This window comes from Gemmobacter caeni (genome assembly GCF_003054195.1).
GTDB lineage: Bacteria > Pseudomonadota > Alphaproteobacteria > Rhodobacterales > Rhodobacteraceae > Gemmobacter > Gemmobacter caeni.
Genome location: NZ_QBKP01000002.1, coordinates 309,377 through 416,834 on the forward strand (window position 1 = coordinate 309,377; position 107,458 = coordinate 416,834).

The 107,458-nt window shown below is 66.6% G+C and carries 113 protein-coding genes, 39 tRNA genes and 2 pseudogenes (1 of these 154 only partly in view); 65 read left to right on the plus strand and 89 right to left on the minus strand.

Translation table 11 applies throughout. The features are described from left to right. The 15 genes from C8N34_RS04285 to C8N34_RS04355 all read left to right on the plus strand — a co-directional run. Positions 1–447: the 3' end of a S8 family serine peptidase gene (locus C8N34_RS04285; RefSeq protein WP_199750655.1), read on the plus strand. Its footprint begins 468 nt before the window's first position; 447 of the gene's 915 nt are visible here — the last part of the coding sequence; the start codon falls outside the window, past its left edge; the stop codon is at positions 445–447. A 177-nt stretch (positions 448–624) separates the two neighbouring features. After that, positions 625–1,164, plus strand: a complete 540-nt coding sequence (locus tag C8N34_RS04290; RefSeq protein ID WP_145693556.1) for a hypothetical protein — start codon at positions 625–627, stop codon at positions 1,162–1,164. Continuing rightward, positions 1,142–2,629: a type II secretion system protein GspD gene (locus tag C8N34_RS04295; RefSeq protein ID WP_145693555.1), complete on the plus strand. Its 1,488-nt coding sequence runs from the start codon at positions 1,142–1,144 to the stop codon at positions 2,627–2,629. The genes C8N34_RS04290 and C8N34_RS04295 overlap by 23 nt, the downstream gene beginning before the upstream one ends. Further along, positions 2,629–4,125 (plus strand): hypothetical protein, encoded by a 1,497-nt coding sequence (locus C8N34_RS04300; protein WP_108127961.1) that lies wholly within the window; start codon positions 2,629–2,631, stop codon positions 4,123–4,125. Before C8N34_RS04295 ends, C8N34_RS04300 begins: the two co-directional genes overlap by 1 nt. After that, entirely contained in the window at positions 4,122–4,559 is a 438-nt protein-coding gene (locus C8N34_RS04305; RefSeq protein ID WP_108127962.1) for a hypothetical protein, read from the plus strand. Before C8N34_RS04300 ends, C8N34_RS04305 begins: the two co-directional genes overlap by 4 nt. Further along, on the plus strand, positions 4,559–4,786 hold the full coding sequence (locus tag C8N34_RS04310; protein WP_108127963.1) for a hypothetical protein: 228 nt from the start codon (positions 4,559–4,561) through the stop codon (positions 4,784–4,786). The genes C8N34_RS04305 and C8N34_RS04310 overlap by 1 nt, the downstream gene beginning before the upstream one ends. Next, positions 4,786–6,372 carry a GspE/PulE family protein gene (locus tag C8N34_RS04315; RefSeq protein WP_108127964.1) on the plus strand — a complete coding sequence of 529 codons (1,587 nt, stop codon included), beginning with the start codon at positions 4,786–4,788 and terminating at the stop codon, positions 6,370–6,372. Before C8N34_RS04310 ends, C8N34_RS04315 begins: the two co-directional genes overlap by 1 nt. A gap of 4 nt (positions 6,373–6,376) precedes the next feature. Further along, entirely contained in the window at positions 6,377–7,564 is a 1,188-nt protein-coding gene (locus C8N34_RS04320; RefSeq protein WP_158640481.1) for a BspA family leucine-rich repeat surface protein, read from the plus strand. A 27-nt stretch (positions 7,565–7,591) separates the two neighbouring features. Next, positions 7,592–8,749 (plus strand): type II secretion system F family protein, encoded by a 1,158-nt coding sequence (locus C8N34_RS04325; protein WP_108127966.1) that lies wholly within the window; start codon positions 7,592–7,594, stop codon positions 8,747–8,749. 234 nt (positions 8,750–8,983) lie between these two features. Then, a complete protein-coding gene (locus tag C8N34_RS04330; protein ID WP_108127967.1) occupies positions 8,984–9,556 on the plus strand; it encodes a hypothetical protein in 573 nt (190 codons plus the stop codon). A 126-nt stretch (positions 9,557–9,682) separates the two neighbouring features. Further along, positions 9,683–10,219, plus strand: coding sequence for a hypothetical protein (locus tag C8N34_RS04335; RefSeq protein ID WP_108127968.1), 537 nt, complete (start codon positions 9,683–9,685; stop codon positions 10,217–10,219). A 106-nt stretch (positions 10,220–10,325) separates the two neighbouring features. Then, a complete protein-coding gene (locus tag C8N34_RS04340) occupies positions 10,326–10,895 on the plus strand; it encodes a hypothetical protein (RefSeq protein ID WP_108127969.1) in 570 nt (189 codons plus the stop codon). 24 nt (positions 10,896–10,919) lie between these two features. Then, positions 10,920–11,369, plus strand: coding sequence for a type II secretion system protein (locus C8N34_RS04345; RefSeq protein ID WP_108127970.1), 450 nt, complete (start codon positions 10,920–10,922; stop codon positions 11,367–11,369). Between the two features lie 36 nt (positions 11,370–11,405). Then, on the plus strand, positions 11,406–13,016 hold the full coding sequence (locus tag C8N34_RS04350) for a hypothetical protein (protein ID WP_108127971.1): 1,611 nt from the start codon (positions 11,406–11,408) through the stop codon (positions 13,014–13,016). An 88-nt stretch (positions 13,017–13,104) separates the two neighbouring features. After that, positions 13,105–13,524 (plus strand): hypothetical protein, encoded by a 420-nt coding sequence (locus C8N34_RS04355; protein WP_145693554.1) that lies wholly within the window; start codon positions 13,105–13,107, stop codon positions 13,522–13,524. 22 nt (positions 13,525–13,546) lie between these two features. Here C8N34_RS04355 and C8N34_RS04360 read toward each other — a convergent pair whose 3' ends face one another. Continuing rightward, entirely contained in the window at positions 13,547–14,620 is a 1,074-nt protein-coding gene (locus C8N34_RS04360; RefSeq protein ID WP_108127973.1) for a restriction endonuclease, read from the minus strand. 143 nt (positions 14,621–14,763) lie between these two features. Between C8N34_RS04360 and C8N34_RS04365 the strand changes: the two genes are divergently transcribed. The 5 genes from C8N34_RS04365 (at position 14,764) to C8N34_RS04385 (ending at position 18,372) form a co-directional block, all read left to right on the plus strand. Beyond that, the gene (locus C8N34_RS04365) at positions 14,764–15,504 is read left to right on the plus strand and encodes an HD domain-containing protein (RefSeq protein WP_108127975.1); all 741 of its coding nucleotides are present in this window, start codon (positions 14,764–14,766) and stop codon (positions 15,502–15,504) included. Then, positions 15,477–15,971, plus strand: a complete 495-nt coding sequence (locus tag C8N34_RS04370) for a DUF192 domain-containing protein (protein WP_108127976.1) — start codon at positions 15,477–15,479, stop codon at positions 15,969–15,971. The genes C8N34_RS04365 and C8N34_RS04370 overlap by 28 nt, the downstream gene beginning before the upstream one ends. A 209-nt stretch (positions 15,972–16,180) precedes the next feature. After that, a complete protein-coding gene (locus C8N34_RS04375) occupies positions 16,181–17,011 on the plus strand; it encodes a phosphatase PAP2 family protein (protein WP_158640479.1) in 831 nt (276 codons plus the stop codon). A gap of 196 nt (positions 17,012–17,207) precedes the next feature. Then, positions 17,208–18,065: a sigma-70 family RNA polymerase sigma factor gene (locus C8N34_RS04380; RefSeq protein WP_108127978.1), complete on the plus strand. Its 858-nt coding sequence runs from the start codon at positions 17,208–17,210 to the stop codon at positions 18,063–18,065. A gap of 16 nt (positions 18,066–18,081) precedes the next feature. Beyond that, positions 18,082–18,372, plus strand: a complete 291-nt coding sequence (locus C8N34_RS04385) for a hypothetical protein (RefSeq protein WP_108127979.1) — start codon at positions 18,082–18,084, stop codon at positions 18,370–18,372. On the opposite strand, the gene C8N34_RS04390 is transcribed toward C8N34_RS04385, so the two are convergent. Next, a complete protein-coding gene (locus C8N34_RS04390) occupies positions 18,373–18,714 on the minus strand; it encodes a hypothetical protein (protein ID WP_108127980.1) in 342 nt (113 codons plus the stop codon). Positions 18,715–18,877: 163 nt separating this feature from the next. On the opposite strand from C8N34_RS04390, the gene C8N34_RS04395 reads away from it, so the two are divergent. The 23 genes from C8N34_RS04395 (at position 18,878) to C8N34_RS04510 (ending at position 41,439) form a co-directional block, all read left to right on the plus strand. Then, positions 18,878–19,225 carry a hypothetical protein gene (locus C8N34_RS04395; protein ID WP_108127981.1) on the plus strand — a complete coding sequence of 116 codons (348 nt, stop codon included), beginning with the start codon at positions 18,878–18,880 and terminating at the stop codon, positions 19,223–19,225. Positions 19,226–19,305: 80 nt separating this feature from the next. Next, the gene (locus C8N34_RS04400) at positions 19,306–19,836 is read left to right on the plus strand and encodes an outer membrane lipoprotein (RefSeq protein WP_108127982.1); all 531 of its coding nucleotides are present in this window, start codon (positions 19,306–19,308) and stop codon (positions 19,834–19,836) included. A 71-nt stretch (positions 19,837–19,907) separates the two neighbouring features. Continuing rightward, positions 19,908–20,927, plus strand: a complete 1,020-nt coding sequence (locus tag C8N34_RS04405) for a hypothetical protein (protein WP_145693553.1) — start codon at positions 19,908–19,910, stop codon at positions 20,925–20,927. A gap of 82 nt (positions 20,928–21,009) precedes the next feature. Then, positions 21,010–21,651: a DUF1523 family protein gene (locus C8N34_RS04410; protein WP_108127984.1), complete on the plus strand. Its 642-nt coding sequence runs from the start codon at positions 21,010–21,012 to the stop codon at positions 21,649–21,651. Further along, positions 21,596–22,837, plus strand: coding sequence for a phosphoribosyltransferase domain-containing protein (locus tag C8N34_RS04415; RefSeq protein WP_199750654.1), 1,242 nt, complete (start codon positions 21,596–21,598; stop codon positions 22,835–22,837). The genes C8N34_RS04410 and C8N34_RS04415 overlap by 56 nt, the downstream gene beginning before the upstream one ends. Further along, positions 22,834–23,604, plus strand: a complete 771-nt coding sequence (locus C8N34_RS04420; protein ID WP_108127985.1) for an HAD family hydrolase — start codon at positions 22,834–22,836, stop codon at positions 23,602–23,604. Before C8N34_RS04415 ends, C8N34_RS04420 begins: the two co-directional genes overlap by 4 nt. Further along, positions 23,604–24,728 (plus strand): cysteine protease StiP family protein, encoded by a 1,125-nt coding sequence (locus tag C8N34_RS04425; protein WP_108127986.1) that lies wholly within the window; start codon positions 23,604–23,606, stop codon positions 24,726–24,728. The genes C8N34_RS04420 and C8N34_RS04425 overlap by 1 nt, the downstream gene beginning before the upstream one ends. Continuing rightward, positions 24,728–25,648, plus strand: coding sequence for an HpcH/HpaI aldolase/citrate lyase family protein (locus tag C8N34_RS04430; RefSeq protein ID WP_108127987.1), 921 nt, complete (start codon positions 24,728–24,730; stop codon positions 25,646–25,648). Before C8N34_RS04425 ends, C8N34_RS04430 begins: the two co-directional genes overlap by 1 nt. Next, positions 25,645–26,352: a J domain-containing protein gene (locus C8N34_RS04435; protein WP_108127988.1), complete on the plus strand. Its 708-nt coding sequence runs from the start codon at positions 25,645–25,647 to the stop codon at positions 26,350–26,352. The genes C8N34_RS04430 and C8N34_RS04435 overlap by 4 nt, the downstream gene beginning before the upstream one ends. A 46-nt stretch (positions 26,353–26,398) precedes the next feature. Then, positions 26,399–26,983, plus strand: a complete 585-nt coding sequence (locus C8N34_RS04440; RefSeq protein ID WP_108127989.1) for a TerD family protein — start codon at positions 26,399–26,401, stop codon at positions 26,981–26,983. 15 nt (positions 26,984–26,998) lie between these two features. After that, a complete protein-coding gene (locus C8N34_RS04445; RefSeq protein WP_108127990.1) occupies positions 26,999–27,448 on the plus strand; it encodes a tellurite resistance TerB family protein in 450 nt (149 codons plus the stop codon). A gap of 54 nt (positions 27,449–27,502) precedes the next feature. Continuing rightward, positions 27,503–28,483 carry a calcium/sodium antiporter gene (locus C8N34_RS04450; RefSeq protein ID WP_108127991.1) on the plus strand — a complete coding sequence of 327 codons (981 nt, stop codon included), beginning with the start codon at positions 27,503–27,505 and terminating at the stop codon, positions 28,481–28,483. A gap of 37 nt (positions 28,484–28,520) precedes the next feature. Further along, positions 28,521–29,096, plus strand: coding sequence for a TerD family protein (locus C8N34_RS04455; RefSeq protein ID WP_108127992.1), 576 nt, complete (start codon positions 28,521–28,523; stop codon positions 29,094–29,096). Positions 29,097–29,155: 59 nt separating this feature from the next. Next, a complete protein-coding gene (locus C8N34_RS04460; RefSeq protein WP_108127993.1) occupies positions 29,156–29,734 on the plus strand; it encodes a TerD family protein in 579 nt (192 codons plus the stop codon). Positions 29,735–30,321: 587 nt separating this feature from the next. Then, positions 30,322–32,070, plus strand: a complete 1,749-nt coding sequence (locus tag C8N34_RS04470) for a hypothetical protein (protein ID WP_146177478.1) — start codon at positions 30,322–30,324, stop codon at positions 32,068–32,070. A gap of 152 nt (positions 32,071–32,222) precedes the next feature. Next, entirely contained in the window at positions 32,223–33,521 is a 1,299-nt protein-coding gene (locus C8N34_RS04475) for a VWA domain-containing protein (protein WP_108127996.1), read from the plus strand. A gap of 11 nt (positions 33,522–33,532) precedes the next feature. Beyond that, on the plus strand, positions 33,533–34,750 hold the full coding sequence (locus C8N34_RS04480) for a TerD family protein (RefSeq protein WP_108127997.1): 1,218 nt from the start codon (positions 33,533–33,535) through the stop codon (positions 34,748–34,750). A gap of 264 nt (positions 34,751–35,014) precedes the next feature. Beyond that, entirely contained in the window at positions 35,015–38,152 is a 3,138-nt protein-coding gene (locus tag C8N34_RS04485) for a ribonucleotide reductase N-terminal alpha domain-containing protein (RefSeq protein WP_199750786.1), read from the plus strand. Between the two features lie 213 nt (positions 38,153–38,365). After that, a complete protein-coding gene (locus C8N34_RS04490; protein ID WP_145693920.1) occupies positions 38,366–38,644 on the plus strand; it encodes a hypothetical protein in 279 nt (92 codons plus the stop codon). A gap of 120 nt (positions 38,645–38,764) precedes the next feature. Further along, complete coding sequence (gene tnpA / locus C8N34_RS04495; protein WP_108127999.1) at positions 38,765–39,166, plus strand: IS200/IS605 family transposase; 402 nt, start codon at positions 38,765–38,767, stop codon at positions 39,164–39,166. Continuing rightward, positions 39,163–39,666 carry a hypothetical protein gene (locus tag C8N34_RS04500; protein ID WP_108127773.1) on the plus strand — a complete coding sequence of 168 codons (504 nt, stop codon included), beginning with the start codon at positions 39,163–39,165 and terminating at the stop codon, positions 39,664–39,666. The genes tnpA and C8N34_RS04500 overlap by 4 nt, the downstream gene beginning before the upstream one ends. Continuing rightward, complete coding sequence (locus C8N34_RS04505; protein WP_108128000.1) at positions 39,641–40,693, plus strand: RNA-guided endonuclease InsQ/TnpB family protein; 1,053 nt, start codon at positions 39,641–39,643, stop codon at positions 40,691–40,693. Before C8N34_RS04500 ends, C8N34_RS04505 begins: the two co-directional genes overlap by 26 nt. An 86-nt stretch (positions 40,694–40,779) precedes the next feature. Beyond that, entirely contained in the window at positions 40,780–41,439 is a 660-nt protein-coding gene (locus C8N34_RS04510) for a patatin-like phospholipase family protein (RefSeq protein WP_158640758.1), read from the plus strand. Here the strand turns inward: C8N34_RS04510 and C8N34_RS04515 are convergent. Then, positions 41,436–42,587: a GreA/GreB family elongation factor gene (locus C8N34_RS04515; protein WP_145693664.1), complete on the minus strand. Its 1,152-nt coding sequence runs from the start codon at positions 42,585–42,587 to the stop codon at positions 41,436–41,438. The two genes, C8N34_RS04510 and C8N34_RS04515, sit on opposite strands and share 4 nt — an antisense overlap. A 133-nt stretch (positions 42,588–42,720) precedes the next feature. Between C8N34_RS04515 and C8N34_RS04520 the strand changes: the two genes are divergently transcribed. Then, entirely contained in the window at positions 42,721–43,563 is an 843-nt protein-coding gene (locus C8N34_RS04520; RefSeq protein ID WP_108128003.1) for a hypothetical protein, read from the plus strand. Here C8N34_RS04520 and C8N34_RS04525 read toward each other — a convergent pair whose 3' ends face one another. Continuing rightward, entirely contained in the window at positions 43,564–44,073 is a 510-nt protein-coding gene (locus C8N34_RS04525; RefSeq protein ID WP_108128004.1) for a CarD family transcriptional regulator, read from the minus strand. It abuts the gene before it with no gap. A gap of 146 nt (positions 44,074–44,219) precedes the next feature. Between C8N34_RS04525 and C8N34_RS04530 the strand changes: the two genes are divergently transcribed. Together C8N34_RS04530 and C8N34_RS04535 are read left to right on the plus strand one after the other, a co-directional pair. Next, positions 44,220–44,765, plus strand: coding sequence for a hypothetical protein (locus C8N34_RS04530; RefSeq protein ID WP_108128005.1), 546 nt, complete (start codon positions 44,220–44,222; stop codon positions 44,763–44,765). A 57-nt stretch (positions 44,766–44,822) separates the two neighbouring features. Continuing rightward, complete coding sequence (locus C8N34_RS04535) at positions 44,823–45,845, plus strand: ATP-grasp domain-containing protein (protein WP_108128006.1); 1,023 nt, start codon at positions 44,823–44,825, stop codon at positions 45,843–45,845. 75 nt (positions 45,846–45,920) lie between these two features. Here C8N34_RS04535 and C8N34_RS04540 read toward each other — a convergent pair whose 3' ends face one another. Next, complete coding sequence (locus C8N34_RS04540; RefSeq protein WP_108128007.1) at positions 45,921–46,703, minus strand: phage tail tip lysozyme; 783 nt, start codon at positions 46,701–46,703, stop codon at positions 45,921–45,923. A gap of 35 nt (positions 46,704–46,738) precedes the next feature. Here C8N34_RS04540 and C8N34_RS04545 point away from each other — a divergent pair, with 35 nt between their 5' ends. Continuing rightward, positions 46,739–47,713, plus strand: coding sequence for a hypothetical protein (locus tag C8N34_RS04545; RefSeq protein ID WP_108128008.1), 975 nt, complete (start codon positions 46,739–46,741; stop codon positions 47,711–47,713). On the opposite strand, the gene C8N34_RS04550 is transcribed toward C8N34_RS04545, so the two are convergent. Further along, a complete protein-coding gene (locus C8N34_RS04550) occupies positions 47,714–49,195 on the minus strand; it encodes a hypothetical protein (protein ID WP_108128009.1) in 1,482 nt (493 codons plus the stop codon). 139 nt (positions 49,196–49,334) lie between these two features. On the opposite strand from C8N34_RS04550, the gene C8N34_RS04555 reads away from it, so the two are divergent. Further along, positions 49,335–50,015, plus strand: a complete 681-nt coding sequence (locus C8N34_RS04555; RefSeq protein ID WP_158640757.1) for an NYN domain-containing protein — start codon at positions 49,335–49,337, stop codon at positions 50,013–50,015. A gap of 124 nt (positions 50,016–50,139) precedes the next feature. Here C8N34_RS04555 and C8N34_RS04560 read toward each other — a convergent pair whose 3' ends face one another. Then, positions 50,140–50,631 carry a hypothetical protein gene (locus tag C8N34_RS04560; RefSeq protein ID WP_145693662.1) on the minus strand — a complete coding sequence of 164 codons (492 nt, stop codon included), beginning with the start codon at positions 50,629–50,631 and terminating at the stop codon, positions 50,140–50,142. A gap of 155 nt (positions 50,632–50,786) precedes the next feature. On the opposite strand from C8N34_RS04560, the gene C8N34_RS04565 reads away from it, so the two are divergent. Genes C8N34_RS04565 through C8N34_RS04580 form a run of 4 tightly spaced genes read left to right on the plus strand, consistent with a single transcriptional unit; the run spans position 50,787 to position 54,788 of the window. Next, entirely contained in the window at positions 50,787–51,908 is a 1,122-nt protein-coding gene (locus C8N34_RS04565; RefSeq protein ID WP_108128012.1) for a hypothetical protein, read from the plus strand. Between the two features lie 26 nt (positions 51,909–51,934). Beyond that, complete coding sequence (locus tag C8N34_RS04570; protein WP_108128013.1) at positions 51,935–52,525, plus strand: hypothetical protein; 591 nt, start codon at positions 51,935–51,937, stop codon at positions 52,523–52,525. A gap of 10 nt (positions 52,526–52,535) precedes the next feature. Next, on the plus strand, positions 52,536–53,420 hold the full coding sequence (locus C8N34_RS04575) for a hypothetical protein (protein WP_108128014.1): 885 nt from the start codon (positions 52,536–52,538) through the stop codon (positions 53,418–53,420). A gap of 12 nt (positions 53,421–53,432) precedes the next feature. Then, positions 53,433–54,788, plus strand: a complete 1,356-nt coding sequence (locus C8N34_RS04580) for a hypothetical protein (protein WP_108128015.1) — start codon at positions 53,433–53,435, stop codon at positions 54,786–54,788. Positions 54,789–54,868: 80 nt separating this feature from the next. Here the strand turns inward: C8N34_RS04580 and C8N34_RS04585 are convergent, their stop codons facing one another. Beyond that, positions 54,869–56,299, minus strand: coding sequence for a hypothetical protein (locus tag C8N34_RS04585; RefSeq protein WP_108128016.1), 1,431 nt, complete (start codon positions 56,297–56,299; stop codon positions 54,869–54,871). Beyond that, positions 56,296–56,727 (minus strand): helix-turn-helix domain-containing protein, encoded by a 432-nt coding sequence (locus C8N34_RS04590; protein WP_199750727.1) that lies wholly within the window; start codon positions 56,725–56,727, stop codon positions 56,296–56,298. The genes C8N34_RS04585 and C8N34_RS04590 overlap by 4 nt, the downstream gene beginning before the upstream one ends. Positions 56,728–56,856: 129 nt before the next feature. Between C8N34_RS04590 and C8N34_RS04595 the strand changes: the two genes are divergently transcribed. After that, positions 56,857–57,039, plus strand: coding sequence for a hypothetical protein (locus tag C8N34_RS04595; RefSeq protein ID WP_108128017.1), 183 nt, complete (start codon positions 56,857–56,859; stop codon positions 57,037–57,039). 46 nt (positions 57,040–57,085) lie between these two features. On the opposite strand, the gene C8N34_RS04600 is transcribed toward C8N34_RS04595, so the two are convergent. The 7 genes from C8N34_RS04600 to C8N34_RS04635 form a co-directional block, all read right to left on the minus strand. Then, positions 57,086–57,625 (minus strand): HNH endonuclease, encoded by a 540-nt coding sequence (locus C8N34_RS04600; RefSeq protein ID WP_108128018.1) that lies wholly within the window; start codon positions 57,623–57,625, stop codon positions 57,086–57,088. Positions 57,626–57,966: 341 nt separating this feature from the next. Beyond that, positions 57,967–58,043: transfer RNA gene (locus tag C8N34_RS04605), tRNA-Arg, on the minus strand. Positions 58,044–58,280: 237 nt separating this feature from the next. Beyond that, positions 58,281–59,051, minus strand: a complete 771-nt coding sequence (locus C8N34_RS04615) for a hypothetical protein (RefSeq protein WP_108128020.1) — start codon at positions 59,049–59,051, stop codon at positions 58,281–58,283. Between the two features lie 19 nt (positions 59,052–59,070). After that, a tRNA-Ser gene (locus C8N34_RS04620) sits at positions 59,071–59,160 on the minus strand. 309 nt (positions 59,161–59,469) lie between these two features. Then, positions 59,470–59,546: transfer RNA gene (locus C8N34_RS04625), tRNA-Arg, on the minus strand. 833 nt (positions 59,547–60,379) lie between these two features. Next, entirely contained in the window at positions 60,380–61,099 is a 720-nt protein-coding gene (locus C8N34_RS04630) for a glyoxalase superfamily protein (RefSeq protein ID WP_108128021.1), read from the minus strand. A gap of 206 nt (positions 61,100–61,305) precedes the next feature. Then, positions 61,306–61,800 carry an Lrp/AsnC family transcriptional regulator gene (locus tag C8N34_RS04635; protein ID WP_422387671.1) on the minus strand — a complete coding sequence of 165 codons (495 nt, stop codon included), beginning with the start codon at positions 61,798–61,800 and terminating at the stop codon, positions 61,306–61,308. A gap of 141 nt (positions 61,801–61,941) precedes the next feature. Here C8N34_RS04635 and C8N34_RS04640 point away from each other — a divergent pair, with 141 nt between their 5' ends. After that, a complete protein-coding gene (locus C8N34_RS04640; RefSeq protein WP_108128023.1) occupies positions 61,942–62,577 on the plus strand; it encodes a LysE family translocator in 636 nt (211 codons plus the stop codon). A 32-nt stretch (positions 62,578–62,609) separates the two neighbouring features. On the opposite strand, the gene ubiA is transcribed toward C8N34_RS04640, so the two are convergent. From ubiA to C8N34_RS04655, 3 genes are all read right to left on the minus strand, one after another. After that, complete coding sequence (gene ubiA / locus C8N34_RS04645; protein ID WP_108128024.1) at positions 62,610–63,524, minus strand: 4-hydroxybenzoate octaprenyltransferase; 915 nt, start codon at positions 63,522–63,524, stop codon at positions 62,610–62,612. Between the two features lie 149 nt (positions 63,525–63,673). Continuing rightward, a complete protein-coding gene (locus C8N34_RS04650; protein WP_108128025.1) occupies positions 63,674–63,940 on the minus strand; it encodes a conjugal transfer protein TraD in 267 nt (88 codons plus the stop codon). Position 63,941: 1 nt separating this feature from the next. After that, complete coding sequence (locus C8N34_RS04655) at positions 63,942–64,268, minus strand: conjugal transfer protein TraD (protein WP_183318926.1); 327 nt, start codon at positions 64,266–64,268, stop codon at positions 63,942–63,944. A gap of 171 nt (positions 64,269–64,439) precedes the next feature. Here C8N34_RS04655 and traA point away from each other — a divergent pair, with 171 nt between their 5' ends. From traA to C8N34_RS26775, 6 genes and pseudogenes are all read left to right on the plus strand, one after another. Continuing rightward, positions 64,440–67,418 carry a Ti-type conjugative transfer relaxase TraA gene (gene traA / locus C8N34_RS04660; protein WP_108128027.1) on the plus strand — a complete coding sequence of 993 codons (2,979 nt, stop codon included), beginning with the start codon at positions 64,440–64,442 and terminating at the stop codon, positions 67,416–67,418. Between the two features lie 137 nt (positions 67,419–67,555). Then, the gene (locus tag C8N34_RS04665) at positions 67,556–67,783 is read left to right on the plus strand and encodes a helix-turn-helix transcriptional regulator (protein ID WP_018631404.1); all 228 of its coding nucleotides are present in this window, start codon (positions 67,556–67,558) and stop codon (positions 67,781–67,783) included. Continuing rightward, the gene (locus tag C8N34_RS04670) at positions 67,773–68,090 is read left to right on the plus strand and encodes a hypothetical protein (protein ID WP_242013863.1); all 318 of its coding nucleotides are present in this window, start codon (positions 67,773–67,775) and stop codon (positions 68,088–68,090) included. The genes C8N34_RS04665 and C8N34_RS04670 overlap by 11 nt, the downstream gene beginning before the upstream one ends. A 13-nt stretch (positions 68,091–68,103) precedes the next feature. Then, positions 68,104–68,358 (plus strand): type II toxin-antitoxin system HicA family toxin, encoded by a 255-nt coding sequence (locus C8N34_RS04675; protein WP_072294780.1) that lies wholly within the window; start codon positions 68,104–68,106, stop codon positions 68,356–68,358. Continuing rightward, positions 68,355–68,687, plus strand: a complete 333-nt coding sequence (locus C8N34_RS04680; RefSeq protein WP_108128028.1) for a type II toxin-antitoxin system HicB family antitoxin — start codon at positions 68,355–68,357, stop codon at positions 68,685–68,687. The genes C8N34_RS04675 and C8N34_RS04680 overlap by 4 nt, the downstream gene beginning before the upstream one ends. 43 nt (positions 68,688–68,730) lie before the next feature. Further along, a pseudogene (locus C8N34_RS26775) lies at positions 68,731–69,765 on the plus strand (recombinase family protein); the annotation flags it as partial. Positions 69,766–69,939: 174 nt separating this feature from the next. Here the strand turns inward: C8N34_RS26775 and C8N34_RS26780 are convergent. Beyond that, on the minus strand, positions 69,940–70,200 hold the full coding sequence (locus tag C8N34_RS26780) for a hypothetical protein (RefSeq protein WP_206752326.1): 261 nt from the start codon (positions 70,198–70,200) through the stop codon (positions 69,940–69,942). Positions 70,201–70,329: 129 nt separating this feature from the next. Next, positions 70,330–70,419 (minus strand) — tRNA-Ser (locus C8N34_RS04690). A gap of 249 nt (positions 70,420–70,668) precedes the next feature. Here C8N34_RS04690 and C8N34_RS04695 point away from each other — a divergent pair. After that, the gene (locus C8N34_RS04695) at positions 70,669–71,181 is read left to right on the plus strand and encodes a L,D-transpeptidase family protein (protein ID WP_108128098.1); all 513 of its coding nucleotides are present in this window, start codon (positions 70,669–70,671) and stop codon (positions 71,179–71,181) included. A 17-nt stretch (positions 71,182–71,198) separates the two neighbouring features. On the opposite strand, the gene C8N34_RS04700 is transcribed toward C8N34_RS04695, so the two are convergent. From C8N34_RS04700 to C8N34_RS26245, 50 genes and pseudogenes are all read right to left on the minus strand, one after another. After that, a tRNA-Leu gene (locus C8N34_RS04700) sits at positions 71,199–71,283 on the minus strand. A 2-nt stretch (positions 71,284–71,285) separates the two neighbouring features. After that, positions 71,286–71,362, minus strand: a tRNA-Ile gene (locus C8N34_RS04705). 9 nt (positions 71,363–71,371) lie between these two features. Then, positions 71,372–71,821 carry a hypothetical protein gene (locus tag C8N34_RS04710; protein WP_108128029.1) on the minus strand — a complete coding sequence of 150 codons (450 nt, stop codon included), beginning with the start codon at positions 71,819–71,821 and terminating at the stop codon, positions 71,372–71,374. Then, positions 71,815–72,111: a hypothetical protein gene (locus tag C8N34_RS04715; RefSeq protein WP_108128030.1), complete on the minus strand. Its 297-nt coding sequence runs from the start codon at positions 72,109–72,111 to the stop codon at positions 71,815–71,817. Before C8N34_RS04715 ends, C8N34_RS04710 begins: the two co-directional genes overlap by 7 nt. Positions 72,112–72,130: 19 nt before the next feature. Beyond that, a tRNA-Thr gene (locus C8N34_RS04720) sits at positions 72,131–72,206 on the minus strand. Between the two features lie 16 nt (positions 72,207–72,222). Next, a tRNA-Leu gene (locus C8N34_RS04725) sits at positions 72,223–72,307 on the minus strand. 7 nt (positions 72,308–72,314) lie between these two features. After that, positions 72,315–72,953, minus strand: coding sequence for a hypothetical protein (locus C8N34_RS04730; RefSeq protein WP_108128031.1), 639 nt, complete (start codon positions 72,951–72,953; stop codon positions 72,315–72,317). A 58-nt stretch (positions 72,954–73,011) separates the two neighbouring features. Further along, positions 73,012–74,016, minus strand: coding sequence for a tRNA(His) guanylyltransferase Thg1 family protein (locus tag C8N34_RS04735; protein WP_108128032.1), 1,005 nt, complete (start codon positions 74,014–74,016; stop codon positions 73,012–73,014). A 25-nt stretch (positions 74,017–74,041) separates the two neighbouring features. Further along, complete coding sequence (locus C8N34_RS04740) at positions 74,042–74,440, minus strand: hypothetical protein (RefSeq protein ID WP_108128033.1); 399 nt, start codon at positions 74,438–74,440, stop codon at positions 74,042–74,044. 149 nt (positions 74,441–74,589) lie between these two features. Beyond that, positions 74,590–75,027 (minus strand): peptide chain release factor-like protein, encoded by a 438-nt coding sequence (locus C8N34_RS04745; protein ID WP_145693660.1) that lies wholly within the window; start codon positions 75,025–75,027, stop codon positions 74,590–74,592. After that, positions 75,016–75,270 (minus strand): annotated as a pseudogene (locus C8N34_RS26785) (PCRF domain-containing protein); the annotation flags it as partial. The pseudogene C8N34_RS26785 and the gene C8N34_RS04745, both read right to left, overlap by 12 nt. A 77-nt stretch (positions 75,271–75,347) precedes the next feature. Continuing rightward, a complete protein-coding gene (pth2, locus tag C8N34_RS04755) occupies positions 75,348–75,764 on the minus strand; it encodes an aminoacyl-tRNA hydrolase (RefSeq protein ID WP_199750726.1) in 417 nt (138 codons plus the stop codon). Between the two features lie 18 nt (positions 75,765–75,782). Beyond that, a tRNA-Val gene (locus C8N34_RS04760) sits at positions 75,783–75,857 on the minus strand. A 30-nt stretch (positions 75,858–75,887) separates the two neighbouring features. Further along, positions 75,888–75,963, minus strand: a tRNA-Val gene (locus C8N34_RS04765). Between the two features lie 191 nt (positions 75,964–76,154). Continuing rightward, entirely contained in the window at positions 76,155–76,586 is a 432-nt protein-coding gene (locus C8N34_RS04770; RefSeq protein WP_108128036.1) for a GatB/YqeY domain-containing protein, read from the minus strand. A 27-nt stretch (positions 76,587–76,613) separates the two neighbouring features. Then, positions 76,614–76,688, minus strand: a tRNA-Thr gene (locus C8N34_RS04775). A gap of 50 nt (positions 76,689–76,738) precedes the next feature. Beyond that, positions 76,739–77,032 (minus strand): hypothetical protein, encoded by a 294-nt coding sequence (locus C8N34_RS04780; protein WP_108128037.1) that lies wholly within the window; start codon positions 77,030–77,032, stop codon positions 76,739–76,741. 22 nt (positions 77,033–77,054) lie between these two features. After that, positions 77,055–77,139, minus strand: a tRNA-Tyr gene (locus tag C8N34_RS04785). A gap of 35 nt (positions 77,140–77,174) precedes the next feature. Further along, a tRNA-Leu gene (locus tag C8N34_RS04790) sits at positions 77,175–77,258 on the minus strand. 436 nt (positions 77,259–77,694) lie between these two features. Further along, positions 77,695–77,769, minus strand: a tRNA-Glu gene (locus C8N34_RS04795). A gap of 32 nt (positions 77,770–77,801) precedes the next feature. Beyond that, positions 77,802–78,551 (minus strand): SIR2 family NAD-dependent protein deacylase, encoded by a 750-nt coding sequence (locus tag C8N34_RS04800; protein WP_158640755.1) that lies wholly within the window; start codon positions 78,549–78,551, stop codon positions 77,802–77,804. 105 nt (positions 78,552–78,656) lie between these two features. Further along, a tRNA-Trp gene (locus C8N34_RS04805) sits at positions 78,657–78,732 on the minus strand. Between the two features lie 8 nt (positions 78,733–78,740). Further along, positions 78,741–78,830 (minus strand) — tRNA-Ser (locus C8N34_RS04810). A gap of 12 nt (positions 78,831–78,842) precedes the next feature. Further along, positions 78,843–79,067, minus strand: coding sequence for a hypothetical protein (locus C8N34_RS04815; protein WP_108128039.1), 225 nt, complete (start codon positions 79,065–79,067; stop codon positions 78,843–78,845). Between the two features lie 192 nt (positions 79,068–79,259). Then, positions 79,260–79,334 (minus strand) — tRNA-Gly (locus C8N34_RS04820). Positions 79,335–79,512: 178 nt separating this feature from the next. Next, positions 79,513–79,589: transfer RNA gene (locus C8N34_RS04825), tRNA-Arg, on the minus strand. A gap of 192 nt (positions 79,590–79,781) precedes the next feature. Beyond that, positions 79,782–79,856 (minus strand) — tRNA-Ile (locus tag C8N34_RS04830). An 84-nt stretch (positions 79,857–79,940) separates the two neighbouring features. Further along, a tRNA-Thr gene (locus C8N34_RS04835) sits at positions 79,941–80,016 on the minus strand. A gap of 9 nt (positions 80,017–80,025) precedes the next feature. Further along, a tRNA-Lys gene (locus tag C8N34_RS04840) sits at positions 80,026–80,102 on the minus strand. Positions 80,103–80,403: 301 nt separating this feature from the next. Next, the gene (locus tag C8N34_RS04845) at positions 80,404–80,691 is read right to left on the minus strand and encodes a hypothetical protein (protein ID WP_108128040.1); all 288 of its coding nucleotides are present in this window, start codon (positions 80,689–80,691) and stop codon (positions 80,404–80,406) included. Positions 80,692–81,005: 314 nt separating this feature from the next. Next, positions 81,006–81,082 (minus strand) — tRNA-Met (locus tag C8N34_RS04850). 15 nt (positions 81,083–81,097) lie between these two features. Then, positions 81,098–81,172, minus strand: a tRNA-Gln gene (locus C8N34_RS04855). Positions 81,173–81,379: 207 nt separating this feature from the next. After that, positions 81,380–81,463 (minus strand) — tRNA-Cys (locus C8N34_RS26235). A 510-nt stretch (positions 81,464–81,973) separates the two neighbouring features. Further along, positions 81,974–82,063: transfer RNA gene (locus tag C8N34_RS04860), tRNA-Ser, on the minus strand. A gap of 87 nt (positions 82,064–82,150) precedes the next feature. Then, positions 82,151–82,227 (minus strand) — tRNA-Arg (locus C8N34_RS04865). A 73-nt stretch (positions 82,228–82,300) separates the two neighbouring features. Next, a tRNA-His gene (locus C8N34_RS04870) sits at positions 82,301–82,375 on the minus strand. Between the two features lie 7 nt (positions 82,376–82,382). Next, a complete protein-coding gene (locus tag C8N34_RS04875; RefSeq protein WP_108128041.1) occupies positions 82,383–82,997 on the minus strand; it encodes a hypothetical protein in 615 nt (204 codons plus the stop codon). Positions 82,998–83,444: 447 nt separating this feature from the next. Then, positions 83,445–83,520: transfer RNA gene (locus tag C8N34_RS04880), tRNA-Ala, on the minus strand. Positions 83,521–83,550: 30 nt separating this feature from the next. After that, positions 83,551–83,626 (minus strand) — tRNA-Met (locus tag C8N34_RS04885). A 49-nt stretch (positions 83,627–83,675) separates the two neighbouring features. After that, positions 83,676–83,751, minus strand: a tRNA-Asp gene (locus C8N34_RS04890). A gap of 7 nt (positions 83,752–83,758) precedes the next feature. Beyond that, positions 83,759–83,834: transfer RNA gene (locus C8N34_RS04895), tRNA-Phe, on the minus strand. Positions 83,835–83,964: 130 nt separating this feature from the next. After that, positions 83,965–84,042 (minus strand) — tRNA-Pro (locus tag C8N34_RS04900). Positions 84,043–84,077: 35 nt separating this feature from the next. Beyond that, positions 84,078–84,153, minus strand: a tRNA-Gly gene (locus C8N34_RS04905). 106 nt (positions 84,154–84,259) lie between these two features. After that, positions 84,260–84,345: transfer RNA gene (locus C8N34_RS04910), tRNA-Leu, on the minus strand. Positions 84,346–84,369: 24 nt separating this feature from the next. Continuing rightward, positions 84,370–84,445, minus strand: a tRNA-Asn gene (locus C8N34_RS04915). 133 nt (positions 84,446–84,578) lie between these two features. Continuing rightward, a tRNA-Met gene (locus C8N34_RS26240) sits at positions 84,579–84,735 on the minus strand. Positions 84,736–84,783: 48 nt separating this feature from the next. Beyond that, positions 84,784–84,860 (minus strand) — tRNA-Pro (locus C8N34_RS04920). Positions 84,861–84,874: 14 nt separating this feature from the next. Continuing rightward, positions 84,875–84,950, minus strand: a tRNA-Ala gene (locus tag C8N34_RS04925). A 55-nt stretch (positions 84,951–85,005) separates the two neighbouring features. After that, positions 85,006–85,082, minus strand: a tRNA-Pro gene (locus C8N34_RS04930). Between the two features lie 405 nt (positions 85,083–85,487). Further along, entirely contained in the window at positions 85,488–85,640 is a 153-nt protein-coding gene (locus tag C8N34_RS26245; protein ID WP_158640754.1) for a hypothetical protein, read from the minus strand. A gap of 270 nt (positions 85,641–85,910) precedes the next feature. On the opposite strand from C8N34_RS26245, the gene C8N34_RS04935 reads away from it, so the two are divergent. Continuing rightward, on the plus strand, positions 85,911–86,564 hold the full coding sequence (locus C8N34_RS04935) for a hypothetical protein (RefSeq protein WP_108128042.1): 654 nt from the start codon (positions 85,911–85,913) through the stop codon (positions 86,562–86,564). A gap of 71 nt (positions 86,565–86,635) precedes the next feature. Here C8N34_RS04935 and C8N34_RS04940 read toward each other — a convergent pair whose 3' ends face one another. The 16 genes from C8N34_RS04940 to C8N34_RS05010 all read right to left on the minus strand — a co-directional run bounded on the left by C8N34_RS04940 (position 86,636) and on the right by C8N34_RS05010 (position 104,304). Beyond that, the gene (locus C8N34_RS04940; RefSeq protein WP_108128043.1) at positions 86,636–89,158 is read right to left on the minus strand and encodes a DotA/TraY family protein; all 2,523 of its coding nucleotides are present in this window, start codon (positions 89,156–89,158) and stop codon (positions 86,636–86,638) included. Positions 89,159–89,312: 154 nt separating this feature from the next. Continuing rightward, complete coding sequence (locus tag C8N34_RS04945; RefSeq protein WP_108128044.1) at positions 89,313–89,951, minus strand: hypothetical protein; 639 nt, start codon at positions 89,949–89,951, stop codon at positions 89,313–89,315. Between the two features lie 101 nt (positions 89,952–90,052). Continuing rightward, positions 90,053–92,218: an AAA family ATPase gene (locus C8N34_RS04950; protein ID WP_108128045.1), complete on the minus strand. Its 2,166-nt coding sequence runs from the start codon at positions 92,216–92,218 to the stop codon at positions 90,053–90,055. A gap of 104 nt (positions 92,219–92,322) precedes the next feature. Continuing rightward, positions 92,323–93,552 (minus strand): AAA family ATPase, encoded by a 1,230-nt coding sequence (locus C8N34_RS04955; protein ID WP_108128046.1) that lies wholly within the window; start codon positions 93,550–93,552, stop codon positions 92,323–92,325. 11 nt (positions 93,553–93,563) lie between these two features. Further along, positions 93,564–94,385 carry an RNA ligase family protein gene (locus C8N34_RS04960; RefSeq protein ID WP_199750725.1) on the minus strand — a complete coding sequence of 274 codons (822 nt, stop codon included), beginning with the start codon at positions 94,383–94,385 and terminating at the stop codon, positions 93,564–93,566. Continuing rightward, the gene (locus tag C8N34_RS04965) at positions 94,379–94,798 is read right to left on the minus strand and encodes a hypothetical protein (RefSeq protein ID WP_108128047.1); all 420 of its coding nucleotides are present in this window, start codon (positions 94,796–94,798) and stop codon (positions 94,379–94,381) included. Before C8N34_RS04965 ends, C8N34_RS04960 begins: the two co-directional genes overlap by 7 nt. Beyond that, positions 94,798–95,259 (minus strand): hypothetical protein, encoded by a 462-nt coding sequence (locus C8N34_RS26250; RefSeq protein ID WP_108128048.1) that lies wholly within the window; start codon positions 95,257–95,259, stop codon positions 94,798–94,800. The genes C8N34_RS04965 and C8N34_RS26250 overlap by 1 nt, the downstream gene beginning before the upstream one ends. Positions 95,260–95,310: 51 nt before the next feature. Beyond that, on the minus strand, positions 95,311–96,018 hold the full coding sequence (locus C8N34_RS04975) for a hypothetical protein (protein ID WP_108128049.1): 708 nt from the start codon (positions 96,016–96,018) through the stop codon (positions 95,311–95,313). Continuing rightward, positions 96,015–96,227, minus strand: coding sequence for a type II toxin-antitoxin system Phd/YefM family antitoxin (locus C8N34_RS27275; protein ID WP_158640753.1), 213 nt, complete (start codon positions 96,225–96,227; stop codon positions 96,015–96,017). The genes C8N34_RS04975 and C8N34_RS27275 overlap by 4 nt, the downstream gene beginning before the upstream one ends. Beyond that, a complete protein-coding gene (locus C8N34_RS26260) occupies positions 96,224–97,228 on the minus strand; it encodes a hypothetical protein (protein WP_158640752.1) in 1,005 nt (334 codons plus the stop codon). Before C8N34_RS26260 ends, C8N34_RS27275 begins: the two co-directional genes overlap by 4 nt. Positions 97,229–97,267: 39 nt before the next feature. Further along, positions 97,268–98,095 carry a hypothetical protein gene (locus tag C8N34_RS04985; RefSeq protein WP_108128051.1) on the minus strand — a complete coding sequence of 276 codons (828 nt, stop codon included), beginning with the start codon at positions 98,093–98,095 and terminating at the stop codon, positions 97,268–97,270. A 3-nt stretch (positions 98,096–98,098) separates the two neighbouring features. After that, positions 98,099–98,863: a hypothetical protein gene (locus C8N34_RS04990; RefSeq protein WP_108128052.1), complete on the minus strand. Its 765-nt coding sequence runs from the start codon at positions 98,861–98,863 to the stop codon at positions 98,099–98,101. A gap of 10 nt (positions 98,864–98,873) precedes the next feature. Beyond that, positions 98,874–99,551, minus strand: a complete 678-nt coding sequence (locus tag C8N34_RS04995) for a hypothetical protein (RefSeq protein WP_108128053.1) — start codon at positions 99,549–99,551, stop codon at positions 98,874–98,876. 7 nt (positions 99,552–99,558) lie between these two features. Next, entirely contained in the window at positions 99,559–100,128 is a 570-nt protein-coding gene (locus C8N34_RS05000) for a hypothetical protein (RefSeq protein ID WP_108128054.1), read from the minus strand. A gap of 69 nt (positions 100,129–100,197) precedes the next feature. After that, complete coding sequence (locus C8N34_RS05005; protein WP_108128055.1) at positions 100,198–100,806, minus strand: NADAR family protein; 609 nt, start codon at positions 100,804–100,806, stop codon at positions 100,198–100,200. A 933-nt stretch (positions 100,807–101,739) separates the two neighbouring features. Continuing rightward, entirely contained in the window at positions 101,740–104,304 is a 2,565-nt protein-coding gene (locus C8N34_RS05010) for a cation:proton antiporter domain-containing protein (RefSeq protein ID WP_108128056.1), read from the minus strand. 109 nt (positions 104,305–104,413) lie between these two features. Between C8N34_RS05010 and C8N34_RS26265 the strand changes: the two genes are divergently transcribed. Continuing rightward, a complete protein-coding gene (locus C8N34_RS26265) occupies positions 104,414–105,028 on the plus strand; it encodes a hypothetical protein (protein ID WP_158640751.1) in 615 nt (204 codons plus the stop codon). Between the two features lies 1 nt (position 105,029). Here the strand turns inward: C8N34_RS26265 and C8N34_RS05020 are convergent, their stop codons facing one another. Beyond that, positions 105,030–105,392 carry a hypothetical protein gene (locus tag C8N34_RS05020; RefSeq protein WP_108128057.1) on the minus strand — a complete coding sequence of 121 codons (363 nt, stop codon included), beginning with the start codon at positions 105,390–105,392 and terminating at the stop codon, positions 105,030–105,032. A gap of 97 nt (positions 105,393–105,489) precedes the next feature. Here C8N34_RS05020 and C8N34_RS05025 point away from each other — a divergent pair, with 97 nt between their 5' ends. Continuing rightward, on the plus strand, positions 105,490–106,023 hold the full coding sequence (locus C8N34_RS05025) for an RNA 2'-phosphotransferase (protein WP_108128058.1): 534 nt from the start codon (positions 105,490–105,492) through the stop codon (positions 106,021–106,023). Here the strand turns inward: C8N34_RS05025 and C8N34_RS05030 are convergent, their stop codons facing one another. Then, complete coding sequence (locus C8N34_RS05030; RefSeq protein WP_108128059.1) at positions 106,024–106,404, minus strand: hypothetical protein; 381 nt, start codon at positions 106,402–106,404, stop codon at positions 106,024–106,026. Positions 106,405–106,497: 93 nt separating this feature from the next. Between C8N34_RS05030 and C8N34_RS05035 the strand changes: the two genes are divergently transcribed. Further along, the gene (locus tag C8N34_RS05035; RefSeq protein WP_108128060.1) at positions 106,498–107,442 is read left to right on the plus strand and encodes a hypothetical protein; all 945 of its coding nucleotides are present in this window, start codon (positions 106,498–106,500) and stop codon (positions 107,440–107,442) included. Positions 107,443–107,458: the final 16 nt, after the last annotated feature.

A 107,458-nucleotide genomic window follows, 5' to 3' on the forward strand; every position in this document is an offset into this window, starting at 1 on the left:
GTGGTGAAGGCGGCAGGGAATGACGGGATCGCCCTCGGCACCGCGACGATCTTCGGGGATCAGGACTATCTGTCCTCCGCCCTGATCGGGACCCGTTCCGCGATCTTCGTGGGTGCGCTCGAGCGCAACGGCAGCGTGGACGCCCCCGCCGCCCTGGCATCGTACTCGAACACGGCAGGATCGGACGTCCGGGTGCAGAACCAGTTCCTGACGGTCGGGGTCGATACGGCCACGATGAACCTTGCCGGCACCTCCTTCGCCGCGCCGATCATCTCCGGCTACGGAGCGATCCTGCATTCGAAATTCCGGACCGCGACCCCCACCCAGATCGCGAACCGGCTCCTGGACACCGCCCGGACGGACACGGTGATCAACTACGACCCGTCCGTTTATGGTCGGGGCGAAGCGAGCCTGAGCCGTGCGCTCGCCCCCGCCTCGATCAACTGACCCTCTCCCCGAAAAGGGACGGGAGCCACAGGGGCCGCCCGAGGGCGGCCCCTTTCGCGTCTCAGGTTTATGTGGATAACGGGGTGAAGATACTTTTTCGCAACTGATGTGCCCCGTATAACCGGGCATGGAGAGGTCCGGCCCGCCCGGGCCCTGACAGGTTCATAGAGGGGCTTCATGCGAACAAGGTTCAGGAAGACGGGGGTCGTGATCCTCCTCGCGCTGCTGGGGCAGGCGGTGTCCGCACAGGAGGTGGCCGTCAATCGCGATCCCTTCAGCGCGCCGGATATCGGAGAGGTGGTCCGGGCCGCCGACTATGATCGTGTTGCGAAAATCACCGCTGAGCTGGTCGAGCAAAAGCTTTCCGACCTTGAACAGTCCATCATCACGGAGGTCGAGCGTCGCCTCTCGTCGATGCTCGACCGTCGCCTGACCGAGTTCTCGCAGCAGATGGACGAGCGGATGGAGGCGCGACTGTCCGAGATGGCGGGTGTCGTCTCCGGCCTTCGGGATGAGGTCCCGGCAGAGATCGAACGGGCGATCGCCGAGCGGGTGCGCGCCGGATCCTCGGACGCGGCCGCGATGGGACTGTTGCCCGAGGGGTCCGCCTTCGTCGCCTGTGTCGACGGCAAGGCGCTCTATCGGGACGCCGGCGGCTCCACCTTCTACGCAGATGATTCCATGGGGGGCTCCGGTGTATCGCGTTGCAGCAACTAGCGTTCTGATCCTGCTGGCCGCCTGCGGCCCGCTCCCTGATCCCAAGCCCCTCAAAGGGGCGGACACCACCGCACGTCAGGTGAACCAGCGATTCACCGAGCGTCAGACCGAGGCGGTCACCCGGGTTCCCATTTCGAGGAGCGCGTTTCGGGCGGTGGAGATGGACACGTCGATCCGCTCGGACCTGGCGAACAGAGAGCTCGATCTCCGTTTCGCGGAGGGGGCGACCCTCAAGGACATGATCACGGTGCTCGGCACCGTAAACGTCCCCATCGTGGTGAACGGTGAGGAGGGGATGGACGGGGTTCTCGAGAGCAGGCTACCCTTCTCCTCCTACAAGGGGACGCTCGGGAACCTGCTCGACATCCTGCGTCGTGCAAACGCGATCATCTCTGTGCAGCGGGGGGATTTCATCTATCTCGGCACGCTGGCGCGCTACTCCGTCGACCTGCCCCAGGACGCGGACATCATGGGGACGATCGCCTCCGAGATCGAATCCCTCGGCGGCGAGGACGTGGTGCAGTCCGTCACCAGCGGTCAGCTGATCTACAAGGCGAAGCCCGACGTCCATGACAGCCTGATCGGGCCCTTCCTGAGCCGGGTGTCGAACAACCTGGCCATGGTCACCATGCAGGTTGCCGTGGTCTCCCTCGCGCTGAATGACAGCACCTCCCAGGGGTTTGACTGGAACGCTTTCAAACTGGGCGTGACAACCGTCAACCAGCAGGCCGCCTCAGGCGGAACGGGCGGAGCAGACGGTGGCGGAGCAGACGGTGGCGGAGCCGACGGGCCGAGCACAGCGGACGGGGTCCCCTCGCTCGGCAGCGTGATCGATGCGAGCGCGAACGCCTTCCGCATCGGGCGCACCGTCGAGGGGTCCCTGTTCGGGAAGGCGGCCACCTTCACCATCGGCGGCGCGCTCAACTTCCTGTCCACCTTCGGCGATACGGAGATCTCCCAGAACGTGGAGCTCAGGACCGTCTCCGGCCAGGAGGTTGTGCTCCGCTCCGGCCAGGAGGTCCCCTATGTCAAGGGGGTCAGCAACACCGTCTCTGACGGGACGACGACCGGATCAGTCGAGACGGAGAAGATCCAGACCGGCCTCACCCTGACCATGCGCCCCTTCTTCGACAGCGCGACCGGGCTCGTCACGCTGAACATGAACATGGAACAGCGCCAGATCCTTCAGTTCGTTGAGCTGAGCGCGGGGGACGGGGTCGGCACGATCACCCAGCCGCTCACGCAGGACCAGAACCTCACGGACCTGATCCGGACCCCGGTTGGCCAGACGATCGTGGTCGGCGGGATCCAGAACGACAGCGTGTCCCGCACGATGACCCAACCCTCGATCATCCGCAACACGGCCGCGGGGGATCTGCTCGGGTCGGAGAACCGCAATATCTCCCGCAACGCCTTCTTCGTTGTGGTGCGCCCGACCGTGACCATTTTCGAGAGGGTCGACTGATGAGCGAGAAGGAGACGCGTCCGGACACCGAAACGGGTCCGGATCAGACCTGGTCCGAGGTGAAGGGATCGGAGGCTCAGCCGACGCAGCCCGCGGCGAGCGCATCTGAGGCGGACTGGTTCCGCGACCTCGCCACGATGTCGTTCCACGCGCCGAGGACGGACGGTGATGAGCCGGAGAAAGGGCCCTCACCGGTGGAGGAGGTGAGTGTCGCCCCTGAAGACGGTCCCGACACGAGCACGCCGTCGCGCCCTGCGATCAGGAAGCGCCTGAGCGCCCTGTTCGGAAGGCGCCGGACAGAGCCCCCCGCCCCCACCGGAGTGGAGACCTTTTCGACCGATACGCCCTCCCACGAGGACCATCCTCAGTCGAAAACGCAGCTCGCTGAGAGCGGTGGCGACGGGGACATGTCAGACCCGGATCGCGAACCCGAAGCGCCCGCTGATGAGCCGGTCCCTCGGAAACGGGGCGTCCCGACCCTTCGCTTGTTCCGCGCGAAAGCGTCGCGTCCGATCGAGGCCGAGGGCGATCAGGCGGCGGGTGAGCCTGACCTGCCCGAGGCGTCGGCGCTGGGCGAGGGGGCGGATCCCGTCACCCCCGGTCCTGACGCGCGCCCCCCCCTTGTACAGCGCCTGAAGACCGGTCTCGACCGGGGCGACCTCGTCACCCGTGGCCTCAGGGGGGCGCGCGCGCAGAAGAAAAGGCGCGAGCCGGGTGGGACCGGGACGGACAAGGCGCGCGGCTACCCCCCGATCCAGGTCATTCTGGGCTGGATCGAGGAGAGCTCCCGCAAGGACGTCCTGGAACACGCACGCGGTTTCGCGGCCGACCATATCGAGACCCTGGAGACCGCCTGGATCGCCATGGCGGAGTTTCGGGGCGGGACCCTGTTCGAGATCCATGAGGGGGGCGGGGGCTACGCCTACCTGCCTGAGCTGATCGAGGGGATGAGCCGGGATCCGGATCAGATCCTCTGGGTCCCATCAGGCATGAAGATGAACCGGGTCGTGACCCTCTCGATCGTCGAGGGCCGCCCCTTCTCGATGATGCTGAACGAGGCGGACAGCGCCCGCGTGCGCGCCTCCGGCCAGCTCCCCGTGGAGCGGACCGGACGCATGAAACGGCTCCAGCCGCGCGGCACCCCGGTACTCGTTCTCGGCGCGACCCTGTTCGGGTTGAGCTTCGCCGCCCTGAGCGCCTCCGCCTACCTGGCCATCGGGATCGACCAGCAGCCGATCCCGTCCCTCTCCTACAACCCCGAAAACCTGCCGCACGCTCAGATCGTGACCCTTTCGGACGCGCTGCGCGAGGACCGTTGGGTGTCACGCATTCAGTTCGAGAACGGGACCTGGCGGGCGGAGTTCGAAACCTTCGATGAGCTGATCCTGCCCGAGGATACCGAGGCGGCTCAGAGGATCATCGACGAGGCGGTCGAGCGGGACGGGGTCCTGCAAGAGGAGCGGGAACGCAAGATCAGGGAGATGCAGGCGCGATGAGAAAACGGATCATCATCGGGGCGCTCCTCGCGCTGGGCGCCCTCGGACAGGCGGGCCTCGCCTGGAACATGACGCGGCTCGCGGCAGACAATGAACGGCTCGCTGCGACCGCCTGGACGAAAGCGGATGCGCTTTGTCGGCAGGCGGTGGAACAGGTCGGGACCGTGACCGAGGGGACCGGCTTCTTCACCGCGAACCGGGCCCTGACTCCGGATGAGGACTGGCGGGTCGTCCTGATGGACGCCTCGAGTGTCATCTCGCACTGCTCAACTCGTCGGATGACCTTTTTCTGCATGGGACGCGCCTGCGGGGAGATCACCGATCGGGCGACGACCCTGTCGAACCTGGAGGAGCAGCTCGTCGCCCCGTCCCCGTCCGACATCTTGCGGACGGAGCCGGTCAAGATCTCCTTCCGCCTTCAGGAGGTGCGCTGATGCGCCTGAACCCGCTTTTCTTCCTTCTGCGCATGAACTGGTCCTCCGGCCGGATGCGGGCCTTTGACCTCGCCATCGCGCTCCTCTCCCTCGGCTACGGGCTCTGGTCCGGCAGTCATCTCCTGATCTGGGTCGGCGTCGGGGCGGTGATCCTGTCCCTTATCAACCCGATGGGTCGAATCCAGAGGGGCCTCGCCTCCTTCCGCAAACCGGCCGGGAGGGGCTGATGGATCAGGACCTCCTGACGAAGTCGACACCGCATCCGAACGATATCCGCCATCTGATCGGGGACGGGACCCGGGCGGATATCGGGGAGGAGCTGGTCTCGCGGGGCCTGATCAGCACGCGGGCACTTCAGGCGGCCCAGATGGAGCGCCAGGTAACGGGGGGACGTCTCGGACCGGTCCTCGTGCGCAACGGACTCCTGTCCCAGAAGGACCTGATCGGGACGATCCTTGAGGTCGCCCCGGAGGAGCTCGCGTCCGAGCGGGTCTCGCATTCCCGGATCCCGATCAAGGTCCTGCGTCAGTACAAGATCCTGCTCGCCGCGGAGACGGACGAGGTGATCTATGTGGCGACGCGGAACGACGAGCGGGTCGCCGCACAGGTCGTCCGCGAGTGGTACCCGGACCGGGAGATCCGCTTCGTCTCCTACAACCCGGGCCATATGACCGAGTTCCTGACCCGGATGCAGATGACGATCGGGGCGATGGGGGATGAGGAGGTCTCCGAGGACGAGCGTCTCGAGGACCTGATTTACCGGGCCTATGAGAAGGGGGCGTCGGACATCCATGTCACCCCGAAGCCGCGCTCCTACTCCGTCTTCTTCCGGATCCTCGGCGAACGTCACCTCGTGCATGAGGGGCCGCTGTCGGAATACCGGGCGCTCGTCGCCCAGATCAAGAACCGGGCCGGGATGGACATCGCGGAGAACCGGCTCCCCCAGGACGGGGTCTTCAACATGGAGTTCGCCTCCAAGGTGGTCGACTTCCGGACCGTGACCGTTCCGGTTCAGGACGGGGAATACGTGGTGCTCCGGATCCTCGACCCGGACGCGGTGAGAAACAACCTCGACACGCTCGGGATCAGCCGGGTCGAGCAGTGGCGGCGCGGCTTCCGGCAGTCGAACGGGCTCTGCCTCATCTGCGGACCGACCGGATCGGGTAAGACGACCACGCTCAACGCGACCGTGTCAGAACTGGACCGGTTCGGGGAGGCGATCTTCACGGTCGAGGACCCGGTCGAATACCCGATCTCCTACGCCGGACAGGTCACGATCAACGACTCGATCGGCCTGACCTATCCGCGTGCGCTGCGCGCCTTCATGCGGGCGGACCCGGACATCATCAATATCGGGGAGGTCAGGGACGAGGAGACGGCGCGGACGATGATCCGCGCCGCCGAGACAGGGCACATGGTGCTCGCCACCCTGCACGCCTCCACGATCCGCGGCGCGATCAGCCGTCTGGAATACCTGAACATCCCCCCGCACGATCTGCGCTATATCACCCGGTCCATCATGGTGCAGAACCTGGTGAAGACCCTCTGCCGCTCCTGTGGCGGGGCGGGGTGCGAAAAATGCTTTGATACCGGGTATGCGGGCCGCACGATCGTGAGCGAGGTGCAGTACTTCCAGAACGAGGACGAGTTCGACCGGATGGAGCGGGGCGAGATCTTCTGGCCCTCCCTGATCTCCGACGCGGTTGATCTGATGGATCGCGGGGTTACCGACCTGCGTGAGCTGGACCGGGTCTACGGGGCCGCGGTCCATGAGGAGATCGCGCGGCGACGGGCTGGACGCGGCGAGGGGTGAGATCGTGTATCAGCTGGTCATGACGCTGATCACGATCGGCCTGTTCGCCGCCCTCCTTCTGGCCGGACAGTCCTATCTCGACCCGCAGCGGATCGTCTCCGTGGAGCGGGCGGAGTTCCTGCTGGCCGAGCGGAACCGGATCAACATCGCCCTGCGCGCCTATCGGGTGGCAAACGGGGTCCCCCTCGACGGCACGGGCTGGGAGGAGCGGGTCACACCGTTCCTGAAGGCCCCGATCCGTCCCCTTCCGGACGGGATGAGCTGGACTCTCCGATCTGAGGCGTCCGGTGGCAGCGTCTGTATCCAGCTCACCGGCGGGGTCAGCCTGCCGCCGATGTCGGAGAGCGTGACCTGTGAGCTCTCCGGTCCGACCGCCTGTTATGATCCGTTGGCGGTGGGCCTCATAGGTCAGCCCGGCTGGACCGGCTGTGAGGGGATGCTCATCGTTGATGACGCGCTTCTCCGTTCCGTCGCCTCCCCGGCCGCCGGCGGGGACGGGAGTTTCGCCCTGACCGGCCCTGACGGGGAGACCTACGGGTTCGGGGCGGGGGCCAGGACCGTCTTCACCGGACAGGTGACGGACATGTCGGACCTGTTCGAGGGGACCCTTTTCAACGGGGACCTGTCGCACTGGCTGACGGGGCGCGTCACGACCATGTCGGACATGTTCCGTGGCGCCTCGGTGTTCAACCAGGCGATCGGGGAATGGGACACGAGCCAGGTCGTCTCCATGGACCGGATGTTTGACGGGGCGGCGGACTTCAACCAGGACCTGTCCGGATGGTGCGTCCCCCTCATCGGGTCCGCCCCGCCCGGTTTTGACTCCGGTGCCGCCTCCTGGACCCTTGCGCGTCCGCTCTGGGGGGGCTGTCCGAGCGGTGAGCCGGTCATCTCGGTCACGCTCGGTGCCGGATCCGTCCCGGACGGGGAGATCGGGGTCACCTATCCGGGGTTCGATTTCTCGGGGCTCCTGACCCTGAGCGGGACGGAGGCCTCCGCGCTCAGCTGGACGGTGAGCACCCCGCCGCCGGGACTCGCCTTGAACCCCTCTGGCGTTCTCACGGGCACCCCCACCCAGGTGGGCGGTTTCAGCTTCGCCGTCGGCGTCTCCCACACGAGCGGGGTGTCGGACGCGCGCAATTACACGATCATCATCAATGACCCGGACGGGGCGCTCATCGTCGAGCCGTGAGCCGGGACGAGGGAAGGGGAGGGGCGTATGCCGGTATTCATCGCGAAGGTCTCGGTCGGGGGCAAGACGACCCAGATCACGCTGAGCGCCAGCAGTCGGGCGGATGCGGAGCGTTCACTCAAGCGGCGCGGCCGGATCATCTCGCTCAAGCGTCAGGCTTTCCTTGACCTTCAGCCGGGGCTCTCCCCCTATGAGCGCTACGTCTTCCTGGTGAAGCTCTCGACCATGGTCGCCTCGAAGGTGTCGATGGGGAAGGCGCTCGAGCTGATGGGGCAGGCCTTCACCGGGAACATCCGGCGCGTCTCGAAGTCCCTCTCCGACCGGGTGAACGCGGGGGTGAACTTCATCACCGCGATCGAGGAGGAGCGCAAGAGCTTCCCGGCCAGCCTGACCGCCCTGATCCGTGCCGGCTTTGCGGCCGGGAACGCCTCGAACGCGCTCCGGGAGGCGGCGGAGTTCGAGCAGATGATGCAGAACATCCGGAAAGGGTCGATGAAGGAGGTCTGGACCGGGTTCGGCTATTTTGCCGCCTCCGCCGCCCTGACCGTGGCCACCGTGGAGTATTTCGGGCCGATGGTGACCGGGAACGCGATGTTCCAGACCCCTGGGGTCAACACCGCCTGGATCGAGTCCTTCGGTCGGGTCTTCATGTGGGTCAATATCGTGCTGTTGGCGATCATGAGCTTCATGGCCTTCATGGGGACGATCGGGAGACGGGCGAGTCCGGCCCTGATCGACCGGGTCATCGCCAGGATCCCGTTCTACTCGGACCTGATCCTCGCCAAGAGCAACTACATCACCTTCTACAAGCTCTCCCTCCTTATCAAATCCGGGGTCCGGATCGAGGAGACCCTCGAGATCACCGCATCGGACATGGGGCCCGGGTCCCTCAAGAGCGACATCATCAGAGCCCTCGACATGGTCAGGAAGGGGAGGCCCTGGGCGTCCGGGATGGAGACCCTTGACCCGACCGATCGGGCCTCGCTCCTGGCCTCCTCCGACCGCGACGACGTCGCGCGAACATTCCGTCTGCTCGCGGATCAGTTCCGCGACCTCTATATCGCCCGCATGCAGACGCTCGGGCCCGCGCTGAACATCCTGGCAGCGCTCTTCATGTCGATCGCCTCCGCGATCCTGTTCGGCCTTACCATCCTGCCGATGTTGCAGCTCGCCGCCAGCATCTGATCAAAACCGTCTCGGACGCCCCTGGAGACCCCCGGGGCGTCTTCGCTCTCAGATACTCCACGTTGAGAAAATAAATAAGAAATCAACAATTTCCTGGTGGGGCCTGCGAGAATCTGCGTTGTCCCATTTAAGAAAACCGGTAAGTCTTCCTATGTGCCGGTGCCCCCGGGACAGCATCAACCCCCGCGTCGCGTTTGCGAAAAACGGACGCCCTTCTGAAGAGGACGACTCCACATGTTCAACCTGATCGTCGCGGTCATCTCGATCGCTCTCATCGCCGCGATGGCCGCGGCCTCGATCTTCTACGGCGGCGCTGCCTTCGGCAGCGGGACCGCGCAGGCTCAGGCCTCGACCCTGATCAACAATGGTCAGCAGATCTCGGGCGCCCAGCAGCTCTACATGATCGAGAACTCGGGCAACCGGAACGGCGTGAACAGCATGACGGCGGCCAACGGTCTGGTCACGCAGGGCTATCTCCAGGCGATCCCGACCCCGCCCGCGAACTCGACCGGTGCCAACGCGACGGACGTGGGCACCTGGCTGGTGTCGGCTGACGGCACATTCGCTTATGTGCCGCTGAACACCGAGACCGCCGGCGCGACCACCTCGCCCGCCGCGACCGTCTGCGGTGAGCTGGTGGCCCAGGGTGGCGTGACGCTGACCCTGACCGGTTCGGCTGCGTTGACCGCCGCCTCCACCTTCGGTACGGACGGCTTCGCCATCGACCAGAACCAGTTCGCCTGCGTGGTGGATGCTGGCGCCGCGAACATCAACGGCTCGACCGCCCATTTCGTTTTCAAGCTCTGATCGGGGCCTGATCGCGGGGACAGGGGCGCCGCCGGCTTCGGCGGCGCCCTTTCCTGTTTCATCTCAGGAAAACAGGCGGGATGACCCGCCACCGGCAAGGCCCGTCTCAGAAGGAGAAGCCTCCCCATGTACAACCTGATCGTCGCGATGATGTCGATCGCCCTGATCGCCCTGACCGGCTACACCGCCCTGTTCCTCGGTGGGGGCCAGTTCTCCCGAGGCGCTGCGGGGAACACGGCGCGGGCGCATGCGGTCACCCTGGTCAATAACGCGCAGCAGGTGGCCGGGGCGCAACGGGTCTACGGGATCCAGAACGCGGGGGCCTATGCGGTCAGTTATGAGGTCCTTCTTGAGGGGGGGCATCTGAGCGCGATCCCCCAGCTCCCGGTCGGCGCGGTGACGGGCGGCTGGTCGATGTCCCCGGACGGACGTGTCGGGATGATCCCGCTCAACATAGAGCGTCCCGGACAGACCGGGAGCCCGGCGGACCGGATCTGTGAGCAGATGCCGGTTCTGGGGGGCACCCCCTTCGTCGCGGCGAACGGCCCCTTGCCGACCCATGACGACATTTCCGGTTCTGAGGCCTGGTTCGGCTGCGTGACCAACCCGGGCGCCACCTCCGTGGAGACAGCGACCGCGGTCTGGTTCGTCCATACGAACTGAACGTGTGGAAAACCGGAATATTTTGCTTTGTCAACGCCGGCCCCTGTGCGAAAAAACAAGTTGACCTGATTTGCGGATCGTCATCCGCGAGGCGGAGAGCTGATAGATGTTCAACCTGATCGTCGCCGTAATTTCCATCGCGCTGATCGCGGCGCTTGCCGCCGCGTCCCTGTTCTATGGCGGGGACGGCTTCTCGAAATCCTCAGCCCGTGCTGAAGCGGCAACCCTCATCAGTCAGGCGCAGCAGGTGGCCGGTGCGACCGCCCTGTTCCGGATCGATAACGCGGGTGCGAGTGTCTCCTCGACGGAGCCGGACTGCTCGACCGGGACCCAGTCCGCCTGTGCGATCACCCGGCTGGTCGACGGCGGGTATCTTCAGGCCAAACCGGTCGTCCCCCCCCAGATCGTCTCGAAGGATCCGCTCGCGCTCGGCTGGATCCGGAACTGGTCGATCTCGCAGGACGGGGACTCGGTCTACGTGTTCCTCAACGAGGACAATCAGAACGGGATCTGTGATGAGGTTGAGCGCCAGGGCGGCGCGGCCCGCACGACCGTCACCGGCACCCTGACCGCCGAGGATTTCGGACTTGATGACGGGTCACTTCCGCCCTTCCGCTGCGCGGATCTCGACCTCGGCGGCGGCCTCGTGCTGACCGCCTTCGGGGCCCGGATCTGACCCCCATAAAGGAGACTGTTTCGCATGTTTAACCTGATCGCCGTCATCTTCTCGATCGTTCTCGTGATCGCGCTGGGGGTCGCCGCCTTCTACTACGGGGGGGAGGCCTATTCGACGAAAACGCAGGAGACCGATTATGCGGAGATCGTGAACGGGGCCTCCCAGATCAAGGCGGCGATGGAGATGTACCGGGTCCGGAACGGGGAATACCCGGGCGGGATCGAGGACGCGGTCCTGGGCGTGAGCGCCACGGAGGAGCTTCTCTCCCGGCTCGTTGCGGAGGACTATCTCTCCGGTGTGCCGCGCGGGAACTGGACGATCGTCGACATGGCGATCCAGCGGGAACTCACCGACGTCCAGCAGTGTCTGAACGTCAACCGGATCGCGGGCCTGAACACGGATCTCGCGCCGAACGGCTGCCCCCCCTGTACGGACCCGGAGTTCTTCAGCTGGCCCGCCTGTGAGAACATCTGACGTCGCGGTTACTGGCGGACAAGGGGGAGAATTCACGTGATCGGCTTTTATGTCCTGATGGTGGCCGCCCTCGTCCTCGCGGGCGCGGTCGGCTACACCCTGCTCTCCTCGGTGCAGACCGCGAACGCGCTCTCCCTGGCGGAACGGAACGCGGCCCGGCTCGAGATGACCGCGAGTGCGCTGCGCCAGGTCGTGATCGCGGATGCGGAGGGGCGGTTCTTCGTGCCGATGGGGGTCCCCTCCTTCCCGTCAAGCCTCACCTCCCGGACCTCTCTCCCGGACTGGGTCAGCGGTGAGCGCGTCACCCCCTGGGGGACCCCCTACGGGTACTGCCCCTACGCGCCGGTGACCGCCCCTGGCGGGTCTTCCGCGACCGTCTACGGGGGCGCGAACTACGCCGTGTCCCTCACCTCCGATCCGGTCGTCTACGGTGCCGCACGCCCCTACGTGATCTCGGGCGCCCGACCGTCGAACCCTCTGGACGCGCCCGACGCCCCGACGGTCCTCGCATTTCTGATCTCCCCCTCGAACAACGCCTCAGCGGTCCCGGCCTGCAACAACGTGTATTGGGACGGGAGGGCCTGGCTGACGACCGGCCCGGTCACCGGTTCCGTCCGTGCGGTCACCGTGGACGCGCTCTCGGACAGTCTTGCTCAGGCGCCCCGTGTTCTGCGTCGTCACGCCGCTCAGGGGGCGAGCGGGTCCGGGCTCTCCGCCTCCGACCCCGCCGCCCTGAGCACGGTCCTGACGGAATGGCGCTATCTGCGTCCGCACCGCCTGACCGTGGTCCTGGATGACGCCGGCGGCCCCTTCCTGATCAGCCCGACCGCGACGGATCTCGGCGCGGGTGCGGGCGGGACCTCGCCGCATCCGGACGCCTTCGGCCGGCACCTCATCCTGGAGGCGGCAACGGGGGACAGTCCGGTGATCAACACCTATCCGTCCGATGCCGCCGGCGTTCTGCGGTTCCCCGCGGATACGACGATCGACGGGGTCAGCTTCGGGACCGGTCTCGGCGTCTCCGGCATGGCCGGGTCCCGCCTGCTGATCCGGGACTCGCAGCTCCCCTCCCTCGCGACCGGCGGGGGGGAGGTGATCCTGGCCTCAGGGGTCAGCGTGACCGCCCCGTCCGGGGCCTCCTCGCCCCCGGTCCTCGTCAACGGGGGGAGCCTCTCCGTTCAGGGGCCGGTCTCCATCGACGGCTCCGAGCCGGGGGGCGCGGGTATCCGGCAGCGCGGCGGCCTCATTCAGGTCGCGGCCCCCCTGTCGGTCACGACCGGGATCGGCTCTTCGGTCTTTGACGCGCTGAGCTACGGGGAAGTGTCTCAGGACGCGGGTGGAGCTCTGACCCTGACCGGTTTGGGAGATCAGAACCTCGAGGCCTATACCCGCGAGATCGAGGTGCTCAGCTCCGGCTGTGTGACCGGGGATCTCACCTGCTCGGTGACCTGCCCGGACGAGCGCCCGCCGCTGTCCGGAACCTGTACCACGAGCGGGGTCACCAACGTGTTTCTGCGCGGGACGCAGATCTCCGGCTCCGTCTTCAGCTGCGCCTGGTCGCAGGTCTCGGAGCTCGCGGATGAGGTGACGGACCCGGCAGGCCCGGTCTCCCCGGTCGCGCGTGCGATTTGCGGACCAAAGCGTTGATCTTGTCGTCGGGATGTGCGAAAAATGGATAAGAAAGCCTGGCTTCCGTTATGAAAGAAGGCCGGGACCGGGTGAAATGGAGTCGCTGATGATCAGGGCAAACCTCAAGACGACGGCGGTGGCGGCCGCCCTGTCCCTCTCTCTGGCCGCGGCCGCCTATGCGCAGAGCTTCGTGTTTCGCACGACCGTCACCGGAGCGACCGGGACCCCGGCCGTGCTCGTGACCCTGGTCAACTCGACCGGGATCGGTTTTCTTCTCGACGCGGACGGGGCCGAACCGGGGACGATCGTGAACGGGGAGATCCGGACCCTCACCTATCGCAATCAGGTGTCGCGAGACGTCCAGATCACCGGCGTCACCGTGAGCCCGAGCAACGCCAATTTCGTGATCCTGTCGGACGGCTGCACCGGGACCCTCGTGATGGGGGCGCAATGTCCGGTCCAGGTCCAGTTCCGCGCCTCCGAGGACGGGGATTACACGGCGACGCTGAACGTCATCGCCCAGTGATCCTTCCCGGATCGACCGAACCCTAGTCCAGAAGCCGATGCAGGGCGCGGGTCTCGACCCTCACCCGTGACCTGATCCCGTCCGGCAACCGGTCCTGAAGGTCCAGGTAAAGCCGCAGGATCTCTTCCGCGTCCCAGACCCGGAGCCGAAACCCCATCCCCTGCGCTCGCGCCCGGGCCTGACGGGTCAGCCCGGACCAGGAGACGATAAGCGCCGCGTCAGCGCCGGAGCCGTGCAGGTTCCCGATCAGCGCCTGGAGGGTCTCGTCCCCGGCGACCTGAAGCCCGGATTTCACCTGGCCGACGAGGCGGGGCGGGGCGAGGCCGAGCGGACCTCCGCCGGCGATCAGATCGACCCCCCCGTCGGGCCCCGGCGTTCCGACCTGAACGGTAAGCCCCTGGGCCCGCAGGAGCGCCCCGGTCAGCTCCGCCATCGCGTGCCCGGTGAAAACCGCCCCGATCCGGTCCCGGATCCGGGCCGTCTCGGCGGCTATGAGCGCCTCGAGGGAGGCGGGTCCGGTGAGAAGGGGTCCGGTTGGTCCCGGATCCCTCCCGTCCCTGATCAGGCCGCGCAGCCGGTCCAGGATGCCCGGACGGGTCACCTCGGTGATCGGCACATAGGACCCGGTCACGGTGAGAAGGTCCGAAAGGACCGCGTCACGCGGGATCGGGTCGCGCAGCCAGCGCAATGACCGGGCGGGTCTGCCGTCCGGGTCCTCCGCCAGGCCGGGACCAACCTGCCCGATCCCGAACCGGGGCGCCCCGGGGAGGGCGCAGAGGACCAGGTCACCCGGCTGCATCTCGTTGACGAGCGCGTTCAGCTGTGTCGACATCGACCGGATGCGGGACCGGGCCTCATGCGGGTTCGCCTCGGTGACCGCGTCGAGGATCTGTCCGGGTTCGTAGTGCTCCGAAAGGTCCGCGCGAACCCCGAACTCCGCCGTGATCAGCCCCCCCTCCATCAGCAGGCGACCGAAGTCCCCGTCCCGCTGTGGCCTGAAATACCAGACCCGCGGGGTGACGCCGCGCGTCGAGACCTCAAGGGCGGCGTCCCCGCCGGCCGGGTCGGCAGCCGTTCCGGCCCTTATCTGCATCATGAACAAGGCTCCTCTCCCGCAACTACGGGTTTGCGAAAAAATATACGCTTCCCATTCCTCAAGGCAAAGGATAAAACACGAACCGAACCGTCCCGTTTTTCGCAAGTGACGTGTAAGGTTCCCGAAACGAGAAGGGGGATCCCATGGGCACAGAATTCACAGGCAGCTGGCTTGCGACCTCACGCGGGGGGATGTGGTCGATCGAATCGCCCCAGGAGTCGCAGGTCTATCTTGAGGACATCGCGGCCGGGCTGTCCCGGACCTGTCGATATGCGGGGCAGATCTCCGAGGAGGTCACCTTCTACTCGGTCGCAGAGCACAGCGTGATCATGACCTCCCACGCTCATCGTTCGGGGCTGATCCGGACCCGCTCCGAGGCGCTCTGCTATCTTCTCCATGACGGATCCGAGGCCTTTTTCGGGGACATGCCGACACCGATGAAAGCGCTGATCCCACAGTTCCGTGTTTATGAGGATCTGGCCCAGTCCGTCATCTTCTCCGCCTTCGGGCTCGGCCCGGATATGGTCGCCCGGATAAAGCCTGATCTGAAGCGGATCGACACCCGGGTCCGGATCGACGAGCGGGAGGTGATGATCTGTGAGCCGGCGCTGAGCGCTGGCAGGGAGGCGCTCTGGAGGCAGGACCCCTCCCTGAAACCGCTCGGGATCACCCCCGCTCTCCTTGAGCCGAACCTGGCGCGTCAGGTCTATCTCGAGGCCTTCGCCTGGGCGCTCGATGCGCTGCCGGACGACCTCGGGGCCCCGCGCGCCGTGCGGGACGCGGGGCGTTACCTGGCGGAACGGGGGGTGGCCCCGAAACTTCCGGATTTCACCCCCTCGCACGCAAAGGAGGCCTCATGCATGCCAGAATTCTCCCCCTGCTGACGATCGCCCTCCTTTCGGGCGCGCCGCTCCAGGCAGATGAGGCGGAGGTCCGGGACTGCGCGCCGGATCGGATCATGATCGTCGGATCTGACGGGATGGAACGCGCCAGCTACAAGGTCAGCCTCGCGGACACCCCGGAGACCCGGGAAAAGGGTCTGATGTTCGTCGAGGAGCTGCCGCGCGAGGAGGGGATGCTGTTCCTCTTCGATACGGTCGGCGAGGTCGGGTTCTGGATGAAGAACACCCTCATCCCGCTCGATATGCTTTTCATCACTCCGGAGGGGCGGGTTGCGACCCTGTATGAGGGCGCGATCCCGCATGATGAGACCACGATCTGGTCCGGCCATCCGGTCAGCGCCGTGCTCGAGGTGAACGCGGGCGAGGTGGCACGCGCAGGCATCCGACCCGGGGACTGGGCGCTCTCACCGCGTCTCGGCACCGGATGTATGCCCGCCGCGGGCGGGTGACCCGATATTTCGGTTGAAGATCAGATGCGAAAAAGAGTAACACATGTAATATCCGGCCCATAAAGAGGTCTTGCGAGGAGCAGCATGTTGTCAGATCACCAGCAGAAACGGGCCAGGACGGGTCGGCCGGGCGAGGCGTTACGGGCCGATGACCCGATGATCTGTCCATGTCCGGATCACGCGTGACGGGTCCGGTCGGAATGTCCCGTATGTCGATTTGCGAAAAAGCGAATCGGTCAGACTCACGGCGCAGGCGCCTGGTCGCCTGCCTTTTTCTCGTGATGTCCCTCGCCCCTTCTTTTGGCGCGCGCGCGTCTGATGAGGCTGAGGCCCGCTTCACGGAGGCGATGTGGGGGGCGGACCTTCTGCTGACGCTCGCCGCGGGACCCGCGGTTCTTCCGGCGGGTCTTGATCTCGGCCTCCCGCCGGTCCCGAGCCCGCAGGAGACACGCGATGAGCTTGACCGGCTCCAGTTCGTCCAGACAGCGCTCCGGGACGAGGCGACCCGTCGGCTGATCGCGTTCGAGGCGGAGACGGATGCGGTCAGCCTGCTCCGCGACTACGGGATGATCCCGGCCCGGGAGGCCGCTCCCGAGTTGTGGTCGCTGCTCGAGGTCACCGGAACGGAGGCGGCCTGGTTCACGTTGCGTGCGAAACGTGAGTCCTCACGTGCACGGCCGACACAGATCCGGCCCTCCCTCGGAGCGGTGATACCGGTGCCCGCGCACCCCTCCTACCCGTCGGGCCATGCGGCGCAGATCTACGCGCTGGCGGAGGTTCTGGGTCGGATCGTCCCGGACTGCGTTCCGGACTACCGCCGTGTTGCGGCCGGGGTCGCGATCCGACGTGAGATCGCCGGGGTCCACTTCCCCTCCGACACCAGGGCGGGCGCTCATCTCGCGGAACGGGTCACGAGCGCGCTTTTCGGGAGGGAGTCGGTGGGGGGTCTGCTCGCGGATGCGGCCCCCGTGCAGCGTGCGCATGTCGCAAGCTACGGCTGCGCCCCCTCTGCGCCGGACGGAACGGGGGGGCTCAGATGACCGTCAGGTCCAGATCTGATCGTCCGGTTCCTGCCGCAGGCCACCAGGTGAGACTTCTGGTGTTCCCTGACCTTTGGGAGCCGGATCCGCATGAGCTTGCGTCCCGGGACGGGATGCGTCCTGCGGAGGAGTCCCCCTTCTGGTGCGAGGAGGAGGCTCCCGGCCCCCTGGTGTCGCCGCTGAGACGGGGCCTGGCATGAGCGGGGGGGTCTCGAGCCGGCTACGAAGTGAGCGGCTCTCCCCTGAGGAGGAGAGGGAGCTCGCCCTGAGGTGGCGACGTGACGGGGACCTGGCGGCCCGGGACCGGATCATTCGGGCCCATTTCGACCTGATCCGAGGGGTGATCGCGCGGCTCAGGTCCCGCGCAAGGTCCCCTGAGGACCTGTTTCAGGACGGGGTCATGGGGCTGATGCGGGCGCTGGACCGGTATGACCCCGACAACGGGAACCGCTTTTCCACCTATGCGGTGTTCTGGGTCCGGGCAGAGATCCAGAACGCGATCGGTCAGACCGCCGGGCTGATCCGGGTGCCGAGATCGGAGAAGACCCAGAAGGTCTTCGCCTGGTATCAGCAGACCCGGGCTCGGGTCGAGTCGGACGTGGCGCTCGGGCGCATCCCGCTCCCTGAGGACGGGATCGAGCGGGAGGCGGCGCGGCGGATCGGGCTCTGCCCGGACCAGATCAGGTCGCTCCTGACGCTGACGCAACTTCAGGAGATCCCGGTGGAGACGCATCCGGGATCGGAGGACCCGAGCGACGAGCGTCCGGGCAGGGTCCTCTATACGGAGGAGACCCCCGAGACCGAGCTCTTCGGGGAGCAGAGTCGGACGCTGTTCCGGAGCCTCGTAGAGGACGGCCTGGCCGAGCTGAAGCCGCGAGAGCGGGAGGTTCTGGAGCGCAGGCACCTTTTTGATGAGCCGCAGACCCTTCAGATGATCGCGGAGGAGTTCGGGCTGACCCGCGAAAGAATACGGCAGATCGAGGTGAGGGCGCTTGAGAAGCTGAGACGCCGACTGCGCGGAAACCGGACCCTGCGTGACACGCTGGCGAACTGATCGAGGAGAGCCGAAAATGCGAGAAAAGATAACGAGGGAGGCGCTCCTGAGCGCGGAGATCGAGGGACCGTTCCGCGTCGCCGGCGAGGACCGGTTCCGGGCCGAAAAGCTCTTCGAGATCCGGCTCACCGGACGGGAGGACTGTCCCGACCTCGTCCTGAGCGGTCCGGACGGGGGCGCACTTCGTGTCGTTGATGAGGACGGGACGGAGCTCGGCGAGGAGGAGGTTCAGGTCCTGCTCTGGGAGCGTCTGGAGGGGTTTGACGAGGTGATCGAGCGCCTCACGGGCCCGCTTCCGGCCCCCTGATCAGCGGGCCCAGGGCGGGACCGGGCCGCGGCGCATCTGTGCGCCCGGGTCCTCGAACGGGGTCATCCCCCCCGCGTCGGATCCGGCGAACGGGTCAGCGACAGGCCCCACGCCCGGATCCGCTTGGCGCAGAAGATCCGCGACCTGTTTCTCCGGCAGCCCCAGTCCGCGCATCCCCTCCCGCAGCGCCGACCTGTCGATAGGCCGGACCAGATCAGCGGTCCGCTCCGGGTCTATCAGGAGCGCGTCCCGGATCAGTGACTGTCCGGTTTTTGACCCGGGCGGAACGGTCCCGGCGCACAACGGGGCCAGAATCCTCTCGATATTCGTCTTTTCGGCCATGGGACCTCCGTGGTTCTCCGGTCGCGGGTGGCGGCGTGCCCGCCCCCACAGGAGATGGTGCGGATCGAGAAATCCACAATGATCTTTCGGGGAGGGGAAACGGTGCGTTGCGGCGGTTCCGCCTGATCGCATAGGATGAGGGGTAGAAAACAAGAGGTTCAATATGTCGCAACCCGTCGTGCAGCCCTCCCCCGTCATCCTCCCCCCTGCGATCCCGACGAAGACGCGCAGTTTCCAGCAGCGCGTGGATTATGCCGGGAAGGCGCTGCGCAGGGGGCGCTGGGGGCGGCGCTTCGACTCCTGTTTCGAGGGGCCGGACGCGGCCCATGTGGCCGCGGTTCTCGTCCTGCGCGCGGAGCGCAGCCGGGACCTGAAAGAGGCGATCCTGCGCGCCTTCAAGACGCAGGAGTGGCAGGAGGTCCCCTGGGTGAAAGCGATGGACCGGTTCTCCGGGATGGGGGCAAGGGAGATCGGACAGGACGCCTTGCGTGTGCAAGCCGAACAGGGATAAATTTTCGCAAAACCTATTGATAAAGATTTTCGCAAATAATAGATGTAGGGGGACTCGAACATCACAGGAGAGGGTTCCCCATGTTTCTCGGCCTCAAGTCCGTCCTGACCGTTTCCCTGCTGGCCGCAACGGTGGCCGGCTGCACGACGCAGACCCAACCCTTGCAGAACGGCGCCTCCGTTTATCGGGCCTCGGAATCGCAACGTGCGATGTATGCGGCCTCCTGCCGGGTCATCTCCGCCCGCTACGTGGCTGTTGTCGGGGACAGCCAGGAGGACCGCAACCGGAGCGCCGCAACGACCGGGGTCGGGATCGTTACCGGCGCCCTGATCGGAAATGCGATCGGTCGTGAGATCGGCGGCGGGTCCGGCAATCGGCTGGCGCGCAACCTCGGAACGGTCGCGGGCGCTGCGATCGGCGCGGGCGCGGCGGACGCGGCGAACCAGCGTCGGACCACCCGTCAGGGCGTGGAATATCTGGTCGCCCTCGATCGCGGAGAGCGTCGGGTCATCGTCCAGAACCTCAACCCGGGCGAGGCACCGATCCCCGCTGGCGCCGCCTGCGACCTGGTGGGCGGCCGCGGGCATGACCGGGTCGTTCCCGCATATTGAGCGAAAAACCGAGTCTCTGGGAATTTTCGGCAAACCGGTCTATGATGATCGGGACGCCGGGATCCCCAGAGATGCATGACCTCCTTAACAGAACGGGCCCCTACCTCCACGCCCCCGATGACGTCTCGAGGCTCAGCTTCGAGACGGGCGGGACGCCGCGCGTCTTCACCCTCCTGATCGCGGCTGCGACGGAGAGCCGTCGGGCCGACCGCTCCGTGGGCGGGATCGTCATCCTCGATGAGGACGAGGGGGCGGTCGTGCTCGATAGGCACCTGGTCGCGGAGCCCGAACGTCAGGACGCGGAGTTCTACCGGATCCGGGGGATGGGCTGGCCTGAGTTTTCCGCCTTCTGCCGGAGCCATGAGCGCTTCCGGAGTCGGGCCTTTGACCTGGTCGATCCTCATGATCGGCCGCTGCCGGGGAGCCGTCGGCGGCAGGCCGCGCTCCCGGCCCCGGTGCCGCTCGCAGTCCGGGCGGGGGAACTGCGCTCGGACCTGATGATCCGTTCCCGGACCGCCCCTGATGGCACCCCCCTTTTCCCGCGCACTGATCGCTCCCAGGCGATCGAGGAGCTCACAGCCTCGCCCCTCTCGGCGGGTCCGCATGGCCTCCTCATGATGAGCTGGCCGATCCGGTTCCCTGAGCTGGCCGACCTGTCCGGGCTTCAGGGGGGCAGGGCGGTTGATCGCGCCCTTGATCCGGCCTGGTCTGAGCTGATCGGACAACGGCCGGAACTGATCGAGGAGGCGCGACTGGAGGCGCTCATGCCTGTTCTGGACGGGCCCACGCACCCCGCCGGGTCAGAGCAGGAGGGGCGGTTCGGGCTCCTCCTCTGTCCTCAGGGCCGGCCTGAGCTCCTTCTCTCCACGATGGATGAGCGCCCGATTTCGGTTCCGGACCGGAAGGCCCTCAGATCACTCCTTTCCGGGATGCCGGACAGGACGATCCGGGACCTCTGGGGCCTGAAACGATCCCTCGATCACGAGACCTCCCCTGACCGTCTTGAGCTCCGCTTCGGGGAGGCCCTTAACCGGATCAGGAGCGCTCTGGAGCTCGCACGGGACCCGGAGCCGTCCCCCGCCGGACCATGATCGCATTTTTCGCAAATCGGTCTTGCGCGGGAGAGTCGTCTGCCGCATATTGCGGTTAAAGATTTTCTCAAACGAGGTCGCTATGCGAAAACTGATCCTCGGCTCCGTCGGGGCGTTCCTGCTTGTCTGCGCTACCGGCCTGCACTACGCGGTCCCGCGTGTCTCCGTCGTCCAGGTGGTTGGCGTCGAGGTGAAAAGGGCGGACGCCGGGGGCGGGACGCGGGACGTCTACATGATTCAGTCCCTCTCCCGGGATGGGTCCGCCGTGCGCGTCTTCCGAAACGAGGATGCCCCGGTCTACCTCAAGTTCAACGCCGCTGACCTTCAGACACGCGCGGCCGCCTTTGCGCGGGGGGTGACCCCCCCGACCGTGGCCGTGCGGCATTACGGCTGGCGCATCCCCTTCCTCTCCGTTTTCCCGAACGCCCTCTCGATAAGGGAGGTCCCGGCCGATTACCGGCATGTGCCGGTTCTCGCCATCACCCTCTACGCCGGTCTGTTCGCCCTCCCGCTGATCGCATGGCGTCTGCTGCCTGGTCGCCGTCGTCCCGCCCCGACTGCCCCGGCCCGTTCCCGGCCTGAGTCGGTGAGGCGGTCCGACCCTGCGGATCCGGGACGGCAGTCGGACTGGTTCGACACGGACCACCCGGTTCAGACCGGGCGCAGCGATGGCGGATCTGAAGGACCCTCCGGCGGCAGCGATGCGGGGGGCGGTGATGCTTGACGTGACAGGGCACCCCACCACAAGCGTTCACCGGCTCACGACCGGGACGCTGACGCTGACGTTGCGCAACGCGCCGGTGAACCCGCTTTTTCGGGTGGCGGAGCGGATCAACCCCAAGCGGAGTTTCCTTTTCGTCTCCGAGGTCCTCGGGCGTCACGTTCCGGTGCGACCGTCAGATCATCTGGATGCGGTCCGATCCCTTGTTGAGCGTTGCGGTCCGGCCCTTTTCGAGGGCCCGCTGCTCGTCATGGGCTACGCAGAGACGGCGGTAGGGCTCGGTGCCGCGGTCGCACGGGAGATCGCGCGACGCCATCCGGGATCGGACCCGCTCTACCTGTCGACCACGCGTCATCCGGTGCCCGGGAGGTCCTGGCTGCGCTTCTCAGAGGGGCACAGCCACGCGACGGATCATCACGTGATGCGACCGGACCCGCATGTGGCCCTGAGCGGGGAGGCGGGGACGCTCGTTCTCGTTGACGACGAGGCGACGACCGGCTCGACCTTCCTCGCCCTGCTCGACGCGCTGATCTGGGGGGGTCTTCGGTTTCGCCGGGTCCTGCTGCTGACCCTGACGGACTGGTCAGAGGGTGCGGCCGAACGCGCCGTGGCTGAACGTCTGCCCGAGGCGGAGGTCCGTGCGATCTCCCTGTCACAGGGGGCCTGGACCTGGGAACCGGACCCGCTGGCGCCCCCTCATGTCCTTCCGAAGATGCCGCAAGCCGCCGATCAGACCGTGGTCCGGGCCTGGTCCCCGACGGACGTCCCGTCCCCGCGTTGCGGGATCCGGTCCTGGTCCGACGGGTGGGACCGCGTGGCCGACCGTCTCCGTCGGAACGGGACGGGTCGAGACCGTCCCGTTCTGGTCATCGGAACCGGAGAGCAGGTCTGGGGGCCGATGCGTCTCGGGGAGGAGCTTGAGGCAAGCGGGGCTGAGGTCCGCATGCTCGCAACGACCAGGTCCCCCATTCTTGAGGGGGCGGTGATCCGGCACAAACTCTCCTTCCCGGACCATTTCGGGATCGGGGTTCCGATGTACCTGCACAACGTTCCAGCCCGCCCGGACGCGGACGTCATCCTTATCACAGAGACCGGTGCGGACCGGATCTGCCGGACCCTCCGGTCCTATCTCGGCCGCGGCCTGATCATTGACGGTTCGGAAACCATCACGGAGTTTTGCGAGAAATGAGAAGAAATATCATTCTGACCGATCTGGACGACACCCTGTTCAGCTCCGCCCAGAAGGGGGGAGGGGTCGGCCCGCAGGTCACCGTCGCCAAGAACGGACATCACGGGCATATGAGCCCGGTCCAGGAGGGCCTGTTCCGGATGCTGTTCGCGGCAGGTGAGGTGATCCCGGTCACGGCACGCAGCTCGGACGCCTTCGCCAGGGTGCAGCTCGACTTCGGCACCCGACGCGCGATCCTCGCCAACGGGGCCGTCATCCTCGACGCGTCCGGGGAGCCGGATCAGGAGTGGAACGCCCGGACGGCAGAGATCGGCCTCCGGTGCGAGGGTGCCATGGAGGGGATGGTCGCCGCCGTTACGGAGGAGTTCGGCGATGGGGCCCGCTCCTGGATCGTCCGGGAATACGGGGCACCGGTCTACTTTTGCGTCAAGATGAACCGGCAGGAGCCGGAGGCGGTCGAGGCGGGTCTCCTTCATGCGGGTCTGATGCTTGAGGAGCGGTTTGACCTGTCCGGCTTCCAGCATCACGTGAACGGGAACAACCTCTCCTTCACCCCCCTGGGGATCTCCAAGCTGGACGCCTGTGCGCGTCTCATCGAGCAGGTCGCGGATCGTGCGGAGGTCACCCTGTTCGGGGTCGGCGACAGCCTGACCGACCTGCCATTCATGCGTCTGTGCGACGTCATGATCACTCCGAGCGGCTCGCAGATCGCCAATCAGGCGATGCGACGTACCGTCGGCGAGGGCGTTTTGGGCGAGGGTCTGTGATGGGGGCCCCGTTTCGTCATGATCCCGCCCTGGAGGGGACCAGCGGGAGCTATGCCCCAGAGGACGTCCGCTTCCTTCTGAGCCGGGTAAAGGTCGAACCGACCCCGATCGCGGAGAAGGAACGCCGAATCCAGTCGGGCGAGACCCATTATTCCGAGATGATCTCGGAGGAGCGGCGTCCCGACGCCAGCTACCTTGAGCTCTTCGAGAACGCCTGCGTACCGGGCATCCCCCGTCTCGCGACAGAGATCCGCGCCCTCACCGAACGCCTGATCCGCCTGGCGGGGGCCGGTCGGCTGAACCCGCAGATCACCCTGTGCAGCCTCGTGCGCGCCGGTGTCCCCTACGGGGTCCTTCTGCGCAGAGACCTGCGCAGGCTCGGGGCGGACGTGGCCCATTTCGGGGTGTCGATCATCCGGGACCGGGGATTGGACCCCGTCGCCATGCGGCGCGTCATCGAGGAGCGTCCGGTCGACGGGATCATCTTCGTTGACGGCTGGACAGGTAAGGGGGCGATCGCCTCCGAGCTTGAGCGGTCATGGGGGGAGATCTCCGGTCTCTCCCCGATCCTCGCCGTGGTCGCTGACCCCTGCGGACGCGCGGCGCTCTGCGGGTCGCGCGATGACTGGCTTATCCCGTCTGGCATCCTCGGCGGGAACGTCTCGGGCCTGATCTCCAGATCCGTCCTGCGTCCTGACCTTACGGGACCGGACGCGTTTCACGGCTACGTCCCGCTCGACCATCTGACCGATATCGACCTGTCGCGCAGCTTCGTCGACCGGGTGGACGCCCTGCTCGAACGGATCACCGGGCCTGTCAGTTCGGACCCGGACGCCGCGCCCTGGGAGGCGGGCCGTTTCCGTGCCGCGGCCGAAACGGCCGTTGAGCGGATCGCGGAACGCTACAGGATCGCGAACATGAACCGGATCAAGCCCGGAATCGCCGAGGCGACCCGCGCGGTCCTGCGCCGCCGACCGGACCATGTTCTGGTCCGGTCCGGCTCAGGGGACCCGGACCTCGCCGCGCTCCTGCATCTGTGCGCCCAGGACGGGGTCCCGGTCGTCGAGGCGCCCGAACTCACCGGCCCCTATCGGGCCGTCACCCTGATCAGGAGAACAAGCTGATGCTGACCCAGACCCCCTATCAGACCGGATATCAGATCGGTTCCACCCTTTACATGCCGGTCCTGCACCCCCGGGTCAGGGACATCCTCACCGGCCTGAGCCCGGCGCCCGCGTCAACCATCGTCCTCTGTCTCGAAGACGCCCTGCATGAGCGGGACGTCGAGCAGGGGGTGTCGACCCTTACCGCGCTCCTGCCGGAGGCCGTCCCGGAGCGGGTCGGCCGTCCGCTCCTGTTCATTCGCCCCAGATCTATCGATATGGCGGCCCGACTGCGCGCGCTCCCCGACATTCATCGGGTGGACGGTTTCGTCCTGCCGAAGGCGCGGGTCGAGACCCTGCCGGACTGGGTCGCCCTTCTGGCGGGGACCGGGCTTCGGCTGATGCCGACAATCGAAACGGCGGAGTTTTTCGACCCGTCCCGGCTGGTGGCGTTCCGCGACCTGATCCTCGGTTCCGGTCCGGACCGGATCGCCGCGGTCCGGATTGGCGGGAACGACCTTCTCGGGACGATGGGCCTCAGGCGCCAGCGTGGGGTCACCGCCTATGAGGGCCCGCTCGGGTGGTTCCTCTCGATGGCCGGATCCCTTCTGATCTCCGCCGGCATCCCGGTTGCGGCGCCGGTCTTCGACATCATCGACGATCTGGAAACGCTCAGGCGCGAGGTTGAGCGGGACGTGCAGATGGGCTTCGTCTCGAAAACAGCCATCCACCCCGCGCAGGTCCCGGTCATCGAGGCGGCGATGCGGGTGGGGGGTGCGGAACTTGCCGAGGCGGAGGCGATCCTGTCCCGGGACGCGCGGGCCGTCTTTCAGATCGGCGGGGTGATGTGCGAGCCGGCGACCCATTCCGCCTGGGCCCGTCGGGTGATCGCCCGGTCCCGGGCCTTCCCGGACCCTGTCGCGCTCCGGGCCGCCGGATGAGCCTCTGGCGCGCCCTCCTGGAACGGCTCGAGCCGATCCGGCTCGACCTGCGCAAGCGGTTCTGGCCGGAGAGCCCGACCTCGCATGTTGACTTCTCCATCGCCCTCATCGCCCTCGCAGCGAAGCTCGCGAAGGCGGACGGACGCGTGAGCCGCAGTGAGGTCGCGATGTTTCGCCAGATCATGGAGATCCCCCCGTCCGAGGAGGCACGCGTCGGACGGGTCTTTGATCTCTGTCGCGGGGCTACGGACGGCTACGAGGCCTACGCAGCGCGGGTGCACCGGCTCATCCGGGGGCACCCGGACGAGGATCTGATCCGGGGGAACCTGCTCGACGGGCTCTTCCATATCGCGATGGCGGATGATGAGTATCACCCGAATGAGGATCTGTTCCTTCGCAACGTGGCGGAACGGCTCGGGCTGGGCGAGGCTGAGTTCCTCCGGATCAGGGCGCGCCACGTTCCGGACGCCTGGGACCCGTACCAGGTCCTTGGAACCCATCCCGGCGCCTCCCGTGAGGATATCCGGCGGGCCTGGAGAGACCTGGTGAAACAGAACCATCCGGACCGCCTGAACGCGGCCGGTCTTCCGGCCGAGATGCGTCTCATCGCCGAGCGACGGATCCGGGAGGTCAATCGAGCCTATTCGGAGATCAGGCAGGTGTATGAAAATCGGAAAGAGTCCGGTCCCGCCCCTTGCATTTAGTATGCGAAAAATCATATCACATGAGTCGTCCAGAAAAGGAGTCCGAATGTCCATCTCTCTCACCAAGGGTCAGTCCCTGAGCCTTTCGAAAAACAACCCGGGTCTCACGCGCGTCTTCATGGGTCTCGGCTGGGACGCGGTCAAGAAGGGGGGCTTCCTCGGCGGTCTCCTGGGCGGCGGCAAGCAGGAGATCGACCTGGACGCCAGCGTCATCGTCTTAGACGCGGCCAGGAACCCGATCGACACGGTCTATTTCGGTCAGCTGAAGTCCCGCGACGGGTCCATCCGTCACGGGGGCGACAACCGGACCGGGGACGGGGACGGGGATGACGAGGTGATCCACGTGGACCTGTCCCGGCTCGACTCTCGCGCCGCGCATCTGGTCTTCACGGTCAACAGCTTCCGCGGTCAGACCTTCAAGGAGGTGGAGAACGCGGTCGCCCGTCTCGTCGACGAGACGACCGGGAAGGAGATCTGCTCCTTCACCCTGAAGGAGCAGGGGGCCCATACCGGGGTGGTCATGGCCTCCCTCTCAAAGGGGGCCGACGGCTGGACCATGAAGGCGCACGGCACGACCGCAAACGGCCGGACCGTCCATGACCTGGTCGCCGCCGCGAAAAACGTCGTCTGATCGGGAGAAACAAGCATGCTGAACTGGCTGAAGGACAAGGGGAACGAGGCGCGTGCGCGCCTCACCGCCGAGGTGTCGAAGTTCCGTAACCGGACCTTCATGGAGGCGACCGTCGCCTCCTGCGCCCTGGTCGCCGCCGCGGACGGGACGATCTCCGCGCAGGAGAAGCAGAAGATGGCCGGGTTCATGCGGAACTCGGACGAGCTGAAGCACTTCGACATGCCGGACGTCATCGCCTTCTTCGAGAAGGTGGTGGGGAACTTCGACTTCGACGCCGCGATCGGGAAGGCGGAGGCGCTCAAGGTGATCGGCCGGCTGCGCGGGAACGAGGAGCAGGCGCGGGTCATGGTCCGGGTCGCCTGCGCCATCGGCGCCTCGGACGGGGACTTCGACGAGGCGGAGAAGGCGGTCGTCCGCACGATCTGCAAGGAGCTCGGGCTCAACCCGACCGATTTCGACCTCTGACCCAGGGGCGGGGCTCCGGCCCCGCCTCCCCCTCAACCCTCACAGGAGCCCGGAATGGACGCTCTCTCGAATTATGAACTGGCCGTCCTGGCGCTCGGCGCCATCGGGTTCGGCATCTGGCTCCTCGTCAAGGGGGGCGACGTGACGATCGATTCCGCGGTGCGAATCGCGGAGAACGCGGGCCTTTCGAAGCTGTTCATCGCGGCCACCATCGTCGCCTTCGGCACCTCCGCGCCGGAGCTGTTCACCTCCGTGACGGCGAACCTCGGCGGCTATCCGGGGATCTCCGTCGGGAACGTGATCGGGTCCAACATCGCGAACGTGCTGATGGTGATCGGCCTGTCGGCGATCATCGCCCCGGTCCTGATCGACCGCAAGGAGGTCCGGGTCGACACCTGGGTCATGGTGGGCGCGACGGTCGCGATGTCCGTGGCCGCCTGGGCCGGGGTCCTGCCGTTCTGGGCCGCCGTCGGGATGATCGCGGCGATCATCGGATACGTGGTCTATCAGTACAAGGCGAGCCGGATCGAGGTGGAGGAGGATGAGGAGGCGGAGCCGCTGCCCGGAAACCCCTACCTGCTCGTGACGGTCGGGGTCACGACCCTCGTGATCGGCGCGGAGATCCTCGTTCAGGGGGCGGTCGCGGGCGGTCGTGCGCTCGGGGTCCCCGAGGCGGTGATCGGGATGACCGTGATCGCCTTCGGGACCTCGCTCCCGGAGCTGATGGCCTGCGTGGCCGCCGCCCGGAAGGGGCAGTCGGACATGATCGTGGGCGGGATCGTCGGGTCGAACATCTTCAACATCCTCTCCGTGATGGCGATCAGCGCGGCCGTGAAGCCCTTGGTGATCGATCCTCGCTTCTTCGCCTTCGACGTGCCCGTCGTCCTCGCGGTCACCGCCCTCTTCACGGTGTTCCTGCTCCTGATCGGCCGGATCGGACGGGTGGCCGGGGCGCTGATGGCCGTCGCCTACATCCTTTTCACCGTGGCGCAATACGGCGGGGTCGCTGATCTCGTCGTGACTGCGCAGAACTGATCGAACCTCCACCTTCAACACAGAAAGGAACCCTCTCATGGGCCTCTCACTCTCCAAGGGGCAGAACCTGTCCCTCACGAAGACCGAGCCGGGTCTCAAGAAGGTCGTCATCGGCCTCGGCTGGGACCCGCGCGCCACGGACGGACAGCAGTTTGATCTCGACGCCTCCGCCTGCCTGCTGAACGACGCGGGGAAGGTCCGCTCGGAGGCGGACTTCATCTTCTACAACCAGATGAAGTCCGGCTGCGGCTCCGTCGAGCACACGGGCGACAACCGGACCGGGGCCGGGGACGGGGATGACGAACAGATCAAGGTGGACCTGTCGCGCGTTCCCGCGGACGTCCAGCGCATCGCGATCACCGTCACGATCGACCAGGCGGACGCGCGCCGCCAGTCCTTCGGCCAGGTCGCCAACGCCTTCGTCCGGATCCTCAACGAGGAGACCGGGTCCGAGGTGGTCCGGTTCGACCTCTCCGAGGACATGAGCACGGAGACCGCCATGATCTTCGCAGAGCTCTACCGCCACAACGGGGATTGGAAGTTCAAGGCGATCGGTCAGGGCTACGCGGGCGGACTGCGCGCGATGTGCCACCAGTACGGCATCAACATCTGATCACCGGCGGCCCGGGGTCCCGGGCCGCCCCTCTCAACCCGGGCAGAAAGGGAAATCACATGCCTGTTTCGCTGAGCAAGGGGGGGAACGTCTCCCTCACCAAGGAGGCCCCCGGCCTCACCGCCATCACCGTCGGCCTGGGCTGGGACGCCCGCGTCACGGACGGGAAGGCGTTTGACCTGGACGCCTCCGTGTTCATCTGCGGGGAGGACGGGAAGGTCCGCTCGGACGCGGACTTCGTCTACTACAACAACAAGACCGCCCTCGGCGGCGCGGTCCAGCACATGGGCGACAACCTGACCGGGGACGGGGCGGGCGATGACGAACAGGTCAAGATCGACCTGTCGAAGGTGCCTGAGGACGTAAAGAAGCTGGTCTTCGCGGTCACCATCCACGAGGCGGCCGCCCGCGGCCAGAACTTCGGGCAGGTGTCGAACGCCTATATGCGCGTCATGAACGACGCGGGCGGCGCGGAGCTTGCGAAATACGACCTGAGCGAGGATGCGAGCACGGAATCCGCGATGATCTTCGGGGAGATCTACCGCCACAACGGCGAGTGGAAGATGAAGGCGATCGGTGCCGGTTTCGCGGGCGGGCTCGCCCCCCTGGCGACCGCGCACGGCGTGAACGTCGGCTGATCCGGTCCGGGCCGCCCCATCCGGGGCGGCCCTTCCCCGGCCCCCGCCGCGCGCGGGGGCCCGGAAAGGGCGAACCGGAGGATCAGGAATGTCCAGACAGCACGCGACCCGGACCTGTCACTTCTGCGGGGTCCAGGCCCCGCAGCCGGAGATGATCCGGGACCAGATCTACGTGGAATCCGGCCAGTCGAAATCCTCGATCACCGGCGCAACCATCATCGGGGCGGCGGCCGGGAGCCGGTCCGCGAAACGGGCCCTGGAGCGCACCGTCTTCGGGGCCGGGAACCGGACCTACCTGCGCAAGCGGGAGATCTGGCGCTGCGACGCGTCGGACTGCCGGTCCCAGGCGCAGGCGGCCGCACGAAACTCCCGGAAATCACAGGGGATGCCGGTCTGGCTCGGCGTCCTGATCAGAAATCGCGGCAAACCCCGTACTTCAGTGCGGGGAAGAATAGCGAAAGGCCGATCTGACGGCGCTTTGCGCCTTGATCGGGCCCCCTTGCCAGCGTAAGCTGACGGAGAAGTTTTTTCGCACATGGTCTGAGATGGCGTACGGGAAGGGCAGCGCGAAGACGGATCTAAAGCGGATGGCCGATCTCGGCCAGGCGCCGATGACGCCTGAGCTTGCGGAGCTGCGCCGGGCCTGCCTTCTCACTGTCCAGAAGATGGCCCGGGCCGTCTGGCCCGAGGCGGTCACGGACCCGCGCCTGAACGGGAAGGAGCTGGACGCGGCCCTGCTCCCGGTCCAGAGGGCCGCCGTTCGGGACGGGCTCAGCAGCGTCTGGGCGGAGAAGATGCGGCTCCTCGCCAAGCCGGCCGTCACCGAACAGTGGAAACGGACCCAGGCCTGTCTGTTCGGTCGGCTGAAGCACGTCTCCGCCCGCGCGGAGACCCCGGCGAAGGACGGGATTTGTCGCCTCCTCAACCTCCCCGAGGTCTGGACGGTCCGGCTATCCGATGCGGACGTCGCCGCGCTTCAGGCGCGGGCGGACCCGCTCGACTTCCCCACCGCGATGACCCTGTTCCGGGAGCTCCGGTCCGGGGACGCCGGCCTCACCCCGCTCCAGGCGGGGGCGCTGCGCGCAATGGAGGCGGCGGTGAGCGCCCGGTTCGGCTGCCCGGAATGGGGTGAAGACGCCGCGATCCAGTTGCACCTCGACGCGCGCTGTGTGCGCGGGGAGGCGAAGTCTCTGAGCGCCGCGCTCGCCGGCCTCGCCTCCGGCCTGGACGGGTCCGGGGGCGGGGCCGCGGTTGTCGAGATCTCCTCGCAGCGGGCCCGCGGCCCCGCGATCCGGGTCCCGCTGCGGCTGCCGCGACCGGTCGCGGACCGGCATCAGGGCGATCCGGGCCAGACGGTCCGGTCCCTCGTCCTGGAGCTCGGCCCGGACCGGCTCCGGCCGAAGGCGGTGCTGCTGCGCCAGCCCTCCGCTTCCGGGATCGTGGGCGCGAAAACCGTCCTCGCGGAGGATTTCGGCATGGTGAACACCTCCAGCATCGTCGTCGTCCGTTGCGCCGAGGGCGTCACGGCGGACCGGGTCGACTTCGCCCGGTCAGAGCCGGGCAAGCGCGCGACGAAGGCCTTCCTGGAGACGCACGTCTCCGGGGCGGAGGTGGAGGTGCTGGAGCGGGTTCAGCTCAGCGGCCGCGCATTCCTGGCCCGGATCGCGGAGCACGCGGCACGGATTGACACGCTCCGCTCCGAGATTGATCTGGGCTACGCCCGGATCGGACGGATCAAGGGGGAGCTGAACCGGCTCACCGGCGCGGAGCCGACCGCCCCGGTCCCGGAGGAAACCGAGGAGGTGACCGGGCCGGAGGCGGCCCGTTACCGGAGCATGCACGGCCGGTTCTTCCGGCTCCTGGCCGGGCTTGGGCGGCTCAAGGCGCGTCGCCGCGCCCTCTACCGGAAGATCGCTGGTGTGAAGAAGAGCTGGTTCGGTCACGTCGCGAACGTACGCGCCGCCCTTGCGGAGAGGCACCGGGCGGTGGTGGTGCGCGAGGACCTGTCAATCCTCGCCGTGGAGAAAAAGGATCCGGCCTACAAGGGCCGGACCTTTAACAAGATGATCAACAACGGCGCGAAGGGGCAATATACCCGGCGCGCCGACGACACGCTGGCATGGAGAGGGATCGCGACGCTGAAGCTTCCAGGCTTCTACTCGAGCAGCACGGACTGGCGGACCGGGACGGTGGACAAGGGGCAGCGCTCCGGGTCCCGGTTCCGGGCCCGGGACGGGGCCGAATGGGACGCGGACCTGCACGCCGCGGAGCTGCTCGCACGCTGGCTCTTCCTACGACCTAAACCGGCGGCCCCGGCCGCCGCGCCGACCCTGTGACAAAAAACTTCAGCCGTGGGCGGGGGCTCAACGCCGCCGCTCACGGCAGGGAAGCCCCGGGGTTTAGCCCGGGGAGGTTCACCGTCCTGGTCGTCCTCGCCCTGATCGCGGGCGGCGGCTCCGCCCCCTGACCCTCCCAAGGAGACCCTCACATGACCGAGCTCGCACCCGGCGCCAACGCCGCCCTCCCTGCCGGGGACCTCACCGTCCTGATCCGCCACGGGTCGATCCCGGGGGCGGAGATCGACGTCTCCGCCTTCCTCGTGACCGGGACCGGGAAGGTCCGCTCCGACGCGGACATGTGCTTTTACGGCCAGCCGTCCGTCGCGGGCGGCGCGGTGACCCTCCAGGGGGACGCGAACGGGGAGACCCGTTTCTCAGTCGCCCCGGGCCGGATCCCGGCCGGGGTGGAGAAGGTGATCCTGACCGCGACGATCCATGAGAACCGGGCCCCCTTCGGCCGGCTCCCGGAGATCAGCCTCGAGGTGAGCGGGGTCCGGGGCCGGATCCCCTGCGCGGGGATGACGGAGACGGCGCTGATCCTGGCGGAGCTCTACCCGCGGAACGGGGCCTGGAAGGTCCGGGTGGTCGGGCAGGGGTTTAACGGGGGGCTCGCGGCGCTGGCCACCCATCTGGGGGTGGAGATCTCCGATCCGGCGCCCGCCCCGACGCAGACGCCCGCCGCCCCGCCCCCACGAGCGGAGCCGGCGAAACCGGCCTCGCAGATCCGCCTCGAGAAGCGCCTCGTGAGTCTCGAGAAGAAGGACAAGGAGCTCCTCTCGCTCGTCAAGAAGGTGAGCGTCTCGCTCGAGAAGAAGCGGCTCCTGACGGACCGGGCCAAGGTGGCCCTCTGCCTGGACATCTCCGGCTCCATGTCCTCCCTCTACAAGGCGGGGAAGATCGACACGCTCGTGCGCCGGGTCATGGCGCTCGGGTACCGGTTCGACGATGACGGGGAGATCGACGTGTTCCTGTTCGGGGCGAACGTGCACGAGTGGGGACCGATCGGGGTCGATGATTACCGGACCTTCGTCAAGGACATGCAGCGCCGCCACCCGCTCGAGGGGGGGACGCGATACGGGGCCGCCATCGAGCGGATCCGCACCTTCTACGCCCGAAACAATCCGGAGGGGCTCCCGGTCTACGTCATGTTCGTCACGGACGGGGGGACGGAGGACAAGGGGAAGACGGAGAGGGAGCTGCGCGCCGCCTCCGCCGAGCCGCTCTTCTGGCAGTTCATGGCGATCGGGGCGTCCGGGTTCTTCTCCGGGGTCCGGTTCGAGTTCCTCGAGAGGCTCGACGAGCTGACCGGCCGGAAGGTGGACAACGCGAACTTCTTCCAGGTGGCGGACCCGGCCGCCCCCTCGGATGAGGAGATGTTCGAGCTGATGATGGGGGAGTACCCGGACTGGCTCAAGGCGGCCCAGAAGGCCGGCGTCCTCAAGGTCTGAAAGGGGGCCTCATGACGATTCTCACGCCCGGGGCGAACGCCCCCCTCCCCGTCGGGGACCTCACCGTCCTGATCCGCCACGGCGCGATCCCGGGGGCGGAGATCGACGTCTCCGCCTTCCTGATCGGCCCGAACGGGAAGGTCCGGTCCGACGAGGACATGTGCTTCTACGGCCAACCTTCCGTCGCGGGCGGCGCGGTCACGCTTCAAGGGGCCGCGAACGGGGAGACCCGGTTCCGGGTCAGCCCGGGACGGGTCCCGGCCGGGGTCGAAAAGGTGATCCTCACCGCGACGATCCATGAGAACCGGGCCGCCTTCGGGCGCCTGCCGGAGATCGGGCTGGACGCCGGCGGGGTCATCGGAAAGATCCCCTGCGCCGGGATGACGGAGACGGCGCTGATCCTGGCGGAGCTCTACCCGCGGAACGGGGCCTGGAAGGTCCGGGTCGTGGGGCAGGGGTTTAACGGGGGGCTCGCGGCGCTCGCCACCCATCTCGGGGTGGAGATCTCCGATCCGGCCCCGGCCCCCGCTCCGGCCCCGAAGCCCGCACCCGCCGCCGCCCCACGCGGTCCGGACCTGACCCGGATCCCGAGCGTCAAACCGGCAGCCCCCGCGCCAGCCCCGAAGGTCAACCTGTCCAAGGTGAGCCTGACGAAGGAGAACCGGACCGTCTCGCTCGAGAAGCGGACCGGCCGGTTCGGGAAGATCCGGGTGAACCTGAACTGGAACCAGGGGAAGACGGGCGGGGTCATGAAGATGTTCGGGCCGAAACCGGTCGATCTGGACCTGGGCTGCTTCGTCGAGGACCGGTACGGGAACCGGACCTGCGTCCAGGCGCTGGGCGGCGGGTTCGGGGATTACGCCTACTTCCCCTACGCGAAGCTGCTCGGGGACGACCGGACCGGGGCGGTGACGGACGGGGAGTGGCTCGAGATCAACGGGGAGATGTGGGCGGAGTTCAACCGCATCCTGATCTTCGCATTCATCTATGACGGGGTGCCGAACTGGGCGGAGACGGACGGGGTGGTGCGGGTGATGATCCCGGACCAGCCGGAGATCGAGGTCCGGATGAACGAGCACGGGTCGCGCGAACGGATGTGCGCGATCGCCATGCTGGAGAATCAGGGGGGCGCGATTCGGGTCAGCCGGGAGGTCCGGTTCTTCCCCGGGCACCGGGTGATGGACGAGCACTACGGCTGGGGGATGCGCTGGCAGGCCGGGTCGAAATGACCTGACCGGCCACATCTGTCCGCTTGCGGTTGAATCTCCGCCTTTTCCGGCAGCTTATGACCGGTTCAGGGCGCGTCCCGACAGAGCATCCGCCCCGGATCGGGGCGGATGGAATATCTACATATTGATATGTTTTTCCTGTGAGACACAAGTTGTGCGAAAAACCTGCTTGCGATTTTCACACCGGAACGGCAAAGTCGATCAGGTCACCCCGCCGGACACCGGACGGGGGTTTGCGAAAAACCGAAACGAACGGAGTTCACGATGCTCGACGCCCAGAAGAGCCCCGCCGAGGCGGGGATGCCCAACATCTCCCGTCAGATCTGGGACATGAAGTACCGCCTCAAGGACGCGGACAAGCGGCCGGTCGATCTGACCGTCGAGGACACCTGGTCCCGGATCGCGAAGGCGCTCGCCGAAGCCGAGCCGGAGGCGATCCGCGCCGAGCAGGAGGCCCGCTTCTACAAGGCGCTCGAGGGGTTCCGCTACCTGCCCGCCGGGCGGATCATCGCCGGCTCCGGCACCGGCCGGAACGTGACCCTGTTCAACTGCTTCGTCATGGGGACGGTCCCGGACAGCATGGACGGGATCTTCGACATGCTGAAGGAGGCGGCGCTGACCATGCAGCAGGGGGGCGGGATCGGGTACGACTTCTCGACGATCCGCCCGAAGGGGGCCCGCGTGAAGGGGGTCGGCTCGGACGCGTCCGGGCCCTTGAGCTTCATGGACGTCTGGGACGCGATGTGCGGGACGATCATGTCCGCCGGCTCCCGGCGCGGGGCGATGATGGCGACGATGCGCTGCGACCACCCGGACGTGGAGGACTTCATCACCGCCAAGCGGGACCCGGCCCGTCTGCGAAAGTTCAACCTGTCCGTCCTGGTCACGGACGCGTTCATGGCGGCGGTCGAGGCGGATGCGGACTGGGACCTGGTCTGGCAGGGGCAGGTCTGGAGGACCCTGCGCGCACGCGACCTCTGGGACAAGATCATGAAGAGCACCTACGCCTTCGCGGAGCCGGGCGTGATCTTCATCGACCGGATCAACGAGCGTAACCCGCTCGCCTACGTGGAGCGGATCGCCGCGACCAACCCCTGCGTGCCGGCCGGGACCCCGATCCTGACCCGTCAGGGCTGGCGCGAGATCGACACGATCGTCGACACGCCCGTCGAGGTCTGGAACGGGGCGGAATGGTCCCGGGTGACCCCGCGGGTGACCGGACATGACCAGCCGATGGTCCGGGTCTCCCTCAGCAACGGGCGGGGCCTGATTTGCACCACCGCGCACCGGTTCCTGACGGAGACGGGCGCGCGGGTCGACGCGGCCGCCCTGCGTCCGGGCCAGGCGCTCCTCACCCATGACTGGCCGGTCGTCCGCGCAGGCGCCCCGGTCGAGGGGGCCTACGCCCAGGGGATGCGCGCGGGCGGCGCGCCGGTTCAGGCGCGGGTTGCGAAAAAATCGACGGTCATGGCGGGAGCGGACGGGTCCGACCTCCCCGAGGCGCTCTCCGGCCTGATCGACGGGGCGCTGCCCTCGAGCTTCGTGCCGGGCGCGGACTGGGACGTCGCGTCCCGCCTGGCCTGGCTCGCCGGGCTGATCGACGCGGGCGCGGAGATCACGGGGCAGGGGGTGATCGTCCGGTCGAAGGACCGGGGCTTCCTCGGCGCGGTGCAGCTCCTCCTGAACACGCTCGGGGCGGCCGCGACGCTCCGCGGGGACGGCGCGCTCCTGATCGGCGCGCCGGCGCTCGCCGCCCTGAGGGGGCTCGGGCTCCCGGCCCGGACCGACCTGCCCGCGGCGGCCCCCTCGCACGGGTCCGGACCGGTCCGGGTCATCGCCGTCGAGCCGCTCTCGGAGGAGGCGGACGTGGTCTACTGCTTCACGGAAGAGAAGCGTCACGCCGGCTGCTTCGACGGGGTGCTGACCGGGCAGTGCGGGGAGCAGCCGCTCCCCCCCTACGGGGCCTGCCTGCTCGGCTCGATCAACCTGGCCCGGCTGATCTCGAACCCGTTCACGGATGAGGCCCGTCTCGACGAGGCGGAGATGGAGGAGCTGGTGGCGACCGCGGTCCGGATGATGGATAACGTGGTCGACGTCTCCCGCTTCCCGCTCCCGCAGCAGCTCGCCGAGGCGAAGGCGAAGCGCCGGATCGGCCTCGGGGTGACCGGGGTCGCGGACGCGCTCCTGATGTTGCGCCTGACCTACGGGACCGAGGAGGCGGCCGCCCAGCTGGAGGCCTGGCAGCGCAAGATCCAGCACGCCGCCTATCGGGCCTCGGTCGAGCTCGCCAAGGAGAAGGGGCCGTTCCCGCTCTTTGACGCGGAGAAGTACCTCGCCTCTCCCACGATCCAGGATTTGGACGCCGACCTTCAGGACGCGATCCGGGAGCACGGGATCCGCAACGCGCTCCTGACCTCGATCGCGCCGACCGGGACCATCTCGCTCTACGCGGGCAACGTCTCCTCCGGGATCGAGCCGGTCTTCGCCTACGCCTACAAGCGCAAGATCACGCTCGATGACGGGTCGAAGGCGGAGGAGGAGGTGGTCGACTACGCGGTCCAGATGTATCGGGACATGTTCGGGGCGGAAGCGGACCTGCCGGACTATTTCGTCTCCGCGCAGACCCTGAAGCCGCTCGACCACGTCCGGATGCAGGCGGCCGCCCAGAAGTGGGTGGACAGCTCCATCTCGAAGACGGTGAACTGTCCGGAGGACATCTCCTTCGAGGACTTCAAGGCGGTCTATGAGGAGGCGTTCCGGTCCGGCTGCAAGGGGTGCACCACCTACCGGCCGAACGAGATCACCGGGTCCGTCCTCTCCGTCGAGCCCGCGAAGAAGGAGGAGAAGCCCGCGCCCGTCCCGGCCCCGCAGGGCTCGACCCGGCCGATGCCGCGCGACCCGGTCCTCGAGGGGCGCACCTACAAGATCAAGTGGCCGGCCGCCACCCACGCCTACTACCTGACCGTGAACGACGCGGTCGATGAGGCGGGGGTCCGTCGCCCGTTCGAGGTGTTCGTGAACACCCAGAACACGCATGACGCGGACATGCTCGCCGCGATCACCCGGATGATCTCCGCCGTGTTCCGCCGCGGCGGCGACGTCGGCTTCGTCGCGGAGGAGCTGAGCCAGATCGTGAACCCGCAGGGGGGGCACTGGGTCGAGGGGCGCTACGTCCCCTCGCTGGTCGCCCTGATCGGCGCCAAGCTCTTCGAGCACATGGGGGCGATCGGGTTCCTCGCGCCGCAGGCGGCCCCGGCCGCCCCGGTCGCGGCGGAGCCGGTCCCGGATCTGCGCCCGGTGAAGCGGACCCGCCCCGGCTGTGACACCCCGGACGCCTGCGACCTGGTGATGGAGTCGGGTTGCGAAAAATGCGTCGCCTGCGGGTGGAGCAAGTGCGGCTGACCCGGCCGCACCTCACAACATTGTTCCGACAGGCAATTTTTGTCCATTTGGGCCAAAAAAACTGTCTGCGTCGGGGCGCGGCGACCAAAGGGCAAATCGCACCACTCCGACAGGAAAAACCGATCACCCAGACGCGGGAAGTTTGAAATTTTCAAGACACGCTGGTAAGGTCAGATTGGAAAAGACCTGAGCAAACAAGGGAAAGGCAACACCGTGACATCGGAAATTTCCACCGAAAACACATCAGCACCGCGTGCCTCGACAGATGAAGACAGAGTTGTCTTCGTGAGGACCTCGAAGGAGGTAACCGGGGAACCGGTCGTCTCCCCTGATGGGAAGACGAAGATACTCGAGATCACCGGGAATCCAAACCCTTCGATTCAGTCACTGGGCCGGTCGCCCAGGTTCGAGGCGGTGATACTTGAGGACCCGTTTTCGCCGGCCAAAGAGCCGATGCCCGTCGAAATGGACGCGACATTTGAACTGTCGTAAACTTACAATCAACAACGGGAAAGCCCCGTACTTCAGTGCGGGGATGAGAGTGATCGGCGAAGCCGCGATCTCCCCCTGACTTTGTCTTGACAAAGGTGAGGCGTAAAGTATTTTCGCATCATGGAGATCGTAAGCCGCCGCCACAGCCGAAGCGCCCTCGGGTACCATTTCGTCTTCGTGACGAAACGGAGACGGCGCGTCTTTTTCGGCAAGGTGGAGGCGGCGCTCAAACGTGTCCTGTCTGAGGTTTCGGTCGGGGCCGGTTACGGGCTCGAGCTGGTCGGGGTGGACCGGGATCACGTCCACCTGTTCGTGACCGCTCCGCCGGACGCGCCCCCCTCCGATGTTGCGCGCCGCCTCAAGGGGGAGAGCGCGCGCCGGATGCGCGCGACCTTCCCCTGGCTTAAGGGCCGCGTCCCGGGCGGGTCCCTCTGGTCCCCGAGCTTCTTCGTCGCCTCCGTGGGAGCGATCTCCGAGGGGGCGGTGCGCCGCTACGTCGCCGCCCAGGGGGCCTCGGCATGAAGAAGCCGCGCGCGAAACGTGTCAAGCGCCCCAAGCACCCCGGCGAGATCCGGGCCTGGCGCTTCGCGCTCCGGCTCGATCAGGACGTCTCCGCCCTGCACCGGGCGCTGGACACGGCCTGGGCGCTGCGCAACGACCTCGCCGAGGCCCGGGCGGAGAACGGACGCGTGATCCGGGCCGCGAAGGAGGCGGGGCTCGTCCCGCCGGCCCGGCTCACGAAACGGGACCAGGAGATGGTCCTCGCGGAGCGGCGCCGCCGGGACCCGAAAGGGGCCGGGGCGCTCCACAGCCTCGTGGTCAAGAACATCGCGGACCGGGTCGACGAGGGGTGGAACCGTTTCTGGGACGCGCTCAAGGAGCGTCGCCCCAACGTGCGCCCCCCCGAAGCCGATCCGGCGCGAGCGGTACCGGTCGATCACCTACCCCCAATACGGGAACGGGGCCCGTCTGAAAGACGGACGCATCGAGCTGTCCATGATCGGGACGTTCCGGCTGCATGATCACCGCAAGGTCCGGGGCCGGATCCAGACCGTGACCCTGAAATGGGCACACGGGCGCTGGTGGTGCGTCCTCACCAGCCTGATCCAGGCCAAGGACCTCTACCAGCCCGTACGCGCAGGGGTAGGGGACGCCGGTGCGGACCCGGGTCTGACCGCCGCCCTGACCCTGTCGGATGGGCGGGTGCTGGACCCGCCGCGGGCACTCGACGAGGGGCTCGCCCGGCTGCGGAGGGCGCAGCGGGCCCTGTCGCGCAAGTTCGAGGCGCTCAAGGCGCGCCAGGCGGAGGAGAACCGGGCCGCGAGGGCGGAGGGGCGTGAGCCGGTACGGCTCCCGCGGCCGAACCGGCTCCGGCGCCAGATCGCGGAGGTGGGCCGCGCCCACACCCGGGTCGTGAACGTGCGGGACCACTGGCACAAGGTGAACGCCCGGCGCGTCGCCAACGCCTACGACCGGGTCGCCTACGAGGCGCACGGGCTCATGTTCATGATCCGGAACCGGAGGCTGGCCCGGATCGCGTCCGACCGGGCGCTGGCGCAGCAGCGCCACGCGCTCGCCTCCGCGCTCGGCCCCCGTCTGGTCCCGGTCCCGAACCGGCGCGAGGGGGTTGGCGGGAACAGCCAGACCTGCGTCTGCGGCGCCTCCGTCCCGAAGACGCTGCGGGACCGGTGGCATCACTGCCCCGCCTGTGGGGTCAGCGCGCCGCGCGACGTCGTCTCCGCCAACATCGCGGAGCTGATCGCGTTCGGGACGCACAAGTTGACGACGGCCCCGGGCAGGGGATCGAAAGACGTGGAGGGGGCGACGCCTCAGGCGCGCGAAAGCGCGCCGGGGACGGGTGAGGAGCCCGTCAGAGCCCCCGATGAAACGTCGACCTCTTGCGACCTGAGATCCAATGAGAACACCGCCGGTGGCTTCGGCCTACGGCGGAAGGCCAGACTCGTTCCCATCGGCGTTTTGTCGTTGGAGCGTAAACCGAAACCTCACGGATACGAAAAAATCAGGAAGCACCCGGCCTCGGCCGGGTGAGGATGTCACCACGCTCTGAAACAACGCCACCTTTTCGTGCATCTCCTCGGAGAGGACGGGTCCGCCCCCGCGGGCCCCTGAGCCTCTTGGCTCCGTTCCGGATCCTCGTCCTGTCGGGCGGCGGCTATCAGGGCCTGTTCACCGCCCAGGTGCTCGCCGCGATCGAGGCGGCCGGGCCGGGGCGCCTGCGGGACCGGTACGAGCTGATCGCGGGCACCTCGATCGGCGGGATCATCGGGCTCGCGCTCGCGGCCGGGGTCCCGGCCCGCCGGATCGTCGACACCTTCCTCGAGGTGGGTCCGGCCCTCTTCCCGAACGGGCCGGTGCGCGGGGGGCGACTCTCCGCGGCGCGGGACGCGCTCCGCTTCCTCACCCGGCCGAAATACGACCCGGCCCCGCTCCGGGACCTGATACGGGCCTTCCCCCGTCCTGATCTTCGACTCTCAGATCTGCCGCTCGACGTGCTGATCCCGGCCACCCGGGTTTCCGACGGGGACCCGGTCCTCTTTTCCCGCGTCCACCACGGGGGGCTCCGCCTGATCGACGTGGCGCTGGCCACCTCCGCCGCCCCGATGATGTTCCCGACGCACCGGATCGACGCGGAGGTCTCGGAGGGGGAGGGGGCCCGGATCGGGCTCGACGTGGCGACCCCGGAGGCGCGGGCGCTGATCGGGCGGATCTCGGCCCGAACGATCAGCGCGCTGGAGGCGTGCTGCCCGCCCCATTGGGGCGGGCCGGCCCTTTAGGTGGTGAGGACGTCGAGCACCCGGATCCGGCGCTCCGTCCCCCTGATGTCAAGGACGGCGGTCCCGCCGACCGCGGTGTCCAGGAGGGCGCGGCCGAGCGGGCTGCTGACCGACACCTGTCCCGCGACCGGGTCCGCCGCGCCCAGGACCAGCTGCACCAGCTTCTCCTCGTCCCGACGGTCCTGATAGACGAAGCTCACCAGGCAGCCCGGGGTCGGGAAGCGCGCCTCCGGCGCCGGCCCCTCAGGGAGCGGCAGGCTCGCCTGTTTCGGGCGCGGCGCGGACCGGGGCAGGGGCTTGGAGGCGATCAGGCCGGTCCGGCCGGGATGGGACGCGCCCGCCGTCTTCTCCCAGCGGAGCCCGACCCGGACCGGGACCCCGATCAGGTCGGAGAGGCGCAGGACGCGGGTGAACATGTAGTTGCTGGTCGACACCTGCACGGACAGGTTCAGCCGCTCGCACCAGCGGAACCCCCGCTCCGAGTGCTTCCCGGCCCGGACCCGGACCCCGGACGCCTCGAGCACCTCCGGACCTTGGCCGGCGGCGATCGCCTGGGCGACCGCCTCCTCGAACAGGAGGCACCAGGTGAGGCCGGTCCCCTCCCGGCTCACCGAGCCGAAGCTGAACCCGTCAAGCGCGGTGAACCGCAGGTCCGGATAGTCGGTCCGGTTGAAGGTCAGCGGTTTCGGCTCCCGCCTCGCCGTTCCCGACGAGGCGGGACGGGCGGCGGCGGAAGGGGAGGGAGCCCTCGACTCCACACCCCGGTCCGTCAGCTTGCTCGTTGTCACGGGGGAGAAACGCCGTTCGGGCCTCGCCGTGGCGGAGGGGGCCGGAACCGTCGTCGGCTCCGGAGTGATCCGGACCGCGGAGGAGGTCTCGACAACGGGCGTCGCCGCATCGGGAGCGTTTTTCGCAAATTCGACCGTTTCCGATTCCGGACGGACGGTTGCGCGCAACGCCTGGGAGGCGGAGGTCGCCCCGGTCGCGATGAACACGTCGATCAGGCGGGAAACCGTGTCCTCCACCGGCCAGATCCCGGCCAGCTTCTTCAGACGGTCGTAATCGGACGGGTGCACCATGAGCGGGACCAGATCGGCCCGCGGGGCCGACGCCCCCTGCGACAGAAAATCGGACGACATGCGCGACATCTCACCTCCAGCGGGATCCATATTGGAATAGAAAAACTATATCCCAATTTTTCGCAAACGCAACAGAAATATCCTCGGTTCGCGTTTTCACGGATCATCCCTAATGTTCGGGAAAAGCAAAAGGAGAGATCCGATGTCCATGCGCAGACCCGTCAGCCCGAGAGGCGTCCTCAAGCGGATGTTCCGGGACCTGGAGCGGGGTTATGAGGGGTTCTGGGGCAAGCACGCCACCTGTGAGGGCCGGGACCGCTATCAGCTGATGGCGCAAAGGCTCCGGGAGGTGGCGGATCATGCGGTCTCCACGGCCCAGGAGGCGCCGCCGTTTAGGACTGAAAAGCTCGCGGAGCTGATCGGGCAGGGGGACCCGGACCGGGTCACGAGCTTCATCCGCAAGCACCTGGTGAGCGAGCTCACCGTCCTGGAGATCCCCGGTCTCCCGCCGGAGCCGACCGCGGACCGGCTCCTCGCCGCCCTCTCCGGGCCCCAGGCGCTCGACCGGATCGCGGCGGACCTCATCGCGGAGACGCCCGGTCTCGAGGCGCCCGAGTTCACCGCCTATCAGCTCGAGTCGGTCCTTCGGGAGGCGGTCGGGCTCGACGGCCGGGTCCCGGAGCGCGGCTTCAGCGAGGACGCGGCGGAGGCGAACCTGATGCAGATCCGGCTCCTGCTCGGGGCGCCGGGTCCCGATTACGGGTCGACCCCCGCGCCGGCCCTGGCCGGGGAGGCGGATCGGGAGGCGGTGGAGCGGGCACTGGAGGCGAGCGGGCTGCCACAGGTCGGCGGGATCTCCCGCGATCTCGCGTTTCACGCGGCCGTCGGCAACGTCGCGGATGACCTGACCCGACGGATCGGGCTTCTGATGGGCGGCGAGGTCAGCGCGACCCACGCGCAGCTTCTGCACGGGATCGTGGAGCGGGTCGCGCACGCGACCGGGCCGCAGATCACGATCGAGATCGAGGGTCCGGGCGGGCCCTGATCAGGCGGCGCGGCTCGCCTGCGCCGTCTCGATCCTGGAGCGGACCACCGACTCCCCGGTGCGCAGCACGGCTGCGACCTCCTGCGTCACGCGCGCCAGCGCCAGCTCGTAGAGCTGACGTTCCGAATAGCTCCCACCCGGGTCATCCGTCCCGCCACGGAGGTCGCGGACCACCTCGGCCGCCTGCATCAGGTCCCCGGATCGGATCTTCTTCTCGTACTCCTGGGCGCGGCGGGACCAGATTCCACGCTTCGAGCGGGACCGTCCGCCGATCAGCTTCATCGCCGCCTCGGCGAGCTCGGGGTCAGAGAGGGCGCGCATCCCGGCACTTGCGGCCCGGTCCGTCGGGACCATCAGGGTCATCCGCTCCGGGTTCAGGCTCATCACGAAGAGACGGACCTTCGCCCCGCAAAGCTCACGCTCTTCGATCGCCTCGATGCGGCACACGCCGTGCGCCGGATAAACGACGAGGTCTCCGATCCTGAACGGATCGCCAGAGTCTTTTTTCATCAAGAATCTCCTGTTCGGCTTTTCAGCTCTTGCTCGTCCCAACTGAATATCACATGATGTGCGAAAATTAAATACTGACTCGCAAAATCTAGCCGGAAATCTGGTCCGGAAGGGGATGAGCCGGTTCAGATCAGAGGGGGTCATCCGTGACGGATCCACGCAATACCGCGATCACCTACCGCTATCGGGACGGGTCGAACTACAAGATCTCGCGCACTGTCATCTTTTCCGGGCCGATCACCCTGGGGGACCGGGACCGGCTCATCGGTGCGATGCTCCCGCCGGAGGACGAGGAGCTCTGGGGGGTGATCATCCCCGGCCAGATCCGCCTCCAGGATCTTCAGAACCAGTTCTACAAGGATGAGATCCGCGTCCTGGAGGGGCTGCTCGCCCCGCAGCAGGGTCCGGTTCTGGCCCCCCTGGCGGAGGCGGACCGGGTCAGGTTCGAGACCCTGCTCTCGGAGATGAGGGCGACGAAGCCGATGTGGCGCCCGGATGAGGACCATGTCTATCACGACGTGACCGACATCGTCCTGACCGAACATGCGCCGACGGACCCCCGCACGATCGAGTCCTTCATCGCGGAAGTCGAACGGGTCAGCTGGGATGAGGACTGGCTGCCCTCTTTCCATGCCGAGATGGTCGGCAACTACGAGGCGAGCCTTCGTGCCCCGGACGACCCGTCCGCCTGATCCCTCAATCCCGTGACCGTTCCGGGTCCCACCCCTTCTCAAGAGGCGTCCTCGCTGATGCGAATCCTGTTCAATCACCATCTCTCCTCCCTCCCGGACGTGATCAGCCTGATGCGTGCGGCGGTCCCGGATCTCGTCGTGATCGCGACCGACCAGAGGGCCGGGCACCGGGTCTCCGAGGTGGCGGACCATTTCGAGCAGGAGCCCGGTACCGACCGGGACCGGATGCCGGACTGGTATCCGGACTGGCTGCTGGATCGTGCCCGAGGTCACGGGGCGGAGCTTCTGATCCCGTACCGACACCGGGTCGAGATCTCTGCCGCCCGCGACCGTCTTCAGACCGGTCCGGTCCGGATCCTTCACGCCGGCACGGCGGAGGTGGTAGACCTGATCGAGGACAAGGGGAGGTTTCTGCGCCGGGCCGAGGAGATCGGGATCCGGGTCACCCCGTTTCTGACCTTCCTTGACGGGGACGGGTTCTCGCGGGCGCTCGAGGAGATGCGGGATCTGCATCCGGGCCGTCCGCTCTGCGTGAAGCCGGTCGTGGGGATCTACGGGGCCGGTTTCCGGACCCTCCTGACCGAGGAGGAGGCGCGCCGCCTGGGTCCGGCCGATCTGGGTCCGGTCCCGATCCGGCCCACGGAGTATCGGGCCCTTCTCGACCTGCACGGTGGCGGCCGCGAGATCATGCTGATGCCGCTGATGCGAGACCCCGAACGCAGCGTCGACTTCGCTTGTCTCGACGGGGTCCTGCTCGGCGCGGTCAGCCGCCTGAAAGGGGGCTCGGAGCAGATGGTCGGACCGGACCCGGTCGGGCTGGAGATGGCGCGTCGACTGGTCAAGGATATGCGCCTCTCAGGTCTTCTGAACCTTCAGACGATGGAGGACCTGGACGGGGAACAGCACCTGCTGGAGCTGAACGGACGGATGTCCGGCGGTGTCGGGATCACGGGCCTCTCCGGTGTGAACCTTCCCGGGCTTCTTCTGCGCGCTCTGCGCGGCGAGATCCCGAACGCGCCGGTAACCCCCGAAGCCACGCATCGCGTGGTCAGGCGGGACCTCTATGCGTTAAGACCATAGGTTCCGTCCCAACCGATTGAAAATCGGAAGAAAAGAGACTGAAAATCTTTATCGCATAATAGAGATTATGTTAAGTCAGGACGGTTCCGGACCGTCCGGGCGCACCGGGGCGAACGGGTCCGCGACGAGGATCACGTCCGGCACGACACAGGTTCCGGCCGGATATGTCGGAAGCAGCGAGTCCGGCCTCGTGACCGGTCTGACCTCGGAGACCGTCGTCTCAGGCGCGGGCCCGAGCCCGGTCGGACGGGCCCGCGGACGGATCTCGGCGAGATCCACCTCGACCGGACAGGTGTCGAGCGCCTCGATCCCGTCCACCTCATACCGCAGATGCGTCGAGACGCAGCCGGACCCGTCGAAGTCCCCGTTCAGATAGGCGGTCGCGTAGTCGATCCGGTCCTGAAGGTGGCGGTATTTCGGGTGCGGCGCGAGGTAGCCCCTCATGACGATATTCGCCGCCTCCGCCTCATCCTCGGCCCCCCGAAGACGATCCAGGACATGCGCGTAATCCCCCTCGAGCTCATGGACAAGGAACCCGTAGTTCACCTCATAGCTCATGAGATCACGGCCCGCGGCGTGCTCCACGAAGGCGTCCCGGCGCGGCCCCGTCCACTGGGCATACCCCAAGCCCCCCCGCGACCCCCTGATGAGTGGGTTCAGCTCCTGAAGATAGCGGAAGTTCCCGGTCTCCCGCGCGAGGTTGCCGACGAGGCCGGCCGCCTGGACCTCGGTCAGTTCGAGGTCGGTCTGAAGATCCCCCATCAGGCGTTCGGGAACGGTCACCGGATCCGCGAAAGCGGCCACGGCGGTGCTGGTGATGGCGAGGGCCGCGATCGCGGCCCGAAAGGTGCGTCTCACGGGGTCGTCCTTACACATCTGGCGTCAGACGTAAGGTGCCTGCGCTGATCGAAAATGAGAAACGGTTTCACTCGGTATTTTCGCAGATCGAGCACATCCTCTTCGGGAACCCGGATCGGAGCAGTTTCATGGTCGACAGGACCCGCGCGATCGCGCCTCCCCCTCCCTTCTTCAGCGACTGCGTCGGCTGGCCGCCTCATCAGCTCGGCGCCCTCGAGCTTCTGATCGAGGAGTCGGAGGAGATCGGCCTTGAGGCCTTCAGGGCCCGGATCGGCAGGGGACAGATGTGTGACCTGACGCGCGGGCTCGGCTACGATCGTCACGGCCTCCGGATAGAGGCGGATCATCATGTGCGCTGTGCCGCGCACCCCTCCGGCCCGGTCTTCCTGATCCACTCGGCGATCGAACACGTCTTCGCCACCCCGGAGATGATCGCGGCACTCCAGGAGCGTCATGAGTCCGGCATGACCCGCGCCATGACGGAGACGGAGGCGCTTGTCCTCGTGCATCCCGGCTCGATGTGCGGCTCCGCCCGATCCCAGCTGGGGCGCTCGGAGGCGGACGCTGCGCGCGCAGAGGTCCTCGATCGGGTGCGCACCCATGTGGGACCCGTTATCGTCATCGACGGCGCGCTCAGCGATGAGCTGTCCCGCGCGGAGAACCGTCTGATCGATGAGGCGGTGGCCAGGGCCCTCGCCTCCGGCCACGTCGCGGGCCGGATCTGGGGCTGCGATTCAGGGGAGCGGCCCTACCCGTCATGGTCCGGGCTGCGCAGCGACGGGGGCGCGCTGGTGCATGACGGCCAGGAGGCGGCCGCAACGGATATCGCCCCGCTTCTGAGCGGCGTGACGGTACTGGTGACCGGCGCCTGGGCTGGTTCCAACGAGGGGTCCGGCTGTGTCAACTCCGTGGCCAACGCGATCCGCGAGGTGCTCGGCCGGGAGGCCCGGGTCGGTATCGACGAAACCGCGCTCCTGATGCCGGAGGAGTTCGAGGATCCGGAGCCCTGATCAGTCCGTGGCCGGGCCCACCTCGATCCGGTAGAGCTGATCCGCGAGTTCGGGTTTCACGGCGAGAAGTCGGATCGTCTCCTGAAGCGTGAGGTCCGTGGGGGTGGTGAGGGTCAGGCGCCCCGCCCTCTCCTCAAGGCTCAGCAGGAAGAAGCGGGCCAGATCGCCGGCGAGCCGCTTGAGCGCCGGGCGCCAGGGCTCCGGCTCCTCATTGACCCCCTCCTCGATGTAGATCGCCGCAAGGACGCTGACCGGGAACCCGGTGATAAGCTCTATCGCCCGAAGCAGGCCCGCATCCCGCTGCTCGACCTCCACGCCCGACAGTCGGATCGGGGGGGCAAGCTCCGTGATCGGGTCGGACCAGCTGAGGGCCGCCCGCGTCTCCGGGTAAGGGCTAACTACCGCCCCCAGCGTGAAACGGGTCGTGCCGACCCCGATCACCTCGGAACTGATCTCCGCCGAGATCCGGCCGCCTTCCGTTTGGGCGGAGAGCCTGTAGTCCCCGATCAGGTTGGTGAGTGAGCCGCGGGAAAGGCCAGAGGCCCTCTTCGCCGGGATCAAGTCCTCCGGTTTCAGGATGAGCCCTGCCACTGAGCCGGTGAGTTCTGCGCGGGCCGGGATGAGGGCGTTGATCACGGCGAGCACGCGCTCCCCCGCCGTTCCGCCCCGGGTCCGAAGCAGAGCGGTCAGTGCGGGGGTCGCACCCAGAGACGCGATCCTGAGGGTCGCGGTCCCGTCGCGGGCCGTCGCGGCCGCCGCACCTCCCGGGAGACGGTATTCCGCCCCGCCGAAAAGGCCCGTGAGAAGGAGGTCGGGGACCTCCCCGGAGGCGAGCGTGGCGAGATTTCCCGGGAGGGTCAGGGAGGTCTCGTATTGAATGATGCTCAGACCAGACTGGTCCGATCGGACCAGCTGGTGATCCGTGACCCTTAAACCGAGGTCGACCGCACAGCCGGAGCCGGTCGCCCGCCGGGCCTTGCTGACCTCGGCCCGTTCGATCCGGGTCTCCGACCGGACGTATCGGCCCCCCGGTGCGGCGGGCGGGAGCTCCCGCACGAGACGGACCCGCCCCGCCTCCACGGCGGCGTCACCGATCCCGGTCGCGCAGAGGTCAAGCAGACGTGACGGGTCAGAAACCGCGGCCAAAAGACCGGGGGCCGCACGGAGCCGGAGGGTCCCGATCTCCAGGGCGAAGCGTTTGTCGCTGTCCAGGTTGATGACGAGACCGGTCGCCTCGATCGAGGCTGCGCCGTCTACGGTCCCGACCCGGAGCTGTTCGGCCCGTGTCCTCACCCCGTCATGGAGGATGAACAGGTCCCGGTAGGTCTCCACCCCGGCCTCGCCGACCCCCTCCGACCAGGTCACCTGGGCGCCCGGGAGCGCCCCCTTGAGGATCGTGGTGAGCAGCGTCTCCTGGGCCTGGGCCGGCGCGGCGGCGAGGCCGAGGAGGAGCGCGCCCCGGAGGAGGAGGGTTCTGCGCATGGGGTCCCCTTTCGGCAGGCTTTCAGCATCTCGCGCTAACCTAGCACGACGGGGAGAGAGGTGCGCGCGATCGTCCACAGAAATATACGCGTTCGGCTTTTCGCAGATCAGTTCTACCTTCAGACAGGAGGCGAGACCGATGAGCAGGATCAACGCACAACGGAACCACATCTTTATCGACGGGCAAAACCTCTACCTGTCCGCCAAGAGGGCTTTCGGCCTCCGCTACCCGGACTTCGACATCCTCGCTCTCGGCCGTCAGCTCTCCGAGGAGATCGACCCGTCCCTCGAGACCCGGGTCCGGTTCTACATCGGGATGCCCGTCCGCAAATACTCCCCCATGTGGACCGGCTTCTGGACCAACAAGCTCGCCGCGGCCCGCGAGAGCGGGGTGGAGGTGGTGACGCGGGAACTGCGCTATCTGACCGAGACGGACCCGAATGCGCCGGGCGGGTACCGGGTTCTCAGCGCCCGCGAGAAGGGGATCGACCTGAGGCTCGCTCTCGACGTCATGGCGGCGTCCCGCCGCCCTGACTGCGCCAACATCATGATCGTCTCGCGCGATCAGGACTTCCAGGAGGTGGTCCGGGATATCCGGACCCTGTGTGACTTCACCCGTCGCGAGATCGGCCTCTGGTCCGCCTTCCCGGAGGTCCAGGGGGAGCCGTCTCTGAACCGGGGGATTGACGGGACCCGGATGATCCGGATCACGCGCGAGATCTACGACCGGGTACGGGACCCGGCGGATTATCGGGACCAGATCGCGCCTCCGCGTCCGGACCCGGTCACCGTGGCTGGCGCGGCGCCCGATCCGGCCTGACCGGGACGACATTCGGTCTGGACGCCCCGGCTCGCATGTGCGAAAAACAGAAATATTTTGCTAATTTAGAGCAAGCCTCATCTCCGAATGCCCCGGGCGTGGCGGCAGGAGCCAGACGGGCCCTCTAACGTCTCGGCAGAACGATAACCCCCTGCCCCCGCAGGCGGTGCGCGGCAGCGACGCTCCCGTCTCGTGCAAGATCCAAAAGACGCGTACGGTCCGGCTCCGCGAGGAAACGTAGAGCCTCCACCATCAGGTGAAACCCGTAGGCGGGCTCAAGATGGCCGGCGGCCTGGTAGGCGGCGCGACCCACACCGACGTAGGCCGGGATCGGACCGACCCGTCTGACCCGCTCCGGGAAGAGCCCGAGCGAGATCAGACAGTCCTCCGCGACCTCGAGCGCATCCCGCTCCGTTCCCCGCTCGCGGGCGAGCGCGAGACGCCAGGTGAGCCGGTCAGGATCCACGGGTCTCCGCATCGCGCGGGCGATCGCCAGGGCGAGCGATTGTCGAAGCGCCTCGCTCAGGGGGACCCCGCTCCGCTCTGTCCCGGTGGCGACCAGGTCGCGGGCCGGGCCCAGGTAAGTGTCATCTGTGGCGACGATCACGATGGGCATGAGATCATGCTGCCACGGCGCGAAAATTTCGCAAGCTATCTTTTTCAGGTCGCGACCGGTTATCCCCACCAGATCATCCGGGATTGCGAAAATCCGTTTATACTTTCACGTCGGATGCGTATCGTCGCTCACACGCCAAAAGGAGGGTCAGCCCTATGCAGGAAAACATCAGGACGTTCCTCTCTTCCGGTGCGGGCCGGCGCGCCCTACTCTCGGCCGGCGCCTATATCGCCGGGGCTTACTTCGGCTACGTCATGCCGGGCGGCCTGGAGGCGCTGCACGAGGCTTTCCAGTACGCGGTCTCGCTCAACCCGTTCACGGACCCGATCGCCCAGATCTCGGCCCTTTATGACGGGGCGCTGCATCAGACCGCGGCGACCCTGCACAGCGTCGGCGAGTGGCTCCAGTCCGTCGGGGTGGAGCTGTCCCAGAGGGTCCGGGAGGAGATGGACAAGGCGCGCGCATTCCTCGGACCGGCCGTTGATCAGGCGCGAGATGTGTTCTGCGAGACCTGGCGGTCCGGGACCGAGGCGGCCGCCATGCTGCGCGACCAGATCCGGAACGCCGCCCCCTCCGCGGAGAGCGTCATCACCTGGACCAAGGAGACGGTGAAGACCGCGATCGACCTGGCCTCCATGGCCGCGGAGGCCTACGGGATCTACGAGGCCGGCAAGGCGTTCTACAAGAAGTTCCTGTCGGGCGCGAAGGCGGAGGTGACTGAAAAGGTCGCACAGGCCCCGGAAGAACCCGCCGCGGTGGTGGAGAAGACCGTGAACCTCAACCTCAACACCGCGATCGGCGGTGGGGCGGTGGCGGATAACGCGATCCGGATCGCTCGGACCCTCCCGGAGACCGCCCCAAATCCGACGCGCGGGATCTCGGCGCTCGATTCAGATCAGATTCTCTGGGTCTCGGACCGTCTCACCCGCAAAGTGTCCGACGGACTCTCCGAGATCGGCTCGGCCACCGGCGCCACCCCTGTTCAGATCTCGATCCTCGCCCCGGCGCCGGGGCGCGAGATCAGGCTGGAGAACGTGGAGGAGGATCTTCGGCATCGGGATCGGTTTCCGGTCATCAACTGGGGAGAGAGCCGCCTCTCTGAGGACCGGCTGTCGGACCTGAAATGCGGTGCCCCCCTGCGGGGTAACAGTCGAGTGCAGATCCGGATCAGCGATCAGATCCCGATCAGGTCGAACGCGAAAATCGTCATCGGTGAGGACGGATTCCTTCGGGTGGACAGGCCCAAGCCGTCCGACACCCCGGACCTCCTCATGTGAGGGGACAACATAAAAAGGAGCGGCGGATGGCCGGACTCATCATCGGACTTTCGGGACGTCGGGGGGTCGGCAAGAGCCGGGTCGCCGACCACCTGGTTGCGCACCACGGCTTTCGTCGGATCCACCCGTTTCAGGGCGGGAAGGCGGCCTGTGTGGGCTATTTCACCCATATCGGCGCGACCCCGGACGAGGCGGCGCGGATGGTGAACGGAGACCTGAAGGATCTCCCCTGCCCGCTCCTGCCCGAGAGCCAGACCCCGCGCTACTTCATGGAGCGGCTCGGTCAGTTCATGGGGGTCCAGATGGGGCCGGACTGGACGATCGGTCAGGAGATCCGGCTCGCGCTTGAACGGGACCCGGACGCGCGTGTCATCGCGGAGTCGATCGTCTACGAGGTGGACGTGATCCGACGCATGGGGGGCGTGATCGTCGAGATCACTCGCGACGGGTCCACACTGACCGGGCTCGAGACGGACAAGGCGACCGCCCTTATCCGGCCCGACCTGCGTTTCGAGAACAACGGGGACAGCCTCGCCCGGCTCGGCGCGGAGGTTGATCAGCTCCTCGAGCGGGTCCTGGGTCATCTGGAGCCGGACCCGGAGCCGGAGCCGTGCTGAGGGGGATGAGATGAGCGGATCAGGAGAGGGGGTCGAGGCGTTCGCGAGGGCCCTCGCGGAGGCGGTCACCGGGGCGCGCGCGACCCCGGAGGGTTCCGTGGTCGAGGGGCGGGACCGGGTTACGACCCTCGCCCTCGACTGGGACGGGGGGCCGGGCGCGTTCGACCTGCCCGCGCGACTGACGCTCCGGGTCGGCCCCCACGGGGAGTACGACGCCCAGCTGGAGGGGGCCCCGAGGCCGTTCGCGAGCGGGCTCGCGCAGCAGACGCTCCTCAGCCCCGCGACGGTCCGGGTCGGCGCGCTGATCCGGGTCACCGATCAGGAGACGTTCCGGACGGAGATCGGCCCCTCGTCCGGGGCGGAGATCACCCCGTCCGATCTGGAGGCCCGCATGCTGAGCCTCCCGCTTGACCCGCAGGAGGCCGGGATTGACCGGGTCCGGGTGTCGGATCTGAGGGTGCACGGGGCGGAGATCTATTTCGAGGTGAGCGCCGAGGTCTCCGACATGGGACGTCTGGTGCGCGCCGCGCGTGACGCCTACCTGGACGCCTGGTGGGACAACAGCTGGCTCCCCTCCTCGCCGAACGAGGCCCTGTTCGAGCTCGCGCTCGGGTCGAACGCGAACCCGTCCCCGTCCGAGATGGGGTTCGAGTTCGTGGCGTTCCCCGGGACCCGTCAGGAGGCGGCCCTGCGGGCCGCGGCGGACCGGGAGGTCGCCCTCTCCCCGAGCCTCGTCCCGGACGCCCCCCTCCCCTACGCGGACTGGCTTGAGCTGACCGGGCGCGATGACAGCTTCGTCGGGGACGGGCGTGACGTCCCGGGCACCCGCGACCTCTACGCGGCGGCCCTTCGCGCCCTCCCCGCTCCGGACCGGTCCGGGCCGGAACCGGACTGAGGAGACCGCCCCATGAGCCTCAAGGACCTGATCGGCCGGATCAGCTTCATCTCCGGACAGCGGGAGACCGCCCGGACCCTGCGCCGTCTCGGTATTCAGACGGGCGCCCTGCTGCGCGGACCCGTGGAGGAGTCCCGCGAGCGGCTTACCGGGATCGCAGAGATCGCGGAGCGGGTCGAGCGGGAAGCGGCCTCCTGGGTCGATCCGGACCGGATCGAGTCCGGCGGGCCTTTCGACGCCTGCGATCTGCGTCACTGGCTCCTGCTCGCGGAGCGGGCCGGGGTCCCGTTCGTCCCCGCGATGGAGATCCTCTCGCTCACCGAGGCGGAGCTGGGCGCGATCGACCAGAAGCTTCAGCTGCCGGAGTTCGTCGCGAACGCGATCGGGCGCGGCCTCAAGCGGGCGCTGCCGGAGCTGGACGGGATGTCTCCGCCTGACCGGGACGGTCCGGACCCCGCAGAGGTCCATGAGCGGCTCTTCCGGGCGATGGAGAACGTACCCTATGACTGGATGATCCGGACGAACATCTCCGGGTCCAGCATGCTGAAGAGCCTGGCCGGGACCGGCCTGGTCGGGGACGGCCGCGAGGGGGCGCGCCTTGCTGAGGGTGTTGAGGTCGGCGCCGGCTGGGTCCGGGTCGGGAACCGGGCCCGGATCGACGCGACCGACAAACGGTTCATTGAGACCTTCGCGGCCGGACATAAGGACCGGCTCCATTACCTCGCCCGCCCCTGGGTCACCGCCGCCCGCTACGGGGAGGCGGCCGACCCGCATCGGCACGGGTCCCAGTTCGCCGGAAAGGGGCGCTGGCCGATGGAGTGGCGCTGCTTCGTCGAGAACGGTCAGGTTACCGGGGTCGCCGCCTACTACGGCTGGGTGGGAGAGGTCACGCCGGAGAACGCGGCGCGCGCGCTCGAGGCGGCGGATGCGGCGCAAAGGGTCGTCGATGCGGGCCTGGAACTGGGCCTCCACCCCCGCTGGATGGACGTGGAGCTGCTGCGTCACGCCTCCCCGGAGGCGCTCTCCCGGCCGCACCTGCGCGAAACGCTGAAGCGGTTCCCGGCGGACGGGTTCGCCTGCACGCTCGACTTCATCGAAACGGAGCGGGGGCTGACCCTCCTGGAGGGGGGGCCGCCGCACACCCCGATCGGGGGCGGGCACCCCTGCGCCTTCGCCGGGTTCGGGACGAGACCAAACGGGGCCTGCCGGACGGACGGGGTTGCGCTGCGGCTGATCGACGGGGTCTGTCTGGGGGATCCGAGAAGCTGGATGGGCAGGGAGAATGACGGGTCCGTGCTGAGCTGGGAGGAGGCGGGGGTCCTGGCCCGGCAGGGCGCCCCTGAGCCGGATGACCTGCCGTCCCCCTGAAGGGTGGTCCGCGAAGACCGGAAGGGGGCGAACGAAGAAGGGCCGGTCGTTATCGACCGGCCCTCATCCGTTCAGCGGGATCACTTCGTCCCGTTATAGGGGTCGACCATAGCCCCCGGGAACCCGATCCCTTCGGGCGCACCGGAGACCACCTTCGCCCCCTCCGCGGTCTCATAGACGAAGAACGGGACCCCGGGGATCCGGTAGTCCCGGATCATGTCGTAGTTCCGCTTGATCCCGGCCTGAACGGGGCCCGGAAGCGAGGTGAACTCACCCGGGACGAGCTCGGACCGGCCGCTTTCCGCCAGCGCCACCTCGTGATCGAAGAAGGCGAGCGGCGGCTTCTCGGCGGTCAGGACCCCGGCGATCAGACCCGCGGCCCGCTCCGAGACGACCGGGGCGAGGATCACACGCAGCTGAAGCGAGCCGGACCCGATCTGCTCGGAGATCGCCGCCACGGCGCGGGCCGAGTAGGGGCAGGTCGGGTCGATGAAGGCATAGACGGCGGGGGCGCTGTTCGAGCCGACCGAGAACCAGAGTGCGTTCTTGCGCGCGTCCTCCAGGAGGCGGGCCTCGAGGGGGAGCTCCGCGCTGACCGGATCGGCCGTGGCGGCCTCAAGCGGGGTCACCGTCACAGACGGGGGCTCGAGCGTCGTCACCCCGACCCGTTCCGTCACGTCCGGCAGGACCGTGGTGATGATCTCTTCCGGTGCAAGAGTGGTGGGGGTGTTCTCGGAGGCTGCCGCGGGGAGCGGGGCAGACCCGTCCGCCGTATAAAACCGGTCAAGCCCCTTCTCCGCCCGTTTCCGGTCGATCTCCGCGCGCCAGTCCGCGATAGAGCGCAGGAACTCCTCCTGCGTCGTGGCCGCGCGCAGGCGGTTCACCAGGTCGAGCAGGGTCTCCCGACGCTCCTCCTCCGAGAACCCCTCCAAGGCGCGCTCAGCGTTCCGCGCGACGGCGGCACCGTCCACGAGGCCGTTCGCGTCGAGCGGGGGCTCCTCCATCACGGGCGGGTTCCCGTTCCCGGCGAGGTCCCAGCCGGCGACCTGCGGGGCCCCGAAGGCGGGTCCGCCGCCCAGGATCGGGGACTGGCAGCTGTCGGAGCCGCGCAGATCGGCAAAGCCGTCACCCGCGTCAACCAGGGTCGGGCTCACCGTCTCGACAGGGGCCTCTGCCCGCGCCGGCTCCGCCGCCTCGGCGGGGATCGTGTTCGGCTTTTGCGCATGGGTCGTCAGGAGCGGGGCCGGTTCGGCACCGAGGTAGGCGGCCCCGACGTCCCGTCCGGACCCGTTGAAGATCGCCCCCCGAACGATGGTTCGCCCGTCCGGGGTGACCGCGAAGAGATCCGTCATCCCGGGGACGGACCAGACGGACATGCCCCCGATCTCCCCTTCGAAGGTGACCCCCGCGACGCCCGACAGGGCGGACGGCGGGGTCTGTGCCAGTGCACCACCCGCCATGAGGGCGAACAGGCTGACCGCGATCCCGGTCCTCAAACCGATGGTTTTCATTCCTCGCTCCCCTCTCCCGCGTTGTCTTCCTTGGACATCAGCGCCTGATACAGATCCGGATCGTTGTGCTTCAGAACCAGCTCGGCCAGGTAGGTCTCCCCCACCCCGTAGACGGGGGCGATCGCGCGGATCACCCATCCGGGCGGGTAGCAGGTGGTCTCGTACTGCGAGAGTTTCCGCGGGCTCGAGATGCCAGCCCGCGCGGCCGCCTCCGCCAGGGTCAAACCCATCCGCTCCCGCATGCGTCTCAGCTTCGCCCCGAAGCGGACCCGGCGCGCCTCCCGGCGCTCCGCCTCCTCCTTGCGGATCTTCGGACGACCGCGTGAGCGGACCTGAAAGCGGGCGGCGATCATGTCGGACACCTCCCGTGACGCCTCCTCGAAGACGTCGATCGGACTGCTGTCCGGATGTGCGATATCAGAAGTCATGTTCTTATCTCATCTGTTCCGTCGTGGCGCGTTGTGCGAAAAATTGTGACATGCACATGATGTATGCAGGCGAGCTTGACTTGGAAATAGTTTTTCCACATGTTTGCGAAAAAAGTAAGGGACCGCGCGATGAGCACCAGACATCTTCGAAAGATCAGGGACCGGCATCGGAACAGCGACGCGGCCGCCGCGGATCGGGCGCGGCGCTGGGCCCTCTACGGGGTGGCTGCTTTTCTCACGCTCTGCCTGATCGGCTTCGGTCTGATGGTGGCCGGGTTCGGGGTCCCCTCCTGGGCCTGGGGCCGGTACTGAGGCGAGAAAACGAAAAAGGCCCCCGGGGTCTCCCCCGGGGGCCTTCTCAATCCTCATCCAGGCAACCCGCCCAGTACAGATAGTCAATCCAGCTTTTGCACATGCCCGACGTGTCGGGACGTGCGATCCGGGACATCTCCCGCGGGGTCGGCGTCCGCGGCTGTCGAAGCGGCCGCATCGGTTCGCTCCCCTTACGGCTGTTGCAGGGTGCACATGCGCTCACGATGTTCTCGAAGTTCGTCCCGCCCCCGCGCGAGCGCGGGATCACGTGGTCGAAGGTGAGGTTTCGGGTATCGAACTGGTCTCCGCAGTACTGGCACCGGAACCCGTCGCGCAGGAAGATGTTCATCCGGTTGAACGGGACCGCGCTCTGCGGTCGGACGTAGCGCCTGAGCGCGATCACCGAGGGGGGGCGGTATGTGAGGTTCGCTGAGCGCAGTTCCGCATCATGTTCCTCCAGGACGACCACCCGATCCTTCAGGACCGCCCGGAGAACCCGCTCAAACCCCCAGGTGCTGAGCGGATGAATGCGGACTGGGGAGAAGTCCGCGTTCAGGACGAGGGCGGGGTAGTTCGGGACGGACATGATCGGCTCCTTTCTGGCCTCCTGATAAAAGCTCCTCTGACGAGATGGCCGCCCCGCTTTCTCGCGTGGGCGGCCTGGGATCACCGGCTTATTGCCGGGTCTGCGGGAAAAGGGTGGGTGTTCAGTCGTAGGGGGCGGGGATTTCGGGCCTGCGCGTGAGCCCGTCAAGCTCCGCACCCGGCCTCGGGCCGCCCCAGAGCCGGCTCCTCGGGACCCGGCGCGTCTGGGATGAGGTCTGCGTCGTGGTCATCACGCCCTCCTCTCTTTTCCGCACCCTCATGCTGTCCCTTGCGGGTGAAACGGGGAAGCGAAAAAAACCGGTTGTCCACAAAAGAGAGAAATGGCGCGCCGTGAGGGACTCGAACCCCCAACCTGCCGATTAGAAGTCGGCCGCTCTATCCGGTTGAGCTAACGGCGCAGTTTTTGGTGATCCGGTCGGAAAGACGGGCACGGTCCGCCGCCGCGATCAACAGGATCGGGAGGATGCAGGACATCATGAAGAGGGCGCCGAGCCCGGAGCCGGAGAGACCGCCTCTCTGCGCACCCGCGGCGGCCCCGATGGCGATCAGGACGAGCGCAATGGGAACCCCCGGATGGGGTCCGACATGGGGCATTGGCCCGAGGCCGCGCCGGGCGTCCCGCAGGAACCGCCGCATCAGAGGACCCGGTCCGAAACGGCCTTGAGCACCGTCTCGACCCGCGAAAGATCGAACCGGTCCGTGGCGTCCCGCAGGCGACCCTCCATGTCGATCCAGATCACCCCGTCCCCGACCACATCTGCGATCCGGTCCAGGTCCGCAATGATCCCGTCCGGTCCGAGACCGCCCGCGTACCCGCAGAAGACCCCGGCGATCGGGCGCGGCCAGGTCTCGGGCGAGACCCCCCTGCCCCCGGACGCGTCCATCAGGACCTGGTGACGTCGCCCGCGTCCGTCAGACCGGTCAGCGGACTGGATCGCCGGCCAGAGATCAGCGTTGGCCTGGTTATGCTGGGTGATCAGATCACCACGGGTCTGGACCTTCCAGCGCCGGATCATTGTCGCAAGACGGGTCTCGTCGAACCGCTCCCGCTCCTGGTCGAAGTTGACCTGTGTGCGTCCGAAAAATGAATCATACTCCGACATCGTCAATGTGAACGGGACGAGCCAAGCGTTGAGGTCCGGCTCGGACACTCCGCCGAAGGACCCCATGAAGCTGCGCATGGTCCCCCCGCAAAGATGTGCCGCGAAACGCGCCCCCTCCCGGTAAGGGGCGAGGCGCAGGAGCGTGCGGATCCAGTCCGGACCCGGGTAACGGGCCGTGCCGGCGCGCCGCTCGGAGAACAGGACCCCCCATTCGACGAACGGGTAGCGGCGCGAGAGGTCCAGAAGGGCCAGCGGGTCGGTCCGGTCATCCGCCCCGGTCATCGTCACTCGCTCTATACGCATCTGATATCCCTCGCGAAATTGGCGGAGAGCAAGGGATTCGAACCCTTGATGGGGTTACCCCCATACCACCTTTCCAGGGTGGCGCCTTCGACCGCTCGGCCAGCTCTCCGTATCCGGATCTCTCCGGTGTTCGTACAAGACGGTGCCTCTTCCCGGCCCGCGCTTTCACCGCGTGCGTTCGACGCTCAAAACGCTCCACCGGAGCCTTTTGTCCCTGTCGGGACCGCATCTCACCCACTCGGCCACTCTTCCATTCCGGATTTCTCCGGTATTCTTGCGGTACGGCGCCTTCGCCCGGCCCGCGCTTGCGCCGCGTGCGTTCGCCGCTCAAAACGCTCCACCGGAGCCTTTTGTCCCTGTCGGGACCGCGTCTCACCCACTCGGCCACTCATCCGTTCCGGGTCTCCCCGGTGTTTCCTGGCGTCCCGGAGAGGATTCGAACCTCCGACCTGCCGCTTAGGAGGCGACCGCTCTATCCGGCTGAGCTACCGGGACATGTCCTCACGGGTGGCGGGCCGAGAACGATAGAGATGATCACTACATTTTCGCTATGGCCCTCTCCGGGTGATAATTTCCATGAAGGAATCACGGTGATCTGAACGCCGCTTGACGGCCACGCCGAGGGATATGTCGCGGGTTTCGGGAATTTTGCAACGACGCGACAGAGGGATGACCCAGCTGAATGAAATTCAACGTATCGCATCGGCCGCGAGATTATTTATCGAACCAGTATGGCACCGCTGGCATCAATCGGGAGGTCGCACCGTGCATCCCCCGTCCAGACATATTTGCGGTAGAACCAGCTTGTTTCTACGGGATGTGCTGAGACATGAGGGGCATCCTGCCGAATGGATGAGCGGAACGCCATATGCCGGAAAAAGCGGGGCACCTGATGCAGCGTGCGGATTTTACTCTGGAGCGCAATGGGAAGGCCACGCCTGGGTCGTTTCCGGAAATATCATAGTTGACATAACGGCCGATCAATTCGGCTGGGATCCTATCGTCATCACATCGATTTCCGACACACGCTATGTTGGGTCCGTAGATTTGGCGGACCCCGCTGCCATAAAGGCACGTCATGAAACCATAGCGGCACTATGGCCTGAGTGGATAGGCTTCCGGTCGAACTTCGATCCGTCGCACAAATTCTATATATCGCGACAAAATAGGGATCACTGATTTTTAGGGAAAAATCTGTCGCAAAAGTCTCGTGCGAAAGTCTGACTTGCGCGGCTGACTTTTGCGACACATCACGGCAAGCTCCGCGGGACGAAGCTACCGCTTGCGATAGGAAGGCAAGCCCCTGCGATGGGACATGCCTTTGGCTGTTATGCTGCCGATGAGAAATCCAGATTGGTCGGCTTCATGAACAGCTTGCCACCGCCGGCCGTTACCGGCCAACCAGCCTGCGCCTCGCCAAACGTCAAGTTTTTCACGCACATGCTGCCGTAGCCGTTCAGGAGCAGACCATAATGGATGCTTGCCGCGCTATCGGGAACGTCGAGGACGATGCGACGGGTTGTCCAGTCGTTCGTGCCGCGCAAGGAACCTTCACCGACACGATCCAACATGTTGTCGAACCGGAGAACCTGCCCAAGAGACTGATCGACACGCATCCATATCGATGCCGCATCCGCATCATCGGTGCTGATCATAGCAGAAAGAGCCAGCTTTCGCTCCCGATAGGGTTCGGCGGTTATGCTCTGCATCATCACGCCGAAGCTATCTGATGGCAGGACGATGCCATCCGCGCGACCAGCACGGCAGGCTATCTTCGCGACACCGGGCGCTTCGGTGTCCATGCCAATCCGGTAGATTGAGCGGTCCGTATGTCGTGCAAGCTTCCAGCCTTCCGGCAGCGCGAGGTGATCCATCGACGCGCGATTCGCTGTCGCGGCAATCCGTGCTGAAAGCTGGTTCCAGTCCTTTAATCCGAACTGTTGCGCCACAAGTTCAAGGCATTCGCTGTGCGAGCGCTCTATTCCATTATGTGCAAGTGATTGTCGGAGATTTTTCGCCAGTATCTTGGCGTCCATGAAGCTGTGCATGCTCTGTTTCCTTAAAGGCGGAAACGCTTTCGCGCGCCGGTGCTCGCGTTGCCGACAATCCGCCCAAAGGGTCAGAGGTCATGCTATGCTGTGAGTGCATTCACCATTCCGACTTCGGATGCGAGCGGCAGGCTGCACCAGCCTCTCTGACAGCTTATCAACGGCGATGAATGACAGCAATGGGTTCAAACCGACTGTTGCGAAAGTTAGGATAATTGCGACGCCTCCGTACTCGGGAGATGATCGAGCGGGAGAGGTGCTTGGGATTTGACGGTCTGGATCGCAAAATTGCTGCGTATGTCGTTCACGCCCGGTAACTTGAGCAGCGTGCCGAGCAGGAAGCGTTCATAGGCCGCCAGATCGGGAACGACGACCTGCAACAGAAAGTCGGCCTCTCCCGATACCAGATGGCAGGACACGACCTCCCGCAAGGCGCGAACCGCTTCCCTGAACGCCGCTGCCGGCTCGTCATGGTGGCGCTCGACCTTGACGCTCACGAAAACGGTCAGACCAAGCCCCAAGCCCGCGCGATCGAGGCTCGCATGATAGCCGCCGATCACGCCGGACTGTTCCAGAATCCGCACACGCCGCAGGCATGGCGAAGGCGATAGCCCGGCGACCTCCGCGAGCTGCACGTTAGTCAGGCGGGCGTCCCGCTGCAAGGCGGCGAGGATACGGCGGTCGATGGCATCCAGCTTCAATTTTGGCATCCTTTAGCATCTTTAGCGAGAAGATTAGCATAACTCGCCAATATGTTCCTGCATCTCAGCACAACTTGCAAGGACATGCCCTCGATATTCACGGTAGCCTGAACCGAAACATTATCATCGGGGGGCGGGCTCATGGCCGATTTAGGATTGTTCATCGGGGCACTGGTCGTCGTCTATCTGGTGCCGGGGCCGGATATGGTTCTGATCCTGCAAACCGGCGCGACGGGGGGGCGTGGGCCGGCTATCGCTACAGCGGCGGGTCTGGCGCTCGCGCGAGCGGCGCACGTAACTCTGGCGGCGCTCGGACTTGCGGCCTTGCTCACCACAAGCCCGATGACATTCGAGGTCGTGCGCTTCGCCGGTGCGACCTATCTCATATGGCTCGGAATCCAAATCCTGCGTGCCCGGTCACTCCTGCCCGAAGCGACGGCAACGCAGACGCCAAGCCGGGCGCACTCCTGTGGATCGTGCTTCTATCAGGGGCTACTGACGAATATCCTCAACCCCAAGGCGCTGCTGTTTTGCTCTGTGCTGTTGCCGCAGTTCGTCCACGCCGGCCCAGAAAGTATGGCGGGGCAATTCCTGCTGTTGGGGGTGATCCTTGTTAGCGTGGGGCTGGCCTTCGATCTCGTGTATGCGAGCGCTGGTTTCGTTCTCGGCCGATGGATCGCCCGTCGTCCGCTGGTGCAGACGCTTCAACGATGGGTGTTCGCGACGATGTTGATCGGTTTCGGGCTTCGACTGGCCCTTTCGCCACGTCCCTTCTGACTCCTGTGTCCCGATATTAGGATTTGTGCGACTTACCAACTTCCTGCGAGGGCCGCGCCTGCCAGAAGAGCGCCAGTCAGGATATTCGACAGGAACAAGCGGTAATTCAGCTCCGGCCTTTTGAGGTCAACACGCCATGCCTGCCAAGCCAGATGGGCCGCGACAATGACCATGCCAACCGCGTAGAGCATCGACATATCTAGCAGCCAGCCCCCAACCGCCCACGAAACGACGGCGAGGGCATAGAACAGGCCAATGCAGGCTTTCCCGTTTCGGCCGAACAATATCGCGGTCGACTTCAAGCCCAAGCGGGTATCGTCCGCCACATCGACATAGGCGTAAACCGTGTCATAGCCGATCTGCCACGCTATTGCGCCGATCCACATAGCGACGGCCCCGGCCGGGATCGTTCCCGAAACCTCCGCCCATGCCATCAACATTCCCCAATTGAACGCCGCGCCCAAGACGGCTTGCGGCCAATGCGTGAAGCGTTTGCAAAGGGGGTAGATGAACACGAGCGGCAACACGCATATCGCTACGAGGCGCGTGAAGGGGGTCAGGAAAAACAGCAACAACGCAGCTAGGGCGAGTTCTGCGGCAAGAAACACTATTGCGCTGTGGAGCCGGAGTTGACCACTCGCCAGCGGGCGAAAGCGGGTCCGCTCCACATGCCCGTCAAACTTGCGATCCGCGATATCATTGACTGTCGAGCCGGCGCTTCGCATCAGGAACGCACCGAGACAGAACACCACCAGAAGCCAGATTTCAGGGAGCCCGTGGGCCGCCTGTATAAGAGCAGCCAAGCAGGGGAAAAGTGTAAGCCAAATGCCTACTGGCCGATCAATCCGGGCAAGTCTCGCATAGGGACGCCAAGAGATAGGCAATCGACGATCGACCCAATCTCCAAGGCGGATATCGCTCAAATCTGGACGGCTCGAAGTGGTCATCTGTATATCTCAATTATTGTCGCGAAAATCCCGAAACCCGCGACACAGTTTTCGGCCAAAACCTATGAAGTAGCAAGCATTTGCGCGGCGTTGCCGCGCAATGGCGGGCAGCGCTGCGATTGTGGTGTCTTCGCGCCGCCCGCCATCGGTCACGCCCGATCCTGATGCGATCGAATTCTGTCGTGTGCGCCTGCTGGCTGTCCCTCTGCGAACGCCTCCTTCCCCTTTCCGGCCCACAGTTCTCGCGCCCGTTCAGCATCTTCGCTCCTGAGCTTTTCGGCCATCCAGAGTAGTGCGCCGTAGGTCATGGCGCGGTCGTCGCCGGTCAATTCGACGATGCCCGACTTGACGACAAGACCGCCGAGCTCGATGAGGTGCCGCGTTCTCTTGCGGCGCTCGACCTGCCAGTTACGCATGTCATGCCGCGCCTGTGCCGCCTGATGCCGATTGCGGGCTGCCCGGTTGCGTTTGAGCGCTGCCAGTGTCGCGGTCAGTTGCCGTCGCTGATCGCCGCGATTTGCTGCGAAAGAACGCCGCCCCGCGCTTGGCCCATGCCTCTTTCCTTCCGGCATCGGTTGTTTCCGCTAAGACGATCAGCGCGCCAGCCAGTTCATCGACGGTGAGCGTATCGGCTCCGGTGGCGATGACCAGTTCGCCGAGTTGCTGCACCTTGCGCGTTTTCAGTTCCTTGGCCTTGTCTTCCAGCGCCTTCAATTCCGCGTCGTAGTCCCGTGGCTTGCGCATCATCATCTCCATAAGCTGTTGATGTGGCGATGATAGTTGTACAGGCGGCCGAACGCAGTATTGTTGCCGGGACGGTCTGGCACGGCCCGGTCCATCCCGAGATTTTTTCGAAGGAGGGCGCGCTTATACGTCGTTCCGACGTGCGCTTGACCGTGGCAATGCTTGATCGCGATGGCGATCTATCATCTTCACGTCAAGGTCATTGGCCGCAAGGCCGGAAGCAGTGCGGTGGCGTCCGCCGCCTACCGTTCGGCCTCGCGGCTGCGCGACGAGCGCATCGACCGCGTGCAGGACTTTTCCGCCAAGCGCGGCGTCGTCCATTCCGAGGTCATGCTGCCGGATGGCGCGCCCGAGCATCTTGGCGACCGCGAACGGCTCTGGAACGATGTGGAGGCGTTCGAGGTCAGAAAGGACGCCCAGCTTGCCCGCGAGGTCGAGTTCGCCATTCCACGCGAGATGACGCAGGCGCAGGGCATCGAGCTTGCCCGCGACTTCGCACAGGCGGAATTTGTCGATCAGGGCATGATCGCCGACCTGAATGTGCATTGGGACATCGGCGAGGACGGGATGCCCAAACCCCATGCTCATGTCATGCTCACCATGCGCGAAGTCGATGAGGATGGTTTCGGCCCGAAAGTCCGGGAGTGGAACCGCACGGAGATGGTCGAACGGTGGCGAGAACGCTGGGCAGAGCATGTCAACGAGCGGCTGGCCGAACTCGACATCGACGCCCGCATTGACCATCGCAGCCTTGAGGCGCAGGGCATCGGGCTGGAGCCGCAAAGCCAGATCGGCGCACCCGCGCAGCGGATCGAGGGTGAAGGCGTCGAAGCGGCAGACCGTGTCGAGATGCACCGCGAGATCGCGCGCAACAATGGCGACCGGGTCATCACCGATCCTTCCGTGGCGCTGGACGCGATCACACATCAGCAATCGACGTTCACGCGCCGGGACATGGCGAAGTTCGCACACCGGCACAGCGACGGCATCGACCAGTTCAACGAGGTCATCGGTGCGATGCGCAATTCGCCCGATCTGGTCGAGCTTGGGCAGGACGGACGCGGCGAGGACCGTTTCACCACCCGCGACATGATCGACGCCGAACAGCGTTTGCATCGTGCGGCGGAATTGATGGCCGAGAAGGAATTGCACGAGGTCAGCGACCGTGACAGAGAGGCCGCACTCGCCCGCGCGGAAGAACGCGGCCTTGTTCTTTCCGGCGAGCAGGCCCACGCGCTGGCACATGTGACGGACGGGCGCGATCTTGGCGTTGTCGTCGGCTATGCCGGCACGGGAAAGAGCGCCATGCTTGGCGTGGCCCGCGAGGCATGGGAAGCGGCGGGCTTTGAGGTTCGCGGCGTTGCCCTGTCCGGCATCGCTGCCGAGAATCTGGAAGGCGGATCGGGCATATCCTCGCGCACCATCGCCAGCATGGAACACGGCTGGGGACAGGGCCGCGACATGCTCACCAGCCGCGACGTGCTTGTCATCGACGAGGCGGGCATGGTCGGCACGCGGCAGATGGAGCGCGTTCTGTCCCATGCCGCCGAGGCTGGCGCAAAGGTTGTTCTGGTCGGCGATCCGCAGCAGTTGCAATCCATCGAGGCGGGCGCGGCGTTCCGGTCTATCCACGACCGTCATGGTGGCGTGGAAATCCATGAGGTGCGACGCCAGCGCGAGGACTGGCAGCGTGACGCGACCCGTGATCTGGCGACAGGAAGAACCGGCAATGCGATCAGCGCCTATGACCGTCACGGCATGGTGCATTCCGCCGAAACGCGCGAGCAGGCGCGCGGCGATCTGATCGACCGCTGGGACCGCGACCGGCAGGCATCGCCAGACAACAGCCGCATCATCCTCACCCACACCAACGCCGAGGTCCGCGAACTCAACGAGGCGGCCCGTGACCGGATGCGGGCGGCGGGTGATCTGGGCGAGGACGTGCGCGTGACCGTCGAGCGCGGCGACCGGAATTTTGCCAGCGGGGATCGCGTCATGTTCCTGCAAAACGAGCGCGGTCTTGGTGTGAAGAACGGCACATTGGGGACCATTGAGCAGGTCAGCGCGCAGAGCATGACCGTGCAGACAGACGATGGCCGCTCTATCGCGTTCGACCTGAAAGACTACGACCGGATCGACCACGGCTATGCCGCGACCATCCATAAGGCGCAGGGCATGACGGTGGATCGGACGCATGTGCTGGCGACACCGGGCGTGGACACCCATGGCAGCTATGTTTCCCTGTCGCGCCATCGCGACGGCACGGACCTGCATTATGGTCGCGACGACTTCGCCAGTCAGGACAAACTCGTCAACATCCTGTCGCGTGACAGGTCGAAGGACATGGCGACGGATTACGACCCGGCGCAGGATTATGCCGAACGGCGCGGCATCACCTTCCGCGCCCGTGTCGCACAGATCATGCGCAGGCTGATGCCGGAACGGATGCGCGATGCTGTCAATGACATGCTCGACCGTCTGCACCAGCATGACAACGCCGCGCCTGGTCGCGAGGCCGTGCAGCACCCGGAAAGGGAAAGCGCCGGGAAGACAGGACCGGAACGGCAGGCCGGGGAAGACCCGGAGACCGCGTTGCGCCGTGCCCGTGGCCGGGCCTTTGTCCGTCATGCCCGTGCCGTGGACACGATCTTCGGGGCGCAGGCGCGAGACATGGCCGCCACACCCGAACAAGTGCAGGAACTGCACGAAGCCCGTGCCGGATTTGACGATGTGCGTCCTCACGGTTCCCGCGATGCCGAGGCGGTCTATAAACGGAATCCCGACTTTGCCGCCGATGTCGCCTCTGGCGATCCTGATCGCGCCGCGCCTGCAAGGCGCGCTCTGCAACTGGAAACCGAGATGCGCCAAAATCCCGAACTGCGCGCCGACCGCTTCGTGGAGCGGTTCCGGGACCTCAAGCAGACTGGCGACCGCCAGTATGCGGCAGGCAACTATTCCGGCTACAAGGCCGCGCGAGCAGAGATGGGCAACATGGCAAAAAGCCTTGAGCGCGATGCGCAGATGGAATCCCTGCTCGAAGGTCGCAAGAAGCAACTCGGCATCGACATGGATTTCGACTCAGGCATGAGGCTGGGGCGGCAACTTTCCCTCAGTCATGGCCTTGGCAGAGGCCGGGGCATCGGATTGTAGAGCGAAGAACTTTCCTATTTGCCGCCGTTTCTACGCCATAGCCCTACGCTGCCTAAATATCAGTTGCACAACGATAAATCACTGTTCTGTCTGGTCTCTGCAATAGCCAGAAACACCCAGCAGGAGGCAGCGCAGCCATGCGTCAACCAGACCGTATCGTCCGTTTGAAGACCGTTCTCGCCCGCACCGGGCTGTCCCGGTCCACCATCTATCGCAAGATCGCCGAAGGCACCTTTCCAGCCCAGATCAAGATCAGCACCAATGGCGCGGGCTGGAAGGAATCCGACATCAATCGCTGGGTCGCCAACCCTGCCGGATGGCGGCAGCGCTCGTTCAACGAATTTGATTTCCTCGATGACTTCTGACCGCAGCGGCGACCACAAGCCGGTGACGGCATCCCGTTCCCGGCGCACCGAACGACCGCCTACGGCGTCGGAGCAGCTTGAGGAATTACTGGGCTATCCGTGGCCGTTCCCCGGCAGGCCGCCCAAACATGACCTCAGCACATGGACCGTAACCGACGACTGGCCCGATCCCGTTCCGGTCACGGAAGCCGAAATCGAGGTGTTCGAACGATGGTTCAGCGATCTCTTCGATGAAATGTTCGGCCCCGACACCGGATCGCCCGACACAGGGCCTGAGATTGATCTTGAAAACGGTACTACAAAATGATACTGGATACTCCATGAAAAAGCGTCACAGAGCCACGCTGGAACTGATCTTCGCCCGCCCGGTCAACGGCTCGATCCGCTGGGCCGATATAGAGGCGCTGTTTGTAGCCCTCGGGGCGGAGGTCAGCGAGCGGGAAGGTTCGCGCGTCGGCGTGTTCCTGTTCGGCGAAGTGCGCGTCTTTCATCGCCCGCATCCCTCACCGGATACGGACAAAGGTGCGGTTGCCAGCATCCGAAAATGGCTGGACGAACACGGAGTAAAGCCATGAACAATGTCGTCGAAATCAATGGCGAGAAGGCGGTTATCGCTTTCGATCCCGAGATTCAGATGCTGCGCGGCGAGTTTGTAGGCCTCAATGGCGGGGCCGACTTCTATGCCGAAAGCGTCCACGATCTGATCGAGGAAGGCCGCAAGTCGCTGGCCGTTTATCTCGAAATGTGCCGGGAGAAGGGTATCGAGCCGCGCCGGAAGTTCTCCGGCAAGTTTAATGTCCGCCTCACGCCTGACGACCATGCCGCCGCAGTCATTGCCGCAGCAGCATCGGGCAAGAGCCTGAATGAATGGATCGTCAGGACCATCAGGGAGGCCGCAGAGTAGCGGCCCCATTCGGGACACAACCGGCTTTGAAAGGAAACAGATTATGACCGCTTCTACCGTGCCGCTACGCGCCGCCCTCTATCTGCGTGTTTCGACGGCGCGGCAGGCCGAGCATGACGTTTCCATTCCCGACCAGAAGCGGCAGGGCGAAGCCTATTGCGAGTCACGCGGCCTGCAACTGGTCGAAACCTTTATTGAACCCGGCGCATCGGCGACCAATGACCGCCGCCCCGAGTTCCAGCGCATGATCGAGGCCGGAACGTCGAAACCCGCGCCCTTCGACGTTGTGGTGGTCCATTCGTTCAGCCGGTTCTTCCGCGATCACTTCGAGCTTGAGTTCTATGTCCGCAAGTTGGCGAAGAACGGTGTGAAGCTGGTTTCGATCACTCAGGAAATGGGGGACGACCCCATGCATGTCATGATGCGGCAGATCATGGCGCTGTTCGATGAATATCAGTCCAAGGAAAACGCCAAGCACGTCATGCGCGCCTTGAAGGAGAACGCGCGGCAAGGCTTCTGGAACGGCTCGCTACCTCCTATCGGCTATCGCACCGTCGCCGCCGAACAGCGCGGGGCTAAGACCAAGAAGAAGCTGGAGATTGACCCGCTGCACGCCGATACGGTGCGGCTGATCTATCGCCTTGCCTTGGAGGGCGACGGCACCACCGGCCAGATGGGCGTCAAGAACATCGTCTCCTATCTCAACAGCCGCCGCATCTTCACCCGCGATGGCGGGCGTTGGGGCATCGGGCAGGTGCACCGCATCCTGACCCGTCGCACCTATATGGGCGAGCATGAGTTCAACAAGCGCTCCAAAACCAAGGAATTGAAGCCGGTCAGCGAGATCGTGACGGTTCCGGTCCCCCCCATTATCGACAAAGATACGTTCGAGGCGGTTCAGAAGCTGCTCAAGGCTCGTAATCCCAAGGTCATGCCCGCCCGCGTCATCAGCGGCCCAACCATGCTGACCGGCCTGATCCATTGCGCCAAGTGCGGCGGGGCCATGACCATCCGCACCGGCAAGGGCGGGCGCTATCGCTACTACGCCTGCTCGATGAAGGCGCGGCAGGGGCCGACCGCCTGCGAAGGCATGGCCGTGCCGATGGAAAAGTTGGACGATCTTGTCGTCAATCACCTTGAGAAACAGCTTCTCCAGCCCGAGCGGCTGGAAACCGTGCTTGCCGCTGCGCTCGACCGCAGGGAAGAACACGCTGAGCGCCGCCGCGAGCATATCGCCGAGTTGAACAAACGCTCAGCCGAATCGGAATTGCGCCTCAAACGGCTTTATGACGCCATCGAGGCAGGTGTTGCCGATCTGGACGACCCGGCGCTGAAAGATCGTATCGACGGCCTCAAGGCCATCCGCGATCAGGCCAAAGCTGATGCCGAGCGTGCGCAGGCCATGCTCCAGAACACAGGACAGAAGGCGGTGACGCCGCAGATGCTGCGCAAGTTCGCCACAACCGCCCGTGAGCGTATTAGACTGGAAAGCGGCGGCTATCGTCGCGACCACCTTCGCGCGCTCGCGCAGCGCGTCGAGGTCGCGGAGGGCGAGGTTCGCATCATGGGATCGAAGTCCCGGCTGCTACAGACGCTTGTGGCGGGAAGTTGCGTAAATTCAGTGCCCACTCAGGGACTGAAGTGGCGGATGGAGTGGGATTCGAACCCACGGCGGGGTCTCCCCCGCGCTGGTTTTCAAGACCAGAGCCTTAAACCACTCGGCCATCCACCCGTAACCGCTTCGGACATCTTATCTGTGTGCGAAAAACGATAGACGTTCAAGCGGAAAAGCGCGTCCGGCGCCCCTTTTTTGGAGCGGTCCCGCGGGGGTCGCACCCGGCCCCCGGCGCTATGCGCACTCGCCTCCGGGGGCAGCCCCTACCCGGGCCCAGGACCGCAAAACATGTGGAGAACCGATGATCCCGGGTTGTTCCCTGGGTGTTCGTTCCGAATTATGCGAAAAACGATATAGGTGGTTTTCGTGAGACGCAGAAATTTCCTTTTCGGGTCCGCCCTCGCCCTTTCCGGATGTTCGGGCCTCTGGCCCTCTCGCGAGACGCCCTCCGTCGAGGTGGCGCCCGGATCTGTGTCCCGGTTGCACGTCCTGAAGGGGGAGCGTCTGCTACGGCTCGAGGCCGGCGAACAGGTTGTCCGGGAGTATCGGATCGGGCTCGGGTTCACGCCGGAGGGGCCGAAACTTCACCAGGGGGACGGCAGGACCCCGGAGGGGCTCTACAGGATCGATCGGCGCAATCCGCGGTCCGCCTATCATCTCGCCCTGGGCGTCTCCTATCCAAGCCCGGAGGACCGGGTCCGTGCCTGGGCGAAAGGTCGCTCCCCGGGCGGGGACATCTTCCTGCACGGGTCCCCCAACGGGATGGACCCGGAGCCGTCCGGTGACTGGACCCGGGGCTGCATCGCGGTCCGAAACGCGGAGATCGAGGAGATCTGGCGGCTCGTCCCGACCGGGTGCCCGATCCTGATCGAGGCCTGACCCGTTCGACTGCGTGCTGGTGCCCCCTGCGGGACTCGAACCCGCACGCCCGAGGACGGAGGAGTTTAAGTCCCCGGCGTCTACCGCTTCCGCCAAGGGGGCACTGGTAGGCCCGGCAGGATTCGAACCTGCGCTCTACCCGTTATGAGCGGGCGGCTTTGGACCGCTAAGCTACAGGCCCGGAACACGCTCATTGATCAGGAAGGGGGCCCAGGCAGTCGAGAAGGGCCTGATAGCTCCCCCCGCGCAGGCGCGCGGCGACCGTACAGACCCCCATGAGATCCGTATCGTACCGGGACATCCCCGTCTCGATCAGGTCATAAGCCTCCGTCTGCGCCGTCATGCAGGTCTCATAGGCGAGCGCCACGTTCACCGCGCCGGCCGCCTCTGCGGCACAGAGGTCCTGCACGGGCAGGTCCGGCATCCCGCCGACCTCCCGGGTCACCGGAAGCGCCATCACGGGGTCGCGGTTCAACGGCTCGCTGACCACCATGTCGCCGATGGCGCCGCCAGCGAGGGCCTGGCCGAGCGCCCCGACCGAGGCCGCGCCAGAGTGTTCCGCGACGGCGGAGCCGGTCTGGGCGTTCAGGGATGCGGGGGTTGCCGCGAACAGAAGAGGAAGAAGAGCCCGTTTCAACATGTGATCTCCATCATCGAACTCGTGTGGTCGGGGATCTCCCGGATCTCCGACCGGAACCGCTCAAGCGCGCGGCGCTCCCCCATCAGGAGCTCCCCGAAATGCCGCCGCGGGTTTCCGCAGGCGAAACAGGAGCAGGGGGCCCGCGTCGCGGCCATCATCCCGACCTGCGCTGCGACGAAGTCGGCCGGGCGCCCCTCGGGCGGGGTCCAGGTCCAGCGCGCCTTGAGCTTGCGCCGGGCCCGTGCCTTCGCCCGCTCCTCCGTGTGACGCCGATAGGCGATGCCGCGCATGGCCGAACCCTCCGCTTTCTGGTGCCGCCACCAGGTTTCGAACCCGGGACATCCTGATTACAAATCAGGCGCTCTACCATCTGAGCTATGACGGCCAATCCCTCGTTTTCCTGGTGCCCGGGGCGGGATTTGAACCCGCACGGCTTGCGCCGCCACCCCCTCAAGATGGTGTGTCTACCAGTTCCACCACCCGGGCCTTCCTCTCAGGGCCCCGACATCGCCGGGGCCTCCTCGGTTTTCACGGACCGCTCCCGGTCCACCTTCGCCTGGGCGAAGATCAGGTCCACCTCCGCCTCCGTGACCCGCCGGAACCCGTCGGGTGTGCTCGGGGAGGACCCCTCGGGGAGCCATCGTATCTCCCCCTTGACCCGCGCCGCCGCCTCATAGTCCGGGGTGATCAGGATCACCTCGGCGATCCCGTCCGGACGGGAGGTCCAGCAGGCGGAGAAGGGGTTCGGCCCCCCGGTCGTGAGGAAGCGGGTCCCCTTCCCGTCCGGCCCCTCGTAGGAGAGCCCGTGAGGCAGGCTGAACGCGTCCTGGACGGTCCGGGCCAGGTCCTGGCGCCAGGGGAGCGCGTCGATCAGCGCCTGATCCGTGGTGTTCGTCCGCTTGGGCCGGCTCGACCCGTTCGGGCCCGGCCTCGTCCAGCCGTCCGGGACCCGGTTCCCGGGGAACCTGAAATGGGACGGCTTCTCGAATCCGAACCGGAAGCACCCGTCCGCGCCGAACCGGCTCATCAGCTCCGAGAGGCGGAGCTCCGCCTCATACCAGGCGGTACGCCAGGCCTCGAGGATCTCCTTCGGTCGACCGCTCTCTGCGATCAGATAGGCGCGCTCCCGCATCTCGTCCCTCAAAACCTCTATTGCGAAAAACTATACAATGATTCCTCGTCGCGCAAGCTCAGTCAAAGGAGCTGGCGACAGGCGGAAGGTCCGAGGATCTGATCGCGTTCACCACGGAGCGGACGCTCAGGAGGAGGAGACGCTGGTCCTCGACCCCGGGCAGATCTGCCCGGACCGCCGCCAGAACCTCCTCCTCCGGCTCGCCTGCGCGGACCCGCGGCTCCGCCAAGGCCCGCACCGCCTCGACGAGGTCGTTCCCGGCCAGCGGGGACGGCCCCGTCATGTCGAAGAGGAGCGCTGTCCGGTCCCCCGATTCCAGAAGGCGTCGAACCGGGACCTCCTCGACGAGGGTCCGAACAACGAGTCGGCCGTCCGGACGGCGCCCCTCCGGGATCCGGTCCCAGGTCTCCTGCCCGATCAGCGCGTAACGCGCACGCCGCTGGTAGAGGGCCCCGAGCCGATCCGCCTCGGCGAAATCCGTCTCAAACGCGACCCCGCGGTCCCGCATCAGGCCGATCATCTCCGGTCCGGAGAGCCCCCGCATCTCGGAGGGGCGTGCGACGGAGCGGCAGGCGGCGCTGATCCCGTTCTTGCGCGCGTCCTGGACCCGCCAGAGGATCGCGTTCGCCGCCTCCGTCCGGTCCGGGACGGACCAGGCGCGGGCGTCGAAGCTCGGCAGCCCGTCCAGGGCCCGGTCCGGACGGGTCCGGTGGAGCGCGCGGATAAAAAGCGCGGTCGCAAGCGAGGCGCAGGTGGACGCGATCTTCTGGGACCGGCCCGAGAAGGGGAGCGCGTCCTCCTCGTGACGCCGCTCGAGGATCAGGCTGATCTCGTCGGACTGGACGTAGCCGGCCCGGGCCCCGGTCTCCTCGACGAGGAGGCGGCAGGTCTCCCGCATCGCCCCGGACAGGTCCGGGTCGAACGGTTTGCGGAAGCCCCGCGTGAACTTCGAGAACCGGCGCCCGTCGATCCGGACCAGGACCGGAAGGTCCGGCGGCAGCGTGCGCTGCGCCTCCGCCGCCTCGTAGCCCTTCATCCGGTCGCCGAACGCGTCCCTCTCCATATGCAGATCCTCTTCTTTCCGTGTGTTATTCTTGGGCGGGGAGGGCCGGCTGCGGCTGCCCGCGACGATCCCGCTCGGCCCGCATCCAGGCGATGTCCCCCTCGAGGTCCACGTCCGGGACCAGGTCGGTCAGGGCGAAGATCTCCGACATCCGACGCTGCACCTCCTCGGGCGGCAGCCCCTCGAACGGGGTCGTGGTGAGACGGCTCACCCGGCGGAGCACGTCGCTCAGCCGGTACACCTTCGCCTGCTCCCGCTCCAGCTCCGTGAAGCTCGCGTAGACCGCACCGGTCCGGCGCAGCCCCTCCAGAGCGGCGGCGAGCCCGTCCGGGGTCGCCTCCGGCCCGAGCGAGACCCGGACCTGTGCGGCGCCGATCGCCTGGCGATGCGCCTCGATAACCTCGTCGAACGTCCTCTCCGGCATGATCAGCCCTCCTGTTGATGATATGGCCGGGCCCGAAACGGCCCGGCCTCGTTCCGCTGGCGGGGACGGCGGCCCTCCTCCTCCCCCGCGGATCCGGGGAGGGGCGTTTTCGCGCCCGGGCTGAGACCCGGGCGCCCGTCCGGTCCGGATCAGGCCCAGAGCAGGTCGAACCGGCCCCGCATCACCGCGGAGCAGGCGGCGGACCTGCCCGTCAGGTGGTCCTGAACCCGGTCGTCCCGGAACCGGTAGGTGCGGCGTTTGTCCGCCCGCATGCCCGTTCCGACCTGGTCCGACCGGGCCCGGTTCTCCCGCCCTCGCGCCTCCCCCTCGGAGAGGTCCCGGAGCCGGTCCAGCAGCGCCTCGCGCGCTTGACGCAGGCTCTCCTCCCGCTTCCGGCACTGGGCCGTCACCACGAGGCCGGACGGCAGGTGCCGGAGCCGGACGGAGTTCTGGTGCTTGTTGCGGTGCTGACCGCCCGCCCCGGAGCCGGAATACCACTCGAGCTGGAGGTCACCCTCCTTGAGGGGGATAGGTGCCCCCCGCCGCGTGTCGGGGAGGACGGAGACGGTGACGGTCGAGCTGTGCACGCGGCCGTTCCGCTCGCCGAGCGGGACCCGCTGCACCCGGTGCCCGCCCGCCTCGTTCCCCCAGGCGGACAGGTCCGCCCCCTCGAGGAGCAGGAGGTGGGTGCGGGCCTCCCCGGCCGGCGCGCGCCGGCGCAGTCAGCCCTTGCCGGCGGCGAATTTCACGTAGGCCTCCGCGAGCTCGGAGGCGAAGAGTTCGGCGTCCTGGCCGCCCTCGGCGGGCCGGATCTCGATGCGCAGTCGCATGGTCTTCTCCTTCTCTGCGATGCGGGACGCGAGGAAGAGCTGTCCCCCCGCGGCGTCCCGCGCGGGGGGGCGCGTCCTCACCGGAGCTTCAGGTGTCCGGTCAGGGCGTGGATCCGGTCCGGGTCCCCGGGCCCGATCGCGAGAGCGGTCCTCGTCGGGACCCCGTTGAACTCGGTCCGGCCCGCGTCCGTGATCAGGCAGCAGGGGATCCGCTCGCGGAGCGCGGCCGCGTGGAGGGCCGTAAGCTCCTCCTCCGTGTCGACCCCGACCGCCACCTTGGCGAAGGGGCCGTCGAGCCACATCCGGACGAACGGGTCGCGCCGGTGCGCGAGATAGGCCCCCATGGAGGCGTGCGCCCCCTGGGCGATCTCCTTGCCGCGCCGCATCTTCAGATCCGTGCGCAGGATGATCATCTGTTTGAGCCGCCCCTCATGGCGGCGCATGAGGCGGCGGAGCGCCCACATGGGCAGGTATCGTCCGATGAGCCGGAACATGGGATCTCCGCGATAAGGTGGTGGGTCCTGAAGGGGTCGAACCTTCGGCCTCTCCCGTGTCGGGGGAGCGCTCTACCGCTGAGCTAAGGACCCGGAGCCGCGCCTGAGCGGCGCGAGAGGCGATGGTGGGTCCTGCCAGGTTCGAACTGACGACCTCCTCGATGTGAACGAGGCGCTCTACCGGCTGAGCTAAGGACCCGGGGAAGGTGCGCCCCGCCCCGCTGCCCCCTCCCCCGCCACCTTCCGGCGCAGGGTTCGGGGTCCGCTCATCACGCGGCGGCAGAGGTTAACGTGCCCTTACGGGGCGGGGCTGGGGCAGAGGCGTCCGGGGCACGTGCGGCCCCGATGGTGCGCGAACGGGGGAGCGACCCCCTTGCCCGTCTCGGATATTCAGGCGGCCAGCAGGCCGCGCACGACGGCGGAGGCGAGCTTGCCGTCGTAGCGGCCCGGGAAGTCCGCCTTGAGGGCCGCCATCACCTGGCCGAGCCCGTCACCGGCCCGGACCCGGGCGGCCGCATAGGCCCGGAGCTCGTCCTCGCTCAGCTGGGCCGGCAGGTACGCCTCCAGGGTCCGGATGTCGGCCCGGAGCCGGTCCGCCTCCTCCGGCCGGCGCGCCTCGACCGCGGCGAGGGTCTCCTCGGCCCCCTTCAGGAACTTCCTGACCACCGCGACCAGCTCCTCCTCCGTGAGGGGGCGCTGCTCGGGCAGGGACTTCGTCCGGGTCTCGATCTCCCCGATCAGGGTGGTGAGCAGCCCCGCCTCCGGGCGTTTCGTCTTTCGGGCGGCGAGCGCGTCGGCCCGGAGCCGGTCCAGGGTGGTCATGATATGGTCCTCGTTCTGATGGAAGGATGGTGCCGTCGGGGGGGCTCGAACCCCCGGCCTCCCCCTTACCAAGGGGGTTCTCTACCACTGAGCTACGACGGCGTTGGGGATATCGGCGGGGCCGATATCTCCGAGATATCGTCTACGGGCGATCAGACGGGCGCCGGTTCCGGCCGGGCCCGTCTCGCCTCGATGTTCCGGATCCCGTCCGGGCTGATCAGGAGCTGGCCGCGCACGTAGGGTCGGCCGTCCCGGAGCGTCCCGGTCGTGGCGGCGAGCACCACGACGTTCCCCTCCCCGATCAGGCCCATCAGCCCGTCCCAGTCCTCCGGAGAGAACCGGGTCGGCGGGTCGATATAGGCCCAGCCGTCCGCCCGGTGGGTCTTCCCGGGGACCGGCTCCCCGGGCGGGAGGAACGGGCTCTGAAAGCTGGGGTGTTCGGCCATCTCGGGCTTCTCCGGTTGAAAATGGTGGGTGGTCCAGGGTTCGAACCTGGCGTGCTTTTCAGCGCCTGATTTACAGTCAGGGGCCCGTCCACTCGAGCATACCACCCATGAGACGAGACAGGGCTCGTCGGTGTAGAGGGTCTGGTGCGGGCCGCCGGACTCGAACCGGCACGTCTTGCGACAGGGGTGTTTGAGACCCCCGCGTCTGCCGTTCCGCCACACCCGCATGGCGCCTCGGGGCGCTCGGGGAAGGGGTGGCCCTTCCCGGAACGTCCCGGTCCATCCGCCGCAGCGCGACCGTCTCGGCCCGACGCTCCGCCTTCCGGCTCTTCTGATGCGCGCCCGCCTTGCGCAGGCGCATCAAAGCCACGTGCCCGTTCCGGGGGCGCGGCAGGGTCCTCTTCCGCTTCATCGCGGGTCTCCTTCTGATGATGGTGGTGGTAGCCCGTAGGGGAGTTCATGCCGGTCCGGATCGTCAGATCCGGGGATCTCTCCGGTGGAGAGATCAAGGCAGGAACGGGCGGAGCCAAGAACCCCTTCGTCGAGAACGATGGCAGCCCGTGCGAGAGTTCGCGCCGGTCCAGGTCATGGGACCTGGGGATCTCTCCAGTGGAGAGATCAAGGCGAGAACGGGCGGAGCCCGGAACTCGCCTTTTTGGGGGTGGTAGCCCGTAGGGGAATTGAACCCCTCTCTTCAGGTTGAAAACCTGATGTCCTGACCGATAGACGAACGGGCCGTAGAGCAGCCCCGTAGGGCTGATCAGGTGTCTCATGCGGCGTCGCGCATCAGATCTGAAACGATCTGATCAAGCTCCTCCGCCGCCTCCGCGGCGGGCCGCAGGAGGGCGCGGGTGAACCGGTCCGGCCGGATCATACCGGGCTGCCACCGGTCCGGGGGGACCGGGGAGAGCACGTTGAGGACGGTCCGGCAGGGGGCCTCCTCCGCGATCTGTCCGATCGGGATCACCGCCCCGTCCGTGCCGATCACGACCAGCACGTCCCGCGGGCGAAGGTCCGCGAGGACCCGCCACATCTGCGGATAGAGTGGCGCCCGCTCGTGAAAGAAGATTACGTCCGGCCGGACCGCCCGCCTCGAGGCGCATTTCGGACAGCGTCCGGTCTCCGGGTCCCAGGGGTTGGCCCCGATCTCCCAGGCGGACCCGCAGGCCTCGCACCGCATCCGGGTCAGCCGGCCGTGAACGTGCAGCACGTTCCACGCCCCGGCCCGCTCCAGAAGGTCATCGACGTTCTGGGTGATCAGGGTGCAGTGGTACCGGTCCTGCCAGGCGGCGAGGAGCCGGTGGGCCCGGTTAGGCTCGGCGCGCGCAGCTGCGGCGCGCCGGTCGTTGTAGAACCGGTGGACCGCGGCCGCGTTCCGCTTCCAGGTCAGCTGGTTGCAGACCTGATCGATATGGTGCCCCTCCCAGAGCCCGTCCCCGCCCCGGAAGGTCAGAAGACCGCTCTCGGCGGAGAGGCCGGCTCCGGTGAAGACCACCAGGTGCGGGTCATTTCCAGTCATGATGATCATCCCTAAAGGAAGCCGCCTGTCCGGCGGGAGATTGAAGACCGGGGTCGAAACGAAGCCACCCGGTTTTCCTCTAAGCCGCCTATCCGGCGGAAATCTTGGCAGGGGCAGAGGGATTTGAACCCCCGACATCCGGTTTTGGAGACCGGCGCTCTACCAGCTGAGCTATACCCCTGTATACCTTGGCGGAGAGGCAGGGATTTGAACCCTGGAGGCCCTTTCAGGCCCTCCGGTTTTCGAAACCGGTGCAATCGACCACTCTGCCACCTCTCCAAGTTTGACCGGTCAGGCCGCGGGGAACCGCTGCGCGTTCCGGTACTGCGCGATCGCGCTGTAGACCGCGTGCCGCAGGGCCGCTGCCCCGGTGACGAGGTCACAGCTCAGCTCATGCAGGAACCCTGCGATCGCGATCTTGACCTTATCCCCCTCGATGGTGCCGCGCACCGGGAGCATCCCGTCCAGCGTCCCCTTCAGGGAGGTCTCGTCCATATGTTCGATTTTCAGACCCATGATGTTTTTCCTTCTTCTTGGGTTCTTGTTGCGCCGCGCCGATCTTCGAGGCGGCGGTTCTGTCCGTTGACCGTCCCGGACCCCGGATGGGTCGGACGGCCCCGCCCAATTCAGGGCGGACTTATATCCCGCGACGTGATCTGGCGCGGCGGGGGCCTATCCCCCTCGTGGGGGGCCCTCTCGGGCCCGGTCTGGAGCGGCGAGAGGGATTCGAACCCTCGACCCTCACCTTGGCAAGGTGATGCTCTACCCCTGAGCTACCGCCGCGTGTGCCCCCAGATGGTGTCCGGAAGGCCCATGATATGGTCCATGAAATGAACCGGTGATGGAGTCCGGCCGGCGCTAAGCGCCTCACCCGCCCGGGGGCAGGTTATCCGGACCGCAACACAGGTCCTTGGGGCGGGCGCCCTTCGCGCCGGCCTATCCGTCAGAGACGGGCATGAGGTGGCGCCCACGGAAGGAGTCGAACCTCCGGCCTCCTGGTTCGTAGCCAGGCGCTCTATCCAGCTGAGCTACGTGGGCGCAATGGTTCCCGGTTCCCACCTGCCGGGGACGCTGTTTGGCCGCGTCGGGTTATCTGAGAAGGTCCGTGCCAATCCGGAACTTCAGGGGTCCGGACCCCGTATCCAACATCCCCGGCCACAGCGGGACATTGGTGGCGATCAGGTTCTCATCTCCCGATCACGGTCGTCGTGCCCCCTTTGGGGGGTGTTCTGGTCGTCCCAGGAAGAATTGAACTTCCGACCCCAGAGTTATCAGCTCTGTGCTCTACCACTGAGCTACGGGACGAGGGGACCGGCGCGCCGTGGCGGGGCCGGTCCGGGTGGGCGCGCCGCGTGCCGGAGGCAGTGGCGGCGGGCTCGGAATTGGGTGTGGTGCCGGCAAGAGGACTCGAACCTCCGACCCCCTGATTACGAATCAGATGCTCTACCGTCTGAGCTATGCCGGCCCGTGTTGGTGGTGAACCCTCTGAGATTTGAACTCAGGACAACCCGATTAAAAGTCGGGTGCTCTAACCAGCTGAGCTAAGGGTCCGGAAAGGAGGGCTGGTGGCTGGCTTGGTCCGTCACGGAGTTGCGCTCGCAACGTCGCCCTTTGCAACTATCGGACCGCGATGTTCTCCGGGACCCCTTGCGACATCCCGGCTCCTGTCGCGCCTCCCCAGGCAGCAGCCCTCCTGGTCCTCTCATCAGAGCCCGAAGAGGCGGGCCCAGAAACCGCGCCCCTGTCGCGCAACCCGGCGCCGGGGCGCTGAGATCGCGTTCAGATGGGCAAAGGCAATGGTGGGATGATCCATGGTTATTCTCCTGTTGAACCGTTTTTCGCGTTGTGTCCGTCAGGCGTCCGGGGCGGGCCCGGCGAGGGCGGCCCGGTAGAGCTCGGCCCCCTTCTCGATGAAGGCGCGCGCCTCCGCCTCCTCCATCCAGCCCGCGTCGAACGGGCCGTCCCCGTAGGGCTCCTCGTGGTAGAATTCCGGGGCGCCGATCACGTCCGCGCCGCCCACGGAAAGGGACCAGCGAGACCCTCGGGCCCGGAAGTAGAACGGGGCCCCGTCAATGAGCCCCTCCGCCTGGACCGGGCAGTTCCCGCCGATCTCGTCGATCCGGATCTCTTTTTCGCTCATCGCGCGCTCCTTTTGTTTTTCGCCGGGACCGGCTGTCAACCGCCCCCTATGGAGGCGGGTCACCGGTCGCGCCCGGGGAACGCGTAGCTCCCGTGGGTCGCCGCTCCGGCCCGGCCGATGGCCGGATCCTGAATTCACTGGCGCGGGACGGGTCGCGTCCCGCGCCCCTCCGATTGCTCGGAGAAGGCACCACGCCCATAAGCCGCATTTCTACGGCTCTTCCTGTCCTTCCGGGTTCCGTGCGAGACGGGGAAGGCTTAGGCCCCGTGAGGGCGGGGGATGTTGTGGGCCGACGCAGGCGCTGACCCGGAAAATGGTGGTGTGAGCGGGGATTGAACCTGCGACCTCCCGATTATGAGTCAGGCGCTCTGACCGGCTGAGCTACCACACCGTGTGTCGTTATTTTTGGCTGGGGCGGGAGGGATCGAACCTCCGTATGTCGGTACCAAAAACCGATGCCTTACCGCTTGGCGACGCCCCAACGATGCTTGATGAGTGGCGGTCCGGATCTCTTCCGGCCACCTGTGAACCTCATCATGTCTAAGCGGGCTGGTCCCCCGGCCCGGGCGCTCCCGCCCTTCGGTCGACCCCGAGGGGCCCGCCCAGACATGATCAGGCTCGTATTCCGGACCCGCGGATGAGCGCGGATCCCTTGTTATGCGCGCAGATTCGGGTCTTGCGCGTAGAGTGGAGGTGCCGCCGAGAGTTGAACTCGGTCTCTTGCGAGGCATCGGATTTGCAATCCGCCACGTTACCGTCCCGTCCCGGCACCCTGTTGTCCGCGGTTAGATGGTGGTGCCCGGGGTCGGAGTGCGGGCTTCAGGGCGGGTCCGCGGCCCTTCCCCTACTCCCCTCGACCGGCCCGGACGGGAGGGCGGCAGCTACCCCGCCCCGATCCGTCCAGCCCGGCTTACCGACATCTGCGCTCATCGGCGCCGCTCTGGTTAAGCTACCCGGAACCTGATGATGGGGGTCTGATGGACGCCCCATTATCTCTTTTCGTTTTCTGGTGGCCACAATAGCATCTTAAAATGCGATACCCCTTACGAACCCTGCCGCATTAGCAGTGCGTTAACATCTTCCACCGCCTGAGGAGGGGTGGATTTCCAGCGGGCCGATGGGGAGATTGACCCCCGCAGGTCCGCTAGGAGTTGACGGTTCATCGGGCGCTAACGCGTTCCCCTCCCCGTCCAGCAGCGGCGTGTTCCTCCGCTGTTTCGTGTCGTCCCCGCGTAGAAAACGGTTCAGGATCGCTTTCGCCGCAGGCAGCAAGTTATATCTATGGCGGACGGACCGGGATTTGAACCCGGGAGACCATTTCGGGCCTGGCCCCTTAGCAGGGGGCTGGTTTCAACCACTCACCCACCCGTCCTTATCCGTTCGTCCGCACAACCGAAAATCCTCAGAGGTCTGTTTCGGGTGTCATGAACGCTTCAGTCGATCATTTTTCAAAGAGAGATGGCGCACCCGAGAGGATTCGAACCTCTGACCTTCGCCTTCGGAGGGCGACACTCTATCCAGCTGAGCTACGGGTGCGTGCTGTCCCGTTCATATCCGGGCTCTTTGAGACGTGCAATATAGATTTTCGCAAATCATCAGATTTTCCAGATGGTCCCGCCTCCAGGAGTCGAACCTGAGTCTCTGCGTCCACAGCGCAGCGCTCTGACCATTGAGCTAAGGCGGACCGGGGCTCACCCGTCTCCGGGCAGCACCTGTGCGGTGAGCGCGTCGATCATCTCACTCAGGAGGGTGACGTTCCGGCAGACCGCCTCCCCGTACCGGTCGGCGGCCTCTCTGATCGAAGCCTCGCCGAGATCGGCGCCGAGGGCCGTCGCCGCGAACACGTGTGCCCGGGCGACCCGGATCGTCTCCTTCGCGAAATTCATCTGTCCGACCCGGAAGCTCCGGGCCCGGGACGGGTCATGCTCCAGCTCCGCCCGGAGCGCCTCGACCTGGTCGATCGGGATCGGGGGTCCGCTCCGGACCGGGACGACCCCGTGGCGCCTGAGCGTCTCGAGGACGGACCTGGCGTGATGGGCGAAGATCCCCGCATAGGCGGCGGGCGGCATCGCCTGAATCGGGGCCTCCCCGAGCGCGGTGAGGTAGGGATGCGCCGCCCCGTCCCGCTCGAGCCCGGCCGTGCAGGCGTCGCAGAGCCGGTCCGCGTCCCCCAGCCGCCCCTCATCGGTGAGGATCAGCCGGGTCGTGTCATGGGAGGTCGAGCCGTAGCCCCCCTCCAGAACCGGTCCGGTCCGGTAGACCCAGGCGTCCGCGTTCCCGCAGAGCCCGCAGGGGCGCTTCTCCATCGTATCCCTCTCATGTCTGATGGACCGTTATGGTCCGGAAATTCTTTCCAGGCCCCCCGGTGTGCTGTTACGCCGAAGATCTGTCTTCTCCCCCCGGGTCATCCAGCGCAGGAAAGGTTTCCTGCGCGTTCTGATTTCGAAACGCTCCACCGGAGCGTTTCGTGCTCTACGAGCACCAATCATCACCCCCTGCGGCGCGGACACGATCGACCCGGGAAGGGCGTCCACGCTTTTGTGCAGGTTCCGGACCGTGCTGAGCCCGACCGGACGCGGTCCGCATGCCCCCGCAGGTCCGGATATGACGATCCGGCTGCCACGAGGTGAAACGGCGACTTTCGCGATGATAGGGGATCACTCATTAGGGGGTGGCTGCCTCTAAGCCCACCCGCCGGAGTCCCGAAACCGCGCCCGGCCACACGGGCGCCTCATCGGCCTCGCGGCCGAAACTGGTGGACCCTATCGGACTTGAACCGATCACCTCCTGCTTGCAAGGCAGGCGCTCTCCCAGATGAGCTAAGAGCCCGGACTCGGGACCCGGTCGGGTCCCGATGAGTGGTTGCGCAGGGCGGATTTGAACCGCCGATCTCCTGGGTATGAGCCAGGTGAGTTAACCACTTCTCCACCGCGCGCCAGGGCGGCCCTCTCGGGGCCGTCCGGGGACGGGGTGATCGTGAGATATGGCGAAGCGTACGGGGATCGAACCCGTGATTTTCAGCGTGACAGGCTGACGTCTTAACCACTCGACTAACGCTCCGTTTTTTTGGTGCCTGAGGGCGGGTTCGAACCACCGACACCCGGATTTTCAGTCCGGTGCTCTACCAGCTGAGCTACCCAGGCGGGATATCTTTCCGTGGGGCCCGGATCCCGCCCTGACCTGTCGGGGTCAGGGCTTCGCCGTCCGACAACGACCGGCCCTCCGCGGGCCGTCCGGGGCTCCCGGAAAGACATCCGTATTCGTTTTTCATACTGGTCGGGCTGAGAGGATTTGAACCTCCGACCTCCGGTCCCCCAGACCGGCGCGCTAACCAGACTGCGCCACAGCCCGAAATCTCTCCAGATGAACCTGTTCTTACGAAGAAATGGAGCGGGCGACCGGGTTCGAACCGGCGACATTCAGATTGGAAATCTGACGCTCTACCAGCTGAGCTACACCCGCGAAGCGGTGCTGCTCAGGCCGACAATGCCTTCGATCAGAAGGTCACGAGAGGCGACTGAGCTATACCCGCGAAACCGAGGCGCCAGAACGAGCGTCTCAGTCATGATGGTGCCCGGGAAGGGATTCGAACCCCCACGGCCTTTCGGCCACCGGCACCTGAGGCCGGCGTGTCTACCGTTCCACCACCCGGGCATGGGGATGAACAGGACAGAATTTTGGCTCCCCAGAACGGGCTCGAACCGCTGACACCTTGGTTAACAGCCAAGTGCTCTACCAACTGAGCTACTGGGGAACACACGGCGGGGCCACCGCCGTGAACTGGTCGCAACGCCGGATCGCCTGTCCGGTCACCCGGCCTCATGAGGGCCGGGCGGCGCTTGCACGTTGCGCGGGCCTGTTGACGGTCCGGACCGTCTCATCCCGGATGGTTGCGCAGGTCAGATTTGAACCCTGCGGCCGAAAGCGTTCGGCCGCGTTCGGGCCTTGAAACGCTCCACCGGAGCGTTTCATCCGGCCATGCCGGACCGGCCCTCACCCTCCTGGTTATGAGCCAAGCGAGCTACCGGACTGCTCCACCGCGCGCCGGGGCGGCCCACGTGGGGCCGTCCGGGGACGAGGTGATCCTGATGATGGTCGGGGCGGCGGGATTCGAACTCGCGACCTTCCGGACCCAAACCGGACGCGCTACCAAGCTGCGCCACGCCCCGATATGGGTAGAAAATGGTGGAGCTGAGGGGGCTCGAACCCCTGACCCCTTGCATGCCATGCAAGTGCTCTCCCAGCTGAGCTACAGCCCCATCATATACCAGCGGCAGCTGGCAGGGACCCGAAGATCGCCTCACGTTTTCCTTATGGTCGGGGTGACAGGACTTGAACCTACGACCTCCGCGTCCCGAACGCGGCGCTCTACCAGACTGAGCTACACCCCGCTGAGGCGGATCTCGCCCCCGCAACCCATGATGCGAAAACGAATCGCGGATCGAAATTAGGAGGGGGATCACGGTTCCCCCCGGACCGCCCGACGTTACCGCCAGGAACGGTTCAGCCGCACGGATACCGCGCAAGGCCTCCCCTGCCCGTCCGAAGACGGGTCTGAGCCGCGGTCCCGGTTCCCCGGTCTCACGTCTCACGCCCCCCGTTTGGTCTCGCGCATCATCGGGTGTTGACCCTAGCGCCCGTGGGGCGAACGTCCTGCGATGTCAAAGAGCGGCGACGGGGCCTTGCGGTCCTGTCCCGGCGATGCATCACGGATCTGTTTGATCTTTGATATTCCGCCGGTATCTGGGTGGGTGGGGCGTTTCCGTCCTACCCGGTCCCGGCGGTCTGGCGGATGATCAGCTGATCATCTTGCCTCCGCCGGTGTGCGCCTCTGGGGATGTCCCGCACCGATTGCCCTGATGGGCCGATCCGGTAATCATCGTAAAGGGGCGCCACATATCCAAGGAGAGCTTGCGCACATAAGCTGCGTTCGCGACGATGCTCTGCATGATGCCCTCCCTTGGATTCGGCGTTGCGTTTCCCGACCATGATGTCAGGTGGGATGATTCTTAACCGAGGATCGAGAAGATGGGAAGCCCCTTTTTTCGCAATGCGTGAAAAAATTGGCAAGATAAGAGGACATTCAGGTTAAGACTTTGAAAAATATGGACATCATGATGTGGCGCGGAATTTTTTTCGCAAATCTGTATCGAAAATGATTGACACAAGATATACGGCTTACCACGTTGAGAAACACAAGCGGTCAGAGGGACCCTGAGATGAACGACGATAAGAGGATGGAGGGCGATATGTCCGATGCGACGAACCGGGTGGGCTCGAAGGTCCACTACACCGCAGAGGAGGCGGAACTGCTCCTCCGAAACGTGAAAGGATACGGCAAGCGCCCCTCACTGTTCTATCGTCTGGGTGTCAAGGCGGAGCGGGTTGCCCAGAACAACCGGGCGGTCGGCTGGACGCTAGGTGCGATCCTGGGTCTGATCCGGTTCACGATCTGGAACAGCCGGGCCGGGCTCTTCTTCGGGACGCTGGGTTACTGGACCTTCGGCCTGCTGACCGCGGCCTGGTTCGGAAACTACGGCGGTAGTTACATGTCGGCAACTGGCATTCGCCCTGTTGACATGTTCCTCCTGAACCCGCTGGTCATGTTCGCCCTAAGCGTGATGCTTCTCGTTATCGGGATGAACAATCTCGACGACAGGCCCTGGGTCCTAATGGGGCTCGACAAGTTGGTATTTATGCTAAGCTTCATCGTTGCCTATCTGGGCGCTATCATCATGGGGATCCTGTTCGCGATCTCGCTCCTCTTCGGGGCGGATAAGATGGGGAGTTCAGGTACCATCATGATGATGTTGTTCCTCTTCCTAATCCCGGCAGGCTTCCTAGCCATCGTGAAGCTGAAGGACGAAATGTAGATCGGAAAGAGAACTCGGCTCAATGAGTAGGGGCGGCGTGATATACGCCGCCCCTTTCCGTGTAACCTCGATCAAGGTGAGCTTCGAGGAGGAGTTGGCGGCGGAGCCCCTGAGGAGCCGACCTGTTTTGCGCTGTACGCCGATCCAGTCCTCGACTGGAACCAGCGTGCGGCCGAACGGACCCCTTTCTGCGCTGAGGAGGGGGCAGTAGTTCCGTCCGAAAGCTGACGCATCTGAAACGGCTTCTCCATCTGGTTGCCCAGAGAGTTGGTCGCAACCGCCGCAGCCCCGGCCGCCGCCCGGATCCGGTCCTCGCCGCCGCCGATGTTGATGTTCTCGCCCATCCACTGCATCACCCGGCTCGGAAACTCGGAGATCAGCGAGAAGCTCCGCTCGAGCAGGAAGATGTAGGCGGTCACGATCATGATCGAGAAGGCGATGACTCCGATCATCGCGATGAGCGGGTTCGCACCGCCGCTGATCCCGGAGACCGCGTAGAACATCCCCGACGAGATCAGGGTCGAGGTGATCCGGAAGATCGCCATCCCGATCAGGAAGCCGAACACCATCAGGACCGGGGTCATCAGGAGGGCGAGAAGCATGAGCCACCCCTTCTGTCCGGCCATGCCGGATATCCCGTCCCCGTCCATCCGCATATGGGCGAGCGCCCAGAGGTTCACGGCGACGATCGCCTCGACAATCAGCAGGAAGTATCCGGTCACCCCGAGGACCCAGTAAAAGAACGGCATCAGCGGCAGAACGAAGGAGAGGGTCGCGCCGGCCGCGAGGATGACCGAGAAGAAAGGGACTGCGATCACAGCAACGCTCGTACTGAAGGCCGAGATTCCGAGGAGAGTGATCCCGAACATGATCAGCATACCCCCAGTGGAGATCAGGCCCACCATAGGATCCTTGCCGACAGAGTTCGCCGGATCAAAGAAGCTCAGCATCCCCGCCTGCGCTGTCTGGATCCCGCCCGAGATCCAGCGTCCGATTTGGCTTATGAACCCCTCAGTAGAGGCGCCCGCGTCCGCGTTCGCGTCGATGATGTCGCTCGTGCTCATGTTGAAGCCGAGCGCCGCCAGAGGGTAGGAGGACCTGGAGTAGAGCTCCGTGTAGCGGGTCAGGATCCGCTGCGCCTCCTCCTCTGACGGGAGCAGCTCCCCGCGCGAGTTGCGCCCCCAGAGGATCCCGCCCCCACCGGCGGAATCGACGAAGGTGTCCTGGTTCATGCCGTACATGGTCATGTAGGTCGGCCCGGTTGCGACCGACTGCGCCGTGGTCAGGGAGTTGATCTCCGCATTCACCCGGGCGAGCGTCGTGTAATAGGCGCCAGCCCCGATCCACCCCTCCCCGTAGCACTCACCAGGCCGCGCGTTAGCGTTGTCACCGCCTCCCGCAAGCGTCGTACACCCGCCGGAGATCCGGTCGAGAAGGTTCTGGCGCAGGCTCCCATGACCCGCCCCGCCCGCGGCGATGCCGCGAAGCTCCTCGGCGAGAACGTTCATGCGCCGGTTCGCCTCCTGGCTGATCCGCCGCAGATCCTCTGTGAAGATCGCCGGCTCCAGGATTGCGGAGTCGAAGACGTCCTGACGGACCGGGGCACCAGATCCGGACCCGGTCACGAGGCCGTTCACCTCGGTCTGGACGTAGAGCATGATGTCACGGTGGCCGGCCGCGAACCGATCCATGATGCTGGTCGCGGCAGCGCTGTCCGGTCCGTTCTCGTCCAGGACCCGCAGGATATAGGCCGGAAGATCAGGCGTGTACCAGCTCCCGCAGATTCCGGGGCTCTCAGGACGCGATCCGCCGGTGACATAGGTCGTCGATTGATAGCGGGGGAAAGTGGGGACAGCGTCCGGATCACTCCAGGCCGCCATCCGAACGCCCTGACCGTTGATCGGAGAGGCGACAGGCGTCTCCACCTCCGAGTAAGCAACACGTTTACTGCTCCCGATCGTCGCATACTGATAGTTCAGGAGTGCCATGCAAGAGGCGTTGTCATAGAGGGTCCGGATCATGTCCGGACTGTAGCGGGTCTCCGAGGTCGCGATCGGGATGTCGCCGGAGAGGATCAGCGTGACGGATCCCCGCCAGATCTCCGAGGCGATGTTCGTCGACCCCTTCACGACATAGGCGACCCCGAGCTGCGCGATATTATATCCCCCGTAGTTCGGGACCGGGACCAGAAGCCCTACCGCAAAAAGGACCCGGATCGGGGCCCAGAGGGAGGACCAGCGTTGTCCGAGCACCTGCCCCTCATGGGCGGACTGGAGCACGCCGACCGTGACGTTGTAGAAGAACATCAGACCGCCGATCACCAGGATGATCACGTTGAAATAGCCGATGATCGAGGAGAAGACGGTTCGGTTCCCGGTCGCCCCCTCCGCCAAGGCAGCTGAGGGGAAGAGAGGTCCGAAGAGCTCATTCAGCAGGACAGAGCTGTAGGCGTCCCCTGTCCTGGTCCCGAACAGGTCCCCATAGTCGGACGGGGTCGGCAAGGAGCCGCCGGGCGTCGCCTGTGCGACCGCCTGGCTGACCATCATCAGGGTCACCCCGAAAATGAGGATCAGAAGCTTTTTCAGGTCGGGCATGAAGGGCTCCTCGACGACGATGCGAAAAAAGAGAGATCACCCCCAATGTCGCATGTAGGCGAGGAAAAATACAGGACAGATTATCACAAGCGTTGCTGCGGCCGCCTGCTTGTCCACAAGTTTATCGAGATCTGCGTGCCAAGGCGTCCTGTTTTCAGACGGGCTCCGGGTCCGACGCGGAGGTCTCCTGGTAGGCTGTGAGGAGATCGGAGAGGCGCGTTGTTCCGCAGAGGATCTGATCCCGGAAGATGTCGGTCGGCAGGTCCCGCGCGTCATGGAAGGCAAAGATGCCCTCCGAATGTGTCCGCCTGCCAACCAGAATCCTTCGTTCCCGCGGATCATCGCGTCTGAACAGCCGGAGGAGCTCGAACCCCTCGAAGGGTTCCGTGAACGGATGGTCCTCCTTTCGGCCGCGGTCAAGGCGAGGGCCCGTAAAAAGGGGAACGGCCCGCGTCAGCGTCTCAAACAGAGGCTCCTCAACCGCCTTGGCGAACAGCTCGATGTCGGGGCGGGTTCGAGGAAGATGGCGAGAGAGGCTGACCGTTCCCTGAGCGCAGATCAGAAGGGTGATGTCGCGGCCATCCCGGATCAGACCGATCTTGAGCCCACCACGCTTAAGATCGACGACCGAACCGATCGTCAGATCCGGGCGCCTCCCGAAAATCTCTATGGCGGCCTGCAATGCCTTTTTGCGCAGAGGGAGACCCCCCTTCTCGTCCCAGCTCACAGGCAACATGTTCAGTCGGGCCAGATTTTCACAAAAGGAGCGGTGGTGCTCCAGATAAACGTCCATGACCCTCTGATCCCTTTATGTTAGCGCTGCAAGCATCTGAACTTAGAGCCATTCAAGATGCAACCATAAATAAAACCTAAAATCACCGCGCGCTTCCACGTTCAGGATTCATCCATGGCATCAATGCAGACCTTCGACAAGTCAGACCAAAGACAGGACTCTCCGCTTAGCCTTTGAAATATGTCGTTTTCTGAGGGAATCGGCCGGGATCTTCCCGAATCCGACCATATCTTAGAGAGTCTGGCTATTTCAAAACGGATGGCTTCCTTTAGCCTTTGACCCGAAAAGGATGGCATGGGGATAGTTTGGATATCCGAATTACCTTTTTGATCGCGATTTTTAACTGTAGCGAAGCCGTATGTATCTTTTGATACGTTCTTCTTAATAATAGCGATCGACCTTTTAAGGCTGATCCTCTTTCCAATAGATGTGAAAATACTATCTTCCGATAGTATCATATCAACTGTTTCGCTTACGCTGTGATCAAAAGGCGTATCGATATTGAGGATGATCAACCGCGGTGACTCACGCTCCAACGCGGTCGTCAGTGCGACCCGTGCCGCGTCAATGCCGGAGGTGGTGGTCAGCTCGACGGGGGACAGATCAAGCTCGGAGGCGAGGGCGAGCGCGAGGGTCCGCCGGCCTACGCCCTCAGGGCCGTCCAGGTGCACGGTGAGAAGATCATCCTTTCGCCTTCCGACAACCACAGAAGCGAGGTCCTGAACCGCCTGACGGTGACCGGACACCCGAAGCTCAAGTCTGGAGACCAGGTTTCGGATGGACTCTTGCTGATCAGAATCCGCGAGGGGCTCGAGGTGCGGGAGAGTTCCGCCGAGGCGCCGTACCGCCTCGCGAACGTCTCCGACTTGAACGGATCTTCTCCCCGCAAGACGCGCACGCACGCAGGCGGTGTCCAAGACATCGAAGGCCTTGTCCGGGAAACGCCGATCCGGCAAGTAGGCCTCCGCAAAATCGATCACCCGGTCCAGCATGCGCTCGTCCGCGGTCAGACGGTGGTGGGAAAGGTAAGGGGTTGCGGCTCCTTTCAGGATGTCCCTCATCAGGTCGACGCGCGGCTCCCGCACCCTGATCAGCTCAAATCGCCGCATCAGGGCGGCGTCAGCTCGGATCAGCTCCATCTCGTCATGTGTCGTGGCCCCGACCAGTGAGAGCCCGTCCCGCGCGAGCGCCGGCTTCAGGAGGTTCGCCCCGTCCATCCCGCGCTCGGCCGTCGCTCCGGCCCCGATCAGCATCTGCATCTCGTCGAAGAACAGGACCGCCTTGCGCTCCGCCGCGAGCTCGATCAGGAGCTCCATGCGGATCTCGAAGTCTCCCCGATACCTGGCGCCGGCGACGAGGGCGCCGAGCGATGCCTGTAGGACCGGACGGCTCGACAGGGTCGGATCCGCCGCCCGCGCGATACGGGCGGCCACCCCCTCCATCAGGGCCGTCTTGCCGACACCCGGGTCACCGACCAGGAGCACGTTCGACTTCCGGCGCCGCATGAGGACCTCGCAGATCTGATCGATCTCGCGATCACGCCCTACGACCGGGTCGAGACCCCCCTGACGATGCTGCTCCGTCAGATCCCGCAGAGAGCGCTCGACGGCCCGCAACGCCTCGGTCCGCTCCTTCTCTGACAGGCTGGATTTCGGGGGCTGGGAGCGTTCACGGGATTCAGACACCTCCTCGGGTGAGACCCGCGTCCGGTCCTCCTCGCTCCGGCGCGCCCCGTCCATGAGGCCGGTCGTCTCTGACCTTTTCGATTTCGCTTTCGGACCGTCAAAAACCTCCTCACAGATCCGGTCGAAACCGGAGAACATCTCCTCCTGCTCGAGGCCGTCGAGAAGCTCATCGAGATCCGGAAGCGGCTCCCGGAGGAGGATGTCCGTAGAACTGCGCGAGGCTCGGGCCTTCGACGCCCTTCTTGGTGCGGCGACGGTGGACTCTTCCGGATGAGACACCTTCAAAAGGTCAAGGACCGGGGCGACCCGCACCGTCCGACCGCTCGTTGAGTTCTCCAGCGTCTGCATGACCTGATCGGACACGATGAGCCGGCGCGGTTCGATCGAGGATCTGCGCTTGTGGTAACGAAATCCGGCGAGCAGGTTGGACAAGATCTCGTCATGGTCGAGCCCCAAGGCCCTGATTTGTTCCCGCCCGGATTCCCCGTTCAGAAGAACGAACAGCAGATGTTCCGCCTCGACCCGGTCATACCGGTAGTCTTCGGCTATCCTGCTGGCGTCGGCCAGGAGCTGATCGATCATGAGTCGTCCCCGGAGAAATCGTGACCGTCTCAATATAGTATGAGAAAATCATTATCCAGCACATTTTGATTTTCAAAAAAGAATGCTTTGAACGCCCCACGTGATCAAAAGAGATCGGGGTCCTCGGGAGTCAGTGATGCCCGCTCTGTGCCGCGGCACCTGAGGGTTGAGGTCTCGCCGGAACTGTTCACGCTCAGGATATCGTGCGCCTCCTCCGCCGTCGGCGGCTCCCTCTTGAGGGCGAGGTGCGTGATGACCTGGTCAGGCACCGCGTTCTCCCCTCTCCCCCGGTTCCTCTCCATGGCAATCCGGGTTGGCACGTCCAGGCTGACAATCTGGACAGAAGCGTCATAATCCCTTGCGAGACCTACGATCTTCTGCCTTGTGAGCCGTGTGAGGCAGGTCGCATTCCATGCGAAGTCCTGACCGGACCGCAGGTGAACGCGGGCCGCCTCGAAGCCAGACTGTAGGACGGCGCCTTGGTTCTCTGTCGGTCCGACCCCGAGACCTTCCCGGATCCGGTCGAGAGAGACGACCGGAAGCTCTGGCCGGTTTGCGCGGAGCCAGCTGTCCTTGCCGGACCCCGGCAGACCCGACAGGATGGTCACGCAGGGTCCAGTCGGATCTGGCGGGGTGAACCATGGGGAGGCGTTCACGTCCCCCCGTAGGAACCGGAGCCGGGACGTGTCGCTCTTGAAGGGCCAAGGGCCCTCCAAGAGATCCACCTGATGTGTCTCACGCACCTCCTGTAACGCGATCCGAAGGAGCTGGAGTGGAAACAGTTTATCCCCGTCCGACAGGGAGATGCGCCCGTTCTGGTCCGCCTCGCACAGAGCGAGCAGCTCGGCCCAGCCCCCCTCCCCCGCTTCGATCGAGAACCGGATCGCCTTGTTCAGGGTCTGGTCGAACCCCTGGTCGATGAGGTGCGAGGGACGCATGTGCCAGGCGACGAGCGCGTGAACGTCCCGGGCGAAACGGACCGGCGCCCCCTCGTCGATCAGGTGCTGCCAGATCATTCGCGCGCCGAGGGCGGCGTGACCCGGCTGGCGAACCCGGACGCGGCCCCCCTCCTCCTCGATCACGGTCGTGGCGGGCTTTCCGATGTCATGCGACCAGGCGGCGACCCGGAGCACCTCCTGGCGTTCGGGACGCATCGCCCGGAAGGTCGGGTCCGCCTCGAGCGCCTCGACCACACGCGCGGTGTGCTCCCAGGGGGAGCCCTCGGCGTGGTGGACCGGGTCGTGGGCGCAGGCGTCCATCGCCTGAAACCAGGGGAAGACCCCCGCCATCTCCGTGCGCCCGGCGCCCCGCCGGGCCATGTCGATCCAGCCCATCGCTGATCCTTTCAGAAGTCCGGCTCGGCCCGGTCCGGCCCCGCCAGGATGTCGACGCCCGGCGCGAGACCGTTGCGGATGATCGGCCGGTCCTGCCAGTGCGTACCGCTCTCCAGGATCGTCTGGACGAACCCGTCCCGCACGATCTTGTAGCGGGCGATCGTCTCCCCGCCCCGCTCCACCTTCAGGTAAAGCCCCTCTGAGAGGTCAGACGTTCCGGTCTCCCGTAGCGCCCGATCCGGGTCCACCCCGGCCCGCTCGGCCGCCTCCGCAAGTGCGTCGCGCCACCCCTCGCTACGGTAGAGGGAGGGCCGGATCAGCGCACGCAGCGCCCGGTCAGAGGCCGGCCAGGCATCTGACAGGACCGGGACGGACAGGATCCGTGACCCGGACAGCAGGTCCCGGCGCGCCGGGGTGGACAGGAACCGGTCCTCGCGCCGGTCGTAAATGTCGAACTCGAAGAAGAGGTGCGGGAGCCGGTCATAGAACAGGGTGTGCCGGGCGAACAGCCACTCCCCATACATCACGTAGCGGTCCTCTAGGACCTCCAGCAGCTCCGCCTCGAGGGACGCGGCCCAGGCCTTGAGCGGGCCGAACTGCGCCTCGCGCGCCCCGCCCGTCAGGTAGTGACCGCGGGACTGGACCAGGAGGTCGAGGTCATCACTGAAGGAGAGGCCGCAGTTCGCCCCGTCCAGCTTCTCCTCCGTGATCAGGTCCGCGTCCGGGTGCAGCGCACGCAGCTCCGCGATCGAGGCCCGGTCCGCCCCGTCATCCCCCGGCTGGAGCGCGGATCCGGCGAGATGCGGGGTCCGCGGGTATTTCCGGATCAGCACGGCTCCGGTTCCGGGTCCGCCTCAGGTCGCGCCTCCAGGGACGGGGCCCGAGCGGCCGCCATCGCGGCGCGCCGCGCGTCGAGGAAGTCCTGGGACCAGGCGTTTCTCGCCTCCCGGGCCGCGATCACGCGTCTGCGGGCCTCGTGGGCCGCCGCGACCCCCTTCTCGGTCAGGTACCAGACGTCGGTCGGAGCACCACCCAGGAGGGAGACACGCGCGCCGGACCTGATCAGCCCCGCTTTTCGCAGCTCCCGATGCGGCGCCGAGAGCCACCGGTCCCCGGGCGTCATCCGCCCGCAGGGGGTCCCGTCCTCCTTGAGATGGCCGGCGAGCAGCTGATCCCGGTAGGGGGCCTCCTTCGGGAGCGGACGCCCGACCAGGGATTCCGACGGGGTGAAGGGGCGCTTCGCCATCAGACCGGCCGGAGCGCGAGGAAGCCGGGGCGCGGGACCACGGCGAGCCAGGTCTCCTCCGCCCCCCTCCCCGTACGGACCCGGTCAGAGGTCTCGGCCGGCGGGAGCGGGTCCCCCGCCCGGTCCACCCCGATCAGATCGATCACCGCGAAGCTTGAGGTGGACAGCGCGGACAGGGCCGGCATCAGCAAGTCGAGCGCCTCGCGCGTCGGCTCCCCGGGCAAAAGCTCCCCCAGCCGGACCATGCGCGCGCCCCGGCTGAACCGGCGGTGAAGCTCGGACAGGAGACGCTCCGCCTCCCCGATGAACGGGGTGCGACCAAACACCTCCCGCAGGCGGTCCCGAACGTCCGAGAGGTTCTCGAGCGGGACGTCGTGAATCGGATGATGCCGACGATTTCCGCAGACCGTGCAGTCCCCCGCCATCTGCGGGTCCAGCTCAGGGGTATAGCGGTGACGCATCGGATCGCCTCATTTGCGAAAAACAATCAAGATACCGTATTCGAAATCAGTTCAGGGGGCAAGCTGCTCCTCCTCCGGCCCCTCCGGTTCCCACCCCTCCCGGACCTCGAGAAGGGGAAAGCGGGACGGGAGCACACCGCCCCGCGCGCAGCTGAGCGAGAGCGGGTCGTCCAGCTCGTCCCACCAGACCCCGACCAGGTCCGGAAGCGCCGGCGCGAGCACCCGGTCCGCGAAGAGGATCACGAGGCCGCCCAACGCGTGATGCGGGTCCGCCCACCGCTCGAGCGCCGCCATCCCGGCCGGGGTCAGCCGGACCCCGTCGAACGGCTCAACGGCCGGACCCTCGTCCGGCCCGCCCTCCTCCCAGTCCTCCTCAGCTTCCGCGATTGCCGAGGCTTCGTCAGGCAGGATCATGTAACCCCAGTCGTCCGCCTCGTCGTCATAGCGCCAGGCCCGCCAGAGGGTCATCCGCTCGGCCAACCCCTCGGAGACGGCCCAGTTGATGATCTCCGCCTCCTGCCCGTCCGAGAGGGAACAGGCGTCAAACCAGAGGGCGCCGGGACGGGACAGGGTCCAGTCGGGCGCGCGCCCGCAGCGCGCGATCCCGCGCCAGGCGTCCGGGTCCACCGAGACGGAGAGGCAGAACGCCTCGAGAGAGAACCGGTTGGCGACCGCGCGCCGGCCCGGGTCGAGCGTGCCCACATGGGCGACCGCGTCGATCCGGACGAGCGGGAAGGAGAACGGGTCCGGCGCGCTCACGAGGGGCGACCCGGGTCTGGGGGGTGCCCCCCGGGTCGGGTGGCATCAAGCAGCCGCTCGAGAGCGGAGACCGGCAGGAGGACCAGGTCGGGGCCGTTGCGCCGGGTGATCCGGAACGGGCCCTCCCCGCGCTCAAGGCGACGCAGGACCGTCCTGAGGTCGCGCCGTAGCCGGCTGGCCGGGATCGGCTCAAAGAGGTTCGGGTTCACGGGGCGGGCCCCTCCTCCGGCGCGTAGATCTCCGAGAGGTGGTCCGACGCGTCCGCCTCGATCGGGGCGCCGGTCCGGACCCGCAGGGTCGCGGGCGCGTCGCTCACGTCGTTGTAGCCGTGCGCCTTCAGCTGATCCCCCTCGAGCTCGATCATCAGCTCCCGCCCGTCGGCGGTAGCGATCAGGAGCTGGTCCGCGCGCAGGGTGATCCGCAGGTCGAGCCGGCACGGCTCCTCCGCCCCGACCTCCTCATCCGGGCGCCAGTCATGCAGCGTGACGAGAAGCTCCTGCTCCTGGGCGGTCGTGTCCAGAACCATGACCTTCGGACCCGGCGTGGGGGCCGGGTCCGGGTGGACCGTTCCGGTCTCATGAAAGGCACGGGCCTGATCAAGGAGGTCCCGAAGGACGGCGTCCTCGGCCGGGCTGGAGACCCCCTCCTTCGGGTTGGACCCGAACCCGGACCACCAGGGGATCCAGGCGACCCGGGCCGGGATCTCGTTGGTGAGCTGGAACTCCCCCATCGCGGGGAGGCTGTCCAGGATCCGCCCGAACCCGGCCTCGACGGTCGGGTGCGTGTGCGCGGAGACCTGCTCGAGCGGCCAGTCCGCCGCGATCTCCCTGTCCGCCTCCGACTTTCGGGCCGCCCAGACCGTTCCCGACTCGTCCCGGAAGAGGGCCCCGAACACGTGACGGGTCCCGACATGCTGGGTGCAGGAGCGGTGGTCATGCAGGCCGCCCCGATCATCGCGCAGGAGCAGGTAGGTCCCCTCCGGGATCGGCTCCGGCCCGAGGTGCCAGATCGGGGCCGCGAGCGGGCTCGCGACGACCCCGTCCGGCAGCCGGCCGGTCACGACCAGCTCCACCGCCTGGCGCCGCTCCGGGTCTGACCCGGCCCGGAACCCCCCGTCCAGGTCGAACCAGGCGGAGCCGTAGGCGAGGTCGGAGAGCGCGTTGCGCGTCTCCTCGGAGAGGGGGGCGTCTGATCTGATCCGGATCCGCATGGGGGACCTCCTGTTGGGAATGGTGCGAAGGGTCTACGGCTAGGGGCCGCAGGGGCCGTCCTCGTTCGGGGCCGTTTCGGCGACCGGCGGGGTCCATGTGCTGGTCACCGCCGACTCCACCTCGACCCCGATCGTCCCGTCCGAGGAGAGCCGGATCCCGATCCGGTCCACGACACGTCCCGGCTCGTCGAGAATGAATTCCGCGAGGGATTCGAAGACGATCTCGGCGTGCTCGTTGAAGGAGCCCTGTCCCTCGTTCGGGGCCAGGGTCAGCTTGCCGAACTCCGAGCGGAAGACGAGCGGCGGCAGCTGGCCGGCCTCAAAGTCCGTCTCCACCTCGGCCCCGTCCGCAGCATAGGCCCGTAGATCCTGCAAGCCGGCGATCCCGTCCTCAAGAAGGTATTCCGTCTCCACGCGCTCCGCTCCGGCCTTCCGGAGCTGCCCCGCAAGCGCCTCCAGCTGCGACCGGATGACGGCCCAGGCCTCCGCCCTCTGATCTGGCAGGACCTCCGGGCAGCTCATCCCGAACGCCCCGTAGACGTCCGCGGGCGCGTACTCCGCCATCACGTATTGTCCGTCCGGGTCCATCACGGTGAGGACCCCCGTTTCCGAGACGGTCACCGGGAACACCTCATCGGGCTCCTCCGACCAGTCCTCGAGGTCACCCGCCTCAACGGCGTCGCGCGCCGCCTGAAGGTCCTCGAGCGCCTCCCGTTCCAGCTCGGTCCGATCCGGGTTCACGTGATAGAGGCGGGCCCATACGATCGCTCCGAACGCCTCCGGCGCCGCGTCCGGCGCGTAGGCCGGGTGCGGGTCCAGCCCGACAATCGGGGTGTCCGCGGCGAAGAGCATATATCCATTGACCATCGATCAGATCTCCATCCCGCAGGCGCTAAATGGGGGTACCCCCTGGAACGGATCTTCCGTCTCGGACCGGGCCTCAAGCTCGTGTCGCGGGAGCGAAGGCACGTATGCGGCCTCATGCATCTCGTCCAAGATCAGCCGGACCGAGGTCGACACCTCCACAAAGGCGGCGCCACGGTGCGGCCCCTCCTCGACGCTTCCGGACCAGATCGGCTCGTAGGGGTCCTGCGCGACCGTCAGGGCGATGGTCCCGGTGACGAGGGCGCGCCCCTCCTCTAGGCCAAGATGTTCAGACCAGCGCAGGGTCGCCTGATCCGAAAGCTCGAGGATCCCCCGCTCCGTACGGAAGATCGACTCCGTGTAATTTTCGAGCCGATTGAGGTCCCATCCCCCCTCAAGCGCGTCCAGATACCCGGCGGAATAGGCCATATCCACCCGATAGGCGGTCGCCTCCGTCCGGCCCTCCTCGACGATCTCGCGGATCTCCTCGAGACGCGCATTGATCGGATCGGTGAAGGGGATCCCGGTCTCTCGGATCGCGTCCCCGATCCCCTGCGCCCTGGCAAAGTGCAGAAGGGTCGCCTCCTGTACGATCATCGGGACGGTGACGACGGCCGCGACCCGTTCCGGGGCCGGGACAGGTTCGGAGCCGCCGGACTGTGAGGTGAAGCCGGAGATCGCCGCGGCGACCAAGCCGAGGGCCGGGAGGGACCGGCGGATCCGCCCGTTCCCGCGCGGCTCCGGCGCGTTCTTTGGGATGATATGGGTCATCTTGCTCTCCTCAGGGGCCGTCAGGCCCCTCTTCAATGTCCAGATGAGAAATGATTTCCGCCCGATTCTCACTCAGCCATCGCAACGCGTCTCCGCCCTCCGCCCGCAGGCCGAACCCGACCTGCTCGTTCCCGATCCCGCGCGGGTTCAGGCCGAGATACCAGAAGAGCCGGTTCGCGGCCGGGTCCCCGGCCGCCTCCAGCGCGTAGGCGACCCGGTCCGCGGATTCCGCATAGGCCCAGTCCTCCGCGATCAGCTCGTTGATCTCGTCGGCGGTCGCCGTCTCGAGGAAGGGTCGGATGTCGACCTGAAGATCAATAAACCGGTCGTCTGAGTGCAGATCCGCGATCACCGCCTCCCCGGAGATCAGGTCACGCCGGCACCAGATCTGCCCCTCTTTGAGGGCGATCATCTGTCCCGCATCGGCGCCGTGAAGGGCCGTATCGGGGACCGTTTCAGGGGTGCAGGCGAACCAGGTCCCCTGATCGGTCAGGATCAGGCCCGGACCGGTCTCGGACCGGATCACCCAGTCGCGTCCCGGCTCCGCCTGCCTGATCTGCGCCAAAAGCTCGGACGGGTCCTTGGCGGCAGCGTCCAAGGCCCCCTCCAGAACGGCATAGAGATGCTCCGGACCCGGGGTGGCACCGTCCGGGACCTCGACGTCGAGCGTGATCTGAAATTTCGCCATGATGTCCTCAGTCGGTGATGGACGGGCCCGGAGGGCTCATCCGGTAGTTGAGCTCTTCGTAGATCTCCGGGCGCCGGGCCTCGAGCCAGCCCATCAGATCGTCCTTGCTGATCTGGAGCCGCGCCTCGGGGCGCTTTCCGTTCTCGTCCGGGGAAGACCAGAGGGACGTGTAAAGGACCAGCCTCTGGGCACGTGGGTCCCCCTGCTGATCCAGGATCCCGAGAATCCGCGATGAGACCGGTCCGGGGCCGAACTCCTCCTCAAGGAGGTCCACGAAGTCCTGCATCTCCAGCAAACTGAGCGCGGGGGTCGCGTCGACCGGGGAGGCGCTCATGTGGTTTGAGGCGAAGGAGCGTCCCGTGACAACGAGATTCGGGTCCTGATCCGCGCGTATCACCAGATGTCCGGGTTCGGTCAGCAGGACCCGCATAGCGTCATAGTGCGGGATGGGCCCCCTCAGAAGGCGGCCCTCATCCAGCATGTCCCGGACCACCCAGGGGGCGTCCGCCCCGTGGCGCGGGGTGGCGGCGAACGGGTCAACAACGAAGTCTGGATTGATCTGACGCGCGAGATCCATGGTGAACCCTCTCCCTTACTCGCAAGGATGACAACGGTATGTGAAAAAAGGAAAGGCTTTCTTCGGCGGCTACAGAAGAAACGGGCCGGTGTCGGGCTCCGCAGCGATGTCCCCGACCCGCTCGGGTCCGAGCTCGGACCCGAGCAGGGACGCCCGCGCGAACCGGGGCGCCACCAGGAGCGGCGCTCCGATCGGATGCGCGGCGAGTTCGAGCCGCAGCTCCATCAGAAGGCGGCCCAGGACGTTGCGGCCGTGGAGACGGCCCCCCTCCGGCCTCGCACCCCAGAAGTCGTCCCGGTGGGAGATCTCGACGATCGGGCGCTCACCGGTCTCGGCCAGAACCGGAAGAAGCCTCGACTGGTGGGCTCCGAACTTCGCCCGGAGCACGAAACGCATCACGTTCACCTTCACGGCCTCCCAGTCGGACCTGCTCTCCCTGATCCGGGTATAGGCGTGGCGCTTCGCGAGGATCGGACTGGTCGCGCTTAGGATCTCCCCCTGGAACCCGGGCAGGTCCGGAAAGCGCAGCGCCTGGTAGAGCGCCTCGCTCGAGGGGGCCTCCACCCCGCCGAACCGGACCGGGTAGCCAGCGGCCATGTTCGAGAAGGCCCCAAACCGGTCACGCACCCGGTGAAAGGCGGCCGCCTCGCTCGCCGCATAACTGCGAAACTGAACCATGATCGTCCTCCCATACTGCCCCAAGCATGGAGGTGAGGGGCGAAAACGCGAAATCTCCGTCACAGAGCTTGCTCTGCAAAGGGTGTTGTGACGGAAAAACCCTTTGTTTTCAGTCCGTCACAGCGTCACGCGAGAATCCGGAAATATGTCTGTCGTATGCGCAGGCCTGCGTGCGCGCCTGTATGGGCGCGTAGGCGCGTATGCGTGAACATATATCTTTCTTTTTGTGACACGTCTCATAAATATAAATAAATATAATGCTTTTCAAAAGGTTAGGGGTGTCACAGCGGGGTGTCACACAGGCTGTGACGACCGTGACGCCGTGACGCTTCCGGGCGGGTCTCGTGTCCGGCCCTCCGGACCCCGCACGGGCTATGGCGCCTCGTTCAATAACCGAGGAAGACCTAAACTTTCTCTATGAACGATCATCGCACCCGCCTCCTCACGAGCGCCCCGCCCGTTCTGGGACGGCCAAGACCCTCTCAGGCGTCCGCAACGCCTCGGATCATCCGGAGCGGGATGTCCAGAGCTCCCGGCGGACAGCTCACCGATCGCCCGGACCGAGAACAGGGCGGACAGGAGGGATGGTGATCGGGACCCCGGATCCGGTTCAGCCCCCACGCGGGTCCGGGGTCCTGATCCCGAGACGGATGATCATTCGCTGGGACGTGCCAACCAGTCATCGACACGCCCATCAGGACCGGACGCTGGCGGTCCGGATCGGGCGCAGCTCCAGACTGCGGCGCCCGACCTGATGGACCGGAACGCCCATGTTTGTTCAGGGGCCTCGAGACGGCGAAGGGGCGTTTCGGGGCGCAGACACGCCCGGACCGAGCGGTCCGATCTCCGGGATGCCTCACCGGCGCAGCGGACCGGGGGAGCTCATGTCCGCTCGTTCTGGCCAGGTCCGCTCATCCCGATTTCTAATCATCATCATCCCGATCTGGCTGCACCATCATCCTTTTCGGAATTCATCAGGCGCGTCAGGTCTGCACGGGCCCCCGCTCGCACCCGCCAAAAGAGACCCCTGCCCTCCCGGTGCGGGGAAAGGCTCTCCGGATCCACCCCGAGCTTTCGGGCTCGTTCGAGGACGTGCTCCCGCAGGATCGGACAGTGCCTCATCAGGGCGCGAAGCCGGTCCTCGTCCAGGCGGAACAGGGTCCCGTGGGTGAGGGCCCGGACCTCGATCCGGCGCGGGGACCGGGTCAGGACGGAGATGTGCCCGAACATCTCCCCCGGCCCGAGCTTGTAGGCGCCGGTTCGTGCGCTGACCGAGACGGCCCCGGACCCGATCAGGTGCACCCGGCCCGGCGGGTCGTCCCGGCGATGGAGCAGGTCCCCGGGGCTCATCCGGCGCAGGTGGAGGCGCCGGGCGAGTCTCCGGATCTCCGGGTCCGGCAGGCCGGACAGGGCCGGCATCCCGCGCAGGAGGGCCGCCTTTCTGGCCATCAGGTCGAGCCGGGGCGGCCGGTCCAGCTCCCCCCGCCGCCGTTCGAGCTCGCCCAGAAGCCGGTCATGCAGCTCCTGGTCCAGAAGCCGGTCCTCATGCAGGGCGCGGTACTCCCGCTCCTCTACCTCGAGCGCGGTGCGGCGCACCCATCGCGCCTCCGTCTCCTCCGCGTAGCCCGGGAGCTGGACCCGGAGCGCGTCCAGCGCCTCCCGGGTCTCCTGCACGCGCCGGTCGACCAGCGCGTGCAGGAGTGCGGTCACCCGCCTCCCGTGGATCCGGCGGATCCGCCCGTCGATGAACGGGTGAAGCTCCTCGAGGAGCCCCGCCTGCGCGATCAGGAGCTCGAACCGGGACTCGAGAACCCGCTCGAGGGGCCCGCTGATCCGAAGCCGCTCATGCAGGAGCCAGGAGGCCCGCAGGGCCCAGGGGCCCCGGAGACCGGACCGGTAGGCGCGCCGGTACCCGGCGCGGCCGGCGGACCGGGTGAGCTCGAGGAGCCGGTCGCACTCCCCCAGGAGTCGCTGGTGAAGGCCGGGCGGGACCCGGCCGAGACGGCGAGCCGCGATTACCAGGTCCCGCTCCCGGCCCGCCAGCGCGATCAGCCCCAGCGTGACCCGGTCCCGCTCGCTCACCCCCTCCGACCGGTCCGCCTCCGCGACCGCGGCCCGCTCCCGCTCCCCGAGGAGCCGGGCCTCCCGGCGCAGCACCTCCGGGTCCACCCCGCGTGCCCGCCCCTCGTCGGACACCTCCTCCCGGGCCGTCTGGAGCGCGACCGCGACCGCCTCGCGGGCGAGAGCCTGGTCGATCGGGCTCAGCCGGTCGATCCGGAGACGGCGGACGAGCCACCGCAGGGTCCCCCCCTGAAGGACCAGGGTCAGCAGCACGTAGCCGGTGGCCAGCGCCCCGATCCGGCCCGCAAGCTCGTCCGGGACGCGCGGGGACTCGAGGACGGCGAGCGCCAGCGCCAGCGTCATTGCGCCCCGCAGCCCGCCCCACAGGAGGGCGGACCGGAACCGGTTCGGGATCGGGACCCCGGCCCCGACCAGGGCGAGCGCCGGCAGCGCCCCCCAGAGGATGACCGCGCGGGCGAGGAGCGCGGCCGCCGCGATGAGGAGCGTCACCCCCGCCTCCGCCCAGCCGAACCCGGTCAGCAGGGTCGGGATCATCAGGGCGGCCAGGAGGAAGATGGCGGCGCCCACCCAGTGCGCGATCACCCCCCAGACCCGACAGATCAGCTCCCACCCGTCCGGCCCGACCCGGGCCGGTCCGGCCAGGTTGAGGACCGCCCCGGCCGCGAAGGCGGAGACCACCCCGGAGACCCCGAGCGGCTCCGCGGGCAGGCTCGCGACGAAGGGGGCCGCGAGGGTCAGGGTGACCTGCGCGCTCGGCAGCTCCCGCGTCAGGCGCAGCGCGGCCAGGAGCGCGATCGCGGCGACCACCCCGAGGAGGGTGCCGCCGATCAGCGGGATCGGCAGGGAGAGGGCCGCGCTGAGCAGGTCCGGGGCGTCCGCACCGGACCCGAGGGCGAGCAGGAACACCCCGAAGAGGGCGATGGCGGTCGCGTCGTTCAGGAGGGACTCCCCCTCCACCAGCCGGACGAGCCGGGCCGGCGCGTTGATCGACCGGAAGATCCCGATCACCGCGGACGGGTCCGTCGTGGAGACGAGCGCGGCCAGCAGGAGGCAGGCCAGGAGCGGCATCCCGGCCACCGGCGCGATCGCGAGGCCGATGAGGGCGGTCGCCACCACCACGGCGAGGACCGCCAGGATCAGGATCGGGACCCCGTCCTCCAGCATCCGCCTGACCTCGGTCGAGAGGGCCGCCTGGAAGATCAGGGCCGGCAGGAACAGCTCCAGGAAGAGCCCGGACGGGGGCGGGCGGATCAGCGGCGCCCCCTGCCCCGCCCCGGACAGGACCAGGCCCATCAGGGCGCCGACCCCGGTCAGGACCAGCGCGAACGGGGTCCGGGTCCGCACCGCGACCGGCTCGGAGACGGCGATGACGAGCAGAAGGATCGCCGCGAAGGCGATGAGCGGGGTCACGTCCATGCGGGGGCTCCTGTCCGCCCCTGCGAAAAAGGGGGCTTCCCCTCTGTAGCGCGCATGACACGCCCGATCAACGAAAGGGGTCGCGCCGTCCCCAGGAGATTGATGTTCGATGATGATTCGGATATTCGCAGGCGCGATGAACAGGATGATCTGCCGGCGGGACGGGCCCGCCTTTGAGCCGGAGCCGCCGATCGGCTTCGATACGTTCCACCAGCGGACCCGGGCGCAATTCCGCCCCGCCGCCCCGCCGGACCGGGAGCCGGACTTCGTCTCCCCCGGCCGCTCCGTCTACTGGGACCTCGGGGACCGGGTCCTGCGCGCCTCCGACCACTGGACCGGACAGAACGGCTGCGCCGAGATCGGCGGCTGCCACTGGACCTATGAGGGGGCCTGCCGCCCCGGGTCCTGGGAGGCGGGCGAGTGCCTCTACGCTGAGTTCAAGCGCCGGGTCCGCATCATTCCGACCCGGCACGCCACCGCGGCGGACCTCGCGCTCGCCCGGATCCTGCTGGAGGGGGGCGGCGGGGCGGACCCGAAACGGCTTGCGGGGGCGCCGGTGCCGGACTGGGCCCGGGTCGCGCCGCGGGGGACCCTGGCGGCCCTGCCCGCGCAGGAGCTGCTGCGCGCGCGGCCGGAGCTCGCGCGGGTCCTGACCGCGGATGAGCGGGTCGTGCGCCGGATCCTCGAGGCGGGGGAGGTCCCCCTGCCCGCCCGGATCTCCTGAGTCAGGTCCCGACCATAACGCAGCGTCCGTCGAACCCCTCGAAGAAGTAGGTCCGGGGCAAGAGGTGGCGACGCTTGCAGGTCAGCATGTAGGCGTTGTGGAGCCGGTCGACCACGTCGAGGAGCTCCTCCCCCGCGCGCGCCTCGACGCGCAGGATGAACATCTCCTCCTCGTCCTCCTCAAGCGTGAACGGGTCCGACTCGTCGAGCGGACCGTAGTCTGGCTCCGCCGACCCCAGCTCGAGCGGCCAGCCGATCAGCCCCCAGGTTTCGTAAACCCCCCGGGCCGGGAGCCCGACGACCTCGGCCGCCTCGTCCTCGTCCCCGCGCGCGACCCAGCCGCACCGTCCCGCCGTATCGCTCATGTCCGACTCCTGAGAAAATCCATGACAGAAATACTATTACTATTCTGAAATGCAAGCTGCTATGCTATGCGAAAAGGGGAATCCGAAAGGCACCCGCATGTCCCGCACCCCCCGCATGATCGCCCGCGCGCTCCGGCATGAGCCGGCGCTTCTGGGACTGACCCTGGCGCCCGGGGGCTGGGCCCCGGTGGACGACCTGCTGAGGGGGCTCGCTGCGGTCGGACGACGGACGACCCGCGAGGAGCTCCTCGCGATCGTGGCGGCGGACGAGAAGGGGCGGTTCACCCTCAGCCCGGACGGGCGGCGGATCCGGGCCGCCCAGGGGCACTCGGTCGCAGTGGACCTTCAGCTCGACCCCGTGGCCCCTCCTGCGCTGCTCCTGCACGGGACCGCCAGCCGGAACCTCTCCGGGATCTTCCGGGACGGGCTGCTTCCGGGGCGACGCCAGCACGTGCACCTGTCGGAGACGGAGGAGGTGGCCCGACGGGTCGGGGCGCGCCACGGCAGCCCGGTCCTGCTCGAGGTGGGGGCGGGGGCGCTTCACGCCCTGGGGCGACCGTTTTTCCGGGCGGACAACGGGGTCTGGCTGACCGGCCCGGTCCCGGTCACCCATCTGCGCCTGATCGGCTGATCAGTCGCAGGGGGCCGGCTCGACCCCGGTGAGCCAGGTGCCGATCCGGAACTCGTCCCCGGAGAAGATGGCGGTGGCGCGGATGCAGGCGCCGACGGGTGGCGCCTCCCCGTCCAGCTGGAAGGTTTGGGTCTCCCCGATGCAGGAGGGGCTGAACCCGTCCGCCAGCTGGGAGATCTCGACCGGCCGGATCGTCACGTCCGTGTAGATGACCGTTTCCGACACGCCGAAGCTGCGGGCCCAGTCCGGGTCGCGGGCGACGTCCCGGGCGGAGACGTCCAGCACCTCACCCCGGATCAGGCAGGTCTGTCCGGTCGGGGCTGGGGCGGCGAGGAGCGGCGCGGGGAGGCTCAAGAGAAGCGTGATCAGCAGGCGTCGCAAGGTCGTCTCCTTCTGCGGACCGACGCGTAAGGATAATGGAAATTCGCAAATTTCTCAACTACAATGAATGAGCTCCGATAGAGGATGACCCGAATGATCCGCGCCCTCCTTCTCGCCTGCCTCCTCCTGTCGCCCGTGGCCGCCCTCGCCCAGACGCAGGCGCGGATTGAGCCGGGCGAGCGCGAGACGATCACGGCGCACGGGGTCTGCCGTCAGGTGACGAACGGGAACGGCGCCTCCGTGATGATCCCGCTTTCCACGCCCCAGGAGTGGAGCCAGGGGGGCGCCGCCTTCCTGGCCGCCCCACGTCCCGGGATGACGGTTGAGAGCTGCACCCGGGACATCTGGGCCTGGGAGTACATGGACGGGGTCATGATCGTCTGGCAGGGACCCAGCATGACGGATTATGAGGCGGGCGGTCTGGAGATACAGACCAGATTCCCCCAGTATACCGGGAACCCGAGCAGTTACGCCAACATGATCCCCCCCTGCGGCCCCGGGAAGGGGGGCGAGCGGGTCACGATCATCCAGGGGACGCCCGGCCAGCGGGGCGTCTACATGCAGCACGTCTGCAATAACGCGACCCCGGTCGACCCGTTCAGCTTCCCGAACGGGACCGTGGCGGCGAGCGGGTACTGGACCTCGCCGCAGATCACCCTCTCGGGGATCCCGCATACCCGGACGGAGGCGCTGGTGGTCGGGGTGGTCGGCCTCGGCTGGTCGGACCCGAACGGGGGCTGCTGCTCCTTCAATTATGACAGCCGGGTCCTGATCAACGGATCCGCCAATGCTGGCGGATATAATGTTCCGATCGGGCGGATCGACCCGGCATCGCCGTACTTCGCCGACTTCGTCGACGCCTACGGGCCGGCCGTGAACGGGAGCGGGGTGCAGACCGGTCCCTCCTTCGCGGTCGCGGTCCGCAACGGGGACCGGATCCAGCTCCGCCTCCGCGCCACCCGGGACCCGGGCGTGACGCTCACCTATTTCGTGAAGATCGGTCAGCACATCACCTATTTCACGCTCACCACCACATGAGGGGCGATTCGGTATT

What these genes read in the sequence shown, in the direction of transcription:
- C8N34_RS04290 (WP_145693556.1), top strand. Translation starts at nt 625, where the DNA reads ATGCGAACAAGGTTCAGGAAGACGGGGGTCGTGATCCTCCTCGCGCTG.
- C8N34_RS04300 (WP_108127961.1), top strand. Translation starts at nt 2,629, where the DNA reads ATGAGCGAGAAGGAGACGCGTCCGGACACCGAAACGGGTCCGGATCAG.
- C8N34_RS04305 (WP_108127962.1), top strand. Translation starts at nt 4,122, where the DNA reads ATGAGAAAACGGATCATCATCGGGGCGCTCCTCGCGCTGGGCGCCCTC.
- C8N34_RS04310 (WP_108127963.1), top strand. Translation starts at nt 4,559, where the DNA reads ATGCGCCTGAACCCGCTTTTCTTCCTTCTGCGCATGAACTGGTCCTCC.
- C8N34_RS04315 (WP_108127964.1), top strand. Translation starts at nt 4,786, where the DNA reads ATGGATCAGGACCTCCTGACGAAGTCGACACCGCATCCGAACGATATC.
- C8N34_RS04325 (WP_108127966.1), top strand. Translation starts at nt 7,592, where the DNA reads ATGCCGGTATTCATCGCGAAGGTCTCGGTCGGGGGCAAGACGACCCAG.
- C8N34_RS04330 (WP_108127967.1), top strand. Translation starts at nt 8,984, where the DNA reads ATGTTCAACCTGATCGTCGCGGTCATCTCGATCGCTCTCATCGCCGCG.
- C8N34_RS04335 (WP_108127968.1), top strand. Translation starts at nt 9,683, where the DNA reads ATGTACAACCTGATCGTCGCGATGATGTCGATCGCCCTGATCGCCCTG.
- C8N34_RS04340 (WP_108127969.1), top strand. Translation starts at nt 10,326, where the DNA reads ATGTTCAACCTGATCGTCGCCGTAATTTCCATCGCGCTGATCGCGGCG.
- C8N34_RS04345 (WP_108127970.1), top strand. Translation starts at nt 10,920, where the DNA reads ATGTTTAACCTGATCGCCGTCATCTTCTCGATCGTTCTCGTGATCGCG.
- C8N34_RS04355 (WP_145693554.1), top strand. Translation starts at nt 13,105, where the DNA reads ATGATCAGGGCAAACCTCAAGACGACGGCGGTGGCGGCCGCCCTGTCC.
- C8N34_RS04360 (WP_108127973.1), bottom strand. Translation starts at nt 14,620, where the DNA reads ATGATGCAGATAAGGGCCGGAACGGCTGCCGACCCGGCCGGCGGGGAC.
- C8N34_RS04365 (WP_108127975.1), top strand. Translation starts at nt 14,764, where the DNA reads ATGGGCACAGAATTCACAGGCAGCTGGCTTGCGACCTCACGCGGGGGG.
- C8N34_RS04370 (WP_108127976.1), top strand. Translation starts at nt 15,477, where the DNA reads ATGCATGCCAGAATTCTCCCCCTGCTGACGATCGCCCTCCTTTCGGGC.
- C8N34_RS04375 (WP_158640479.1), top strand. Translation starts at nt 16,181, where the DNA reads ATGTCGATTTGCGAAAAAGCGAATCGGTCAGACTCACGGCGCAGGCGC.
- C8N34_RS04380 (WP_108127978.1), top strand. Translation starts at nt 17,208, where the DNA reads ATGAGCGGGGGGGTCTCGAGCCGGCTACGAAGTGAGCGGCTCTCCCCT.
- C8N34_RS04385 (WP_108127979.1), top strand. Translation starts at nt 18,082, where the DNA reads ATGCGAGAAAAGATAACGAGGGAGGCGCTCCTGAGCGCGGAGATCGAG.
- C8N34_RS04390 (WP_108127980.1), bottom strand. Translation starts at nt 18,714, where the DNA reads ATGGCCGAAAAGACGAATATCGAGAGGATTCTGGCCCCGTTGTGCGCC.
- C8N34_RS04395 (WP_108127981.1), top strand. Translation starts at nt 18,878, where the DNA reads ATGTCGCAACCCGTCGTGCAGCCCTCCCCCGTCATCCTCCCCCCTGCG.
- C8N34_RS04400 (WP_108127982.1), top strand. Translation starts at nt 19,306, where the DNA reads ATGTTTCTCGGCCTCAAGTCCGTCCTGACCGTTTCCCTGCTGGCCGCA.
- C8N34_RS04405 (WP_145693553.1), top strand. Translation starts at nt 19,908, where the DNA reads ATGCATGACCTCCTTAACAGAACGGGCCCCTACCTCCACGCCCCCGAT.
- C8N34_RS04410 (WP_108127984.1), top strand. Translation starts at nt 21,010, where the DNA reads ATGCGAAAACTGATCCTCGGCTCCGTCGGGGCGTTCCTGCTTGTCTGC.
- C8N34_RS04415 (WP_199750654.1), top strand. Translation starts at nt 21,596, where the DNA reads ATGGCGGATCTGAAGGACCCTCCGGCGGCAGCGATGCGGGGGGCGGTG.
- C8N34_RS04420 (WP_108127985.1), top strand. Translation starts at nt 22,834, where the DNA reads ATGAGAAGAAATATCATTCTGACCGATCTGGACGACACCCTGTTCAGC.
- C8N34_RS04425 (WP_108127986.1), top strand. Translation starts at nt 23,604, where the DNA reads ATGGGGGCCCCGTTTCGTCATGATCCCGCCCTGGAGGGGACCAGCGGG.
- C8N34_RS04430 (WP_108127987.1), top strand. Translation starts at nt 24,728, where the DNA reads ATGCTGACCCAGACCCCCTATCAGACCGGATATCAGATCGGTTCCACC.
- C8N34_RS04435 (WP_108127988.1), top strand. Translation starts at nt 25,645, where the DNA reads ATGAGCCTCTGGCGCGCCCTCCTGGAACGGCTCGAGCCGATCCGGCTC.
- C8N34_RS04440 (WP_108127989.1), top strand. Translation starts at nt 26,399, where the DNA reads ATGTCCATCTCTCTCACCAAGGGTCAGTCCCTGAGCCTTTCGAAAAAC.
- C8N34_RS04445 (WP_108127990.1), top strand. Translation starts at nt 26,999, where the DNA reads ATGCTGAACTGGCTGAAGGACAAGGGGAACGAGGCGCGTGCGCGCCTC.
- C8N34_RS04450 (WP_108127991.1), top strand. Translation starts at nt 27,503, where the DNA reads ATGGACGCTCTCTCGAATTATGAACTGGCCGTCCTGGCGCTCGGCGCC.
- C8N34_RS04455 (WP_108127992.1), top strand. Translation starts at nt 28,521, where the DNA reads ATGGGCCTCTCACTCTCCAAGGGGCAGAACCTGTCCCTCACGAAGACC.
- C8N34_RS04460 (WP_108127993.1), top strand. Translation starts at nt 29,156, where the DNA reads ATGCCTGTTTCGCTGAGCAAGGGGGGGAACGTCTCCCTCACCAAGGAG.
- C8N34_RS04470 (WP_146177478.1), top strand. Translation starts at nt 30,322, where the DNA reads ATGGCCGATCTCGGCCAGGCGCCGATGACGCCTGAGCTTGCGGAGCTG.
- C8N34_RS04475 (WP_108127996.1), top strand. Translation starts at nt 32,223, where the DNA reads ATGACCGAGCTCGCACCCGGCGCCAACGCCGCCCTCCCTGCCGGGGAC.
- C8N34_RS04480 (WP_108127997.1), top strand. Translation starts at nt 33,533, where the DNA reads ATGACGATTCTCACGCCCGGGGCGAACGCCCCCCTCCCCGTCGGGGAC.
- C8N34_RS04485 (WP_199750786.1), top strand. Translation starts at nt 35,015, where the DNA reads ATGCTCGACGCCCAGAAGAGCCCCGCCGAGGCGGGGATGCCCAACATC.
- tnpA (WP_108127999.1), top strand. Translation starts at nt 38,765, where the DNA reads ATGGAGATCGTAAGCCGCCGCCACAGCCGAAGCGCCCTCGGGTACCAT.
- C8N34_RS04500 (WP_108127773.1), top strand. Translation starts at nt 39,163, where the DNA reads ATGAAGAAGCCGCGCGCGAAACGTGTCAAGCGCCCCAAGCACCCCGGC.
- C8N34_RS04505 (WP_108128000.1), top strand. Translation starts at nt 39,641, where the DNA reads ATGATCGGGACGTTCCGGCTGCATGATCACCGCAAGGTCCGGGGCCGG.
- C8N34_RS04515 (WP_145693664.1), bottom strand. Translation starts at nt 42,587, where the DNA reads ATGTCGCGCATGTCGTCCGATTTTCTGTCGCAGGGGGCGTCGGCCCCG.
- C8N34_RS04520 (WP_108128003.1), top strand. Translation starts at nt 42,721, where the DNA reads ATGTCCATGCGCAGACCCGTCAGCCCGAGAGGCGTCCTCAAGCGGATG.
- C8N34_RS04525 (WP_108128004.1), bottom strand. Translation starts at nt 44,073, where the DNA reads ATGAAAAAAGACTCTGGCGATCCGTTCAGGATCGGAGACCTCGTCGTT.
- C8N34_RS04535 (WP_108128006.1), top strand. Translation starts at nt 44,823, where the DNA reads ATGCGAATCCTGTTCAATCACCATCTCTCCTCCCTCCCGGACGTGATC.
- C8N34_RS04550 (WP_108128009.1), bottom strand. Translation starts at nt 49,195, where the DNA reads ATGCGCAGAACCCTCCTCCTCCGGGGCGCGCTCCTCCTCGGCCTCGCC.
- C8N34_RS04555 (WP_158640757.1), top strand. Translation starts at nt 49,335, where the DNA reads ATGAGCAGGATCAACGCACAACGGAACCACATCTTTATCGACGGGCAA.
- C8N34_RS04560 (WP_145693662.1), bottom strand. Translation starts at nt 50,631, where the DNA reads ATGCCCATCGTGATCGTCGCCACAGATGACACTTACCTGGGCCCGGCC.
- C8N34_RS04565 (WP_108128012.1), top strand. Translation starts at nt 50,787, where the DNA reads ATGCAGGAAAACATCAGGACGTTCCTCTCTTCCGGTGCGGGCCGGCGC.
- C8N34_RS04570 (WP_108128013.1), top strand. Translation starts at nt 51,935, where the DNA reads ATGGCCGGACTCATCATCGGACTTTCGGGACGTCGGGGGGTCGGCAAG.
- C8N34_RS04575 (WP_108128014.1), top strand. Translation starts at nt 52,536, where the DNA reads ATGAGCGGATCAGGAGAGGGGGTCGAGGCGTTCGCGAGGGCCCTCGCG.
- C8N34_RS04580 (WP_108128015.1), top strand. Translation starts at nt 53,433, where the DNA reads ATGAGCCTCAAGGACCTGATCGGCCGGATCAGCTTCATCTCCGGACAG.
- C8N34_RS04585 (WP_108128016.1), bottom strand. Translation starts at nt 56,299, where the DNA reads ATGAAAACCATCGGTTTGAGGACCGGGATCGCGGTCAGCCTGTTCGCC.
- C8N34_RS04590 (WP_199750727.1), bottom strand. Translation starts at nt 56,727, where the DNA reads ATGACTTCTGATATCGCACATCCGGACAGCAGTCCGATCGACGTCTTC.
- C8N34_RS04595 (WP_108128017.1), top strand. Translation starts at nt 56,857, where the DNA reads ATGAGCACCAGACATCTTCGAAAGATCAGGGACCGGCATCGGAACAGC.
- C8N34_RS04600 (WP_108128018.1), bottom strand. Translation starts at nt 57,625, where the DNA reads ATGTCCGTCCCGAACTACCCCGCCCTCGTCCTGAACGCGGACTTCTCC.
- C8N34_RS04615 (WP_108128020.1), bottom strand. Translation starts at nt 59,051, where the DNA reads ATGCGTATAGAGCGAGTGACGATGACCGGGGCGGATGACCGGACCGAC.
- C8N34_RS04630 (WP_108128021.1), bottom strand. Translation starts at nt 61,099, where the DNA reads ATGCACAGCTTCATGGACGCCAAGATACTGGCGAAAAATCTCCGACAA.
- C8N34_RS04640 (WP_108128023.1), top strand. Translation starts at nt 61,942, where the DNA reads ATGGCCGATTTAGGATTGTTCATCGGGGCACTGGTCGTCGTCTATCTG.
- ubiA (WP_108128024.1), bottom strand. Translation starts at nt 63,524, where the DNA reads ATGACCACTTCGAGCCGTCCAGATTTGAGCGATATCCGCCTTGGAGAT.
- C8N34_RS04650 (WP_108128025.1), bottom strand. Translation starts at nt 63,940, where the DNA reads ATGCGTAACTGGCAGGTCGAGCGCCGCAAGAGAACGCGGCACCTCATC.
- C8N34_RS04655 (WP_183318926.1), bottom strand. Translation starts at nt 64,268, where the DNA reads ATGCGCAAGCCACGGGACTACGACGCGGAATTGAAGGCGCTGGAAGAC.
- traA (WP_108128027.1), top strand. Translation starts at nt 64,440, where the DNA reads ATGGCGATCTATCATCTTCACGTCAAGGTCATTGGCCGCAAGGCCGGA.
- C8N34_RS04665 (WP_018631404.1), top strand. Translation starts at nt 67,556, where the DNA reads ATGCGTCAACCAGACCGTATCGTCCGTTTGAAGACCGTTCTCGCCCGC.
- C8N34_RS04670 (WP_242013863.1), top strand. Translation starts at nt 67,773, where the DNA reads ATGACTTCTGACCGCAGCGGCGACCACAAGCCGGTGACGGCATCCCGT.
- C8N34_RS04675 (WP_072294780.1), top strand. Translation starts at nt 68,104, where the DNA reads ATGAAAAAGCGTCACAGAGCCACGCTGGAACTGATCTTCGCCCGCCCG.
- C8N34_RS04680 (WP_108128028.1), top strand. Translation starts at nt 68,355, where the DNA reads ATGAACAATGTCGTCGAAATCAATGGCGAGAAGGCGGTTATCGCTTTC.
- C8N34_RS04710 (WP_108128029.1), bottom strand. Translation starts at nt 71,821, where the DNA reads ATGTTGAAACGGGCTCTTCTTCCTCTTCTGTTCGCGGCAACCCCCGCA.
- C8N34_RS04715 (WP_108128030.1), bottom strand. Translation starts at nt 72,111, where the DNA reads ATGCGCGGCATCGCCTATCGGCGTCACACGGAGGAGCGGGCGAAGGCA.
- C8N34_RS04730 (WP_108128031.1), bottom strand. Translation starts at nt 72,953, where the DNA reads ATGCGGGAGCGCGCCTATCTGATCGCAGAGAGCGGTCGACCGAAGGAG.
- C8N34_RS04735 (WP_108128032.1), bottom strand. Translation starts at nt 74,016, where the DNA reads ATGGAGAGGGACGCGTTCGGCGACCGGATGAAGGGCTACGAGGCGGCG.
- C8N34_RS04740 (WP_108128033.1), bottom strand. Translation starts at nt 74,440, where the DNA reads ATGCCGGAGAGGACGTTCGACGAGGTTATCGAGGCGCATCGCCAGGCG.
- pth2 (WP_199750726.1), bottom strand. Translation starts at nt 75,764, where the DNA reads ATGTTCCGGCTCATCGGACGATACCTGCCCATGTGGGCGCTCCGCCGC.
- C8N34_RS04770 (WP_108128036.1), bottom strand. Translation starts at nt 76,586, where the DNA reads ATGACCACCCTGGACCGGCTCCGGGCCGACGCGCTCGCCGCCCGAAAG.
- C8N34_RS04780 (WP_108128037.1), bottom strand. Translation starts at nt 77,032, where the DNA reads ATGGCCGAACACCCCAGCTTTCAGAGCCCGTTCCTCCCGCCCGGGGAG.
- C8N34_RS04800 (WP_158640755.1), bottom strand. Translation starts at nt 78,551, where the DNA reads ATGACTGGAAATGACCCGCACCTGGTGGTCTTCACCGGAGCCGGCCTC.
- C8N34_RS04815 (WP_108128039.1), bottom strand. Translation starts at nt 79,067, where the DNA reads ATGGGTCTGAAAATCGAACATATGGACGAGACCTCCCTGAAGGGGACG.
- C8N34_RS04845 (WP_108128040.1), bottom strand. Translation starts at nt 80,691, where the DNA reads ATGAGCGAAAAAGAGATCCGGATCGACGAGATCGGCGGGAACTGCCCG.
- C8N34_RS04875 (WP_108128041.1), bottom strand. Translation starts at nt 82,997, where the DNA reads ATGGAGAAGCGCCCCTGCGGGCTCTGCGGGAACGCGGACGCCTGGGTC.
- C8N34_RS26245 (WP_158640754.1), bottom strand. Translation starts at nt 85,640, where the DNA reads ATGCAGAGCATCGTCGCGAACGCAGCTTATGTGCGCAAGCTCTCCTTG.
- C8N34_RS04935 (WP_108128042.1), top strand. Translation starts at nt 85,911, where the DNA reads ATGAACGACGATAAGAGGATGGAGGGCGATATGTCCGATGCGACGAAC.
- C8N34_RS04940 (WP_108128043.1), bottom strand. Translation starts at nt 89,158, where the DNA reads ATGCCCGACCTGAAAAAGCTTCTGATCCTCATTTTCGGGGTGACCCTG.
- C8N34_RS04945 (WP_108128044.1), bottom strand. Translation starts at nt 89,951, where the DNA reads ATGGACGTTTATCTGGAGCACCACCGCTCCTTTTGTGAAAATCTGGCC.
- C8N34_RS04950 (WP_108128045.1), bottom strand. Translation starts at nt 92,218, where the DNA reads ATGATCGATCAGCTCCTGGCCGACGCCAGCAGGATAGCCGAAGACTAC.
- C8N34_RS04955 (WP_108128046.1), bottom strand. Translation starts at nt 93,552, where the DNA reads ATGGGCTGGATCGACATGGCCCGGCGGGGCGCCGGGCGCACGGAGATG.
- C8N34_RS04965 (WP_108128047.1), bottom strand. Translation starts at nt 94,798, where the DNA reads ATGGCGAAGCGCCCCTTCACCCCGTCGGAATCCCTGGTCGGGCGTCCG.
- C8N34_RS26250 (WP_108128048.1), bottom strand. Translation starts at nt 95,259, where the DNA reads ATGCGTCACCGCTATACCCCTGAGCTGGACCCGCAGATGGCGGGGGAC.
- C8N34_RS26260 (WP_158640752.1), bottom strand. Translation starts at nt 97,228, where the DNA reads ATGCGGATCCGGATCAGATCAGACGCCCCCCTCTCCGAGGAGACGCGC.
- C8N34_RS04985 (WP_108128051.1), bottom strand. Translation starts at nt 98,095, where the DNA reads ATGGTCAATGGATATATGCTCTTCGCCGCGGACACCCCGATTGTCGGG.
- C8N34_RS04990 (WP_108128052.1), bottom strand. Translation starts at nt 98,863, where the DNA reads ATGACCCATATCATCCCAAAGAACGCGCCGGAGCCGCGCGGGAACGGG.
- C8N34_RS04995 (WP_108128053.1), bottom strand. Translation starts at nt 99,551, where the DNA reads ATGGCGAAATTTCAGATCACGCTCGACGTCGAGGTCCCGGACGGTGCC.
- C8N34_RS05000 (WP_108128054.1), bottom strand. Translation starts at nt 100,128, where the DNA reads ATGGATCTCGCGCGTCAGATCAATCCAGACTTCGTTGTTGACCCGTTC.
- C8N34_RS05005 (WP_108128055.1), bottom strand. Translation starts at nt 100,806, where the DNA reads ATGGTTCAGTTTCGCAGTTATGCGGCGAGCGAGGCGGCCGCCTTTCAC.
- C8N34_RS05010 (WP_108128056.1), bottom strand. Translation starts at nt 104,304, where the DNA reads ATGGACGTGACCCCGCTCATCGCCTTCGCGGCGATCCTTCTGCTCGTC.
- C8N34_RS26265 (WP_158640751.1), top strand. Translation starts at nt 104,414, where the DNA reads ATGATGATTCGGATATTCGCAGGCGCGATGAACAGGATGATCTGCCGG.
- C8N34_RS05020 (WP_108128057.1), bottom strand. Translation starts at nt 105,392, where the DNA reads ATGAGCGATACGGCGGGACGGTGCGGCTGGGTCGCGCGCGGGGACGAG.
- C8N34_RS05025 (WP_108128058.1), top strand. Translation starts at nt 105,490, where the DNA reads ATGTCCCGCACCCCCCGCATGATCGCCCGCGCGCTCCGGCATGAGCCG.
- C8N34_RS05035 (WP_108128060.1), top strand. Translation starts at nt 106,498, where the DNA reads ATGATCCGCGCCCTCCTTCTCGCCTGCCTCCTCCTGTCGCCCGTGGCC.